The organism is Halotalea alkalilenta (assembly GCF_001648175.1).
GTDB lineage: Bacteria > Pseudomonadota > Gammaproteobacteria > Pseudomonadales > Halomonadaceae > Halotalea > Halotalea alkalilenta_A.
Window position 1 is genome coordinate 575,559 of sequence record NZ_CP015243.1, and the last position, 110,595, is coordinate 686,153.

Here is a 110,595-nt window from a genome sequence, read left to right on the forward strand (position 1 = left end):
TCTCCTACGATCCCGATCGCGCCCGCGAACTGATGGAGGAGGCCGGCTTCGGCCCCAACAACCCGGTTCGGGTCAAGGTCCAGACCTCAGCCTCCGGCTCCGGCCAGATGCAGCCTTTGCCGATGAACGAGTTCATCCAGGAGAGCCTGCGCGCCTGCTACATCGATACCGAGCTCGATGTCACCGAGTGGAACACGCTGTTCACCAACTGGCGGCTCGGCGCTCGTGATCCGGCCGCCCAGGGCGCCAATGGGATCAACGTCAGCGCGGCGACCATGGACCCCTACTTCGCGATGATCCGCTTCGCGACCGAGGCGGCCTTCCCGCCGGCGTCGACCAACTGGGGCTACTTCTCGACTCCTGAAGTGGAGGAGCTCGCCCGCGAGGCGCGCAATGCCTTCGAGCCCGCCGCGCTCGATGAGGCCGCGGCCAAGCTCCACGCCGCGATCGTCGACGAGACGCCGTTCTTGTTCGTCGCCCACGACGTTGGTCCGCGCGCGATCTCGCCGAAGGTCCAGGGTGTGGTTCAGCCGCAGAGCTGGTTCATCGACCTCGCCACCATGTCGATGGAAGACTGACCGGTCCCGGGAGAAAGCGATGGGAGGCTACGTGGTGCGTCGGCTGCTGCTGACGATCCCGATCATGCTCGGCGTGGCGCTGGTCTGCTTCATGCTGGTGCATCTATCGCCGGGAGACCCGCTGGTGTCGGTGCTGCCACCGGATGCGTCGCAGGCGCTGCGCGAGCAGATGATCTCGCTCTACGGCTTCGACCAGCCCTACGTGGTGCAGTTCTTCAAGTGGCTCTTCAACGCGCTGCAGGGCAACCTCGGCACCTCGATCGCCACCGGCCGGCCGGTGATCGACGAGGTGCTGGTGGCGGCGGTCAATTCGCTGCGCCTGGCGGTGCTGGCGACCCTGCTCGGCTTCTGCTTCGGCAGCCTGTTCGGCTTCGTCGCCGGCTACTTCCAGAACAGCTGGATCGACAAGCTGGCGTCGATGCTGTCGATCTTCGGTGTCAGCGTGCCGCACTACTGGCTCGGTATGGTGCTGGTGATCATCTTCGCCTCGCAGCTCTACTGGCTGCCGGCCACTGGCGGTGGGCCGACGGGTTCTGATGGCTGGCAGTGGAACTGGGACCACCTGCAGTACATGATCCTGCCGGCGATCACGCTGTCGGTGATTCCCACCGGGATCATCTCCCGCACCGTGCGCGCCGTGGTCGCCGAGACCCTGGCACAGGAGTTCATCGTCGGCCTGCGCGCGCGCGGCCTCGGTGAGGCGGCGGTGTTCCGCCATGTGGTCAAGAACGCAGCCCCCACGGCGCTGGCGGTGATGGGGCTGCAGCTCGGCTACCTGATGGGCGGCTCGATCCTGGTCGAGACGGTGTTCTCCTGGCCGGGCACCGGGCTTTTGCTCAATACCGCGATCTTCCAGCGCGACATGCCGCTGCTCCAGGGTTCGATCTGGGTGCTGGCGCTGTTCTTCGTCAGCCTCAATCTCTGCGTCGACATCTTCCAGGCCCTGCTCGACCCGCGCATCGAGCGCAGCTAGGGCGAGAACACCTAGGAGAATCAACATGACGACTTCCCCGGTGGTCGACCCCGCTCAGGTCGCCCCCTTGGTGCATCGCTCCAGCGGCTACTGGCGCACGGTCGGCGGCCGGCTGGTACGCGATCGCCTCGCTCTGGTGGTGGGTTTGATCATCGTGGCACTGCTGTCGATGGCGCTGTTCGGGCCGTGGCTTACCCCGCACGATCCCTACGCCACCTCGATGATCAGAAGGCTGCGCCCGATCGGCACCGAAGGGCACCCGCTCGGCACCGACGAGCTCGGGCGCGACCTGCTCTCGCGGTTGATCCTCGGCGCCAGGCTCTCGCTGTTCATGGGCATCACCCCGGTGGTGCTGGCGTTCTTCATCGGCAGCGCCCTAGGCATCGTCGCCGGCTACGCCGGCGGTTGGTTGAACGCGGTGATCATGCGCACCATCGACGTCTTCTACGCCTTTCCCTCGGTGCTGCTGGCGATTGCGATCTCCGGTGCGCTGGGCGCCGGGATCGGCAACGCGCTGCTGTCGCTGACCCTGGTGTTCATTCCCGAGGTGGCGCGGGTCGCCGAGAGCGTCACCACCCAGGTGCGCGGGCGCGACTACATCGAGGCGGCGCGCGCCTCGGGCGCCAGTGCGCTGTTGATCATCCGTACCCAGGTGTTCGGCAATGTGATCGGGCCGATCTTCGTCTACTCCACCGGACTGATCTCGGTGTCGATGATCCTTGCCTCCGGGCTCTCCTTCCTCGGCCTCGGCGTGCGTCCGCCGGAGCCGGAGTGGGGGCTGATGCTCAACACCCTGCGCACGGCGATCTACTCCCAGCCGCTGATCGCCGCGCTGCCTGGCGTGATGATCTTCATCACCTCGATCTCGTTCAATGTCTTCGCCGATCGCCTGCGCGCGGCGATGGCGGTGAGGAGCTGACGATGCAATCCAGCAGTGATTCCCGCGCTGCCGATCCGCGCGATCTCGGCGGGCCGATCCAGCCCCTGCTCAAGGTGCGCGGCCTGGTGAAGCATTTCTCGGTCAGGGGCGGGGCCGGCAAGCGGCGAGTGGTGCGCGCGGTCGACGGCATCGACTTCGAGGTGCGCAAGGGCGAGACCCTCGGCGTGGTCGGTGAGTCCGGCTGCGGCAAGTCGACCACCGCGCGGCTTTTGATGCAGCTGATCAAGCATGATGCCGGCGAGCTGATCTTCGACGCCGCCACGGTCGGCGGGCAGCAGCTGCCGCTGCGCGAGTTCCGCCGCCAGGTGCAGATGGTGTTCCAGGACAGCTACTCGTCGCTCAACCCGAGGATGACCATCGAGCAGTCGGTGGCCTTCGGGCCGCGGGTCCACGGCGTCGGCAAGCGCGAGTCGATGGCGCGTGCGCGCTCGCTGCTCGATCGCGTCGGGCTCGACCCCCAGCGCTTCGGCGGGCGCTATCCCCATGAGCTTTCCGGCGGCCAGCGCCAGCGGGTCAATATCGCCCGCGCCCTGGCGTTGGAGCCGCGGCTGGTGATCCTCGACGAGGCGGTGTCGGCGCTCGACAAGTCGGTCGAGGCCCAGGTGCTCAACCTGCTCGACGATCTGAAGCGCAGCATGGCGCTGACCTACGTGTTCATCAGCCACGATCTTCACGTGGTGCGCTACGTCTCGGACCGCATCCTGGTGATGTACCTGGGCGAAGTGATCGAGATCGGCCCGGCGGAGGCGCTGTTCGAGCGCTCGGCGCACCCCTACACGGTCGCGCTGCTCGGCTCGATGCCCTCGCTCGACCCTGACCAGCGCACCGAAGCGCCGCCGCTGGTCGGCGACCCGCCGAGCCCGATCGATCCGCCCAGCGGCTGCCGTTTTCACACTCGCTGCCCTTACGCCGAGCCGCTTTGCGCGGAACAAAAGCCGCCGTTCGCGGAGCTCGATGAGGGCCATCGGGCGGCGTGCTGGATGGTGGTGCCGGGGTCTCAGCACTCGCAGGCCGCCAAGGCGCAGTGCGTCGATGCCTGACCGCGGCAGGCGCTGGGAACGTTCTACGGGCGCGCCGCGCGCCGCCCATCAATCCGCTAGCGAGGAGGCAGCATGAGCGACCGGCAACCGGCGGCGATGGTCGAGACGCGCGGTCTCAAGGTGCGCTTCGAGCAGGCCGGCAAGCGCATCGAGGCGGTCAACGGCGTCGATCTCAGCGTCTCGCGGGGCGAGGCGCTGGCGCTGATCGGCGAATCCGGCTCGGGCAAGAGCGTCACCCTGCGCGCGCTGATGCGTCTGCACCCCGAGCGCAGTACCCGGATCGAGGGCCAGATCGAGATCGAAGGGCGCGAACTGATGGCGATGTCGCGCGGCGAGCTTTCGCGGCTGCGCGGTGGCGAGGTGGCGATGATCTTCCAGGAGCCGCTTCTGGCGCTCGACCCGGTCTATACCGTCGGCCAGCAGATCGTCGAGGGGCTGCGCCGGCATCGCGGGCTGTCGCGTGGTGAGGCGCGCGCGCGGGCGCTCGAGGCGCTCAAGAGCGTGCGCATCCCGAGCCCCGAGTCGCGCCTCGACGCCTACCCCCACGAGATGTCGGGAGGGATGCGCCAGCGCGCGATGATCGCGCTGGCGCTCTCTTGCCATCCCAAGCTGCTGCTCGCCGACGAGCCGACCACTGCGCTCGACGCCACGGTGCAGATCCAGATCCTGATCCTGCTGCGTGAGCTCAGGCGCGAGCTCGGCCTGGCGCTGATCTTCGTCACCCACGATATCGCCGCCGCCGCGGAGGTCGCTGATCGGGTCGCGGTGATGTACGGCGGGCGGATCGTCGAGATGGCGCCGGTCAGGGAGCTTCTGCGCACGCCGCGCCATCCCTATACCATCGCCTTGCTCGCCAGTCGTCCGGATGGCGGGCTGGCCAAGGGCCAGCGGCTGGAGACGATTCCCGGCTCCCCGCCGGACCTCGCCGCGCTGCCCCCCGGTTGCGCCTTCGCCCCGCGCTGCCGCCACGCGATGGCGATCTGCTCGAGCCAGCTGCCGCCCAGCGAAAGGATTGGCAGCGAGCATCGCGTTGCCTGCCACTGGGCGATGGGACGCAGCGACGCCGATCCCCAACCCCGCCAACAGGAGCGAATGGATCGATGAATACCGAGGATGTACAGGGCGATGAGCCGTTCGCGCTGATGCCCTATCCGCCGGCCAGCGTCGCGCATGCCGAGCAGGGGCCACTGGCGGGGCTGAGCTTCGCGGTCAAGGACTTGTTCGATGTCGCCGGCTACCCGACCTCCGGCGGCAACCCGACGCTCTTGGCGATGTCGGGGATCAAGCGCACCACCGCGCCCACCGTGCAGCGGCTGCTCGACGCTGGCGCGAGGATGATCGGCAAGGCGCAGACCAATGAGATGGCCTTCTCGATGAGCGGCAAGAACGCGCATTTCGGCACCCCGCGTAACGGCGCCGCACCGCAGCGGATTCCCGGCGGCTCCTCCTCGGGCTCGGCCTCGGCGGTCTCGAACGGCCTGTGCGACTTTGCGCTGGGCACCGATACCGGCGGCTCGGTGCGTACGCCTGCGAGCTACTGCGGTCTGTACGGGCTGCGCCCGAGCCATGGGCGGATCTCGCTGGAGGGCTGCCAGCCGCTGTGCGCGAGCATGGACACCTGCGGCTTCTTCGCGCGCGAGCCTGAAGTGTTCCAGCGGGTCGCCGAGTGTCTGCTCGGCGAGGACAGCGCGCCGCTGACCGAGTCGCCGGCGTTGTCCAGCGCCGTGTTGATGGAGATGCTGCCAGCGGCCTCTCGCGCCGCGCTGGTGCCGGCGTTGGCGCATATCGAGCGCGCCTGCAGTGGTATCGAGGCGTTCAGCGACGCGTGGCCGTCGCTTGAGGAGGCCTATTGGGCGTTTCGCTACATCCAGGGCCGCGAGGCTTGGCAGGCGCAGGGCGAGACGATCCTGCGCCACGGCCTAGTGCTTGGCCCGGATGTGGGCGCTCGCTTCATCTGGGGGCGGCAGGTAAGCGATGAACAGCTGGCCGAGGCCACCGCCTTTCGGGCGCGCTTTCGCGATGCGGTGGATGCAATGCTCGGCGACCGCGTGCTGGTAATGCCTACCGTCGCCGACATCGCGCCGCGCCTCGACGCCGAGGACGAGGAGATCGAGACGGCTCGCACCATTGCCCACCACCTGCTCGGAATCGCGGTGCTCTGCGGCCTGCCCCAGGTCAATCTGCCGCTCGCCGAGAAGGACGGCGCGCCGCTGGGTATCTCACTGCTCGCCGGGCGCGGTCGCGACCTGGCGCTGGTGCGGCTGGCTGCGCGTATCGGCGCATCGGTGGAGGGCTGAGTGTGACACGCATCGCGCACGAGAAGCTCACTGCGCTGATCGTCCGCAAGCTCGTGCTGGCAGGGCTGAGCGCCGAGCACGCCGGCATGGTCGCCGCCTCGCTGGTTCATGCCGACGCCCGTGGGGTCCACTCCCACGGCGCGCTGCGGGTCGAGTACTACGCCGAGCGGATCAGCAAGGGAGGCACCAACCCCGCGCCGCGCTTCGTGGTCGAGCGCCGGGCACCCGCCGCGGCGGTGTTCGACGGCGACAACGGCGCCGGCCACGTCGCCGCTTTCGAGGCGATGGAGGTGGCGATCGAGATCGCCCGCGAGCAAGGCGTGGCCGCGGTCGGCGTACGCCGGATCGGCCACAGCGGGGCGCTTTCGTTCTTCGTCGAACAGGCCGCCCGACAAGGGCTGGTCGCACTGTCGATGTGCCAGTCCGACCCCATGGCGGTGCCCTACGGCGGCGCCGAGCCCTACTACGGTACCAATCCGATCGCTTTCGCCGCGCCGGGCGAGGGGGACGATCGGATGATGCTCGACATGGCGACTACGGTGCAGGCGTGGGGCAAGGTGCTCAATGCGCGGATACGCGGCGAGGCGATCCCACCCGATTGGGCGGTCGACGCCAGTGGCGCGCCGACCACCGACGCCGATGCCGTGCGTGCGCTGCTGCCGATCGCCGGGCCCAAAGGCTATGGCCTGATGATGATGGTCGACGTGCTCGCCGGCATGCTGCTCGGCCTGCCGTTCGGCAAGCATGTCTCCTCGATGTACCACGACCTCTCGGCCGGGCGCGAACTGGGGCAACTGCACCTGGTGATCGATCCCGCCGCCTTCACCGATGCCCGCGCGTTTCGCTGCCGCGTCTCCCAAGCGATGCGCGAGCTCAGCGCCTCCATCCCCGCCGCCGGCGTCGAGCGCGTGCTCTACCCTGGCGAGGACTGCGTACTGCGCGAGCGCGAATCCAAGCGTCTCGGGGTGGAAGTCGACGATGCCGTGCTCGCCTATTTAGAAAGCGAAGTGATCCACCGCAACGCCTACGCCGGCAAGGACCCCTTCGCACGCTGAAGCGGTGGTCGAGGCCGTGGTTCGAGACGCTCGTTCCTCGCTCCTCACCACGAACGGACAGATAAGCCCGTCCTCTCTCCTCATTACGAACGGGCTGGGTTCAGGCTCGGCGCCAACCCTCAGCCCGTTCGTCCCGAGCGGCGCCCATGTGCGCCAAGGTCGAGTTCCGGCTCGGCAATGAGGGGCGCCAGTCGAGGGATCGGGCGGTGGCGACGAGGCCGTGGTTCGACTCGGCCCGTTCCTTGTCGGCTACCCGAGCATCCCGAGGAAGCGTGATTCGACAAGCTTGCGCGCATCCCGAGCCCTCGAGGGGCTTGCACGACGTATCGAGTGACATGAATGGTGGAGGAGCTCGGCTTTGGCCCTGAGAATCCTGAAACGCGAAAGGCCCGCCTCGATTCGAGGCGGGCCTTTCGCTTGCTGCAGTGGGCGGGCGTTTACTTGCCTTCCACGTTCTGCTCTTTCTGCTTCTGGCGCTCGAGCTTCTTCTGGTGCTCGGCGGCCTGTTCGGCTTTCTTCTGCGCTTCGCGCTTCTCGTCGGCCTTCTCGATCTGCTTGGTGATCATGTACTGCTGGGCGATCGAGAGCACGTTGTTGGTGATCCAGTACAGCACCAGGCCGGCCGGGAACCAGAGGAAGAAGAAGGTGAAGATGATCGGCAGCATCTTCATGATCTTCGCCTGGGTCGGGTCCGGCGGGGTCGGGTTGAGCTGCTGCTGCACGAACATCGACAGGCCCATCAGGATCGGCAGGATGAAGTACGGGTCCATCGCCGAGAGATCCTGGATCCACAGCATGAACGGCGCGTGGCGCAGTTCGACCGACTCCATCAGCATCCAGTAGAGCGCGATGAAGACCGGCATCTGCACCAGCATCGGCAGGCAGCCGCCCAGAGGATTGATCTTCTCCTTCTGGTAGAACTTCATCATCTCCTGGGACATCTTCTGCCGATCGTCCCCGTGCAGCTCCTTGATCCGCTGCATCTCGGGGCCCATCTTGCGCATCCTCGCCATCGACTTGTAGGCCTTGGCGGAGAGCGGCAGCAGTACCGCTTTGACCACGCAGGTCAAAAGCACGATCGACCAGCCCCAGTTGCCGACCAGCCCGTGGATCTTCGACAGCAGCCAGAACAGGGGCGCGGCGAGGAACCAAAGCCAGCCGTAGTCGACGGTCAGCTCGAGGTTGGGCGCGGTGGCGGCGAGCTGGCTCTGGATCTTCGGTCCGATGTAGAGGGTCGCGCCGAAGTCGCCTTGGCTGCCGGCCGCGACTTGCATGCTCGGGCCGGCGAAGGCGGCCACGGTGCGGCTGGCGGCATCGACGTCGCCATAGAACAGGTTGCTCTGGTTCGGGTTCGGCACCCAGGCGGAGACGAAGTAGTGCTGGATCACCGCGACCCAGCCGCCCTGGACGTCGCGATTGGCGAAGCGGCCGTTGCGGATGTCGTCGAAGCTGACTTTCTCGTAGCGGCTGTCCGGTGAGGAGAAGGCGGCGCCGAGGTACGACTTCATCCCCATCCCGCCGGTGGTGGTCGGGTCGGCGGACTGGTCGCGCGCGAGCTGGCCGATGAAGCGGGCGGTCGCGGGCTCGGCGCTCTGGTTGTCGACCAGGTAGTCGATTCTCACCGCGTAGGAGCCGCGCTCGAAGGTGTAGCGCTTGGTCACCGCGATGCCGTCGACGTTGGCGTTCAGTTCGACCACCAGCTGGCGCTCACCGTCGGCGAGCCGATAGTCGGTCTGCTCGGGCGAGAAGATGATCCGGCCGGGGTGGTTTTCGAGCTGCAGGCCTGAGCGGGCGATGTAGCTGCGCGAGGTGCTGTCGGAGAGCAGTACGAACGGCGTCTCGGAGTTGAGCGCCTGCTGCTGTTCCGGAAGAGCGGCATAGATGATGTCGCCACCGCGCGGATCGATGCGCAGGTCGAGCACGTCGGTGTCGACGCTGACCAGCGAGTTGGAGGCGTTCTCCTGCGCTGGATTGGCGCTTTGCCCGTTCTCCAATGGAGAGGTCGCGCGCTCGCTGGTCGATTCGGGCGCGTCGAGCACATCGCTGGGCTGCGTCGCGTCGCTCGAGTTGGCGGCGAGCGTCGGTGCCTGCGGCTCCGGGGTCGGCTGGTGATAGTCCTGATTCCACTGTACGACCAGCAGATAGGCGAGGATCGCCAGCGGAATCAGGATGATGATGCGTTTCAGATCCATGAGGGATGAGCCCGGTGAAAGGGTGTCGTGGCGTATCTTTGATGAATGCTGAAGACGGCTCGGCGCGTCGTCTCGAGCGGGAGGCCTTTCACCGGCGGCGTGCGCGGGGAGATATCTCCCTTGGCACTCCATCCCTCGCGCCGGGAACGGGCAGGGACGGGATCAGGCGGGTTCGCGATCAGGCGCGGGGGCTCGTCGCTTCACGTCCTGCTCCAGGCGGCGCCACATGCCGGCAAGCTGCCGGCGGAGGGTCTCCCGGTCGAGTTCGAGAACTCCTCGGCGCGACAGTACCACGATGTCGACGGCTGGCAGCCGGTGCTGGCGCAGGCGTATCGACTCGCGGGTCAGGCGCTTGAGCAGGTTGCGATCGACGGCGCGGCGCACGTTCTTACGGCTGAACACCAGGCCCACTCGAACGTGCCCATGCTGGTTCGGGCAGGCGAGCGCCAATAGCCCCTTGCCGTGAACCTTGAAGCACGCATGCTCGAAGACGTGGCCGTACTCCCCGCTGGTCAGGATTCGCAGACTGCGGGGAAAGCCGTGGATCGCGTCCTGACCGGCCATGGTGGCCTCTCTTGAAATCAGGCGCTCAGGCGTTTACGGCCTTTGGCGCGACGACGAGCCAGGACCTGACGGCCGCGTTTGGTGGCCATGCGAGCACGGAAACCATGGTTGCGCTTGCGCTTCAGGACGCTGGGCTGAAAAGTGCGTTTCATGACTGCTTTCCTCGAGACGGAGGGAGTGGTGGAGAGATGGAAAAACGCCGGTGCAAACACCTGCGGTCCCGTCAAGAGCGGGAATTCTAGTGAATACGCGCAGGCGGCGCAATTTTTCTCTTACCAAGTATGATTTTTTTTGCTAAGGGAGGGTTTGGCTGTGTGTAAAAAGCTGTGGATAGTCAGGGGGAAAGCTATGGGCAAGCTGGGGAGTGGCTGTGTCATAGGCCTTGGAAGCAGTTTCAGAGCGCTTTTTTCCTGAGTTATGCACAACCTCTTCAATTGCATAGATGGTGTGGATAACTCCTGCGCCCCCCGATACACTAGCGGGTCCGTAATATAGCCATTGAGTCCGAATCGCCTTCCGCCCTTCCGGTGCCGGAAGTCCGCGTGCATGGCCCTCCACTTCGCAAGGATGACGAGTTCGCGTGTCGATAGCACTCTGGCAGAAATGTCTCGAATACCTTCAGGACGAACTGAACTCCCAGCAGTTCAATACTTGGATACGTCCGCTGCAGGCGGAGGAGGGCGAGGCCAATGGCCTTGCACTGCTCGCGCCGAACCGTTTCGTGCGCGACTGGGTCAGCGACAAGTACCTGAAACGGATCAACGAGCTGCTTCGCGAACTCGCGCCCGGCAAGCCGCCCAAGGTGTCGCTCGGGATCGGCAGCCGGCGCAGCGTCTCCAATCCCCGGCCGACCGAGCCGGTGCGCCCGGCCGCGCCGATGATGCCTCGCAGCGCACCGTCGCGGGCGTCGTTCTCCGGCGAGGCGGAGAACGCTGTCGAAGCGGTGGGCGAGACGGCGGTCGAAGAAGAGGCCAGCGCGCGGCGCCCCAATCGGCAGGTGCAGGTCGAGGGCAGTCTCAAGCACCAAAGCGGGCTCAATCCGAATTTCACCTTCGAGACCTTCGTCGAGGGCAAGTCGAACCAGCTCGCTCGCGCCGCCTCTCGCCAGGTCGCCGAGAATCCGGGCGGAGCCTACAATCCGCTGTTTCTCTATGGCGGTGTCGGCCTCGGCAAGACCCACTTGATGCATGCGGTGGGCAATCATCTGGCCGGGCTGCGCGAGAATGCGAAGGTGGTCTATCTGCATTCCGAGCGTTTCGTCGCCGACATGGTCAAGGCGTTGCAGCTCAACGCGATCAACGATTTCAAGCGCTTCTATCGCAGCGTCGATGCGCTGCTGATCGATGACATCCAGTTCTTCGCCGGCAAGGAGCGCTCCCAGGAGGAGTTCTTCCACACCTTCAATGCGCTGCTCGAAGGTGGCCAGCAGATGATCCTCACCTCGGATCGCTATCCCAAGGAGATCTCCGGCGTCGAGGAGCGTCTCAAGTCCCGCTTCGGCTGGGGGCTGACCGTGGCGATCGAGCCGCCGGAGCTTGAAACGCGCGTCGCGATCCTGATGAAGAAGGCAGAGCAGGCCAAGGTCGACCTGCCGCACGACGCCGCCTTCTTCATCGCCCAGAAGATCCGCTCCAACGTCCGTGAGCTGGAGGGGGCGCTGAAGAAAGTGATCGCCGACTCGCACTTCATGGGCCGGCCGATCAACCAGGATTTCATTCGCGAGTCGCTCAAGGACCTGCTGGCGCTGCAGGACAAGCAGGTCGGGGTCGACAACATCCAGCGCACCGTCGCCGAGTACTACAAGATCAAGGTCTCCGACCTGCACTCGAAGCGCCGCTCGCGCTCGGTGGCGCGTCCGCGCCAGGTGGCGATGGCGCTGGCCAAGGAGCTGACCAGTCACAGCCTGCCGGAGATCGGCGACGCCTTTGGCGGGCGCGACCATACGACGGTGCTGCACGCCTGTCGCAAGGTTGCGTCGTTGAAGGAGGAGAGCGCCGATATCCGCGAGGACTACAAGAATTTGCTGCGCCTGCTGACCAGTTGAACGCACGGCCGCCTTCGGCGGCGCCCGAGCCGATTAGAGACCCAAGACGATCCAAGAAGAGAGTGGACCCCTCATGAAATTCTCCATCTCGCGTGAAGCCCTGCTACGTCCCCTGTCGCTCGTTGCAGGCGTGGTCGAGCGGCGCCAGACCCTGCCGGTGCTTTCCAACGTGCTGCTGATCGCCGGCGGCGATGGCCTGGCGCTGACCGGTACCGACCTCGAGGTCGAGCTGATCGGCCATGCCGAGCTCGATTCGCTCGAGGCCGCTGGCTCCACCACCGTGCCGGCGCGCAAGCTGATGGACATCTGTCGCTCGCTGCCCGAGGGCGCGATGATCAGCCTGGCGCTCGAGGACGGCCGCGCGGTGCTGCGTTCCGGGCGCTCGCGCTTCACCCTCTCGACCCTGCCGGCGGCCGAGTTCCCCAACATCGAGCAGAGCAAGCACGATGCCGAGCTGACCCTGCCGCGGGGAGTGTTGAAGCGCCTGATCGATGCCACCGGCTTCGCCATGGCCCAGCAGGACGTGCGCTACTACCTCAATGGCATGCTGTTCGAGCTGGTTTCCGGCGTGGTGCGTGTGGTCGCCACCGACGGCCACCGTCTGGCGGTCAGCGAGAGCTCCGCCGGCGTCGAGTTCGATGGCAGCCAGAAGCTGATCCTGCCGCGCAAAGGGGTGCTCGAACTCGGTCGTCTGCTCGACGACAGCGACGCGCCGATCACCCTGGTGCTCGGCCCCAACCATTTGCGCGCGCGCACCGGTGGCTACGTCTTCACCTCCAAGCTGATCGACGGCAAGTTCCCCGACTACGAGCGGGTGGTGCCCAAGGGCGGTGACAAGAAGATCATCGCCGAGCGTAGCGAGCTGCGCCAGATGCTCTCGCGCACCGCGATTCTCTCCAACGAGAAGTACCGCGGCGTGCGGCTGTATCTCGAAGAGGGCAACCTGCGCGTCCAGGCCAACAACCCGGAGCAGGAGGAGGCCGAGGAGAACGTCACCGTCGACTACCAGGGGGCGAGCCTCGAGATTGGCTTCAACGTCGGCTACCTGGTCGACGTGCTCAACGTCATCGGTACCGACCGGGTGTTGATCACGCTGTCCGACGCCAATTCGAGCGCGCTGCTCGAGGCGGTGTTCGAAGGTGACCAGGAAACCCCGGCGACGCTGGGCTCCAAGTACGTGGTCATGCCGATGCGCCTGTGAGCGTATCCGCCGCCGGGCGTCGTCCGGCGGCGGGCACGTGCGCATCGTCGCCGACACCATGCCGCTAGATCGACTCCACTTCACCGGCCTGCGCAACCTCATGCGCGCCGAACTGCGTCCTTCGCCCGGTATCAACCTGATCTCCGGCGCCAACGGCAGCGGCAAGACCAGCCTGCTCGAAGGCCTGCACCTGCTCGGCCTGGCGCGCTCGTTCCGCGCTCGCCAGCTCAAGACCCTGATCCACTTCGACTGCGATGCGCTGACCGTGTTCGGCAGGCTGCAGGGCGATCCTCCGATTCCCCTCGGGCTCGAGCGCCGGCGCGATGCCGATACGCCGGTAATGAAGCTTGCCGGCGAACGGATCGAGCGGGTCAGCCAGCTCGCTGAGCGGCTGCCGCTGCAGCTGATCGACAGTCGAACCTTCGAGCTCGTCGAGGGTTCGCCGAAGGCGCGCCGCGAGTATCTGGACTGGGGCGTGTTTCACGTGGAACAGGCCTTCCTCGACTGCTGGAAACGGATGCGGCGGGCGCTGAAACACCGCAATGCACTGCTCAGACATGGTAGAATCGACCGATTGTCGATCGATGCCTGGAACCAGGAGCTGGCCCGTGAAGCGCAGCGACTGGATGGCATGCGCGAGGCCTACGTCGCCCGGCTGGAACCGCTGTTCATGGCGACCCTGGCGCGGCTTGCCGAACTGCCGGAGCTATCGCTCGGTTACTACCGCGGCTGGGATCGTAGCCGGCCGCTCGGCGAGATCCTCGAGGCGAGTGTCGAGACCGACCGCCAGATGGGTTTCACCCAGCAGGGTCCGCAGCGCGCCGACCTGCGGCTCAAGGTGGGCCGGCGGCCGGCGGCGGAAGTGCTCTCGCGCGGGCAGCAGAAAGTGGTGGTGAGTGCGTTGAAGCTGGCCCAAGGGCAGCTGCTCGAAGCGCTCACCGAGCACCACTGTCTCTATCTGATCGACGATCTCGCTGCCGAACTCGACCTCGAGCACCGGCGGCGCTTCTGCGAGCTGCTCGAAGAGCAGCGCGGCCAGAGCTTCATCACCGTGATCGAGCGCGACACGCTCGGCTACCGCTTCACCACCGAGGTCAAGGCGTTCGAAGTGCGGGCGGGCCAGGTGAGCGAGGCATGAACGGCGTGCGCTGGCGTATCGGGCGACGCCTGACTGGGTTCGACAGGATTGCATTCGAACCCGGCATGATCAAGACGCGGCGGACCCGATCCGCCGACCATCAGCACCCCTAGGAGCGGACATGAGCGAAAAGGCTTACGACTCGTCGAGTATCAAGGTCCTCAAGGGATTGGATGCCGTTCGCAAGCGGCCAGGTATGTACATCGGCGATACCGATGACGGCAGCGGCCTGCACCATATGGTGTTCGAGATCGTTGACAACTCGATCGACGAGGCGCTGGCCGGGCACTGCAGCGAGATCCTGGTCACCATCCACGCCGATGAATCGGTCAGCGTGTCCGACAACGGCCGCGGCATCCCCACCGACCTGCACTCCGAAGGCGTTTCAGCGGCCGAAGTCATCATGACCGTGCTGCATGCCGGCGGTAAGTTCGACGACAACTCCTACAAGGTCTCCGGCGGTCTGCACGGGGTCGGCGTCTCGGTGGTCAATGCGCTCTCCTCCAAGCTCAAGCTGACCATCTGGCGCGCGGGCAAGGTCCACGAGCAGACCTACGTCCACGGCGTGCCCCAGGCACCGCTGGCGGTGGTCGGCGATACCGAGCGCTCGGGCACCCAGATCCACTTCGTGCCTTCGCCGCAGACCTTCGCCAACATCGAGTTCCACTACGAAATCCTCGCCAAGCGCCTGCGCGAGCTCTCGTTTCTCAATTCGGGCGTGGCGATCCGGCTGGCCGACGAGCGTGACGGCCGCGAGGAGCTGTTCCACTACGAAGGCGGCCTGCGTGCCTTCGTCGATCACCTGAACAAGAACCGCGCCACGGTCTGTCCGGTGTTCCACTTCAATGTCGAGCGCGAAGACGGCATCGGGGTCGAAGTGGCGATGCAGTGGAACGATAGCTACAACGAGAACCTGCTCTGCTACACCAACAACATTCCCCAGCGTGACGGCGGTACCCACCTCGCCGGTTTCCGCGCGGCGCTCACGCGCACGCTGAACAGCTACATCGAGGCCGAGGAGCTGCAGAAGAAGGCCAAGGTCGCGACGACCGGCGACGATGCTCGCGAGGGGCTGACCGCGATCATCTCGGTCAAGGTGCCGGATCCCAAGTTTTCCTCGCAGACCAAGGACAAGCTGGTCTCTTCCGAGGTCAAGACGGCGGTCGAGCAGGAGATGGGGCGCAACTTCGCCGATTACCTGCTCGAGCATCCGCAGGAAGCCAAGACCATCGTCAACAAGATGATCGATGCCGCCCGTGCGCGCGACGCCGCGCGCAAGGCGCGCGAGATGACCCGGCGCAAGGGCGCGCTCGACATCGCAGGGCTGCCCGGCAAGCTCGCCGACTGCCAGGAGAAGGACCCGGCCAAGTCGGAGCTCTACCTGGTGGAGGGTGACTCGGCCGGCGGCTCGGCCAAGCAGGGGCGCGATCGCCGCACCCAGGCGATCCTGCCGCTCAAGGGCAAGATCCTCAACGTCGAGAAGGCGCGCTTCGACAAGATGCTCTCCTCGGCCGAGGTCGGCACCCTGATCACTGCGCTCGGCTGCGGTATCGGACGTGAGGAGTTCAACGCCGACAAGCTGCGCTATCACTCGATCATCATCATGACCGACGCCGACGTCGATGGTTCGCACATCCGTACCCTGCTGCTGACCTTCTTCTTCCGCCAGATGCCGGAGCTGATCGAGCGCGGCCACATCTTCATCGCCCAGCCGCCGCTTTATAAGATCAAGCGCGGCAAGCAGGAGATGTACCTGAAAGACGAGGCCGCGCTGGAGCAGTACCTGACCAGCACCGCGCTCGACGGTGCGAGTCTGCACGTCAACGAGACCGCTCCGGGGATCACCGGTGCCGGGCTCGAGAAGCTGATCGATCAGTATCGCGACGTGATGAAGCGCCTCGATCGCCTCGCTCGGGTGTATCCGATCCAGGTGCTCAAGCAGATGATCCACGTCGGCGGCCTGAGCGAGGCCGACCTCGCCGATCGCGACAAGGTCGAGCAGTGGATGGCGACGCTCTCGGCACGGATGGCGGCGCTGCTTGCCTACGAGGGTGCGGCGACCTATGTGTTCAGTGCCAACTTCGACGCCGAGCGCCAGCTCTACTTCCCGAGCGTCGCGCTCAAGGCCCACGGTGTGACCACCGACTACGCGCTCGGCCTGAGCTTCTTCCGCTCGCCCGACTACGCGGCGATGATCGCACTTGGCGAAACCCTCGAAGGGTTGCTCGAAGAAGGCGCCTACGTCGCCCGCGGCGAGCGGCGCAGGAACGTGGCCGACTTCGAGGAGCTGCTCGCCTGGCTGATGGGCGAGGCCCAGCGCGGATTCAGCATCCAGCGCTACAAAGGGCTCGGCGAGATGAACCCGGAGCAGCTGTGGGAAACCACCATGGATCCCGAAGTGCGCCGCATGCTGCGTGTTTCGATCGAGGACGCGGTAGCGGCGGATCAGATGTTCAACACCCTGATGGGTGATGAGGTCGAACCGCGGCGCGATTTCATCGAGCAGAACGCGCTGGTCGCCAACCTCGACGTCTGAGGTCGACCCATGGCGAGGCGCATGATGCGCCAGACCATCGAGGGCCGGGTCCTGTATGCACAGGGTCCGGCCCTTTTCATTCACGCATGATCCGTTCCTGGTGGTGGTGGCAGGGAGCGCTCGCGGCGCTCACCCGGCCAGTCAGCCGCCCAGCCAGCCGCTGATCCAACCCACCAGGGTGCCACCGATCAGCCACAGGGTGCCCACGGTGATCACCACGGCGAATACCGCGAGCAGGCCATCGCGGGCCAGCATCGCCAAGGCGAACAAGATCAGCGCGCTGCCGGCGAGATTGGCACTGAAGGGAATGAACTCCATCGGGAACAGCAGCAGGGCCACGCAGAGGCAGAGGATGACCACTGCCCACTCTCCCGGCCCGGTGATCAGCACCTTGAAGCGCGGTCGCAGTAGCCTGCCGGCGAACTCGAGCGGCCGACGGCAGGCGGCGGTGGCCCGTTCGAGCCGAGCTCTCCCGATCCCGCGTCGCAGCAGCCAGCCCGGCAGCCAGTAGTGCTTGCGTCCGGCGAGGCGCTGAACACCGCAGACCAGCACCAGGATAGCCATCACCGAGGGCACGCCGGGAATGTCGCCGATCAATGGCAGTACCGTGATCAGGCCGGCGAGCAGCACCACCGGCCAGAAGGCCCGCTCGCCGAGTGAGTCGATGATCTCGCCGAGGCTCACCCGCTCACCACCCTGTCCTGCGTTGGCTACCCGGTCGAGCAGCCAGCCAAAAGTGCTCTCGTCATCGCGCCTTTGCATCCCATCCTCGTGGTCGTGTGCTCGAACCATCCTAATCACGATGGGGGCGCGGAGTCTTAGGATTTCTTTCGAAATCCGTTCGTCCCGAGCGGCGGCGGTGAGGCCGTGGTTCGACTGTCCTCGTTCCTCGGGCGCTCACCACGAACGGATTTATCAACCCGTTCTTCCCGAGCGGTGCCCATACGCATCAAGGTTGAATACCAGCACGGCAATGGAGGGCGCCAGTCGAGGGATCGAGCGGCGGCGGTAAGGCGATGGTTCGACTGCCCTCGTTCCTCGGGCGCTTTCCATGAACCCCCTCCGAGTTCTCCTCGACAGGGGGATGATCAGGGGGGAGATTGGGCGGTCGTCATATCGTTCTTCCTCAACTTTCAGGCAGAAGCATTTTGAGCTTCAGTCTGGATAGGCGTCACGGAGAACCCGAGCTGCTTGGCGAGTCGACGCATGGAACGTTGTTTGGTTTCCAGCGCCTGTGCCTCGTAGTACTGGAGTCCGTGTTCGACATAGTCCAATCCTTTGACCATGACGCGCCAGAACAGCGCCGCGAGTTTGCGCGCCAGGGCGATATTGGCGATCAATCCACCTCGGCGACCCGCCATCCGACGGTAAAAACCGCCCAGCGCAATGTGTTTGCTGCGAGCGAGGCTGCGGGCCATGACGCAAAACAGGCGCCCAGCACGATTACGCCTGCGCTTGGCCGAGCGTTGGCGCTTACCGCTCTGATGACTCCCGGGGGCCAGCCCGGCCCAAGCGGTGAAGTGTTTCTCGGTCGGCCACTGGGTCAGGTCGGTTCCCACTTCACCTATGAGTTGCAGGACGCTGTAGTCCGTATGGGCGGGAAGCACGGTGAGATCATTGCCTCCACACAGAGCCACCAGCATCGGATGCAGGTCATCGATCTGGGGTGCATTGGCACCGCCTCGCTTGTGCGCCTTGGACGGCGGCGACGTCGGAGGATCGACGTCGATCGAACGGAGCACCGCTTCGATCTGTTGGTCGCAAGCCCTGATCAAACGCTGGTAGTGCTCCCAGCTTTCCAGCGCCTGGCGCAACGCGAACAGATGCTCCTCGGCCCAGGTCCCTTGCAGAGAGGCTTTGATCCGTTCGGCCTTCTGCTGGCGGATCTGCACGTCGCACAAAGCCAGCAGTCGCTCAGGATCGCGTTCACCCTCGAGCATCGACCGGATCACCGCCATGCCGCTGCGGCCCACCAGGTTGCTGATGACATCGTGCAATTTGATGTTCATCCGCTCCAAGGCCTTCTGCAGATGCTGCACATGCCCTGCGGCCAGCGTGATGTGGTCCTGACGCAATCGCAGGTAATCCTGCAAGCGCCGGATCTCGGCTGGGGGCACGAAGCCTGCCCGCAAGAGTCCGTGCGCGTGCAACGTCGCTCCCCACTGGCAATCCTTCATATCCGTCTTGCGACCCGGCAGATTGCGGGTGTGCTTACCGTTGACCATCAGCACCTGTAGCTTCGCGGCTTCCAGCACGCTGTACAGAGGCAGCCAGTAGATCCCCGTGGCCTCCATGGCCACCGACTTCACCTTCTGCGACAACAGCCAGTCACGTAGCTCATGCAGCTGTGCCGTGAACGTGCCGAAGACCTTCGGCTCCCCCCCGGCAATCGACACATACATCTGCTCGCTGCCGACATCCACGAAGGCTGCCAATGGATCCAATACCGGTAAGTGGGCCATCTCATAGCTCCTGGGAACGGGTCGATGGAGAAAGGGTTACCGCAAGCCCGGTCGTGTTCTGGGAAGACAAATCTTTCCAACGGGAAGCCAGGCTCACCATAATGCGCAGCAGCCCACGACCAGAGCCATTCTCACCACCGGGCACCCGGCACCAAAAGACATGCGGCCACGCTGCTTGCGGCAACACAGCCATGCTACTCGGGTTCAAGGTCCATGCGCAGTGCCATCGCGATGGCACAGGAGGCTCACCACGAACGGATTTATCAACCCGTTCGTCCCGATCGGTGCCCATACGCATCAAGGTTGAATACCAGCACGGCAATGGAGGGCGCCAGTCGAGGGATCGAGCGGCGGCGGTGAGGCCATGGCTCGACTGCCCTCGTTCCTCGGGCGCTTTCCATGAACCCCCTCCGAGTTCTCCTCGACAGGGGGATGATCAGGGGGGAGATTGGGCGGTCGTCATATCGTTCTTCCTCAACTTTCAGGCAGAAGCATTTTGAGCTTCAGTCTGGATAGGCGTCACGGAGAACCCGAGCTGCTTGGCGAGTCGACGCATGGAACGTTGTTTGGTTTCCAGCGCCTGTGCCTCGTAGTACTGGAGTCCGTGTTCGACATAGTCCAATCCTTTGACCATGACGCGCCAGAACAGCGCCGCGAGTTTGCGCGCCAGGGCGATATTGGCGATCAATCCACCTCGGCGACCCGCCATCCGACGGTAAAAACCGCCCAGCGCAATGTGTTTGCTGCGAGCGAGGCTGCGGGCCATGACGCAAAACAGGCGCCCAGCACGATTACGCCTGCGCTTGGCCGAGCGTTGGCGCTTACCGCTCTGATGACTCCCGGGGGCCAGCCCGGCCCAAGCGGTGAAGTGTTTCTCGGTCGGCCACTGGGTCAGGTCGGTTCCCACTTCACCTATGAGTTGCAGGACGCTGTAGTCCGTATGGGCGGGAAGCACGGTGAGATCATTGCCTCCACACAGAGCCACCAGCATCGGATGCAGGTCATCGATCTGGGGTGCATTGGCACCGCCTCGCTTGTGCGCCTTGGACGGCGGCGACGTCGGAGGATCGACGTCGATCGAACGGAGCACCGCTTCGATCTGTTGGTCGCAAGCCCTGATCAAACGCTGGTAGTGCTCCCAGCTTTCCAGCGCCTGGCGCAACGCGAACAGATGCTCCTCGGCCCAGGTCCCTTGCAGAGAGGCTTTGATCCGTTCGGCCTTCTGCTGGCGGATCTGCACGTCGCACAAAGCCAGCAGTCGCTCAGGATCGCGTTCACCCTCGAGCATCGACCGGATCACCGCCATGCCGCTGCGGCCCACCAGGTTGCTGATGACATCGTGCAATTTGATGTTCATCCGCTCCAAGGCCTTCTGCAGATGCTGCACATGCCCTGCGGCCAGCGTGATGTGGTCCTGACGCAATCGCAGGTAATCCTGCAAGCGCCGGATCTCGGCTGGGGGCACGAAGCCTGCCCGCAAGAGTCCGTGCGCGTGCAACGTCGCTCCCCACTGGCAATCCTTCATATCCGTCTTGCGACCCGGCAGATTGCGGGTGTGCTTACCGTTGACCATCAGCACCTGTAGCTTCGCGGCTTCCAGCACGCTGTACAGAGGCAGCCAGTAGATCCCCGTGGCCTCCATGGCCACCGACTTCACCTTCTGCGACAACAGCCAGTCACGTAGCTCATGCAGCTGTGCCGTGAACGTGCCGAAGACCTTCGGCTCCCCCCCGGCAATCGACACATACATCTGCTCGCTGCCGACATCCACGAAGGCTGCCAATGGATCCAATACCGGTAAGTGGGCCATCTCATAGCTCCTGGGAACGGGTCGATGGAGAAAGGGTTACCGCAAGCCCGGTCGTGTTCTGGGAAGACAAATCTTTCCAACGGGAAGCCAGGCTCACCATAATGCGCAGCAGCCCACGACCAGAGCCATTCTCACCACCGGGCACCCGGCACCAAAAGACATGCGGCCACGCTGCTTGCGGCAACACAGCCATGCTACTCGGGTTCAAGGTCCATGCGCAGTGCCATCGCGATGGCACAGGAGGCTCACCACGAACGGATTTATCAACCCGTTCGTCCCGAGCGGCGCCTATATGCGCCGAGGTCGAGTACCAACTCGGCAATCAAGGGCGCCAGTCGAGGGATCGTGCGGCGGCGGTAAGGCCGTGGTTCGACTGCCCTCGCTCACCGGATGTTCGCTATGAACGGGTTTTGAACGTGGTTCATCGTGCGAGGCGTCATGACTTAAGCAGGCTGGGAGGCAGCCGGTAGTAGCGTACCGCGTTGCCGATGAAGGCGGCCGTTTGTTCCGCAGCCGACCAGTCGCGGGTGATCTCGACGAAGCCGCCGTAGATCTCCTGGTAGCTGCCGGTCAGCTCATCGACCGGAAAGTTGCTTGCGAACATGATCCGCTCAGGGCCGAAGATGTCGGCGGTACGCAGGACGATTTCGCGATTGTTTTCAACCGTCCATGGCACGCCGGCCAGCCCGATTCCGGAGATCTTGATCGCGACGTTTTCATGCTTTGCCACCAGCGCGAGCGCCTTCGCCCATCCTTCTATGCCTTCTCGCGACCGGTCCGAGGGCAATCCAGTGTGATTGATCGTGATCTGGGTGTCTGGATAGCGGGCAGCCAGCGCGGCTGCCTCGCTCAAGTGCCACCATGCCACCTGGAGCTCGAAATCGAGACCATAGCGGCTGAGCAAGGCAAACCCCTTCTGCCATTGGGCATCGGTGAGCAGGCTCGGGTGGGCGCTGGCTTTGGCTGGTGAGGCGGCTTGACCTGGTTTGTTCCTCACCGCCCTTACCAAGGGGCGCTCGGCCAGCTGTGCGATCACCGATTCGACGTCGGGATCTCTGAGTATCGCGTGGGCGACGGCGGCAGTCGGTAGTCCATATTCATCGGCGATGGATTGGGTGTACGCCATCTCCCCGATCGGATCGTCGAGATCCCATTCGGTCTCCATGGTCACCGTTCCCACGATGTCGAATCCCTGGGCGGCGGCAAGCAGGTCGGGCGGAAGGAACGAACGTTTGATGCTGTCGTAGTTTCCGTAGCGAAACGCAATCCGCGCCTCTCTAAGCAGCCACGGCTGGCGCCCGAGCTCGGGCTCCCAGAAGTGGTGGTGGGCGTCGACGATCGGACCGGTATATGCACTCATGATTGGGCTCCGTTGATGCCCTCGTCGCGCGCTATCGCTAGAGGGCGATTGAAGTTGATCGCAAGAGAACCGGCCAGATAGAGGCCGCCGGCGGCGGCGAGGAAGATGAACGCGCCGGCGTAACCGCCGGTCGCGGCGATCGTGTAGCCCATGACCACGGGGGCGAAGCCGCCGCCCAGGCTCGAGGCGACGTTCATCACACCGCCCACCGTGCCGACCTGCTGCTTGGGTGCAAGCCACGCCGGGAAGGCCCAATAGATGCCGCCGAACTGGTTGAAGAAGACCGCAATGCCAAGCGCTGCGAGGGCGACATAGCCGTTTTCGATCATCGGCAGGGTGAGGATCGCGGCCACGGTGCCTATACCTGAGATGGCCAGGATGGTTTTCATCACGACGTTGTAGTTGGTCGCGTTGGCGCGGAAGCGGTCCGTGGCCCATCCGGCCACCAGCTGCCCCAGCACGCCCATGGCGTAAACGGCGAAGGTTCCCCATCCGAGGCTCGCGAGGTTGAAGTTCATCGCCGTGGAGAGATACGAAGGCGTCCAAGAGATGATGCCCCACCATACGGTCGCCCAGCCGAGCCGGCCGAGCCATAGCGCCCAGAACGAACCCGAGCGCAGGTAGTCATTGGCTCGGGGCAGCGCACGGTCGTCGCTGGTATCGGCAACGTCGGCGTCGTGCTGGATGTACGCGCGCTCAGCGTCGTTCACCTGAGGGTGTTCCTCTGGCGTATCGCGCAGGTACAGGTAGTACAGCACGGCGACGACGATCGTCAGGCCGCCGGTGATGACGAAGGCCCAGCGCCACCCGCCGGTGATCCCGATCAGCCCGGTGACGATGATCCCGCCGACCGCGGAGCCGAATGGCCCTGCCGCATCGATGAAGGTGGCGCCACGCGCCCGCTCCTTCGATGGGAGCCAGCGGGAGTTGAGCTTGGCGGCCGCCGGAAAGACCGGGGCTTCGGTCGCGCCGAGCCCGAGACGGGTGAAGGTCAAAAAGGCGCCGCTCATCGCGAAGCCACCGAGGAGCTGAAAGCCGCCCCAGAGCGCACCGGCGCCGCCGACGATCTTTCGCGCGCCGAATTTGTCGAGCAGCCAGCCACCGGGAATCTGGAACAGCAGGTAGGTCCAGAAGAACGAACCCAGCAGCCATCCTTGCGCTTCGGGGCTGAGTTGGAACTCCTCGCTGATGAAGGGCATGGAGATCGACAGCGCCGCCCTGTCGATGAAGTTGAGTAAAACGAGGAGCCAGAGGACCGCGAATATCTTCAGTCGTACGTTGCTCTTCTTGCACGGAATTGCCGCCGACGTCATGGGGATGACTCCTTTGCCAACGGATTTGATGGTTGCGCTCGAAGCATCGGCCCTGGCGTGGAATGGATCCTAGCGTCGGCGGTCTCAGGTTGCCCATGCCTGGGTAGATACTGGGCGTTCAATGCGCGTACAGGAGCTCGGCGCAGCGAATCACTGTGCTCGTTTTTCTCTTGGGGTAACGAATGAAACTACCGGGTAAAAAGACATCATCGATAAATTAATCGCATCATTTTATCGATGGGTTATTACCGATACCGGTAAAATATGGATGCCCCGATAGAGGCAATACTGCACATTAAAATTTAATGTATACATTATACGATGGTAGCCGGGGAGACTTTGGTCGCAGGGTTGTAGTTGCTGGAGTCAGGATGCTGGAGTCGGGATGCTGGGGACGAAGTTGAACTCGCGACAGCGCAATCGCTTCGTGGGGAGTAGTGCCTTCAGTCGGCTCGAGTGGCGAAGATTGGCGTGGCGTGGATCGGTGTCAGTGAGATCGAGCGAAGTGATCGCAACCACTCGCTGTGCCGAGGGGAAGGCGTTTCGCTTAGGAGTTTCAGCTAGAGGCGTCTTTCATCCTTTGCTTTGCGCGTTCGCTCGCAGTGCCCCTGACGGAATAACGGATCAAAGGGGCCAGCGTTCGCACGCTGGTGCGTACCGTCTGGCGCTGGACGAAGCCGAGGCGAAGCCCGAGTCGCGTGGTGGCCCAATCGGGCAGCAGGTCCAGGCCTGCGCGCTTGAACAGGCGGCCGAAGTGTTTGGTGAGGAAATCGTCCGGTCCGGCGGCGAGCAGCAGCCGGGCGACTTCACGGGTGCGATCGTCGCAGACCAGCTCGGCGCGCATCTGGCGCAGGTACTCCTCCACTTCGATGCGGGATGCCGGCACCTGCCGGGCGCCGAGCGCGAGGGCGATGCGCGCGCTCTCGGCGTAGTAGCGATCCTGTACTTGGGTGGGCAAGGCCGGGTCGCGGTAGCGCAGGTGGGCGGCGAGAAAGCAGCTGGTCTCGGCGACGTGTACCCAGGTCAAGAGCTCGGGGTCGGAGGCCGAATAGTGGCGCCCGTCCGGTGCGATGCCCTCGACCCCGAGGTGGATGCGCTTGACCCGTTCGATCGCGGCCAGGGCATCGGTGCTGCTGCCGTAGGTGGTCACCGCGATGAACTGGCTGGTGCGGCGCAGCCGCCCGAGCATGTCGGCGCGAAAGTTGGAGTGGTCCCACACCCCGGCGAGCGCCAGCGGATGCAGCATCTGCAAAAGCAGCGCGCCAATGCCGCCGCAGAGCATCGCGGTGAAATCACCATGCACGCGCCATACCGCGCTACCCGGGCCGAACAGGCCTGGGTCGTTGGCGGGGCGTGCGTAGTCGATGACGCTTTGCCGGCGGCCGGTGAGATCCGCCACGCGTGCATCGATCGCTGTGCGGATCCTTTTCATCCTACCCCCTCCCCATCGCGGCCGCCGTCAGTGGGAGCCCGATCTTTCCACTCTACCGGAGGCTTGGCGCGCTCGCAGGTCAGTTGGCGATTTCGATTCGGTTTCGCCCGTTCGTCTTCGCGCGATAGAGCGCGGTGTCCGCGGCATCGATGGTGCGCTGGTAGTCCGGATGGCCGTCGTACAGGGCGATGCCGAAGCTTGCAGTCAGCGAAATCGCCTTATCGGCACTGAAGACGATGGTCTCTTGCTCAACCCGGGCGCGCAGCCGCTCGATGACGCTCAGCGCCAGGCGGGCATCGGTTTCCACCAGCACCAGGAGAAACTCCTCCCCGCCATAGCGAAAGATGAAGTCGATCGGGCGCAGGCTTTCCATCAGCACTGAAGCGACCTTGCGCAGCACGTCGTCCCCGGCGCCATGGCCATAGGAATCATTGATCGATTTGAAGTGGTCGATATCCATCATCACGATGACGAAAGGGTTCTTCCGCTGTCTCGCCAGTGTGACTTCATGGCTCAGTATGGTGCCGACGAAGCGTCGATTGAGCAGCTGGGTCAGGCTGTCGCGACCGGCCTCCAGTTCGCAGAGCTGTTCGAACAGGTTGGCGAGGAGGAACTTGATTTGCGCGATGTCGTCACGGACCAAGGGCAGGATTTCGGACAGGTATGCGTTGTTGGTCTGCTGCCCGCCTGCGCTGAGCAACTGGTCGACATGGTTGATGAGCGCGGTGGTGGTGTTGACGTCTTCGCAGCCGCCGAAGCTCGGTCTTCCCCTGTGATTGAACCAGCGACCGAACTCCGAACCGGTCAGGCTCTGTATCCCCGCCAGGCCCGTGCCGGTGGCGATGCGATAGACGAACTCGTTTTCCCAGTCGAGCAGCGCGGCCCGCTGGCGCTCCCGTTCGGTGCCGATGTCGTGAATCAGCGAGTGGAGCCGGTAGGCTTCATCGCTCTTGGCCGAGAGTTCGCGGGATTGGGCATAGGAGGCGGACATCACCTCCAGGGCCAGATCCAGTACATGCGAGGCATAGACGATGCCTTGGGTCCGGGTGTCGGCATCCAGCGGGGCGGCGCAGAGCATTTCGAAGATACGCGACTTGAGCCGCCTCGCACCGCTGGCCACCAGGTTGATCGGGATGTTGATTCGCGCATGTACGTCGCCGATCCGCTTCTGCATCCCGATGTACTCGCCCATCTCACCTGGCCCGGGAGGCGTCAGGACCTTCTTCAGCCATGCCTGCAAGGCGCTGAACAGCTTGCTGTGCACCTGCTCATTGGTGAGGAACTGGGATGCCTGGGCGTCATCGAGCATATGGGCATAGAAATCGGCTGCCAGCTCGTTGGACCGGGCTGCGATGTCGTCGAGCGCTCGCTGCACGGGGAGAGATGCCGCCGCGGCCAACGTGAGCCATTCAGAGGCGATCCTCGAGGTCTGTGACGCATCGTCGTGTGACATGTTGCGAGCTTGTCCTGTGGTGTTCAGATACGTATCGATGGCACGGCCGATGGCGAGGGTGCCCGGCGTACGCTCGAAGGTTGGGGAGGGGAGCGATCGATCCTTGCGTTACGACCACGCCGACTGGCCCGACGGCGCGGGCCGCTGGAGCGACGACATAGCAGAGAGCAGGACAGAGGCAAGTGCAAGCACGCCGAACCCGGGCTGCGGTAGATCGAACGTGGAGTAACTTGAATCGACAATATGCTAGCAGGTGGATACATCGAACAGCGTGTGTGAATCGCAGCGACAACCAAAGGGAGGGCAAATGCTACCGAGACGGCGGGCGCGGTCGGTGATAATCGAGAGGCTATCGTCGTTCGAGGTGTTCGATGCCGCTCTTCGTCTTCTCTCTACTGCTCATGTCATTGCTCTCATCGCCGCTGGCGTATGCGGTGGCGAGTCCGGCCGATGTGCCATCGTCACAGCCGGCGTTCGAGCCGGTGGATGCCTTTCCCGAACGTCTCGATGGGCTGCAGCTCACCGAACTCGAGCGCCAGCCCGGCCGTGCGCTCGAGCGGGCGGTCTATCGCGGCGCTGACATCGCAGGCACCGCCTGGGTCGAGGCGGGCAGCGATCCTCGCGCTACCGAGCACTATCTCGACATGGCCTACGCTTTCCATAGTGATCGCGGTCGCTATCGCGCCGAACGTATCCGCTTGGGCTATGGCGAACATGGCCGCTCGTTGCCCTGCGTGCTGGCCGACGATCGCCAACACCAGAACCTCTACCTGGTCTGCGCGACGCGTTTCGACGGCCGCAACCTGATCCTGCAGCCCGGGGTGACCTACGGTGAGGAGACCAGTTTCAATCGCAGCGCAGCGCAGCGGGCATTGATCGACTTCGCCGTGGCGGTGTCCTCCGCAGTGGAGGCATCGGCCGGTGCCCGCTACCGCCGCGAGACGCTGGCATCGCAGGACGTGGACTAGCCGCGTGATCGATCGGTAGCGTTGGTGGTGAGCGCCCGAGGCACGAGGGCAGTCGAACCATGACTCGTCGCCAACCTCCCATCCCTCGGCCCCCTGGCGAACGGGCCCGGCCCAGCGGATGACCAGACTCGCTAGAAGGTACCCGGATAGGCGCCGCCATCGAGCAGCACGTTCTGGCCGGTGAGGTAGCCGGCATGGGCGCTACAGAGGAAGGCGCAGAAGGCGCCGAACTCATCTGGATCGCCGAATCGTCCGGCGGGGATCTTCGCTTGCCGGTCTTCGGCGGTCTGCTCGACGGATTTGCCGCTGCCCTTGGCCTCACTGGCGAGATTGCCGCGCAGCCGCCCCGTATCGAAGCTGCCGGGCAGCAGGTTGTTGATCGTCACATTGTTGCCGGCAAGCCGTGCCTGGCGGGCGATGCCGGCGACGAAGCCGGTGAGCCCCGCGCGGGCGCCGTTGGAGAGGCCGAGGGCCTCGATCGGTGCCTTGACCGACGACGAGGTGATGTTGACCACCCGGCCGAAGCCGCGCGCTGCCATGTCGTCGACGCACGCCTTGATCAGTTCGATCGGAGTGATCATGTTGGCATTCACCGCCCGCTGCCAGTCCTGCGCCGTCCAGTCGCGAAAGTCCCCTGGCGGCGGCCCGCCTGCGTTGTTGATCAGGATGTCGAGCTGCGGCGCGGCGGCGAGCGCGGTCTCGCGTACGCTCGCCGTGGTGATGTCGCCCGGCACCGCGATCACCTCGATCGAGGTGTCGAGGGTGCGCAGCCAAGCGGCGGTGTCGACCAGCGTGTCGGGGTCGCGCGCATTGACCACCAGGTTCACCCCCTCGCGAGCCAGCGCGGCGGCGCTCGCGCGTCCCAGTCCCTTGCTCGCCGCGCACACCAGTGCCCAGCGTCCGGCGATCCCTAAGTCCATGCGTGCCCTCCTCGACGGCGCTTCGATCGGTTCGATCTTCCACGCTAGCGCGGTGCTCGCCGCTGGGCAACGTCGCCCATGGGCTAGGCCAGCTTGTCGAGCAGCCGGTAGTAGTTCACCGCGGTGCCGAAGTAGAGCCGCTGCAGCCCATGCAGGGGAATCGGCCTGATCGGGGTGATGGGCAGCGGGAAGGGTGCCGACTCACCGGCCAGCCGTGCGGCGAGATGGCGAGCGAGGGTGTTCGACATCGCCACGCCGCGTCCGTTGTAGCCGAGCAGTATCGATATTCCGGGCGCCGGCTCGTGATAGTGGGGCAGATGGTCACGGGTCAGCGCCAGGCGTCCGCACCAGCGGTGCTCGATCCGGATATGCCCGGCCAGCGCCGGGAACAGCTCGGTCAGGTTGCGCTCGATATGGGCCCAGTCGGCTGCGCCGCGGGCCTCGCGAAACGGTCCACGTCCGCCGAGCAGCAGGCGGTTGGCGGCGTCGAGGCGATAATAGAGCAGCAGGTGGCGGCCATCCGAGCAGACCGCGCCGCCGGGGAGGATCCCGACGGCGTGGTGCTGCGCCAGCGGTGCGGTGGCGACGATGAAGCTCTGCGCGGCGATCAAAGTGCGGCTGAGCCCCGGCCACAGCCCATCGCTGTAGCCGTTGGTCGCCAGCACCACCCGCTCGGCGCGCAGCCGCGCGCCCTGGGCGGTGGTCAGTACCCAGTGCTTGCCTTCGCGATGCAGGCGTTGGGCCCGGGTACCGCCATGGATCGCCGCCCCCTGCTGCTGCGCCGCGCGAGCGATACCGCGCGCCAGGCTCAGCGGCTGCACCGCACCGGCACGAGGATCGACCCAGCCGCCCAGGTAGCCGCTTGCGCCGGTGCGCGCGGTGACCCCCTGCGCGTCGAGCCACTCCACTGCCACGCCGCGGCGACGCCATTGCTCGGCGCGCGATTCGATGGTGCGCAGGGCCGTATTAGAGAGCGCGGGCTGGATCCAGCCGCCGCGGACCGCCTGACAGTCGATGCCGTGGCGCTCGATCAGGGCGAAGACCTCGTCGGCGGCGCGGCCTATCACCTCGATCAGCGCCTCTCCGCGCTCGCCGAATTTCTCCACCAGCGCATCGGGATCGTCCTTGAGCCCGGGAATCACCTGGCCGCCGTTGCGTCCCGAGGCGCCCCAGCCGGGCTGGCCTGCGTCGATCACCGCGGTGGAGACACCGCGCTCGGCGAGATGCAGGGCCGTGGTGAGCCCAGTGAACCCGGCGCCGACGATCGCCACGTCGACCTCCCGATCGGTGTCGAGCGGTGCGCACTCGGGGGCGGCGATGGCGGTGGCGGCCCACAGCGAGTCGGGCATCGGCAGAGCGCTCATGGTGCATCTCCTGAATCGAGAATTCGGCGCAGGAACTCCCGCGTACGCGGATGCTCGGGCGCGCCGAGCACCTGTTCGGGAGGGCCGGATTCGACCAGCCGGCCATCGTGGAGGAAGCAGACTTTATCGGCGACCTCGCGGGCGAAGCCCATCTCATGGGTTACCACCACCATGGTCATGCCCTCCGCGGCGAGGTTGCGCATCACCTTGAGCACTTCGCCGACCAGCTCGGGATCGAGCGCCGAGGTCGGCTCATCGAACAGGATCGCCTTCGGCTTCATCGCCAAGGCGCGGGCGATCGCCACCCGCTGCTGCTGGCCGCCGGAGAGCTGCTGGGGATAGGCATCGCCACGATGGCCGAGGCCGACCTTGTCGAGCAGGGCCTGTGCCTCCTCGCGCACCTGTGCGAGGGGGCGCTTTTGCACATGAAGCGGCCCTTCCATCACATTCTCGAGCACGCTGCGATGGGGAAAGAGGTTGAAGCGCTGGAACACCATCGAAACCTGGGTGCGGATCTCGTGGATGCTCTTCTTGTCCCGGTCGACCGGGGTACCGAGCACTTCGACGATACCGTCGTCATAGTGCTCGAGGCCGTTGATGCAGCGCAGCAGGGTCGATTTTCCCGAGCCGGACGGGCCGATCAGGCAGATCACCTCGCCGCGCTCGACGCGCAGATCGACCCCCTTGAGCACCGGCGTCTCGCCGAACTTCTTGTGCAGTGCCTCGATGGTGATCATCGCTTGCCTCCGATCGCGAAGCGTTTCTCGACCCGCCGCAGCATGAAGGTCAGCGGCAGGCTCAGGGCCAGGTAGAGCAGTGCCACCAGGGTGTAGACGGTGAGATTGTCGAAGGTCGAGGCGGCGATCAGCTGGCCCTGGCGGGTCATCTCGGCGACGGTGATGGTCGACACCAGCGAGGAGTCCTTGAGCATCATCACCAGGGTGTTGCCATAGGGCGGCAGCGCGATTCGCAGTGCCTGGGGCAGCACCACCCGGCGCATCACCTTGGCGCTCTTCATGCCCAGCGATTCGGCGGCCTCGATTTGTCCGGGATCGATCGCCTCGATGCCGGCACGGAAGTTCTCCGCCTGATAGGCGCTGTAGGCGATGCCGAGACCGATCACTCCGGCCTGGAAGGCGGTGAGATCGATGCCGAACTCGGGCAGTACGAAGTAGATGTAGAACAGCTGGACGATGATCGGCAGGCCGCGGATCACGTTGACGATCGAGCGGCCGGCGAGCGCCACCGGCGCCACCTTGGAGACCGTCATCAAAGCCAGCAACAGGCCGAGCAGGGTGCTGATCACGAACGAGAGCACGGTGACCTGTACCGTGACCAGCGCCCCTTGGAGCAGCAGCGGCATGTAGCTTGCGATGGTATCGAAGGACATGATTCACCCCGGGAAGTGGAACGGGCTCAGCCGTCGTTCAGCCATCGCTCGGCTGGGTGTCGAGATTGCTCTCGTCGAGGCCCCACTGGGCAATGATCTCGGCCAGCCGGCCATTGGCCTTGAGCGTCGCTATCCCTTGGTTGAGCCGCTCGCGCAGTGCCTCATCGTCCTTGCGCACGACCAGGCAGACGTCGCCGCTGACCACCGGTTCATAGCTCTGCACCCGCTTGAGCCGGTCACCTGCGCCATGGGCGAGCTGGTAGTCGATGATCGGGGCGTCGGCGAATACCGCCTTGATCCGGCCGAGGGCGACATCGCGGAACATGTCATTGATCGAGTCGTAGCTGCGCACCTCCTTGAAGACTCCCGAGCGCACCAGCGCATCGTAGAAGGTGGTGCCGACCTGGGCGCCGACCACTTCTCCGGCGAGATCCTGCATCGAGGCGTAGGGCGTATCGTCATCGGCGCTGACCACCAGACCTTCGCCATAGGCGTAGACCGGATCGGTGAACGACACCGTGCGCTCACGCTCCTCGGTCTTGAGCATCGCCGCTGAGATGATGTCGATGCGCCCGGTGGTGAGCGAAGGGATCAGCGAGGCGAAAGGGGTCTGCTGGACCTCGATGGAAAAGCCCTGCTCCTCGCCGAGGGCGGCGGCGATATCGACCATCAGTCCCTGGATCTGCTGGGTCGAGATATCGAGGAAGGTGAATGGGATCCCCGTGGGGGTCGCGCCGACCTTGAAGGTCTCCTCGGCTTGCGCCGCGAGCGGCGCGGCGAGCGCCAGTGGAACGGCAAGCAAGGTGACCAGGCGCCTGGCCTGGCGAATCAGCCGGAATGGCATCGCGTTTCTCCTGAAGAGAGTCGTTATGGTTGTTGAGGCAGGAAGAATCGGTAAGCGCAGCGGTAAAAACATAATTCATTGCACTTGAATCGTAAATAGATATTATCGTATCGATATTCGATACGAAGAGGTGGTACATGCCGCAGGATCCGCTGTTCAACCAATCGCTGGAAAAGGGCCTCGCGGTGCTCAAGGCGTTCGGCGTCGGGCGATCGACACTGAGTCTTGCCGAGATCGCCGAGCGCGCGGAGATCACCAAAAGCTCCGCGCAGCGCATGGTTCATACGCTGGAGCTGCTCGGTTACCTCGCCAAGGAGCCTGGCACTCGACGGATGCGCCTGACACCCAAGGTGATGGAGCTCGGCTACAACTATCTCGCCGGTGACGCGCTGCTCGATGTCGCCAACCCCTATCTCGCCGAGCTCTCGCGGCTCAGTGAGGAGACCGTCAATCTGACCGAGCCCGACGGTGACTCGATGGTCTACGTCGCGCGCTTCGTCGCCCATCGTTTCATTCCGATCCACATGCCGATCGGCAGCCGCATCCCGATGTACTGCTCAGGGGCGGGGCGCGCCTATCTCAGCGCGCTCGACCAGGACACCGCCCGAGCACTGGTCGAGCAGAGCCCGCGTCCGCGCCATACCGAGCACACCCTGGTCGAGAGCCGAGAGATCCTCGAGCGTATCGAACTTGCCCGCAGGCGAGGTTTCTCGAGCCAAGCGGAGGAGCTCTTCCTCGGCGACATGAGCCTCGCCGCACCGGTAGTCGGCAGTCTCGGCCAGCCGCTGGCCGCCGTGCACATCGTCGCGCCCACCAGCCGCTGGCGGCTCGAAGAGGCCGAAGCGCGGCTGGCACCGCTGCTGATCGACTGCGCGCGCAACATCAGCGGATCGTTTCGGGGGCGCTGATGAGCGCAACCGTCGCATCCGTTCGTGATGGGAGCGAGGGTGGGTTTATCGGCCCGTTCGTGGTGAGGAGCGAGGCCCCTTCGACTCGCGGTACTCGCTCAGGATGCTCGGAAGCGTCTCGAGCCACGGCCCCGGCGTCGAGGATGATCCCTCGACTGGCGCCCCCGTTGCCGAGCCGGTATTCAACCTTGGCGCGTATGGCGCCGCTCGGGACGAACGGTTTATCGCTCCCGGCGCACACGATGAGCCGAAGAACTCGCCGCCAGACGAGCCTTGGCGCGTGGAAAACCGCTTGAAGTGGGAGGTGATCGGAGATGTACTTTTAGCCGAATTCCTTCACTCAGGTCGCACCTTGTGGTGGGCAAGCTGCCGACTAGATATTTGAAGGTGATGCCGTGCCTTCCAACCGATTTGAATTTTTCGCTGGGCGCAATAGAGGGTAAAAGGCTGCGTTGGGCGCTGGCGTTTCTCGCGTCCACTCGATCGGAAAGGTCGAAGGAGCGACAGAGAACGTCACCAGACTGAGCCCGACTGTCGGCGTTTTTCATCTCTCATCTTGAATGTTGGTTCCATTAATTTTTAGTAATCAATCATTGAAAATTAAACTAATCAATAGAAATAAAAAATAGGGTTTTATTCGCACATATAAAGATGATTGGTGTGGGTGAAATGACAAAGGTTTCGCTACGAATCTGGTGAAGCTCACCACGATCGCCGGGTCGCCGCCCTCAGCGAGCGGATGCAATCGCAGCACCCCGATACCCAACCGGTCGCCGGGGCCGTGCCTGTAGAGGCGCTGCCGACTCGCCACGCTTATCTCCACGCGGGACGCATGGGTACACCGGCCAAGGCATGCGTTCGATTGGGTTGGATGCGTTCTTTTCCTCCCTGTCGAGGCTTAATCTGCCCGGTCGCGATCTGCTCGACAGCTGGATTTTAGAGAAAATTCTGACAGATTCGCGCCAACAGGCCGATAGATAATCCGCTGTCTTATGCGTCGCGAAGGGTTATTCGATACCCGAGCCGCGCTTACGGCGAACATGCAATCGGTTATAGGGTGGAGAGCGAAGATATGAATATAGAGGAGATCGGTATCTCGGAGCTGCGGCTGCCGGAGGAGTCGAACGAAGGCCCTCTGGCCTTGATTGCGCTGCACGACCGCTCGGGAAACCGCGGTGTGGGCTGTATCGCGGCGACTCCACTGCGGGTCAAGGAGATGCTACGTGGGTTGTCGGCGGTGATCGAGACGCTCGATGTGTCTCGCCTCGGCAGCTGGCTCAGTCCACTCAGCGCAGCGGTGGGGCGCCGCTCGGAGCTTGCAGTGATGCTGCCGGGGCTCGATCTTGCGCTCTGCGATCTTCACGCGCGCCAGCGCGGGACTGCGTTGGGGGTACTGCTCGGCGGCAGTGCCGATGCCAGTTGGCCGGCTTTCGCGCGTTTGCCCTTGAGCCAGGTGGCGCTGCGCGAGAGCCGGCTGGAGCGGCTATGGTCGCATGGCTTTCGCGCTTTCCTGCTCGAATGCGATACACGGCTCGATATCGATGAAATCGCGCGGCTGCGTGCCCGCCTCGGTGCCGAGACGCGGCTGGCGATCGATGCGCGCGGTTGCGCGGAGGATGACCTGGCGTCCACCTGCGCGGCACTCGCCGAGCTGGGAGTGGATTGGCTCGAGCCTCCTCTGGTGGCGAATGACCTTGCCAGGCACGTTGAATTCTCCCGCCGCTCGTCCGTGGCGATCGCCGCTCCCTCGGGTATGGCGGGTTGGGTCAACTACCTCGCCTTGAGCGAGCGATCGGTGCCGGGGCTCTATCGGCCCAACCTGCTCGGTGGCTGTGGACCGAGTGCGCTGCTCGGCATCGGGTGCAGAGCAATGGCGGGCGGGAATCGGCTGGTCCCCGTCGCTTTGCCGAGCTGGCTGGGTCTGGCCGCCCAGCTTCACTTCTCCGCGGCGCTCGGGGCGGTGAAGGCGATCGAGTGCGCAGCAGCGGTAGGGGTGGAGCGACGAGGCCTTGATTGGCGCGCAACGCTTCCGGGGTTGGATGCCAGTGGGCGAGTCAGCCTGCCCACTGGTCCCGGGCTGGGCCGCGATCCAGGCGGCAATGGAGAGACGAGCCGTGTATGGCACCGGCTCGCGCTTGCGGTCTGAGTCTTGGCGTTTCAGGGCGCGTTGACATGCCCTAGCGCATTCAGACCCAGCGACCGGTCCAGACGATCTTGCCGAGCACCGTCAGTGCATCGAGCGAATCCTCAGGCACGGCTACGTTCTCGAGACTCGGATCTTCGCACACCAGGGTAAGTCCATTCATCGTGCGCTGGAGGCGTCGGGCGAGCAGCTCGCCTTTGAACTTCACCATATGGATGCCAGCGCTGCTGGGCGTGGTGCGGGTAAGGTCGACGAGCACCATGTCGCCACGCTCCAGCAGCGGTTGCATGGCATCTTCCTCGATCACGAACGCGGCCAATCGCTTGAGCTCGAGATGGCGCAGCGTCAGCTCCTCGCTGGTGACCGGCAGGTGCGCGGGGGACTGGTGGTCGGGGCTGGCGGGGTGCAGCGGTACCAGTACGTAGTCAGCGCTGGGCTCACGTGTTTCCTGGGGTGGTCGCAGGTAACGCGCGCCTTCTCCGCTGATCAGCCAATCCATCGAGATGCCCGTGCGCTTGAGCAGCGGCACCAGATTGCGCAGCTTGGGATTGGGCGTCGCCGCGCGCTCGGTCCATCGACCGATGGTGTTGGCATCGACACCGGCGATCTTCGCTGCCGCCGATTTGGTTTTGAAGTGATCGATCACTATCGCAATGCGTTCGGGGAATCCTGCTGCGATCTCGTCATCAGGCTGACGTTGCTCGGGCTGTTCTGATTCTGACATCAGGGCATCTTCCCTCTGCCTTGGTGTAGTCGTTGGGTCTGAGTTATGCATACAGGTGGAATGTTTGCGTAACCATGTTGAAATCCCTTGGCGACATTGGTAGTGTCAACGCTTAAGTTGGTTTATTCTGCATTTGTGGTGGTATATTGCTTCGTCATCCGCCTTTTATGGTGCTTTGGTGAGCGAGATGTCGTCGGTGATGTCGTCTTCGCCACATCAATGTTCATCTTTCCCAAGGCGCATGGTGCGAACCTGCGAGCGATGAAGGGATGAACGCTCTTGACTCGGCATATTACCGGGTCAGGCCGTTTGCGCCCATAGCTCACTGCCGACTGATCAAAGGCTGACTCGTCAATGGAGGCTGCATTGAAGATCACCGACATCAATGTCATCGGCCTGCGCCCCCCTGGTGGAAACGGTGGCACCCGCACTCTGCTCGAGGTCGTCACCGACGAGGGTTTGATCGGCCATGGCTGCGTGGGGTATAGCCCAACGTTGACCAGCGCGGTGCTCGAGGAGCTGCAGCCGTTCTATCGCGATGCCAGCGCGCTGGAGGTGCACCTCAGCTGCGAGCGGATGCGCGCTCACTGGGGCGATTGCCTGACCTTCGCCCGGGTGATCGCGGTGATCGAGCTTGCGCTGTGGGACATCTTCGGCCACGTCGTCGAGCTATCGGTGGGCACGCTGCTCGGCGGTCATCATCGTCAGCGAGTGACCGGCTGCGCCATTCTCGAGTTTTCCGAGAACGGCCGGCTCGAAGCCCAGATCGAGGCGCTCAAGGCGGCCAACTGCAAGGCCTTTCGCCTCCACGGTGGCGACTTCGGCCGGCTCGAACCCCGCCATGACGAACGTCTCGTCGGCCGCGCGATGCGCGCCATCGGCGAGGAGCTAACCCTACTGGTCGCCGATGGCACAGGTCGCCCTACCGATCTCAAGTGGGCCAAGCGTACCGCGGACATGCTCGACGATCATGGCGTCCAGGCCTTCGAGGTCCACTTCCCCAGCTGCGACACCGGTTCCTACCGCCAATTGCGCGATTACGCGCGGCTGCCGATCGCTGCGGCCATCGGCCCTCGCGAGCGGGCCGAGGGGCAGGCGCTGATCGGTGCCCAGGCGGTCGACCTGCTCACCCTCGACAGCAGTCGCTGTGGCGGACTGGGTGCTGCGTTGCGGCTAGGTCGCTGCGCCGAATCGTTCGGTATCAATCCCAGCCTGCGCGGTGGCCACGACCCCTTCAGCCTCGCCGCCGACCTGCATCTTGCCAGCGCCTTCACCGATAGCGATCTCATCGACCTTCCGCTCGCCAGTACCGGCCTCGAATCGATGGTCGTCCCGCACTGGCGCCTCGATGCCAATGGCCAGTTGGAGGTCCCCCAGGGTCCGGGGCTAGGTGTGCGGCTCGACCAGGATGCGCTGCACGACGGCGTGCTGAACATGATGCACTGAGCCTTGCGCATTGAGTCTGGTGCATTGAGCTTGGCGACAAGGCCGAATCCCACTTTGTGAGACGATGACGGCCAGGTTCACGAGGCTGCTTGAGTGCGGCGAACGGCGGGTGCTAGAACCCGGGAGACCAATCGTTCACCTCCCATGGGACGCCCATGTACCCTCGAATCGCTCAGGTCGCCAGTGACTCAGCCCTGCCCAAGCGCGCCGACGCGGTGGTGATCGGCGGCGGCATCGTGGGTGTCAGCACCGCGTATTTCCTCGCTGAGCGTGGCCTTGCGGTGGTGCTGCTCGACAAGAGCGGCATCGCTCACGAGCAGTCGAGCCGCAACTGGGGGTGGTGTCGGACCATGGGGCGGGACGTTGCCGAGATCCCGCTCGCGATCGAGAGCCTCAAGCTGTGGGAAGGCTGGCGCGACACCCTCGAGCACGACACCGGCTTCGTCCGCAGCGGGATTCTCTACGCTTGCGAGAGCGATGCCGAAACCGAGACGCAAAAAGCGTGGCTCGCCCAGTCCAGCTCGCTCGGCAGTGAAGCGAGACTGCTCGATCGCGATGCCCTGGCGGCGCTGCTCCCCGGGGGTGTGCCGGCCGGCTGGCGCGCCGGGCTCTGGACCGAGAGTGACGGTCGTGCCGAGCCCGACGTCGCCTCCGCGGCGATCGCCCAGGGCGCGCGCAAGCTGGGGGTGAAGATCCTCGTTCCCTGCGCGGCCCGTGGGCTCGCGCTCGAAAGCGGCCGGGTACAGGGTGTGTTCACCGAGCTTGGCCGGATCGACTGCGACACTGTGGTGCTCGCCGGCGGCGCCTGGTCGAGCCTGTTCTGCCGCACGCTCGGCATACGTTTGCCGCAGCTTCGGGTGCTCGGCTCGGTACTGCGCACCGAGCCTCTCGAAGACGCCCCCGAGTTCGCTATTGCGACCAGCCGCTACGCTTTTCGCAAACGCGCCGATGGCGGCTATACCATCGCCTTGCGCAATGCCAACGTAGCCCCGCTCTGTCCGGATAGCTTTCGCTACTTCAACGATTTCATACCGCTGGTGCGTGCGCACCGTCATGAGTACCGGCTGCGGGTCAACGCCCACAGCCTGGCCGCACTGCGTACGCCCAATCGCTGGGCGGTGGATGCGCCGAGTCCTTTCGAGCGCGAGCGGCTGCTCGATCCGAGGCCGATCGATGCCTACCCTGAACGTGCGCTGGAGATGATCCGCGCGCAGTTCCCGGCCTTCGCCAAGGCGCGCATCGCCCAGTACTGGGGTGGCATGATCGACGTTACCCCGGATGCGGTACCGGTGATCGACCGGGTCGCGGCGATACCAGGTTTTCACCTCGCGACCGGCTTTTCCGGCCATGGTTTCGGCATTGGGCCCGGCGCGGGACGGTTGATGGCGGACATGGTCTGCGAGGCGCCGCCGCTGGTCGATCCGACGCCCTATCGGCTGGCTCGGTTCAACGGATGAAGCGCTGTGGGTCGAGCGCGCGCTGGACGATCAGCGTGGCCTCCGCGTGCATCGCCTTGGCCAGCGTCATCCGGTAGCGGTCGGTCATTCGCACGTTGGGCAGCGCACAGCTCAGCGCCCCGAGCGGATGGCCTTGCGGATCCAGCAGCGCGACGGCGACGCCGGTGTAGGCGCTGAGACATTGATCGAGGACCCCGGCGGTGTAGCCGTCGCGCCGTACCGCCTTGATCGCGTCGTTCAGCGGACCGAGCTCGATGCAGTATTCGCGCGCAAGCCGCGGCGCATTTTGATTGAGGATGCGCTCACGCTGCCCGGCGGGCAGGTGGGCGAGCAGCGCCACCGAGGCCTGGCCGACGCCGAACAGCACGCGCCCGCCGACCCCTCGGGTGAAACTGGAGGTGCGATGACAGCCCTCCTGGAGCTCGAGGCAGAGCGCATGGTAGCCGTCCTCGACGAACAAAAAAAAGCGCTCGCCGAAACGCTCGGCCAGGCGCATCAGCGCTGGCCTGCTGAGTTCGCGAATGCCGCCATCGTTGCCCGCTTGCGCACCGAGCGAAAGCAGCGCATAGCCGAGCCGATAGCCACCTCGCTGCGGTGCGCGCACGAAGCCGTGGCACTTGAGCGACTTCAGTAGCCGATAGAGCGTCGCCCGGCTTAGCCCTGTGACCTGGATCAGGGTCTCGATGTCCGCGCCCCGCTCGCCATGCTCGGCGATCGCATTGAGGATCAGGACGCTGCGATCGAGGGTTTGGGTGCCCTGGACCTGTGGCGTGCGGGATTCATCAAGGGGCAAGGTGACGGTTCTCCCGATGGATGTCGCGGTTCGACGCAAGGAGGAGAGCGCAGGGCATGGCCAGATCGAGCCTGGCGATGGTGATGCTCGGCGCGGTGGCCGATCTTCCAGCGCATTTTGCAAGATGCATCGGGTCACGCATCGGATGCAAGCCGGCCCGCACGGTCGGGTCGGATTTCCAACTGATTTCCAACGACAACGACAACGGAAACAGCGACGCAGACAATGACGACGACGATCGAATCCACTCTTGGTTGCTGTGCCCATTCGCTGCGGCGCGTCACCCGTTGCCGCCCGCGAGCGGGGGCGAGTGCCGCATGGAACGGCCGTACCGCGGCGGGGGAGGAATAGATGCCAGGTCCCAGGGTGACGACGTTTCATGGTGACGAGACCCTCCCTTCGCATGTCGAGGTGGTGGTGATCGGTGGCGGCATCATCGGGGCGAGTGCGGCGCTCGAGCTTGCCGAGCGGGGCCATTCGGTGGCGCTGTGCGAAAAAGGCGGTATCGGGCAGGAGCAGTCGAGCCGCAACTGGGGCTGGGTGCGGATTTCGCGGCGCGATCCTCGCGAACTGGCGCTGATGGCCTCCTCGATCGATATCTGGCGCGGGCTCGATGCGCGGCTCGGACGCGCCACCGGCTATACCCGGGCCGGTATCCTGTTCGCTTGCGAGAACGCCGAACGCTACGCCGAGCACCAGCGCGCCTGCGCTCAGCTGGCGCCGTTCGATGTCGGCGCGAAGATGGTCTCGGGCGGTGAGCTCGATCGGCTGCTGCCAAGCGGCCACCGCATGGCGCTCGAAGGCGCGCTCTATACCCCAGGCGATGGCCGCGCCGAGCCGCAGTGGGCGGCACCGGCGATCGCCGAGGGTGCGCGCGAGCGCGGTGCGGCGGTGCTCACGGAGTGCGCGGTACGCGGCATCGAGCGAACCGCCGGACGAATCGGCGCGGTGGTCACCGAGCGCGGGCGAATCGGCTGCGACGCAGTGGTGCTCGCTGGAGGCGCTTGGTCCGGCTTGTTCTGCGCATCGCTCGGGCTGCGCTTGCCCCAGCTCAAGGTGATCAATTCGGTGCTGCGAACCGCGCCGCTCGAAGGTGGGCCAGAGGCTGCGCTTTGGAGCGAGGATTTCGCCCTGCGCCGGCGCGCCGATGGCGGCTATAGCGTTGCTTCTGGCCATGCCAACATCGCCGACATCGTGCCCGATTCATTGCGCTATGCCCGCGATTTCAGCGCCGCGCTGCGCCAGGAATGGCGCTCGCTCAGCCTGCGCCTGGGCTGGCGGTTTCTCGACGAGCTACGCCTGCCCCGGCGCTGGGCGCTCGACGAGGCCAGTCCGTTCGAATACTGCCGCACGCTCGACCCACACCCCTCCAAGCGCCAGCTCGATCGCGCCTTCTCGCGGCTGGTAGAGGCTTTCCCGCTGTTCGCCCGTGCCCAGGTGGCGCAGCGCTGGGCTGGCTGTATCGACGTCACCCCTGATGCCGTGCCGGTGATCTCGCCGGTGGACGACGTCCCCGGGCTGCACATCGCCACCGGCTTCTCCGGCCATGGCTTCGGCATCGGGCCCGGTGCCGGGCGCTTGGTCGCCGACCTGGTCGTCGGTGTGACGCCTTTGGTCGACCCGAGTCCGTTTCGCTTCTCCCGCTTCAGTGACGGCTCCCGCCCGGAGCCCATCGGCGGCTTTTGATCCACCCCCACGATCCCGCCGGGTCAAGGCCCGGCCCAGGAGTAGAGAATGACCGACCATAACAAGCACAACCAGAATCGCGGTTCGTTCGATCTTTTCACCCATCCGACCCGGCGCCAGGCGCTCGGTCTTGCGCTCGCCGGCGCTGCCGGAATGATGCTGCCCTGGAGCCGTGGCGGCCAGGTGATGGCGCAAAGCAACCAGCAGCGGGTGATCATCGCCTTTTCCCAGGAGCCGACGGTGATGAACCCGCTGATGCCCCATATCGAGGTGGACGAGGGTATCCACTGGAACGTGTTCGATCCGCTGTTCAGGATCGCGCCGGATGGCAATTTCGTCCCGGCGCTTGCAGCCGAGGTGCCGAGCGTCGCCAATGGCGGCATCTCGAGCGATGGCCTGCACTGGCGGATCAAGCTGCGCGAGGGCGTGACCTGGCATGACGGTACCCCGTTCACCGCGGACGACGTCAAGTTCACCATTGATCTGATCAACAACCCCAGCTTCCGCGCCTCCCGCCGCCAGGGCCACGAGCTGGTGCGCGACATCGAGGTGATCTCGCCTACCGAGATCAGTTGGAGGATGGAGCGTGGCTATGCCCCCTATGCGGCGCTGTTGAGCTCGACTTTCATCGTGCCGAAGCATCTGCTCGGCGAGGTGGAGGATCCCAACAGTGCCCCGTTCAACAATGCACCGGTGGGCACCGGCGCCTACCAGTGGGATGCGCGCGTGGCCGGCGACCATATCAGCCTCAGGCGCAACCCGGACTACTTCGATACGCCCGCGGTGATCGAGCAGGCGGTGTTCAAGTACGTGCCCGACCTCAACGTGCTCTACACCCAGTACAAGACCGGCGACATCGATTTCACCGGGCTCCAGGGCATCACCCCGGATCATTACGAGGAAGCCAGGAACATCAGCGGGCGTACGCTGCTCGAGCTGCCCGCCGCGTCCGTCGAGTCGGTGGCGCTGAACCTTGGCCGGCCGCAGTTCCAGGACCCCAAAGTGCGCCAGGCGCTGTACCTGGCGATCGACAAGGCCTCGATCATCGATGCGCTCTATTACGGGCTGCCGACCGCCACCGAGAGCTACATGCCGCAGCAGTCGCGCTACTACAACGCCGAGCTGCCCGAGCAGCGCTTCGACATCGACGCCGCCAACCAGCTGCTCGACGAGGCCGGTTGGGAGCGCGGCGGCGATGGCATTCGCGCCAAGGACGGGGTGCGCCTCTCTTTCACCAACTCGACCACCGCCGGCAACCAGGTGCGCGAGCAGGTGCAGCAGTTCATCCAGCAGACCTGGCGTGAGATCGGCGTCGAGATGAGCATCTCCAACCTGCCGCCGGCGGTGATGTGGGGCGAGTACTGGACGATGTCGCAGTTCGACAGCGTGGTGGTCGGGATCAACTTCCTCACCGGTGCCGACCCTGATGTCAGCGACTATTTCGGCTCCAGGGCGATATCCGCCCAGGGCGGGGCGGGGCAGAACTGCTTCCAGTTCGCCAACGAAGAAGCCGACCAGCTGCTTGCCGAGGGCGGCGCCAACCAGGACCCCGAGCAGCGCCTGCCGATCTACCTGCGCCTCCAGGAGCTGATCCGCGACGAGCTGCCGATGCTGCCGCTGTTCCAGTACACCAACCTGCGCGGTCATCGCGAAGGGCTCGAGGGATTCGAAAACAACGTCAACCTGCGCATCGAGTCGTGGAACGTCAAAGCATGGCGCTGGAGCTGAGCCTGAACCAGGCCCTCCTCACATTCGCACGGAGCAACCGCCATGACGCGATTTTTGATCCAACGATTTGTGCAGAGCCTGATCATCCTGGTGCTGGTATCGGTGATCGGCTTCTTCGTCCTCAATCTCGCCCCGGGCGGGCCGCTTTCGCAGTTCTCGCTGAGTCCGGGGATGAGCCAGGCGGAGCTCGATCGCATCGCCGCCCAGATGGGGCTCGACCGGCCGCTGCCGGTGCAGTACCTGGACTGGTTCGGTCGTCTGCTCGGCGGCGATTGGGGCAACTCGTTCCGCGATGGCCGGCCAGTGCTCGAGGTGATCGGCGGGCATCTGCCGGCGACGCTTTTGCTGATGGGCAGCTCGACTCTGGTGTCGGTGGTGATCGGCGGCTGGGTCGGGGTGCTCGGGGCGATCAGGCGCTACTCGGTGTTCGACTACCTGGCCACGATCGGTGCAATGATCGCGCTGTCGATTCCGACCTTCTGGTTCGGCCTGGTGGCGATCTACGTGTTCTCCCTCGAGCTCGGCTGGCTGCCCGCCGGCAACATGTACACCATCGGCGATCAATCGCTCGGCGACTACGCCAGTCATCTGGTGCTGCCGACCCTGGTGCTGGCACTGGTCAACGTCGCGATCTGGAGCCGCTACATGCGCTCATCGACCTTGGATGTGATCGGCGAGGATTTCGTTCGCACCGCGCAGGCCAAAGGGCTCTCCGACTGGCGGGTGCTGCGCGATCATGTGATTCGCAACGCACTGCTGCCGATGATCACCCTCGCCGGCCTGCAGTTGCCCACCCTGCTGGGCGGCGCACTGGTCACCGAGACCGTGTTCACCTGGCCCGGCATGGGCAGGCTGTTCCTCGATAGCCTCGGCTACAACGACTATCCGGTGATCATGGGCATCCTGATGTTCAGCGCCGTGCTGGTGCTGCTCGGCAACCTGCTCGCCGACCTGCTGGTAGCGGTGGTCGACCCCCGGATTCGGATCAGTTGAAGGAGAGCGACCCATGACTACGTCCCACTCGGTGGTACTCGTCGCCGATCCCTCGCCGCCGCGCAATCGTGTCGTGCGCCGTTTCCTGCGCCATCGCCTCGCGCTGTTCGGTGTCGTGACCCTGCTGCTACTGGTGTTTGCCTGCGTGGTAGGGCCTTGGCTTTTGCCATACGATCAGCTCTCGATCGACATTCGTAACCGCTTCGCTCCGCCCTTCACCGGGCTGCACTTCTTCGGCACCGACCCGCTCGGGCGCGATCTCGCCGCCAGGCTGCTGATGGCCGGGCGGGTATCGCTGATGGTCGGCTTCTCGGCGATGCTGGTCAGTGTCGCGCTCGGTGCCACGGTAGGGCTGATCGCCGGATACCTACGTGGCTGGGTGGGCGCCACGCTGATGCGTATCGTCGATGCCTTCCTGGCCTTTCCCAGCGTGTTCCTGGTCCTGGTGCTGGCCGCTTTCATCGAACCCAGCCCGCTGGCGATCACGCTGATCATCGCCGCCACCAGTTGGATGGAGATCGCACGGATCGTCGAGGCCGAGACCCGCTCGCTGCGTGAGCGCGACTTCGTGCTCGCCGCCCGGCTGCTCGGCAGCTCTCACTTGCGCATCATCGGCCGCGAACTGCTGCCCAATGCGATCGGCCCGATCATCGTCGCCGCCACCCTCACCGTCGCCCAGGCGATCCTGCTCGAGGCCTACATCAGCTTCCTCGGCTACGGCATCCAGCCGCCGCTGCCGAGCTGGGGCAACATGCTCAACAGCGCCCAGCAGTACCTTGGTTCGGCACCCTGGCTTGCGATCGTACCCGGTATCGCGATCGCCCTAGCGGTAACCAGCTTCAACTTCGTCGGCGATGGCCTGCGCGACGCGCTCGACGCCCGCAGCGAAGAGCGCTGAAGCAGGCAGTGCCTCGAGCGCCGCGGCGTCGGTGTGAGCCGCGGATCGCCTTCGGGCACGCGCCTCCTTCATGCCACCACTGGGATGCTCGACAAGTCCGCCGGCAAGCTCTCCAGCGTGGGCCTTGTGAGCAGGGGCGCGGGAGCTCCCGGAGGTGCCGTCAAACCGATGCGGTTGTGCCATATGGTGGGTAGCCCGACCTTCTCGGTGCCGAATAGGTCATAGGCGGAACCGGCTACGAATACTGCATTGGCCGGTGCGACGCCGAGCATTTCCAGCGCCATGCGATAAGGCGCAGGATCCGGTTTGTAGAAGCCCGCTTTTTCCGAGGTGACGACCACATCGAATGGCACACCCAATAGGTCCGCGGCGATATGGCCCAGCCTTTCCGAGCAGTTGGTCACGACACCCAGCTTGTAGTGCGGCTTGAGTGCAGCCAGCACCGCTTTGGCTTCGGCCCAGGGCTGTAATTCGCTCCAGCGTGCTTCAAGCTCGGCAGCGGCTTGGCGACCGAGCCCGACTTCGATCGCTGCCTCTGCGACCAATTCTTCATAAGGCCGATAGCTGCCGCAGCCATAGGTCGCCTTCAGGTACGCCATGCGCCATGTACGCCCCATGTGCTCTGAACCGGCCACTGAATTCCACAGTGTCCATGAGTCCAGCAAGGCAGTCAGCAGATCGAACAGGACCAGCTCGATCGGAGCGCGGGGTTGGGTCGGCCGCAGGTTTGTCGTGGAGTTCGAGGTCATCTCAAGGATTCCTGTCCAGGATTGACGAGTTCAGCAACGGCGGTGATTTCCACCAACGCTCCGTAATGAAGCTCGCCACATGGAATGATCGCGCGCGCCGGTCGGTGAGCGCCCAAAAGCCTCGCGTAATGGGTATTCACGGTTGGCCAGTGCGCCACATCGGAGATGAATATCTGCACGTTTACCAGATTCGCCAGGGTTGCATCACCAGCACGCAGCACCGCCTCGACATTGGCCATGGCTTGTACGAACTGGGCCTCGATGCCGTCGGGAAAAGTGCCCGACCGCGGATTGAACGGCAGCTGTCCGGACACGAACAGCAAGTTACCTGTTATTACTCCCTGCGAGTAATGACCACCCGGCGTGGGCAGATGTGGTGATGTGACGGTTTGCATTGACGTTCTCCGTTCAAGAGTTGGATAAGTAGTCACCGCGGGCGCTTGATGACCCACTTACGGTTACCGCTGGTTGGGTGGCCTCAGCCTCAGCCTCACCTTCCCATTTAGAAACCGAGGCGGTGGCAATACTGTTTCCCAGCACGTTGATCGCCGTACGCCCCATATCGAAAAACGGATCTATACCCAGCAGCAGTAGCATTCCCGACACCGGAAGCCCCAGCGAAGGTAATGAAGCGGCGACCACTACCAAAGATGCGCGCGGTACACCTGCCATTCCCTTGCTGGTCAATAACATCACCAGCAGCACCCCGACCTGTTGGGCAAGCGTCATTTCTATATGAAAAGCCTGGGCGATGAAGATGACCGCGAAGGCTTGATAGAGCATGGCGCCGTCGAGGTTGAACGAGTAACCCAGCGGCAACACGAACCCGGATACCCGGCGCGGCACGCCGAATCGCTGCAATTGCTCGATAGTCCTGGGGAAGGTCGCTTCACTGCTCGAGGTCGAGAAACCGATCAGCAGCGGGTCGCGAATCAGCCTTAGCAAATGTAGGATCCGCGGCCCGAGAATCAGCCAACCCACCGCGATCAACAGCAGTGCGAGCACGGCCAGTGCCAGGTAATAGCCGCCCAGCAGCTTGCCATAGATGCCCAGGACGCCCAGGCCTTGGGTCGTGATGACCGAGCACAATGCCGCCCCTACGCCCAGCGGTGCCAACCACATGACGTAGCTGGTCAGCTTCAACATGATGTCGAAGATCGCATCGGTCAGTTCCAGTATCCGCCTCTTCACCGTTCCGCCTGCCGCTGCGGTGGCAACGCCGAACAGGAGTGCAAACAGCACTATCTGCAAGATTTCGTTGCTGGCCATGGCATCGACCACACTTTGCGGAACGATATTGGTAATGAAGGTCTTCAGATTGAACGGCGCGACGTCGATGCCTGAACTTTCAGTGGCCGCAGGCAGGTGCGCCGCCATCTGCCCGCCCAGATTCAGGAGGTTGCATGCCAGGATGCCAATCAGTAGCGACACCACCGAGGCACAGAAAAACCAGGCTAAAGAGCGCATTCCCATGCGGCCGATGGCCTGGGGGTCTTGCATGTTGGCGACGCCCGATACCAGGCCGCAAAAAACCAGCGGCGCAATGATCATCTTGATCGCTCGCAGGAACAGATCCGTCAGTATCGATAAATATTGCGACACCACTATATGCGCGGTGGTCTCATTCAAGTTGGCATTCAAGACCGCACCGATAGCGGCCCCCAGGATCATCCCGATCAGGATCCAGACTGAGAGGTTCTTCATCATGAAAGATACGCCTTTGGTGTTGTGGATTTAGTAGGCGGTAGTGGAAATGAACCGATATTTACCAACCCGCGATGCGTGGCCAGTAACCGAGGCGACGTCCCTCGGTCAGGACGTGATAGCCGGCGTGCTGCGCGGTGGTAGCGCAGGCATGATTGGGCAAGATGCGTAGCTGAGTGCCAACGGGCAGCTCTGGGATGAATTCGGGATTTCCCGAGCGCGAAGAAATGATTCCATGCTCCTGGTTGGCTGCGGTAACGATCAGGTCGCCTATGGGCTGGCCCGATAGGTCGCAGACGATGCCGTATCCTTGATCCACGCGCTGTTTGGCCGTACCGCGGTCGCGAGACAGCGCCATCCAGCCGGCATCGACGATGGTCCAGCCTTTCTCGGGCTGGTGACCAATGACCGTAGTCAGTACCGAGACAGCGATGTCCTGCACATCGCACACCCCAAGCCCAGCCATGACCAGGTCGAAGAACGCGAACACGCCGGCTCGAACCTCCGTGATGCCGGAGAGGTCCTGAGTGAACAGTGCGGTGGGAGTGGAACCTATGCTGACGATCGAGGGCTCGAACCCTGCCTCATTGAGCAGCCGTGCGGCCTCGACCACTGCTGCACGCTCCTGACGTGCATAAGCCTCGATTTCATCGATCGATCGGCTGTCATAGGAGTTTCCGGCGTGGGTCATGACACCACTGACCCGGACTCCTGCGTTACTAAGCAAGTGGGCGATCTCGACCAGTAGCGTCGACTGCGGGGCGATGCCTGAGCGGTGGCCGTCGCAGTCGATCTCGAGAAGTACTTCGAAGAGCTGCCCGATGTTGCAGGCAAACTCAGCCAATAGGCGAGCGCTTTCGAGATTGTCCAGCACCAGCTTCAACTTCGCCCCTTGCTCTATCAAGCGGGTGGCATGAGCGAACTTATTCGGGGAGATACCAACACCGTACAAGATGTCGGTGAAGCCCTCAGCCAAGAAAAAGTCCGCCTCACGCAGTGTAGAAACTGTGATGGGGCCTCGTTCGCCAGCAAACAGGCGCTCGGTGACGTCTAGACATTTGTTGGTTTTGACGTGTGGGCGCAGCGTCACGTCGAACGGCATCAGCTTGTTTCGCATGCGCAGGATATTGCCGTCCAAGCGGTCGCGATCCAATAAAAGCACGGGGGTTTCGATTAGGTCTGCCATTTGTTCTCTCCGGTAATGGCGCTATTCTAAGCCGTCAAAACCGCCGTGCGTGTTAACCTCCCATAACTCTATGATTCAGTAATTCTTAATGACAGACATATTCGACATTCGCTTCTTACTGGTCATCCGGGAAAGCAAAAGTTTGCTGGAGGCGTCACGCAAATTGGGACTGACGCCTTCTGCAGTCACTCAGCGGCTTCAGCAGATGGAGAAGAAACTCGATCTCCGCCTGCTGGACCGGTCCGCGCGACAGCTACGCTTTACCGACGAAGGTGAGGTTTTGTGCGTTCGCGGTGCAGAGTTGCTCCAGCAGTTCGATGCGTTGCTGGAGGACCTGCACGAAAGGCGCAGAGGTTTTGTCGGCAAGTTGAAAATCAACGCGCCCTTTGGCTTTGGCAGGCGATACGTAGCACCTGCGGTTGCGGCGTTCAAAAGCCTGCACCCAGAAGTCGAGATTTCTTTGACCCTGTCCGACCAGCCAATGGTGGAAGCGAGCGACCGCTTCGACGTGGTGATCCATATTGGCCAGCTTGGCGTGTCCAATCTGGTGTGTCGCACCCTTGCGCCGAATCGCCGGTTCATCTGCGCCTCGCCTGCGTTCATTGCGCGACATGGTCTAATCGACAGCCCCGAGCAGCTCGCCCATCAGCCCTGCATCGCGCTGCACGAGAACAATGAAGACGTGACCCTATGGCATCTCAGCCGAGGCCGGAAAACCCAAAGCATACGCATTCGCCCGTCACTCATTAGCAATGACGGCAACGTGATCAAGCAGTGGGGATGCGATGGGCAAGGGATCATCCTGCGCTCAGAGTGGGATGTCGCCGACGCCTTAGCGGACGGTAGCCTTGTGCGACTGCTGCCGGCCTGGAAACTGCCGGATGCCAATGTCGTGGCGCTTACCCATCAGCGCGAGGGATTACCGGAGCGGACCCGCAATTTCATGCGTTTCCTGCAAGACTCTTTCCTACCCGTGCCGCCCTGGCGCGCCTGAACTGCCCTCTTTGCGACCGGCCGTTATCGGCCTGGAGTGGGTCGAAAAACAGAGCTGGATCCTTGCTATCCAGGAGCATGGGCTTTCGATTCGCCGAGAGTCGAGCCCATCGCCTCGACCCGGCGTTTCACGTGAAACCCCTGCGTATCGTGGGACGCTCTGTTAGCCTTCGAGCTCCGGTCATGCAGGGGCGTGCCTTATGGATCATCGCCAGCTCAAGTTTCTCGTCGCGCTCGCCCGTGAGCGCCATTTCGGCCGTGCGGCGCGGGCGTGCCACGTCACTCAGCCGACCCTCTCGGCTCGATTGAAGCAGCTCGAGGAGGAGCTCGGTGCGCCGCTGATCGAGCGTGGGCGGCGCTTCGAGCGTTTCACCGCGGAGGGTGAGCGAGTGCTCGCCCATGCGCGGCGCATCCTCGCTGAGTTCGAGGCGCTGCGCGGGGAGCTGGTCGGCGAGCGTGCGACGAGCAAGCCTTTGATGCTCGGTGCGGTGCCCTCGGCGCTTGCCGAGGTGGGGCGCTGGCTGGGGTTGCTCGACCTGCGTCTCCCTATATTGCCGCTGAGGCTGCGTGAGTATGCGATGCCGGCGCTGCTCCAGGCGCTGGCCGATCATGAAGTCGAGCTGGCGCTCGGCTATCTCGACCCCGCTGCGGCGATGTCCGATGTATTCGCGGTGCGCCCGCTCTATCGCGAGCGACTGGCGCTGTTCGCCGCGCGGGGGCGCTTCGAGCTGCCCGAGACGCTCGACTGGTCCGCGCTCGGTGCTTATCCCCACTGTGCGCTGACGCCTGAGATGCAGCATCGTCGCCGGCTGGCGCGCTCGTTCGAGCGCGTGGGACTCACGGTCGAGACCCGCTTCGAGGCCGATTCGATGGCGGCGCTGGCGCTGATGGTGGGTCAAGGCTACGGCGTCGCGGTGCTGCCGCTCGGCTTTTCCTCGCTGCTCGAGCCGCTTGGGCTTGAGGTCCGGGTGCTGCCCGAGAGCGATCTCGAGGTACCCAGGATCGGGGCGATCTGGCGCCTGGATGAGCCGCTCCCCGCGCGTCTTGGCCAGCTGTTGGAGGCGATCTCAGCGCTTTCGACGCAGGCGGTGGACAGTTGAACCTTCGATAGACGGCGTCGATCATTAGATCGTTCCCATCGATTGGCGGTATTCCCCAGCGCGGCGCTAGGATAGTCGGATCAATTTTCCACTATCTGGCACCTGGTGCGCCGTCGAGGAGGTCGTATGTCCAAACCCCGTATCGAGTCCTATAAAGGGCCTGCCGCGGGCTGGGGCGCGCTCAAGGCGGTCGGCACGCACCTCTCCCACAGCGGTGCGCCGCTCGCCAACGTACGCGCGTTGCTCAAGCTCAACCAGCCCGATGGTTTCGATTGCCCCGGCTGTGCCTGGGGCGATCCGGAGCATGGCTCGTCGTTCGAGTTCTGCGAGAATGGGGTCAAGGCGGTGAGCTGGGAGACCACCTCGAAGCGGGTCGATGACGCCTTCTTCGAGCGCTACACGGTCAGTGAAATGAAGCGCTGGGACGACTACCGGCTCGAGGACCAGGGCCGGCTGACCCGGCCGATGCGCTTCGACCGAGCGAGCGATCGCTACGTGCCGATCGAGTGGAGTGATGCGCTGGATCTGATCGCCGATCACCTGCGCGCGCTCGATGATCCCGACCAGGCGCTGTTCTACACCTCGGGCAAGGCGTGCAACGAGTCCGCCTACACGTTCCAGCTGCTGGCCCGGCTCTATGGCACCAACAACCTGCCGGACTGCTCGAACATGTGCCATGAAGCGAGCGGGGTCGGCCTCGGGGAGGCGCTCGGGGTCGGCAAGGGCAGCGTGCTGCTGGATGATTTCGAGCGCGCCGAGGCGATCTTCAGCTTCGGTCAGAACCCCGGCACCAACCATCCGCGCATGCTCGGCACCCTGCGCGAGGCGCACGAGCGCGGCTGCGAGGTGGTCGCGATCAATACGCTCAAGGAGCGCGGTCTCGAGCGTTTCGCCGACCCGCAGCGCAAGTTCGAGATGCTGCGCGGCGGCAGCGAGGCGGTCAGCTCGATGTATCTTTGCCCCAAGCTCGGCGGCGACATGGCGATCGTGCGCGGGATGGCCAAGGTGGTGTTCGAGCGCGACGCGCTGGATCACGACTTCATCGCGCGCTACACCCAGGGCGTCGATGCCTATCGGGCGGTGGTCGAGGCCACCGCTTGGGAGACGATCGAAGCGCAGTCGGGGCTCTCCAGGGCGGAGATCACCCGCGCCGCCGAGATCTACATTCGCTCCAACGCGACGATCATCTGCTGGGCGATGGGCATCACCCAGCACGAGCACTCGGTGGCCAGCGTACGCGAGATCGTCAACCTGCTGCTGCTGCGTGGCAACATCGGCAAGCCGGGGGCGGGCACCTGCCCGGTGCGCGGTCATTCCAACGTCCAGGGCGATCGCACCATGGGCGTCAACGAGAAGGCGCCGGAGTGGTTCTTCCAAGCCTTGGAGCGCTACTACGGAGTGAGCCTCAAGCGCGGCCATGGCCATGACACCGTCTCGGCGATCCGTGCGATGCGCGAGGGTGCATGCCGAGTGTTCATCGGTCTCGCCGGCAACTTCGCCCGCGCTACCTCGGATTCGAACGTCTGCGAAGCGGCGCTCTCGAGCTGCAACCTCACCGTGCACATGAGCACCAAGCTCAACCGCAGCCACCTGGTCACCGGACGCGACGCGCTGATCCTGCCGGTGATCGGCCGGGTCGAGACCGACGCCAAGGCTGACGGCACGCCGCAGCTGATCACCGTCGAGGATTCGATGAGCATGGTTCATGGCTCGGCGGGGATCCAGCGCCCGGCATCCCCGATGCTGCGCTCCGAGGTCGCGGTGATCTGCGGGATCGGCGAGCGGCTGCTCGGCAGCCAGGTGGTCGACTGGATGGCGCTCGCCGAGGATTACGACCGGATACGCGATCAGATCGCCGAGGTGATCCCCGGCTTCAGCGATTTCAACCGGCGGGTGCGCGAGCCGCGGGGCTTCTGGCTCGGCAACCCTGGCGCACGGCGCGAGTTCTCCACGGCCAGTGGGTTCGCCGAGTTCTCGAGCGATCCGCTGCCGGAAGCGGTGCTGCACCAGCGGCTCGCCCGCGAGACTGGCTGGTTGACGCTCCAGACCCTGCGCAGCCACGATCAGTACAACACCACGGTCTATGGCTACGACGACCGCTATCGCGGTGTGAAGGGGATGCGCCGGGTGATCTTCCTCAACCCGAACGACATCGAGCGGCTCGGGCTCAAGGATGGACAGTGGGTCGATCTGGTCGGACGCGAGGAGGACGGCGTGCCGCGCCGCGCCGAGGCGTTCCGGATAGTCTCCTACGACACGCCCGAGGGCTGTGCGGCGGCGTACTATCCTGAAACCAACCCGCTGATTCCGCTCGACTCGGTCGGGATCAAGAGCAATACCCCCAACTCCAAGTCGGTGGCGGTACGGCTGGCGCCGAGCGCGCGATTGGCCTGAGAACAGTGGTCGAGAGCGGTGGTTACGCTTCGACACGCGAACGCGCTCCACTGCAATGCGGTCCAAGGGGATACTACCAAGGTCGAAGGATTCGCCGGCGGCGAATCCTGATTCCGACGGGAGGTATTGATGATGCTTGGACATTTACTCAGGATGCTCGCCCGCTACTTCGTTTTCGGGCTCAGCGTGCTTTCCTCCACCAGCCTGCTGCTCTCCTGTGGCGACGCCCGGCGGGTACTGGATGCGCCCGATGCCAACCAGCATCCCCGCGCGCGGCGCCCACGCTGATCGGGCGCTCTCATGCACTGACCCTTATGCATCGATGAAACACACCGACCAAACCCAACGCCCCCGGCCGCGATGAAACGCGCCGGGGGCGTTGGCTTGAATGGGTCGGATGAACGGCTCGTGTGGAGCGAAGCCATCGAGTGGTGCTAGTTTGGCCCGAGGCCCTCTACCGGAAGATCGCGCTCATGGCGACTGCGTCGACCAAGCCTGTCATCGGCGTCACCCTGGATGCCGAGCCCGCCGGCGGCTACGCCGGCTCGCCCTGGTACGCGCTGCGCCAGAACTACATTTCGAGCGTCAATGCCTGCGGCGGCGTGGCGATCGCCTTGCCCCACCATCCAGAGCTCGTCCCCGAGCTGATCGCGCTGTGTGACGCCTTGGTGATCACCGGCGGCGCCTTCGACATCGATCCCGCCCTGTTCGGCGAACGGATCACCACGCCGACCATCCGCTTGAAGCCCGAGCGCACCCGCTTCGAACGCTCACTGCTCGAGGCGGCGATGGCGCACGACTTGCCGATCCTCGGCATTTGCGGTGGGCAGCAGCTGATCGCAGCGGTCACCGGAGGCAGCCTGATCCAGCACATCCCCGACGAGATCGGCCATCAATTGGTGCACAACCGCAAGGCCGCCGGCGAACTGATCCATCATCCGGTGACGATAGCGCCGGGCAGCCTGCTGCACGCGGTGGCCGGGGTCAGCGAACTGAGCGTCAATACCTCTCACCACCAGGCGGTGCGATCGGTCGGCCCCGGCTGCCTGATCACCGCGCGGGCACCCGACGGCGTGATCGAGGGCATCGAGTGTCCGGGGCTCACTTTCTGCCTGGGCGTGCAGTGGCATCCCGAATATCTCGAAACCGCCGCGGACCGGGGCATCTTCCTGGCCCTGGTGGAGGCTGCGCGCCGATACGGCGAAAGGCGGCGGCAGTCCTCGGTATCCTGACCTCTCTCTTGCGCCGCATGGGCACCGTCATGGCGAGGAACATCATCGAGCGCCAGCTTCGACGTGATGCACGCCATGGGGCAGCGGAATCCGTCCGATCCGTTGGAGGGCGGGACGCTGGTCATCGTCGATGCGGAAGACCTCGAGGCCGGCGTTCGGCGGCTCATCGGCATGGCCCTGGAACACTGTGGCGAAGAAATGACGCCCGTCCGGGGAGAAGCTGCCGCCCTCCGGCAGTACGCCCTCGAAGGGATAGTCGGCCAGTTTCTCGAGTTCACCGCTGGTGGGATCGAAGCGTAGCAAGGTAACGCTGGCGTCGCGCTGAAAGCGGGGCGAGTCGGGGGCGAACACGGTGCCTTGCATGTTCACGGTGGCGACCAACCGGCCGTCCGGGCTGATCGCCAGGCCCTCGGCATTGGGAGCGGTGGCGACGCTGGCGATGCGTTGGTGGCGGTCACCGGCTTCGGCGAGGCGGATCACGCTGATCGATGAAGCCTGGTCGGGAATGCGCCCCTCCAGGCTGGTGGCGGTTAAGTCGCGGCCCCAGTCGGAAGTGAGATAGAAACGGCCATCGGGGCTGAAGCGACCGACGAAGGGATCGCGGCCGACCGCCACTGGTTCGCCCCAGGTGTGCAGCTCGATGCCATGCTCGCCTTCAGTGACGGTGAAGAACGCCACCCGGTCTTGCGTGTTGACGTTCACCGCAAGCGCTCGGCCAGAGGGATGCCAGTGTATGTTGCTTAACGTTACGCCGCCGCGAGGTTGATCAGCGTCGCCGTGGATACCCAGTTCGGCGACGTCGAAGCGTGCCGGCTCAGTGAAGTGGCCGTCGGCATAGGACACGACCTGGATCGTACTGGCCGTCGGGGTGTTGGAGACCACCGCGATGCGATCGCCTGCGGGATGTAGCGCCAGGGCCTCCGGGGACGCTTCCAGTGCGATGCTGTCGGCTTGGCGGGGCTGGGAGGGATCGCTCAGGTCGATCGCCGTCAGCATGCGCCCAGGCGGCAGCTCCGCGACCCGGGTCATCCCTGGGCCACGCTGGCCCAGCCGTTCGACGACGAAGGCGGTGCTGCCATCCCGGCTCAGCGCGAGCACCTCCGGAGACGCGGTCACCGAGTTCGATACCGGCAGCCGGCTGATCGAGTACCCGTCATCGCTGAACCTGATCACACTGAGCAGATCCTCATGGCCGGCTTCGCGCGGCGCCAGCAGGCCGCTGTAGTAGCTGGAGGCGTCGAAGTCTCCATCGCTGATCGTCACCAGCGTACCGATGGCGGGATTGATGGCCAGACCCTCCGCTGAGGCAGGCGTGTGAAGGCAAACGATCAGAGCCAAGCCAAACCAGTGTCGGGTCATCCGCATAGGCCTCGGGGAACTTGTGTTCTCCCATCCTGGCGATGATCTTGATCGGTATCCAATCACAATCAATGCCGCTGTGATCGGTAGTCCTTATCAGGAGGCCTCGATGGATATCCGCTCCCTCGCCTGCTTCATCGCGGTGGCCGAGGATCTGCATTTTCGCCGCGCCGCAGAGCGGCTGAATCTTACTCAGCCGGCGTTGAGCCAGCGTATCCGCGCCCTGGAGGAGCAGGTTGGCACGGCGCTGTTCGAGCGTGATCGCCGTCGCGTCTCGCTGACGCCAGCGGGGCAGGCCTTCCTCGCCCCGGCTCGCGCTGCAGTGGCCAGCGTGGGAGAGGCCAAAAGTGCCGCGCTGCGTGCCGCACGCGGCGAGTTCGGCCGGCTGCGCCTCGGTTTCACCGTGATCGCTTTCTATGGCTCCCTGCCTGACACGGTGTGGCGCTTTCGCCAGCGTTATCCTCAGGTCGAGGTGGAGCTTCAGGAGATGAACTCGCCACGGCTCGAGCGCGCGCTGGACAATGGCGAGCTCGACCTGGGGGTACTGCATCCGCCGCTGAGCACCCCGAGCCTGGTCGTCCATCCACTCGCCGAGTTGCCGATGCGCTTGGCGCTACCGGCCAATCATCCTCTGGCCGGCAATGAGATCGTGCCGCTCGAGGCGCTGCGCGATGAACCGCTGCTGTGCGCGCCGCGAAGCGTGGGGCCGAGCATCTTCGATCGCCTGATCGGGCTGTTGTGCGCCCAGGGGTTCAGCCCGCGGATCGCACTCGAGGTCACCCCGATGACGACCTTGGTTGGCTTGGTCGCCGCCGGTGCGGGGCTCGGCTTCGTCACCGCCGGGATCGCCGCAATACCGCGCCCAGGCGTGGTATTTCGCGAGACCACCCCGCCTCCGCCAACACTGCCGCTGGCCGCTGCCTGGCGCGAACCCTCGCTGATCCCCAGCGCCAAGCGCTTCCTGGCGCTGGTGGACGAATCCGGCAGGTGATTCGGGGCGGCCCTGGAGGGCTTACTTGGCGAACAGCTGGCTCATATCCTTGAACGCTTTGAACTCGAGCGCGTTGCCGCAGGGATCGAACAGGAACATGGTGGCCTGTTCGCCGACCTGGCCTTTGAAGCGCACGTAGGGTTCGATCACGAATTCGGTGCCGCGCGCCTTGAGCCGCTCAGCCAGCGCTTCCCACTCCTCCCAGCCGAGCACCACGCCGAAATGCGGCACCGGCACGTCGTGGCCGTCGACCGCGTTGGTATGGGCGGCTTCCTGCGAGGTGGTCTTGGGGTGCTCGTGGATCACCAACTGGTGGCCGAAGAAGTCGAAGTCGACCCAATGGTCGCTGGAGCGGCCTTCTTCGAGACCGAACAGCTCGCCGTAGAAGCTGCGGGCGGTGGGGAGGTCGTAGACGGGAATGGCAAGGTGGAAGGGGGACAGGGCCATGGGCGTTGCTCCTCGGGGATTTGTTGTGCCGGCCATTCTCCCTCGGCGGATATGTCGATTGAAAGAGCGTAGTTTAGCTATCTGATATCGGAAAAACGGATCGATAAGGACATGATCAGAGAGCTCAAGACCTTCCTCGCCGTCGTTGAGTACGGCACCTTCGCCGCTGCGGGCCTGCAGGTCGGGCTCAGCCAGTCGTCGGTCAGCGCTCAGATCAAGCAGCTCGAGACCCGCTTTGGCGAGCGGTTGTTCGACCGCACCGGGCGTATCGCGGTACTCAACGCCGCAGGCAAGCGGATCCTGCCGCTGGCCGAGGAGATGGTAGGACTCGAGCGCAGGATGCTGGCGCTGAACGAGGCTGAGGAGCTTCGCGGCGAGCTCAGAGTCGGCGCGATCGCCAGCCTGCAGAGCGGAAGGCTCCCCCAGGCGCTGCTGCGCCTGCGCGAGCGGGCGCCGAAGCTGCGGGTGCGTCTGGTGCCGGGGGTGTCGCTCGGGCTGCTCGATCAGGTCGATGCCGGCAGTGTGGATTTGGCACTGCTGCTGCGCGCGCCCTTCGCGCTGCCCAAGGAGCTCCACGCCGAAGGTATTGGCGAAGAGCCGTACGTGGTGATCGCTCCGCGCGGGGCGAACGCCAGCCAGGCCTCGAGCGATCCGCTGCATCTGCTCGCCACCGAGCCGTTCATTCGCTATGACCGAAGCTCCTTTGGCGGCCGGCTGGTCGAGCGCTTTCTCAAGCGCCAGCGGATTACGCCGCGCCAAGTGATCGAAGCCGACGAGCTCGAGGCGATCGCGCGGATGGTCGAATGCGGTCTTGGTGTTTCGCTGATCCCCGCCGCAGGGCCGTGGCTCGAGCGCAGCGAGCGGCTGCGCGTGCTGTCGCTCGGCGAGGCCACCTTTCATCGTGAGTTGGTGCTGGTCTCCCGGGCCAGCCAGCGCCGGGTCGCGGCCCTGACCCTGTTCGCCGACTGCCTGCGCAGCGCTATCGCTGAGGATTGAGAGAGCGAGTCCGGCGCTCATGTATCTAGGTGCCTGGCTGTGAGCGTCGAAGTGGTTAAGGCTTATTTAAGTATTTGCCGCGACTCAACCTGGATCAGGAGATCACCCGATGTATTCCCATCGCTACCCGCTAGGCTTCGGCCTGCTCAAGCTGGAGCTTATCGCGGCCCTGCTGGCCGCGTCGGTCTGGCTGGTGATGCTTGCGTTGCTGGGCGCCCGCTTTCTGGGCCGTCGGCGCAGGTCGAGCTCGCGCTAGCAAGCGCCACACAGCGCCTTGCAGGCGTCACGCGCGTCCGCCTGGTTGGCTGCCTGTCGCGGAGCGCGCAGGGATTTGGCGTCGAAGGCGGTTGGGCGGATGCAGCCGGCGGGAAGGTGGGCACCGTGCCTTTCGCTCTCTCGTTCTTCTTTGGCGACGACCTTGGTATCGGCGCGGCCGGCGAACAGGCGGCGAATGGCGATCGCGAGCATGGCGAAGGCCAAGACGGTGACGAGAATCCTCCTGCGTTTCATATCGATGTCCTCTTCAGCGTGCCGGATGGCCGGGACGCATTCATTCATTAGCATTGAAGCTAATTATGCGCCTATATCCAGGCTGCCACGAATCGATTGCAGCTATGTGACTTATTGCTGGAGATGATCGAAAGGGGAGCGGGCTTGGGTGCGATCGCACCGCCGGTCGGGTGACCGGCGGTTGGAGAAGGGCAAGGTAGTAGGAAGTAGCGGTTTCAAACCCCTACGGCTGGTCTGAAAAGTGCCTGCGCTCGTCGGCCTTTCAGTCGAGATTCAGTCCGCTGCCCTCGTCGCAGCCGAGATGGACGTTCATGCTCTGGATGGCGGCACCCGCGGCGCCCTTGCCGAGGTTGTCGAGGCGGGCGACGAGCAGCAGCCGTTCGGCGTTGCCGCAGATCATCAGGTCGACGCGGTTGGTATCGTTGCAGCCCTGGACATCGAGGAAACCGGCGTCGAGATTGCTTTCGTCATCCAGCGGCAGCACGCGGATGAAACGCTCGCCCGCGTAGTGGCGCGTGTAGGCGGCATGCACCGCGGCTGCGTCGACGCCGGCCAGCGTGGCGAGCTGCAGCGGAATCTGCACCGAGAGACCTTTGAGGAAGGGGCCGACCACCGGGGTGAACACCGGAGCGAGTTCAAGCCCCGTCTGGGCGCGCATTTCCGGCAGATGCTTGTGCATCAGACCCAAGGCATAGGGGCGCGGGCTCGCGAGGCGTGGATCGCTCGTGCCTTCGTACTCGGCGATCATGCGCTTGCCGCCGCCGCTGTAGCCGGTCAGCGAGAAGGCGCTGAGTGGGTGGCTCGGCGGCAGAAGACCCGCGTCGATCAATGGTCGCACCAGCAGCACGAAGGCGCTGGCGTGGCAGCCGGGGTTGCTGATCCGTTTCGAGGCGCGGATCTTCTCACGCTGACCGGCGGCGAGTTCGGGCAGCCCATAGGTCCAGTTCGGATCGGTACGAAAGGCGGTGCTGGCGTCGATCACGCAGGTATCGGGGTTCTCGACCAGGCTGACCGCTTCGCGCGAAGCGTCGTCGGGCAGGCAGAGGAAGGCGACGTCGGCGGCGTTGAGGAAGCGGGAGCGCTCTTTGCGATCCTTGCGCTTGGCGTCATCGATGCGCAGCAGCTCGATGTCGTCGCGCAGGGTCAGATAATCGAGCAAGCGAAGGCCAGTGGTACCCTCCTGCCCATCGACGAAAACCTTGAATGCCATGGCGTCCTCTTCGCTTCTCGCGTCGACCGATCGGATCGTTTGATTCAGGCCATGCCGGGCATTAGGGGCTCGATATGGTCTAGGGTCGAACAGGATGCCATGCGCGGCGTCGAGGCGAAAGCGGCCCCGCGACGTAGGTCGCGGGGCCGCGGGAGGATCATCCCAGGGATGATGGCACGATGCGTTGGGGCTTGGGGGCTCAGAGCCGCCAGATACGCCCGATCACGAAGCCGATGGCCGCCGCGGTCGCCAGCGCCCCGAAGGGATTGCTGACGGTGAATTCGCGTACGTTGTCGATCGCTTCGCCGTAGCTCGCCTGGGCCTGGCCCGCCTTCTGGCGTAGCTTGCCCTTGAGCCGCTGCTCGTCATCGTCGATGAAGTCGCCGTAGCTTTCCTGCGCTTGACCCAGCACATCGCGTGCCTGGCCTTCGATACGTTCCTTGGACATGTTCGCTCCTGTGCGTGCACTTCGTGGACGACCGCGTCGTCAGTCTCGGCTCGCCTAAGCGAGGCTTCTGCGAGACCGAGTATTCAAACTCTAGCAGGCGGTGCCAAAAGATCACGGAAGATCGCGCTATAAAGGTGGACGCTTCCCTGCGTCCGGGGGCCATCCTGGCTGCTGTGAGTGGTACCGGTAGACATCGCGCTTGCGGTCGGTGCAGGTCCTTCTGCACCGGGACCATCCTTGGTGCCACTACCGGTACGTGGCAGGGATTCTGCGCGTGGCGTCGAGGTTCGCATAGAGACATTCGCACTAGCAGAGCTAGTGCATTTGCGTGGGTCAGTAGCCGAGACCGAAGAAACCGCGCTCGCGTGCCCAAACGATGGCTTCCGCGCGGCTGTGGAGGCCGAGCTTGGCGTAGATGGTCGAGACGTGGTTGCGCACGGTGTTGGGCGCGAGGCTGAGCTTGCGGGCGATCTCTTTGTCGGCGAGGCCCTGGCAGAGCAGCGAGAAGACCTCCCGCTCGCGCGCCGAAAGATCATCGAGCCTTGGCCCTTCCGATTTTCCAGCGACGTTGGCGCGGCGCACGTTGGCGAGCTTTTCGAGCAGGGTGCGGCTGAACCAGGAAGCATCCTGCATCACCGCCTCGATCGCGCCCACCAGCTCCGCCTCGCTGCGCCGCCGCTCGGTGATGTCGAGCAGGGTCACCAGGGTGCAGATCTCTTCGCCCTGCAGCAGTACTCGCTCGGCCGAGACCTGGCAGTCGAGCACCTCGCCTTGGCGGGTATGGACTTGCAGCTCGAGTCCTCGCACGCTCCCCTCCTTGGCCAGAGACTCGTCGAACCGGCGGCGGCTCTCCTCCTCCCACAGGCCGAGCGACTCCGCACTGCGTCCGACCAGCGTCTCGCCGTCGTAGCCCAGGGTGGAGACGAACGCATCGTTGACCTCGAACAGCACGAAGCCCTCACCGACCAGCGTGCTCGGCACCGGCGACATTCTGAACGCTTTTTCGAAGCGCTCCTCGCTGAGCCGTAGCGCGAGTTCCATGCGCCGGCGCGGCTCGAGGTCGGTGAAGGTGAACAGCATGCAGGGCTCGTCATTGAAGTCGATCGGCTGCCCGGCCACCATCACCCATTTGCTGGTGCCATCGGGCAGTGCCAGCGCGGCTTCCATCTGCGCGATGGTCTGGCCCGCCTCGAGTCGCTCGATCGCCTGTGCGCGACGCTCGGCATGAGAGAACACATCGAGCTGGTAGACCGAGCGTTGGATCACCGTCTCGCGGGTAAGGCCAGTCATCTCGAGAAAGCCTTGATTGACCTTGACGTAGCGCTGGTCGCTGAGCCGGCAGATCAGCGCTGGTGCCGGGTTGGCATTGAAGGTGCGCTCGAAACGCTGCTCGGCGAGTGCCCAGTCGGTTGCGTCCTGGAGCACCAGCACCAGGCCGTCCGCTTCGTCGTTCTCATCGGTCAGCACCAGGCCCCGCGCGCGGTGGATGCGAAGCGGCGGGGCTTCCTCTGCGACTGGAGCGACCTCGGTCACCACATCCTCGAAGCTTTCGCCGGCGAGCAAGCGTTCGAGCGGATACTGACCCGGCTGGAGCGGATGGTTGTTGCGATAGCGCAGCATGAAGCGCTCGCGATAGGCGCCGACGTCGCCGCCTAGCGCCTCGAGCTCATCGACACCGTGCATCTCGAGTGCCGCCTGGTTGGCCCAGGCCAGCTCGCCGCTCGGATCGAGCAGGATCACCCCATCGCTGAGTCCTGCGATGATTTGCTGCAGCTGTCGGCGAGTAGTCTGGCGTCGCAGGGCTTGGTGATCGATGGTGATCTCGGACATGGTATTTCCTCGACGCGTCACGGGCGCGGTGTCGACTTGGATTATCCCGGCAAACGGGCGCCGCGCAAAACGCTGCCCGCGCAGTTGGACCCGCCTCGGGGCCGGCCAGGTCGATGCACCGGGTGGGTGGGTCTGGAGGGGCGAGTCGAGGGCGGGCTTTTCAGGATGGATGCCCATACGCCCTGGTATGGTCCAAACTCTGGCCTGACCCTCTGATGGAGCATCCGCGCATGTACAAAGTGATCCCGCTGCTCGCCGCTGCGTTGTTATTCACTGGCTGTGCCAGCCAAGGTCCCAGCGAAGGAGATGTGCGCCAGGCGCTGGTCGGCAATCTTGGTGAAATCTCAGGCTATACCGGCGGCCTGGTGTCGAGCAGTGACATCGACGTCTCGTTGCCGGACGACTGCACGCGAGAGGGCAGCGACAGCCGGTATCGCTGCGAGGTATGGCTGTCGGTATCGCGGGGCGTCGCGAGCCTGATGCCCGCCCAGCCGCTGTCGCTGAACTTCATTCAGGACCGGGACGGGCGCTGGCGCCTGGCGCAGTGATCGGCCGGGCGAATTTCGAGGGGCGGTGTCGAGGGGCAGTGTCGAGGAATGATTCGTGCAGACGATGGGAGAGCACGCTGACCGCGTGCCCTGTCGTCGAGACGGCAGCGCGGGAGGGGGAAGAAGAGGGGACGGCATTGACGCCGGTGCGAAACCCGGCGCAGCTTAAGACCTCGAGTCGACTTGAGGTCAATCGCTATGACGAAAGAGCTCGGCGTCGGTGAAGTCTCCCGCCGCAGCGGTGTCGCGGTCAGCGCTCTGCACTTCTACGAATCGCGCGGTCTGATCCAAAGCCGCCGTACCGCCGGCAACCAGCGCCGCTATCGCCGTGACGTGCTGCGCAGGCTGGCGGTGATCCGCGCCGCCCAGCGGCTCGGCATCCCGCTCGATGAGATCTTCTCGGCGCTTGCGACCCTGCCCGAAGGCAGGACCCCCACCCGCACCGATTGGATCGCGTTCTCCGCCGCCTGGCGATCGCGTCTCGATCAGCGCATCGAAGCGCTAATCCAGCTGCGCGACCAGCTCGGTGGCTGCATCGGCTGCGGCTGTCTCTCGCTCAAGCGCTGCCGCCTCGCCAATCCCGACGACCTGCTCGCCGTCCACGGCAGCGGCCCCCGCCGGCTGTTGAAAGAGCCTTGAATCAGTGCCGCTCGACTTGGGCCTTGGTCAACCACTCGCGGCCTTTGAGCATCGCGTTCCAGTAAAGCCACGGCAGCAGGCGGGTCTTGAGCTGCCAGGCGGAGGCCCGGGCGACCTTGGGGTCGAGCGGGAAGGTCGGCAGCAGCTTGCCACCGTAGCCGAACTCGGCGAGCACCACCTTGCCGCGCTCGACCGTCAGCGGACAGGCGCCATAGCCGTCGTAGCGAGCGGGGAGCGGGCGGCCTTCGCGGGCGGCGAGCAGATTCTCGGCGACGATCACGATCTGCTTGCGCGCGGCGGCGGCGGTCTTGGCATTGGTCGTGCCGATCACGTCGCCCAGCGAGAATATCTCGGCGTGGCGGCGGTGCTGCAGGGTCTCGGGGTCGACCGCGCACCAGCCGGCATCGTCGGCGAGGCCGCTGTGCTCGATCAGCTTTGGCGGCACCTGTGGCGGCACCACGTGGAGCATGTCGAACGATTTCTCGATCCGGGTCTTCTCGCCATCAGGCCCCTTGACCTCGAACCAGGCGCGCTTGTTCGGCCCGTCGACCGCGACCAGGTTGGATTCGAAAGCGAGCTTGGCGCCGTAGAGGTCGACGTAGCGCTGGAGCGAAGGGATGAAGTCGGCGACCCCGAACAGGGCGGCGCCCGCGAGGTCGAATTCGACCTCGATACGCCCGAGCACCCCTTCCCGACGCCAGTGGTCGCAGGCCAGGTACATCGCCTTTTGCGGGGCGCCCGCGCACTTGATCGGCATCCCCGGCTGGGTGAACAGCGCGCGACCGCGATCGAGCCCCTGAACCAGCTTCCAGGTGTAGGGCGCGAGGTCGAGGCGGTAGTTGGAGGTCACCCCGTTTTCGCCCAGCGTCGCTTCCAGTCCGTCGATCTTTTCCCACGCCAGCCGCAGGCCCGGGCAGACGATCAACTGGCGATAGCCGGCCGCGCGACCGTCGTCCAGCAGCACCTGGCGCGCGTCGGTATCGATCCGCTCCGCGGCGTGCTGGAGCCAGGTGGCGCCCGGGGGAATCAGCCCGGCGGTCGGGCGAACGGTCTTGGCGACATCGAACACACCGCCGCCGACCAGGGTCCAGGCCGGTTGGTAGCAGTGCCTGCTGCTCGGCTCGATGATCGCGATCCTGAGCCCCGGCTGGCGGCGCAGCAGGCTTGCGCAGACACCGATTCCCGCGGAGCCTCCGCCGACCACCACGACATCGAAGCTGCCGGCGCTCGGAGGCGTCTCGGGGGCGGAAGTGGGTTCGGTGGCGTGCGGTGCGGTCATCGGTAGTCCTCGTTGGTGGTCGATGCGAACAGGCAGGGCGAAGGTTTTTACCTCAAAGCGACGGGCCGAATACAGCTTTCGCCCGGGTCTGGATTAGGCAAGTTGGTTCTAAGCTCAAGCGTTGGGCCCGGATCGCCGCCTTTTGCGCCGCCTTTTTGCACCATCCGGCCCTGGGGCTCACTCGCCGTCTCTGCGTTCCAGCTGCTCCTTGAGCTTCTTCGGCAACCCGCGAATGATCAACCGCTCGCCGCCTGCGTCGTACTCCACCTGCGAGCCGAGCAGGGTGGTGTCGAAGCTGATCGATAGTCCGCCGGCGCGGCCGGTATAGCGGCGAAAAGAGCCCAGCGTGCGGCGGTCGGTGGGTACGTCATGCTCGATCGCGTGGTCGCCGCGGGAGAGATAGTCGACGAATGCCTCGGGACGGGCGTCGTCGAGCGCCGCGGCGAGGGTCTCGAGCGGCGCGCGTTCTCCGCGGCTCGCGTGTTCGCCAAGCTGGTCGGTGAGCTGCTCGCGCTTGTCGCGCCGCTGCTCCGCGCTCCAGCCTTCGTCCACTGCGTAGCCCTCGAAGGCTTCGAGCAGCGCGCGAGTGGTCTCTGCGCCATCGACCGGTTCGACCAGGCCGAGCCAGCGGCTGAAGTCGTCTGCCTCTCGCTTGAGCCCGCGCCGCTTGACCACCGAGAGGTAGCGCCGCGTCTCGCCTGCGCGCCACTCGTGCAGCTCGACGCGGGCGGCGAGGTCGAAAGCATTGAAGTTGAGCGTGCGCCGCGCGACCAGCTCGCCCTGCTCGTCGACGCCCAGTGTCTCGCCCTCCGGCAGCAGCGCGATCCACAGCTGCTCGACCTCCCCACGCTTGGTGTGGAGCATCACCAGCTGGCCGTCGCGCGGCTGCTCGGATGCGCGCATCAGCGAGGCAAGCCGCTCGGCGGCCTGGCGGCTGAAGGCGACGAAGTCCAGCTCGCCGCCGAGATAGGCGCCGAGCTGCACTGCGAAGGCATGCTCCTCGCCTTCGGCCGCGAAACCACCCCATAGCCTCGGCTTGCCGTTGAAGCGCGCGCTCAGGGTATCGAGCAGCCCGGCGCTCGCCTCATTCTCTGACAGTGAGCGCTCACTCAAGTTGAGGCGCTGGGTGACGCCGTCCGGCTCGCGAGCGAAGCGGTGGAGAATGCAGTGGATAATCGACATGCGGTACCTCGGGAGACGAACGGGGGAGCGCTGGATATCACCTTTGCAGGGCGTGGGTCAAAGAGCAGGGCGGACTGGGCGGGCTTGGTCCATTCTTCCGGTGAGCGAGAAATCTTCGCCGAGCGATGCGGGGCCGTGCTCTAATGAAGTCTTGATCAAAACTTAACGCCATTGCTTGGTTCTGTCGAATGGATGCCTCGAACGCCACTGGCGGGGGTATCGGGTAGGTCGGGCAACCGTTTTATCGGTGCCGCCGTGGATGGAGCCAGGGAGATGTCCAATCAGGAGAGTTCGATGAAAAGTACCAAGCTTGCGGTTGCGGCCGGCTTCCTGTTCGCAGCGCTGGGCGGCTACGCCGGGGCGCAGGAGCCGCATGGGCAGGAGCTGGTCCAGCAGTGTGTGGATCTTGCCAAGACGCGTGAAGGCGCCTCCCTCGGTACCCACCTGGTGGATGCGAACAATGCCGAGCGCTACGTCGAGGGCCAGCCGTTCGAGCTCAAGGTGGCCCTGCAAGGGCACGGCAACACTTTCTACAATCTTCATTGCACGGTCGCGGCCGACGGCGAGGTGAGCTTCAACGGCTACGCTGAGGCGGGCGTACCTGCCGATTGAGTGGTCCTGCGGCGGTGCGTTGTGGTCATCCCCGGAGTGCTCGAGCCCTCCCGACGACGCCGGCCGCTGGCCGGAGACGAGTGAAAGCGATGAAGATCGAACTGATCGAGGGTGACATCACTCAGCTGGCGGTCGATGCCATCGTCAATGCGGCCAACGCCAGCCTGCTCGGCGGCGGTGGCGTCGATGGTGCGATCCATCGCGCCGCGGGGCCTGCGCTGCTCGACTACTGCCGCGGGCTCGGCGGCTGCGCCACTGGTGACGCCAAGCTGTCTCCTGGCTTCGATCTGCCCGCGCGCTATGTGATCCACGCCGTCGGTCCCGTGTGGCACGGTGGCGGGCGGGATGAGGCCGGCCTGCTCGCTAGCTGCTACCGGCGCGCGCTCGAGCTCGCCGAGCGGGAGGGGCTCGAGAGCATCGCCTTTCCGATGATCAGCTGCGGGATCTATGGCTATCCCCATGAGGCGGCGGCGAAGATCGCGATAGGCGCGCTGTGCGAGCCGCGCCCGAATGGGTCGCTCAAGCGCGTGGTGCTGGTCGCGTTCTCCGCGCAGATGCATGCGCTGCTCGAGCGGGTGCTGGTCGATGCCAGCGGGAAGCGACGAGAGTCGTAGTGACGAGCGAATCGAGCGGGAGTATTGTCGACAATTTCGTCGATGGAACTACGTCGCCATGCCGATTTCCCCTCCAAGCCCATTCGGATTCACCGTGCAATGACGGGGTGGCCGCTGCTATTGATGCTGATCGTGGCGGTGTTCTTCACCTCGCTGCTTTCCGGTGTATTCGGCATGGTCGGCGGTTTGCTGCTGCTCGGCGCGCTGCTGGTGATCCTGCCGCCGGCCACCGCGATCGCGGTGCAGGGCGTGCTGCAGATCTGTGCCAATGCCTCGCGCGCCTGGTTCTCGCGCGATTTCATCGACTGGAGAATCCTGGCAATCTCCTGCCTGGGGCTTGGGCTGGCGGCGGGTGCGCTCGCGCTGGTCGACTACACCCCGAGTCTCGTCACCATCACCTTGGTGATCGGTCTGATGCCGATCATGGTGTGGCTCCCCAGGCGGTGGCTGGCGCTCGACGCCAGCCGGCCCTCCCATGCGCTGATCAGCGGGGCGCTCAGCGGCGGACTGAATCTCGCGGTCGGGGTCAGCGGCCCCACCACCGATATCTTCTTCATCCGTACCCGGATGGATCGTCGCACGGTGATTGCCACCAAGGCGGCGATCCAGGTCGCCTCCCACGCGGTCAAGGTGCTGTTCTACTGGCGTTCGACGCTGCATCTCGGTGGCGCTGAATGGGCGATGGTGCTGGTTTCGGCGCCCTTCGCGCTGTTCGGCACCCGTGCCGGCAACTTCATCCTGGTACGCTTGACCGATGCCAACTTCCGCCGCTGGACGCGCTGGCTGGTGACCGCGGTGGGGGGCTTCTACCTGGCCAAGGGCATCTGGCTGCTGGTTCAGTAACGACTTTGTTGTCGACAATCCTTCGGGTCGATCAGCATCGAGGCGATCGGGACGCCGTCCGCGCCTTCATAGCTGTGCCGCATGCGCAGGCCGCTTTCCACTGCGCTCGCCAGTCCGCCAGGGTTTTGCTGGCAGAGCGAGCGGCGAAGCTGCTCGAGGGTCAGCGTGGTGAAGGTATCCCGGTCGAACTCGCGTGCCGTGTGCTGGAGCATGGTGTAGCGATAGCGCACTTCTCGACTCGACCAGTCGAGGGTGACCGCATCGATCCGGGTTTCTGCGTCGATCCGCGCCGGCAGCTCGGCATTCAGCGCGGCGACCGAATGGGCGAAGCCCTCCCGGGCCGGATCAGGGGAGAAGTGCACGCGCCAGGCCAGCACCAGAAAGAAGGCGATCAGAGCGCAGGCGAGGAAGATCGGCAGCTTTTGGCGCATTGGCTCTGGCCTTGGCGAGGGTAGAGCGACAGTATGCCTGAGCACGATTGGCGAGGTGAAACGGAGTACGCTGCCCGCGGCTGCGGGCGGCCGGATCGATCAGCTGCCCGCGCGGGAGTTGACGCCGAGACGGAAGCCCGCCTGCTTGAGCACTTTGATCGCCTCCTCGGAATAGCGCGACACCAGGCCGCCGTTATCCCCGGTCGAGCTCCAGAAGTAGAGCGTGACCGCGATGTTGCCGGCGTTGGGCACGTAGCTCACCGCAGGTGCCGGGGTGGCATGGATCTTCTCGTCGCCCTCGATCATCGCCAGCAGCAGGCGGCGAGCCTCCTCGGGATCGTCCTCGTAGTCGATCAGCAAGGAGACGCTGCCGCGCCGGGTGCTTTCCTGCGAGGTGTTGGTCACCACGTTGTTGGAAAGGTTCGAGTTGGGCACATAGATGACCTTGTTGTCCCCGGTGCGCAGGATGGTGCGGAACATCTCGATCGAGGTCACCGTGCCTTCGATGCCGCCGGAGACGATGTAGTCGCCGACCTTGAACGGACGGAACAGCAGGATCAGCACCCCGCCGGCGAAGTTCGAGAGGCTGCCTTGCAGCGCCAGGCCGACCGCAAGGCCGGCGGCACCGATGATCGCGACGAACGAGGTGGTGGCGATCCCCACCATTGAAGCCACACTGATCAGCAGCAACGCCTTGAGCAGCAGACCAAGCACGCTGAGCACGAAGCTTTGCAGCGTCGGCTCGATATGGCGGGCCTTCATCAAGCGCGTCAGCGAAGCGGTGAACAGGCTGATGATCCACCAACCGATCGCCAGAGTGATCAATGCGAGCACCAGGTTGCCCGCATAGCTGAGCATCAGCGGCATCCAGGCGCCCATTTGGCTCCATAGCTGATTGACTCCTTCTTCCATGTTCATCTCTTCCATTGGCTGGGGTTATTCGATTCGCGGTACGGCCAAGCGCGCCGCCGTCGACATGATACATGGGCGAGAAGTGTTTAATGGAGGCTTAACGTGAGTGTTCGCAGCAGTCACACTCGTCGCCCCGTCCCTGACGGCGGGGTTGTTTCATGTGAAACACGCAGGCAGCCAGCCTCTCGCTGACCCAGCCTTACCCGGCAAGTTCATCAGGAGCCGTCGTTCATGTCCGTCGTGTCCACTTCTTCCCGTGCTTTGCCCACTTGGCTGCTGCTGTTGATGGCGGTCGCCACGGGGGTGGCGGTGGCGAGCAACTACTACGCCCAGCCGCTGTTGCACACCATCGCCGAGCGGCTCGATCTCTCCTACTCCCGAGCGGGCATCGTGGTCACCGTCGCCCAGCTTGGTTACGCCCTCGGCCTGCTCGCCCTGGTGCCGCTGGGCGACATGCTCGAGCGGCGCCGGCTGGTGGTGACGATGATGTCGCTGTCGACCCTGGGGCTTCTGGTCAGCGCCACGGCCAACGGTTTGCCGATGCTGCTGCTGGGTACCGCGGTCACTGCGCTGTTTTCGGTGGTGGCCCAAGTACTGGTGCCGTTCGCCGCCACGCTCGCCGAGCCCGACCGCAGAGGACGGGCGGTGGGTACGGTGATGAGCGGGCTGATGTTGGGCATCCTGCTCGCGCGCAGCTTCGCAGGCGCCCTGTCCGAGTTCGGCGATTGGCGCTTGGTCTACTGGGTGGCGAGTGGACTGATGGCGCTGACCACGCTGGCGCTGTGGCGCGCGCTGCCTGCGCTGCATACCCCGGCGGGGCTGAGCTACGCTGCGTTGATACGCTCGGTCGGCACGTTGATGGCGGTTCACGCCCGGCTGCGGCTGCGTGCGCTGCTCGGGCTGCTCACCTTCGCGTCCTTCGCCGCTTTCTGGACCCCGATCGCCTTCCTGCTCGCGGCACCCCCCTATCGGTTGAGCGATGGAGTGATCGGGCTGTTCGGCCTGGTCGGCGCGGCCGGGGCGTTGATGGCGCCGATCACCGGGCGCCAGGTCGACCGGGGCCGCGCGCGGTTGACCACCACGCTTGGCTTGGCGCTGCTGGTGCTCGGCTGGGTGCCGCTGCTGTTCGCCGGCCAGTCGCTGCTCGCGCTGCTGCTCGGCATCCTGATCCTCGATCTCGCCGTGCAACTGGTGCACATCACCAACCTGAACATGGTCTATCGGATCGATCCGGGCGCGCGCAACCGGCTCAATGCCGCCTACATGGTCTGTTATTTCCTTGGTGGTGCGCTCGGTTCGCTGTTCTCCGCGATGCTCTACGTTCACTGGGGCTGGCTCGGGGTCTGCGCGCTGGGTATCGGCTTCTCCGCGCTGGGGCTTGCGGTGTGGCTTGCTTGCCGCGCCCGGGTCGAAGCTGATACACCGAAAGGTCAGCATGGCTGAACGTGATCGCGCACCGTCCACTGTCCGAGGAGATGAGATGTCCCGCCCCAACCTGCTGATCGTGATCGCCGATCAGGTCAATGGTCGTCTGTTCGAGGATGGTCCCGCCCCCTTTCTGCATCTTCCCCACCTGCGCGGGCTGTACGAGCGCGGCGTGAACTTCGCCCACTGCTACACCGCAAGCCCGCTGTGCTCGCCGGCGCGCGCTTCGTTGATGACCGGGCGGCTGCCATCGGGGACGGGGGTATACGACAATGCCGCCGAGTTCGCCTCCAACCTGCCGACCTTCGCTCATCACCTGCGTCGCGCCGGCTACCAGACCTGCCTCTCGGGCAAGATGCACTTCGTCGGACCCGATCAGCTCCACGGTTTCGAGCATCGGCTCACCACCGATGTCTACCCCGCCGACTTCGGCTGGACCCCCGACTATCGCCGGCCCGGTGAGCGGATCGACTGGTGGTACCACAACCTCGGCTCGGTGACCGGTGCTGGGATCGCCGAGACCTCGAACCAGCTCGAGTACGATGACGAGGTGGCGTTCCTCGCCGAGCAGAAGCTCTACGACCTCGCCCGTGGTCACGACCCGCGGCCCTGGTGCCTGACGGTGAGCTTCACCCATCCTCATGACCCCTACGTTGCGCGCCAACGGTTCTGGGATCTCTATGCCGATTGCGATGCGCTCGCCCCCAGGGTCGCGCCGATTCCCTACATCGACCAGGATGCGCACTCGCGGCGGCTGCTCGAGGCCAGCGACTTCGAATCCTTCGAGATCCGCGAGGCGGACGTCGCCCGCGCGCGGCGCGGCTACTTCGCCAACCTCTCCTACGTCGACGACAAGGTCGGAGGACTGCTCGATGTGCTCGAGCGCACCCGGATGCGCGAGGACACGGTGATACTGTTTTTGTCCGACCATGGCGACATGCTTGGCGAGCGCGGGCTGTGGTTCAAGATGAGTCCGTTCGATGGCTCCTCGAGGGTACCGCTGGCGATCGATATTCCCGGTGTCGAGCCGCGCCGGGTCGATACGCCGGTCTCGACCCTGGATCTCAGCGCCACGCTCGCCGATCTCGCCGGGGTCGACCTCAGCGAGGTCGCGCCATGGAGCGACGGCGAGTCGCTGCTGCCGCTGCTTCACGGCGGCGGCCAGCATGGCCCGGTGCTGATGGAGTACGCCGCCGAGGGAAGCCAGGCGCCGCTGGTGACGATCCGCGACGCTCGCTACAAGTTCACCCATTGCGAACTCGACCCGCCTCAGCTCTTCGATCTTGAGGCCGATCCCGACGAGCTCGACAACCTTGCCTCGGCCGCCGAGTACGCGACGCTGGTCGATGAGTTCATGACGCGGGTGCGCGAACGCTGGGACATGCAGCGCTTCGATCTCGAGGTACGCGACAGCCAGGCGCGTCGCCTGGTGGTCTACGATGCCCTGCGCCACGGCCACTACTATCCTTGGGACCACCAGCCGCTGGCGCGGGCCAGCGAGCGCTACATGCGCAACCACATGGACCTCAACCGGCTCGAGGAGAGTCAGCGCTTCCCACGGGCGCAATGAAACCGGCGCCAGCTCGCCACCGGCGGCCCGGCGGGCTTTCGCGCATCCTGGGCCTTTCGAGCGACACGAGCGTCGATCGCGACCGGACATGGCGCTGCGGCTGGGGCAAACTGGGCACCGCACGATGTTTGCCGCCAAGGACATCAATATGAACTACGACACGCTGGTGCTCGGCGCCGGTATCGTCGGTATCTGTACCGCTTTGCATCTGCAGCGCCTCGGCCAGTCGGTCGCGCTGATCGACCGCGACGGGCCGGGTGAGGGCACGAGCTTCGGCAATGCCGGACTGATCGAACGCTCGAGCGTGATCCCCCATGCCTTTCCGCACGGCCTGGGGAGGCTTTTGCGCTATGCCGCCAACCGTCGCTCCGACGTACGCTACGCGTCAGGCGCGCTGCCACGACTGGCGCCATGGCTTGCACGCTATTGGTATCACTCATCGCCCTCCAGGCTGGCGGCGGCGGCGCAGATGATGCTGCCGCTGCTCGAGCGCTGCCTCGATGAACACGCCGAGCTCACGCGCGAGGCTGGCTGCGCCGCATTGGTGCGTCAGGGCGGCTGGGTCGAGGTCTATCGAGACGCCGGGGAGCTGGATCTCGCCCAGGCCCAGGCCACCACGGTGGGCGCGCTGTTCTCGCTCGACTTCGAGCTGCTCGAGGACGAGGCGCTGCGCGCGCTGGTACCGTCGATCGAACCCGCGGTGGTCGGTGCGGTGCACTGGCGGGATCCGCACTCGGTGAGCGACCCGGGTGCACTGGTCAAGGCCTATGCGGCGCTGTTCGTCGCGCGCGGTGGCGCGCTGCTGCGCGCGGATGCGATGGCGCTGCGCCAGGCAAGGGATGGCTGGGCCTTGGCGAGCGAACAGCACGGCGAGCTGCGCGCGGCCAATGCGGTGATCGCGCTCGGCCCGCACAGCGCGGCGCTCACCGGTCGGCTGGGGCTTTCGATCCCGCTCGCGGTCAAGCGCGGCTACCACATGCACTACGCGATCGACGAGCGGTCGGTGCCGCGGCTCCCGCTGCTCGACAAGCCCGGGGGCTACATCCTCTCGCCGATGACCCGGGGCGTGCGCTTGACCACCGGGGTCGAGTTCGCCGCGTTCGATGCCCCGGCCAACACCATCCAACTCGATCGCGCCGAAGCGCTCGCCCGCCGGGTGCTGCCGCTCGGCGCCCGGCTCGATGCCGCGCCCTGGCTGGGCAGGCGCCCTGCGCTGCCGGACATGCGCCCGGTGATCGGTGCGGTGCCCCGGTATCCTGGGCTGTGGCTCAACTTCGGCCATGCGCACCATGGCCTGACCCTGGGCCCGATCAGCGGTCGGTTGCTCGCCGAGCTGATCACCGGCCATGCGCCGGTGGTCGACCCCTCACCCTATGCCCCCGTGCGGTTCAAGCGTGGCTGACGACCGGTGTTGCGCGGCATCAGCGCTTGGCGCCGATCACTGCGACGCTCAACCGCGCCACGCAGGTGGTGCGGCCTCTGTCGTCGTGCAGCTGGATGTCCCAGACGTGGATGCTGTGCCCGATCCTCAGCGGCCGGGCCACCGCCGTGACCCGGCCGCGGCTTACCGCGCGCAGGTGGCTTGCGTTGATCTCGAGTCCGACGCAGCTTTCGTGGTCGTGATCGATGCAGTAGTAGCTGGCGCATGAACCAAGGGTTTCGGCCAGCGTTACCGAGGCGCCGCCATGGAGCAGCCCGAATGGCTGGTGGGTGCGGGAGTCGACCACCATGCTGGCGGTGATCGAATCGTCGTCGACCGCTTCGAAGCGAATGTCGAGGTGCTCGCCGAGATTACCGCGCTGCATTTCGTTGAGTCTGTCGAGATCGGGGCGAGTACGCCAGAAACCCATGTGCTTCTCCTTAAGCGTGTCGATCGGCCAGGGGGTTGGCCTCGTTCGGCGCGCGCAGTAGAGTCTGTGTGTACTCATCATATAGGATGGATCGATGGAGATTGGCTCGGCTTGGCATCCGTTTCTCGGTTGGGTGCTGCTATCCGGTTTTCTCGCCTTCGCACTCTCGCTCGCTACCCTCACCGCCGCCTGGGTCATCGGCCGGCTGTCGTTGAATACCTTCATTCCCAATGCGCGTGGCTGGTTCGTCGCCCTTGGCCAGCTCTCGGCCATTGGCTGCCTCTATCTCTATTCATTGACCGCTTTCGCCGCCGTCGCGCTGTCGCTGCCCTTCGCGCTGCTCGCCCCGGTGCTGGTCCATTTCTCCTTTGCGCTATGCGCCGGACGTGTCCTGCAGCATCGCCATCGACTCGGCTTCCGCGCTCCCGCTCCCGGTTACGCGGGCTGAGCGTTCGCCGCCGAGTTCGTATCCGAGGTGAGCGCTCGCTCACCTCTCGATCCCTGCCATACCTGCGCTCGGGTAGCGCTCGCCGATTACGCTTCCCGGGGCGAACAGCGCATCCAGCGCACTGATCGTCGCGGGCGCGATTGAAAGAAAAAAACACCCGGCGGTGAACCATCGCCATCCCGCCCGGTCGGATATGGCAGGAGGATTCTTTCTCCTTGCTCAGAGTGCAAGACATCCCCCGCTTGGCGCCTGCTTTCGCAGGCGTTTTTTTTCGCCCGCGTTTCCCTCTCCCGTCGCTGCCTCGTGGCGCTCGCCCCGTATCGTCACGCTATCGTCAACTCGCGCGCCTAGGCTGGGCTTTTGTTCAAGCCCTTGTTCGTTCATGCCCTTTAGGCCCGCGAGAAGATCGACGATGCACAAACCGCTGCTGAACGCGTTGCTCGGCATATCGCTGAGCTTCGCCACGCTTTGCGCCGCGCAGGCGGATACGCCGCTGCGCCTTTACACCAGCCAGCCCAACGCTGACGCCCAGGCGACCGTGGACGCCTTCCAGCGGGCTCATCCTGAAATCCGGGTCGAATGGGTGCGAGACGGTACCAGCCAACTGCTGACCAGGCTTCGCGCCGAGCGCGAGGCGGGCGTGCCCGCCCCCGACGTGCTGCTGATCAGTGACGCCCTGAGCATGCAGGGGCTGGCCGCCGAGGGGTGGCTTGAAAGCTACGATGCGCCCGGCAAGGAGCGGTTCGATCCAGCCTTCTACGATCCTGAGGGCCGCTTTTACGGCACCAAGTTGATCACCACCGGCATCGCCTATCACCAGCGCGCCGAACGGCGTCCGCAGCGCTGGCGGGATCTGGCCGAGCCGGAGCTTGCCGGCCTCTTGAGCATGCCGAGCCCGCTCTACTCGGGCGCGGCGATGATCCATCTGGAAAGCCTGCTCGCCGCGCCTGGGCTCGGCTGGGACTACTACACCCAACTGCGTGAGCATGGCGCCCAGGCCCAGGGAGGCAACGGCGGGGTGCTCACTGCGGTCGCCTCCGGGGCCAAGCCCTACGGCATGCTGGTCGACTTCATGGCGCTGCGCGAGCGCGCCAAGGGAGCGCCGATCGAGTTCGTCTTTCCCGCCGAGGGCGTCAGCTACGTTACCGAACCGGTGGCGATCACCCGCGATGCGAAAGCCTCCGAGGCGGCGCGGCGGTTCGTCGACTTCCTGCTTTCCGAACCCGGCCAGGAGCTGGTCCGCGCGCAAGGCTACGTACCGGCGATGAGCGCTATGCCGACGCCGGAAGGCTTCCCGCCGCGCGAGTCGATCCGCTATCTGGAGTTCGATCCGGTCGAGGCGCTCGGGCGCCTCGATGCCGATAAGGCACGCTTCGCCGACCTCTTCGCGGGCTATTGAGATGACTCTGCGCGCTCGTACCCATGCCCTTGGCCAGGTGCTTGGAATCGCCCCGCTCTGGCTACCGCTGGCGCTGGCCGTGCTGCTCGGCAGCGTGCCGGTGCTGCGCCTCGGCTGGGAGGCTCTGAGCGGCGTCGGCTTCTCCGCCGATGCGCCGCTGGTCGCCCTGGCGCGCGCCTCAATCACTTGGCGTGCGCTCGGCAATAGCCTCTACGTCAGCCTTCTCGGCACTATGCTGGCGATGGCGCTGGGGGCGCTGTTCGCCGTGGCGCTGACCATCACCGATCTGTCGCGCAAGGGGCTTTGGGCATTCGCCTTCATGCTGCCGATGATGATTCCGCCCCAGGTCACCGCGCTCGCCTGGCTGCAGCTGTCGGGTCCGGCCAGCCCGCTGCTGGTGACGCTGGGTATCGCACCCGCGCTGGGTTCCCCGCAGCCGCTCCACGGTGCCCACGGCATCGCGCTGCTGCTCGGCGTACAGCACGCCCCGCTGGTGTTTCTCGCCCTGCGCGCGAGCCTGGTAACGCTGCCGGGTGAACTTGTCGAGGCCGCTCGTCTGGCCGGCGCGGCGCCTCGCCGGGTGCTGATCGACCTGGTGCTGCCGCTGGCTGCGCCGGGGCTGATCGCGGGTGGCGCGATCGCCTTCGTCTCGGCGCTGGGCAACTTCGGCATCCCCGCGATGCTCGGTATCCCGGTGGGCTACTACGTGCTGCCGACGCTGATCTACCAGAAACTCAGCGCCCTCGGCCCGATGATGCTGCCCGAGGTCGCCCAGCTGTCGATGCTGGTCGCTGTGGTGGCCCTGGCGAGCCTCGCGCTGCAGCGTCGCCTGCACCGGCGCTTTGCGCATTTTAGCTGTGCGGGCGGCGGCGCTCGTCTGCCGCTCGGTCGCTGGCGTTGGCCTTTGTCGCTGCTGCTGGCGGCGGTGATCGCCTCGGTTCTGGTGGTGCCCGGGCTGGCACTGGTGATGGCCTCGCTGCTCCCCGCCCAGGGCATGGCGTTCGGTGCCGATACGGTAACGCTCTCGGCCTATGCGGAGATGCTCGGCCGCCAGGGGGTGACGTGGCGGGCGATGAGCAACAGCCTGCTGCTCGCATCGATCGCGGCGGCGATATTGATGGCGTTGAGCCTGCCGCTGGCGTGGCTGCTGGTGCGCCGGCCGAGCCGGCCGCTGGCGCTGTTCGAGGCCGCGATCGAGATTCCCTACGCGCTGCCCGGTGTGGTCCTGGCGGTCGGCTGCATCCTCGCCTTCGCCCGTCCGCTGCCGCTGCTTGGCTTCGGGCTCTACGGCTCGCTGTGGATCATCCTGATCGCCTACCTCGCGCGTTTCATGGTCGTCGCGCTCAAACCGGTGCAGGCGAGTCTGGCCGCCAGCGATCCCGCCCTGGAAGAGGCCGCGCAGCTTGCGGGTGCCGGGCCGCTGCGCCGCTTGGTCGAGCTGTGGCTGCCGCTGCTCGCGCCGGCGGCCTTCGCGGGCGCCTTGCTGGTGTTTCTCACTGCGGTCAATGAGCTCACCGTCTCGGCGCTGCTCTGGGGGCCAGGCTCCGAAACCCTCGGTGTGCTGATCTTCAACCTCGACCAGAGCGGTGATAACGCCCTGGCCTGTGCGCTATCGGTGATCGTGATGGCGCTGGTCGCCGGGCTGATGCTGGTGTTCGGTGGGCTTGGCCGGCGCTTGCCGCAAGGAGTGATTCCATGGCGGGACTGAGTCTCGAAGCGCTGACCAAGCGCTTCGCCGGGCGTTGCGTGGTCGATGCCCTCGATCTCGACATCGACGATGGCGCCTTCGTCGCCCTGCTGGGGCCCAGCGGCTGCGGCAAGACCACGACCCTACGCATGCTGGCGGGTTTCGAGGCTCCCGACGAGGGCCGGCTGCTGCTCGGCGAGCGGCTGCTCGCCGCGGCCGAGAACGGGCGGACCAGCGTGCTGGTGCCGCCTGAGCGGCGCAGCGTCGGCATGGTGTTCCAGTCCTACGCACTGTGGCCGCACCTCGACGTCGCCGACAACGTCGGCTATGCGCTCAAGCTTCGCGGTGTGCGTGGCGCCGAGCTGCGCCGACGGGTCGAGGAAGCGCTGGGGACGGTGCGCTTGGCCGAGTACGGGCGCGCGCGGGTCCAGTCGCTCTCCGGCGGCCAGCGCCAGCGGGTCGCGCTGGCCCGCTGCCTGGCCGCCGAACCGCAGGTGGTACTGCTCGACGAGCCGCTGGCGAATCTGGATCGCAGCCTGCGTGCCGAGATGGAAACGCATTTTCGCGAGTTCCATCGGCGCACCGGCGCCACGTTCGTCTACGTCACCCACGACCAGTCCGAAGCGATGGCGCTGGCCGACCGGATCGCGGTGCTCGAGGGTGGCCGGCTGGTCCAGTGGGCAAGTCCCGAGACGCTTTATCGCGAGCCGCGTACCGACTGGCTGGCGGGCTTCATCGGCCAGGGCGAGGTACTGTCGCTTGCGCTGGACGCTGGTGAGCGCAAAGTCGAAGGCTCGCGGCTGATGCGTGCCTTGGGCCGCCGGGGTGATCATCCGGTGCTGGTTCGGCCCGAGCATGTGCGCCCGAGCGAGGCGGGCGTGGAGGTCGAGGTGCGCGAGTGCGTGTTCAAGGGCGAGCGCTATGCGTTGAGCCTGGCGCTGCCCGATGGGCAGGCATTGAAGGGCTATCATGCCACTGCGCTGCGGCCCGGAGAGCGGATCACCGTCACCCTCGAGCAGGGCTGGCGGCTGGAGCGCCAGCGATGAGCGCGCGGGTCGAGATATTGAGCGGCGTGGGCGGCAAGCACCCGGCGGCGATCCTGGTCGAGACCGCGGGCGTCCGGCTGCTGCTCGACGCCGGCGCTTCTCTCTGCGCCGAGCGACCTGAATCCTGGTGGTGCGGGCTCGAGGTCGATGCGGTGGTGATCAGTCACGACCATGTCGATCATATCGGCGCGGTGGCCCGGTTGGACCCGCAAATTCCACTCTACGCCACCGCCCAGACCGCGCGGTCGCTGCCGCCGGGTCGCGATTGGCGGGCGCTGCCGCTGCGTGGTGCAGTGGACATCTTGGGTGTGGAGGTGCGCTGCGGGCAGGCGGGGCACGCGCTGGGCGGCGTCTGGCTGCATCTCGGCATCGGCGGTGGAATCCTCTACAGCGGGGATTTCAGCCTCGAGTCCGCGCTGCTGCCGTTCGATGTCCCGCCGCCCGCGACGGTGGCGCTGCTCGATGCCTCCTATGGTGCCTATCATTGCGCCCTCGACCAAGCCCAGGCGCGGATCGCCGCCGCGATGACCGGGCCGACGCTGTTTCCGGTGCCGCCCTCCGGCCGGGCGCTGGAGATGGCGCTGTGGTTGCAGCGGCGCTGGCCGGGGGAGTGGTCGATGGACGACACCTGCCAGGCCGCGCTCGAGGCTGCGCTGGCGGATCCCCAGGCCGGGGAGCTGATTCGACCGTCCGCGCTTGCGGCGCTGGGCCGGCTGCTCGAACGGCACCAGGGTTTCGACCCCGGCGCCCGGCTGCTGCTGGCAGCCGACCCCGACGGCCTAGGCGGCACCGTGGCGCGGCTGTTGGCCGACCCTCGGCGGCGGCATCGGGCGATCTTCACCGGCCATCTCGATCCACAAGGCCCGCCGGGAATGCGAACGCAGGACTTGCGTCTGCGCTGGAACGTCCACCCCCGGCTCGAGGACCTGCGCTGGCTGCTCGAACGCATCGAAGCGGCGCGCTGCGTGCCGCTGTTCACTGCGATCGAGGACGAGTATGCCTGGCGCGCGGCGCTCGGCGTCAGCCTGGTGCTGCCCGCGCAGGTCCCGGGTGAAAGGGCAGCGACCCAGGCACCGGCGCGGCTCAGCCTCGCGGTTTGATGCGATAGGCGCAGCGTGCGCCGCCGCGCTGCAGGTGCTCTTCGCGCTGGATCTCCACCCCTTCGCCGAGCACCGCTTGGAACAGGCGCAGCTCGCTGGCGCAGAAGGCCTGGCAGCGCCCGGCCGCAGCGCCGATCGGGCAGTGATCCTCGATTAACCGCCAGCCTTCGCCGTCGCCAAGCGGCTCGCAGCGCGCCATGTAGCCTTCTGCGTCGCGCAGTTCGACCAGCAGTTCGAGCCGTTCGGCGGTGGTCGAGGCCCCGGCGCAGTGGCGAAGGTAGCGGCTGCGCATCTCGTTCTCGCGCTGGCCGAGCAGGTGCTCGACGCCGCTCTCGCCGTGCAGCGACAGCGCCGCGTCGAGCAGCTGTACGCTGAGCTGGGCGTGGGCGTCGGGAAAGCGATCATGCCCGCGTGAAGTCAGCCGCCACTGGCGTCTCGGGCGTCCTACCGCGCCTCGGGTCTCGCTGCTCTCGATCAGCCCGTTCTCGTCGAGCTTGTTGAGCCGCTGTCGCGCGGCCTCGTGGCTGACCCCGAGGGTGCCCGCGATCTCGGCGATCGTCGAAGCGCCCCGGCGCTTGAGCAGCTCGAGGATGCGGGTCTCGGCGGATGCACCGACGCCAGCGGGGGGATCATGGCGGGTCATCGACTCGGGCTCGGAATGCAACACATGGTTGCATACTAGGGCGTGTTGAGAATAAGGCAACGATCGCGTTGCCGAGCGCATTCGCGTTTGCGTGACGCCCGCAGGGCTCCTAATATCCAAGCGCGCGCTTGTTTTATTCGACGCGCCACCCGAGCCGATACGGCCGGGCAGAACATAAAGAGATTCCAGAGGAGTCACAGTAATGGCCTACGAACTTCCGCAACTCCCCTACGCCTACGATGCGCTAGAGCCGCACTTCGACAAGGCGACGATGGAAATCCACCACACCAAGCACCATCAGACTTACGTCACCAATGCCAATGCCGCGCTCGAGAAGCTGCCCGAGTTCGCCAGCCTCTCGGCCGAGGAGCTGGTGGCCAAGCTCGACGAAGTACCTGAAGCCAGCTGCACCGCGATCCGCAACAACGCAGGCGGTCACGCCAACCACTCGCTGTTCTGGACCATCCTCACGCCGAACTCCGAAGGCGCCCCGGTGGGTGAGCTGAAAGCTGCGATCGACAGCACCTTCGGCAGCTTCGAGCAGTTCCAGGAGCAGTTCGAGACCGCCGCCAAGGGGCGCTTCGGCTCCGGCTGGGCATGGCTTACGGTCAAGGATGGCAAGCTCGCGGTCGGCTCCACCGCCAACCAGGACAGCCCGCTGTCGCCGAAGTCCCTGGGCGGGCTCGAAGCCACCCCTGTGCTTGGCCTGGACGTGTGGGAACATGCCTACTACCTGAATTACCAGAACCGCCGCCCCGACTACATCAAGGCGTTCTGGAACCTGGTCAACTGGGCCGAAGTCGAAAAGCGCTACCAAGCCGCCAAGTAATCCCCGCCCCCGGGCTATCCGCCCGGTGACCGCGTTGCGCCCGCGTCCTTTTGGTCGCGGGCGTTGCGTATCCGCTCGTTACCTTCGATCGCTCCCGCGCCTGCATCTTTTGGTGGATGCCGGTTTCGCTCATGGTGCCTTTCCTTATTTGCTGATTTGAGATTGAATCCATAGTCGCCCAGTCGGGTACTGGGACGAGCTCGCGGCCCGCGGGCGCAGCAAAATCATTTGGAGCAGGGAATGAAGATCGATTCTAACGTCCACCGCGCGGCGCTTTTGGCAGCCGCGGTGGTAGCGTTGCTGTCGGGTTGTAACCAAGGCGCGTCCTCTACCACCACCGCCAAACGCCTCGAGCTCGGCGGGTCGCTGCAGGGCGAGATGACCACCCAGAGCCCGAAGAACTTGAACGATGGCAGCCGCTACGCCGTCGCTGATCTCAAGCTCGATGCCGACACTACGGTGCAGGTGGCACTTTCGGGAGCGTTGAAGGGCAAGCTTGCGCTGTTCGACCCGGACGGCGCTCTGCTGGCGACGAGCGATACCGGCTGCGACTGCGGCGGTGATGAGGCTGGGGTGTCGTTGGCCTATCGCAGCACTCGCGCTGGCGACTATCAGCTGGCGGTGAGCGGCGTCGATCAGAACGACTATGGCCCGTTCCGGTTGAGCTCGAAGACGGTCGACACGCGCAACGACGGCGCGCTGACGCTCGATCAGCCGGTCGATGGCTGGCTCGGGAAAGGTCAGGACGTGAACGAGGGCGGGGCGGAGAATCGCTACAGCTTCGCGATCGAACAGCGGGGCATCTATGAGTTCACCCTCAGTTCGACCGATTTCGACGCTTTCCTCGCGCTCGAGGGCAACGGTGTCTCGCTCGAGGACGACGACGGCGCCGGCGGGCGCGATGCCCGGATCGTCTCTCTGCTCGAGCCCGGCGAGTACGCGCTGGTGGCGAGTGCGATCGATGGCGATCAGGGCTTGTACGCCTTGGTTGCTCAGCAGAAGCAGCTGCCTGAAGGCAGCGAGATCAATAGCGGCGGGCCGATCACCCTGGGTGGCACGCTGACCTCCTACTACGCAGGCCGACCCGTGGAGTACGAGTTCACGCTCGAGCAGCGCCAGCGGGTGACCATCGATATGCGCTCGAGCGACATCGACAGCTTCCTCGAATTGAGCGGCAACGGCGTACAGCTCAGCGACGATGACAGTGGGGATGCCGGTAACGGGCAAGGTGACGCGCGGATCGAAGCCTCGCTGGATCCCGGTCACTATCGGCTCCGGGCGCGCGCCTACAGCACGGGCGCCGGGCTCTTCACCATCACCAGCACGGTTGACGAGGCGCTGCCGCCGGGCGGTGGAGATATCGCCGTCGGAGAGGCGGTCGAGGTCGAGCTCGCTCCTGGCGCGACCGATGAGTATCGCCTCAGCATCACCCGCGCGGGCAGCTACACTCTGATGATGAGTTCCAGCAGTATCGACTCGGTGCTGGCGCTTTCGGGCAACGGCGTCGATGCCTCCGACGACGACAGCGGCGGCAACAGCGACGCGCGGCTGGAGGTCGAGCTCTCTCCGGGCGACTACCTGATCGAGGCACGCGCGTACAGCGGCGAGGGCGGGGCCTACCGTCTGTCGATTCAGTAATCGCGCACCTGGCGCTTTCGATCTTCGTAAGCCCGGGGTGACGCCGCACTAATGGAGGAGAGCGCAGATGATTGAGCTTCGCCACGCATCCCAGCGCGGCCACGCCGACCACGGCTGGCTGAACTCGTATCACACCTTCTCTTTCGCCGATTACTTCGATCCCGAGCAGGTCGGCTTCTCCGACCTGCGGGTCATCAATGACGATCGGGTCGCCCCGGGCCGAGGCTTCGGCCGCCATCCGCACCGCGACATGGAGATATTTTCCTACGTGCTCGAGGGTCGACTCGCGCATAAGGACAGCTTGGACAACGGTTCGGCGATCGCTCCGGGCGATGTGCAGTTGATGAGCGCGGGGCAAGGCGTACTGCACAGCGAGTTCAACCCGTCGGAAGACGCGCCGGTTCATTTCCTGCAGATATGGATCGTGCCGGACCGCGCCGGCTATGCGCCCCGCTACCTGCAGAGCCACTTCAGCGCCGAGCAGAAGCGCGGCAGGCTCAGGCTGCTGCTTGCGCCCGAAGGCGAGGGGGAAGAGGCGACGCTGCCGATCCGCCAGGACGTGCGGGTCTATGCTGGACGCTTCGATGGTGATGAGCGAGAGACGCTCACCCTGGGCGAGCAGCGTTTCGCCTATGTCCACCTCGCCCGTGGGCAGCTGGTGGTCAATGGTGAGCGGCTCGGGGAGGGCGATGGCGCCAGGCTTCGCGGCGTCGGCGAGATCACCTTCGAGCGGGGTGAGCAGGCCGAGGTGCTGGTCTTCGACCTGCGGCCCAACGAGCTGCCGACCATGCCAGGTTGATCGCGACGATTCGGTTCGATACATGGCGCGCTGGAAGGCACGCCTTCGAATACATGAAGACTGCCCGGAGTAATGGATGATGCTCGAATCTACCCGACCCACCGGCGCCGATGCTGCGCTGCTCCTCGCTCGGCTGCTGGCAGGGCTACTGTTTTTGATCTTCGGCGTCATGAAGGTGAGCGGTTTTTCCGCCACCGTCGCGGGAATGTCGGCTGGCGGGGTGCCGTTGCCGATGCTCGCCGCGATCATCGCGGTGGTGATCGAGCTGCCGCTGGCGATCCTTCTGATGCTCGGCTTTGCGACTCGCCCGCTGGCGCTGGTCTTCGCGGTCTATACGGTGGCAACCGCAGTGCTTGGCCATCCCTATTGGGCGGTGCCGGCGGACCAATGGCTCAATATGCTGACCCACTTCTACAAGAACCTGGCGATCGCTGGCGGCTTCCTCGCGCTTTACGTCGCGGGCCCAGGGCGCTTCTCGCTCGACGCCCGCCGCGGATAGCCAACCCTCGGGCGCTCTTCACCCCGGGCATGCAGTTCGCCCAGCCGCGGGAATGCGGGCCGACCCGCCCGTGCCCCGTGGCGGCTCTCGGTCGAGCAACGTCGGGCGAAGCAGCTCGATTGACCCCTTTTCAGCTACATCCTCGATCAGCGTCATCAACGGAGAGAACGAATGGCGAAGCGTATCCAGTTCCGCACCCCTGGTGGGCCTGAAGTGCTCGAATACGTGGATTTCGAACCAGCGGCGCCAGGCCCGCAGCAGGTGCGGGTTCGCAATCACGCGATTGGGGTCAATTTCGTCGAAATCTACTACCGCAACGGCCTCTATGCGCCTTCCTCCCTGCCTTCGGGCCTGGGGAGCGAAGGCGCCGGCGTGGTCGAGGCGGTCGGGCGCGAGGTCGAGGGCCTGCGCGTGGGCGACCGGGTGGCGTACGGCACCGGTCCACTGGGCAGCTACAGCGAAGTCCATGTGCTGCCGGCTGCGAACCTGGTGAAGCTGCCGGATGCGATCAGCTTCGAACAGGCCGCCGCGGTGATGCTCAAGGGCCTGACTGTGCAGTACCTGCTGCGCCAGACCTATGTGGTGCAAAGCGGTGAGACGATCCTGTTCCACGCCGCAGCCGGTGGGGTCGGCTCGATTGCTTGCCAGTGGGCCAGGGCGCTGGGGGCGAAACTGATCGGTACGGCCGGCTCGGCCGAGAAGGCAGCGCGTGCCAAGGCGCTCGGCGCTTGGCAAACCATCGATTACACCCAGGAGGACGTGGCCGCGCGCGTGCTGGAGCTGACCGACGGCAGGAAGTGCCCGGTGGTCTACGACAGCGTCGGTCAGGACACCTGGCAAACTTCGCTGGACTGCGTGGCGCCGCGCGGGCTGATCGTGAGCTTCGGCAACGCATCCGGGCCGGTGGCGGGGGTCAACCTGGGTGTGCTGGCGCAGAAGGGGTCGCTCTACGTCACCCGCCCGACCCTGGCCTCCTACGCCGATAGCGCCGAGCGCCTGCGGAGCATGGCCGACGAGCTGTTCGGGATGATCGTCAGCGGCAAGATCAAGGTCGATGACATTCGAAAATATCCGCTCGAGGATGCGGCGCTTGCGCAAACCGAGCTGTTCGCGCGGCGCACCGTTGGCTCGACGATCCTGGTGCCTTGATCGGGCCGGAGCCCTCGGCGCCTGATCGATGGCGTCAGCCGACCAGGAAATCGCGCAGGCTTCGTGTCAGCTCTTCGCGTGGCAGGTCTTTGGTGATGAACACGAGCCGCGAGCCGCGCTCATCGTCGGGCCAGGCATCGAGCTCCACCGGCGGATGAATCAGGTGCTGTACGCCGTGGATCACCGTGGGCCGCGTGCGGCCCTCGAGATCGAGCAGCCCCTTGAAGCGCAGCATCCGTTCGCCCATCAGCGTCTGCGAAAGCTCGAGCCATTCCTCCAGCCGGGCGGGAGGAATGGGCCGGTCGAAGGTGATCGAGAAGCTCTCCACCCCGGGGTCGTGCTTCGCGGCCGGCGCGGCGCTGTGGAGCGGGGCGAGGGCGTCGTTCGCCGCGGCGTTGATCCAGACGAAGGCTTCGGCGAGGCTTGCGCCCTCTCGCGGCGCGCCAATGCCGAGCAGGCGCTCCGCATCCAGCTCGCCGTGCTCGATCGTCAGACGCGGGGCCGCGGGGTTGAGTGAATCCAGCCGGGCTTCGAGCCGTGAGCGCGAGGCGGGGTCGGACATTTCACGCTTGGTGACCAGCAGCAGGTCCGCCAGCGTCACCTGGCGGCGCGCCTCATCGAAGCGTTCCAGGGTCGACGCGCCGTTGACCGCATCGACCGTGGTCACCACGCCGTCGAGGCGGTAGCGGCGCATCAGGCGCGGGTGCCTGGCCAGGGTATGCAGCACCGGTGCCGGGTCGGCCAGCCCGCTGCTCTCGATCACCACCCGGTCGAACTGGCGCTGGCCTTGGCGGGCGAACCGCCAGGGCGCATCGCTCAAGGTCTTGACCAGGTCCCCACGTACCGCGCAGCACAGGCAGCCGTTGCTCAGCTCGACCTGGACGTTCTCCTGGCTGGCGGTGAACAGCCGATGATCGAGGCCGATCTCGCCGAACTCGTTGATGATCACCAGGGCGCGCGCCATCGCCGGCTGGCGCACCAGCCGGTTGAGCAGGGTGGTCTTGCCGCTGCCGAGGAAGCCACTCAATAGGGTGATCGGGATCGGTGAGGACGATTCGGGTTCGCCGGCCATGCGGGCTCCTCGGCCAGGGGATGCACAGGGGTGGAAGCGGATGAAAGCTGGGCTACCGCTAAAACGTTACAATATATCGTATTTTTCACCAGTGCGCAGCCCGGCGCGTACGTCTGAATGTTTCACATGAAACGCACCGTCACGCTGCCTCAATCGATGCCGTGCGAGCTCAACCATGCCTCGAGCTGCGGGGCGGGCAGTGCGCCGCTTTGGCGCGCGATCTCCCGGCCGTCGCGAAACAGCAGCAGGGTGGGAATCGAGCGGATGCCCCAGCGACCAGCGAGATTGGGCTGTGCTTCGCTGTCGAGCTTGGCGAAACGGCAGCGACCCGCATGGCGAAGGGCGGCCTGCTCGAAGATCGGCGCGAAGGCGCGACAGGGACCGCACCAGTCGGCCCAGACGTCGATCAGCAGCGGCACGTCGCCTGCGCACTGGGCGCTGGCGTTGGCTTCGGTGAGTACGAACGGCTCGCGTGGGAACAGCGCCGAGTGACAGCGCCCGCAGCGGGCCTCGGTGCCGCGGTCGGGATGAATGCGATTGCGCGCGTCGCAGGAGGGACAGACGGAAATCAGAGTGGGCATGGGGGTTGGCTCCGTATTCAGAGCATCCAGGGTTCGAACAGTGCGCGGCGATCGACGCTCTCGCCCGAGAGCATGAATTCGCCTTCGCCGCGGTAGTGGAAGGTGCGTGGCGGCGGACCGGGGATCGCTTGGGCCGCCACCACTTCGAAGATGAAGAAATCGTAGCGCTCGACCAGCGCGTCATCGAACAATTGGCACTCGAAGCAGGCGTGGCAGTCGAGCAGCCGCGGTGCGGCGACCTTGCTGCCTGCACGGGCATTGAGGCCGAACTCGGCGAACTTGTCGCGCTCCGAGCCCGAGCAGTTGCCGATCCGTACCGCGGTGTCGAGCAGCGCCTCCCCAGGCAGGTTGAGTACGCACTGCGAACTCGAGCGGACCAAGTGATGGCTGTGATTGGCCCGTGAGATCACGCAGCCGACCAATGATGGAGAGAACTCCATCACTGTGTGCCAGCCGAGCGTCATCACATCGCGCTCGCCATCGTGTGCGCTGGTGAGCAGCAGGATCGGCCCCGGCTCGAGGTAGCGGCGTACGTTCTCGACGGGAAAAGCGCGTTTGCGCGGGCGGCCCATCGCGATCTCCAGTGGAAAGCCTCACTTGAGATTAGGCCGCGCCGGCCCGGCTTGCTAGTCGAAGTGTTCGAGCAAAGCGATACCGGGGCTCGCTTCAGCGGCGGTCTAGCCAGACGGTCTGTGGATTGCAGAACTCGCGGATACCGAAGTGGGAGAGCTCACGACCGTAGCCGCTCATTTTCACTCCGCCGATCGGCACTCGCGGATCGGAAGTGGTCGAGCCGTTGATGAACACGCCGCCGCTTTCGAATCGTGCCGCGAGCCTTTTGGCGCGCTCCACGTCAGCGCTCCACAGCGCGCCTGAGAGCCCGAAGCGGCTGTCATTGGCGAGTTCGATCGCGTGCTCGGCGTCGCGGGCCTCGATCAGCGCGGCGAGCGGGCCGAAGGTCTCCTCCTCGAAGGCCACCATCGTCGGGGTCACGCCATCGAGCACGGTGACCGGGTAGTGATTCCCAGGGCCAGGCAGCGGCTCGCCGCCGAGCAGCAGGCGTGCGCCCTGGGCGATGCTCTTCTCCACTTGGCCGTGCAGCTCGTCGCGCAGGTCGCGGCGCGCCATCGGGCCGATGTCGGTCGCCGGATCACGCGGGTCACCGACCTTGAGTGCGCCAGCGCGAGCGAGGAAGCGCTCGCGGAAGGCCGGCATCAGTGCGGCCTCGACGATGATCCGCTTGGCCGCGACGCAGACCTGCCCCGCGTTGGCGAAGCGCGCCTGAACGGCGGCTTCGACCGCGGCGTCGAGATCGGCATCGGCGAGTACCACGAAGGGGTCCGATCCGCCGAGCTCGAGCACGCTCTTCTTCAAAGCCGCGCCTGCGCGGGCGGCGATCTGCGATCCCGCGCGTACGCTGGCGGTGACCGCCACGGCGCGCACCCGTGGGTCGTCGATCAGCATGCCGACCTGGCCGGGCTCGACGTTGACCAGCTCGAACAGTCCTTCTGCCAATCCCGCCGCGCGCCAGGCTTCGGCCAGTTCAGTGGCCGAGCCGACCACGCTCGGCGCCGGCTTGAGCAGGTAGGCGTTGCCCGAGAGCAGGATCGGCACGGCGTTGCGCATCGCCTGCCACAGCGGGAAATTCCACGGCATTACCGCGAGCACCGTGCCCAGCGGGCGATACGCGATCCATGCTTTGCCCTCGAGTCCCGGCGCCGGCTCATCAGCAAGCATCGCAGGTCCATGCTCGGCGTACCATTCGCAGAGCCTGGCGCATTTTTCGACCTCGGCGTGCGCCTCGCGCAGGGTCTTGCCCATCTCGGCGACCATGGTGTCGGCTAGCCGGTCGGCCCGCTGGCGCAGCTGGGCGGCCATGCTGGTCAGCGCCGCCACCCGCCGCTCGAGCGGCGTATCGCGCCATGCGACGAAGGCGCGGTCGGCGGCGGCGAGGCGCGCCAGCGCGGCGTGGTCGTCGAGATAGGGATGATCGGCGATCGGCTGGCCGGTATGGGGATCGATCGAGACGGCGGCGGTCATTTTAGGCTCCGGGTAGGCTTGCGATCAGATCGAGGCGTCGATCGAGGCTTCGAGCAGGTCGAGAGCCTCGCTGAATACCTCGTCCTGAATGGTCAGCGGATAAAGGAAGCGGATCACATTGGCGTGGACACCGCAGGTCAGCAGCAGCAGGCCGCGAGACAGCGCGGTCTGCTGGATTCGCGTCGCCAGCGCCGCATCCGGCTTGCCCTCGAGATCGAAGAACTCGGCCGCGACCATGCTGCCGAGGCCGCGTACGTCCTTGAGCTGCGGATGGCGGCGCTGGATGGTGGCGAGCCGCTCGCGCAACCCGCTACCGAGCGCGTCCGCACGCGCCAGCAGTTGCTCCTCCTCGATCACCTCGATCACCGCCTGGGCCGATGCGATAGCCAATGGGTTGCCGGCATAGGTGCCGCCGAGCGCACCGGGAATCGGCGCATCCATCAGCTCAGCGCGGCCGACGATGCCGGAAAGCGGCATGCCGCCGGCCAGGCTCTTGGCGAAGGTGGTGATGTCGGCGGCCTGCGCGAAGTGCTGCATGGCGAAGAACTTGCCGGTGCGGGCGAAGCCACTTTGCACTTCATCAGCGATCATCACGATGCCATGCTGGTCGCAGATCGCACGAATGCGCGCGACGAACTCCTGGGGGGCGGCATAGAAGCCGCCTTCGCCCTGGACCGGCTCGAAGATGATCGCCGCGACCCGGCTCGGCTCGACGTCGCACTTGAACAGCTGCTCGAGCGCGCTGATCGAGTCGTCGACCGAGACGCCGTGGAGCGCGTTGGGGAACGGTGCGCGATAGATGTCGCCCGGCAGGGCGCCTGTGCCGATCTTGTAGGGCGCGGTCTTGCCGGTCAGCGCCAGGGTCAGCGCGGTGCGGCCGTGAAAGGCGCCACGGAAGGCGATCACCGCTGAGCGCTTGGTCGCGATGCGTGCGACCTTGATCGCGTTCTCGACCGCTTCGGCGCCTGTGGTGAAAAACGCCGCCTTCTTGGCGAAATCGCCGTGGGCACGCGCGGTGATCTTGCTCGCGAGCTCGGCGTAGCCGGCGTAGGGCACGATCTGGTAGGCGGTGTGGGTGAAGCGCTCGAGCTGTGCGCGGATCGCCTCGAGCAGCTTCGGATGGCGGTGGCCGGTATTGAGTACCGCGATGCCGGCGGCGAAGTCGATGTAGCGGTTGCCGTCGATGTCCCAAAGCTCAGCGTTCTCGGCACGCGCGGCATGGAAGTCGCACATCACACCGACACCGCGGGAGACGTGGTCGTGGCGCAGTTGAACGAGCTGTTCGTTGTTCATTGTTCGATCCTCGGAGGGGGCTGGCGGGAATAGGCGATAGTGGGGAAGATTGTTAGGTCTATTGGCCCTTGGGTAAAGATCCAATCATGGTAAACCGAAGGGGCCATTTCGAGGATGAAACATGCGCGACCTGTGGCTTGAACATCTCCAGCTGCGCTTGCCGCAGCGCGCTGATGCGCTGCTCGGCGAGCGGCTCTATGGCTGCATCCGTCAAGCGATCCTCGATGGGGTGTTCGCGACTGGCAGCCGGCTGCCGGCCTCGCGCGAGCTGGCTCAAGGGCTCGGCATTTCGCGCAATACGGTGACCAAGGTGTTCGATCAGCTGCTGGTCGAAGGTTTCCTCACCGCGCGGGTCGGTAGCGGTACCTTCGTTGCCGATCTCGACAGCGCCTACCCGCTGCGCCAGCCCGGCGGCGCCCTGCCCGACGCCGGCAGCGACGCGCCGACCGGCCTGTCGCGACGCGGAGCCGCGCTGATCGAGCATGCCAGCGCCTCGGTACGTCAATGGGGAGCGTTCATGCCGGGCGTGCCCGACGTGCGGCTTTTTCCCCACGTGCGATTGCAGCGTCGGCTGGCGGCGCTCTCCGCCAGTGCCGCACCGGGGATGCTGAGCTATCCGGAGCAGGGCGGCGATCCGCAGCTGCGCCGTGCGCTCGCCAACCACCTGACCTTGGTGCGTGGGGTGCACTGCGCGCCGGAGCGAATCCTGATCACCGAGGGCCTGCACCAGGGCATCGACCTGATCAGCCGCCTGCTGGCCGACCCCGGAGACCTCGCCTGGCTCGAGGAGCCCGGCTACTGGGGCATTCGACGGCTGCTCGAGATCAACGGGCTCGATACCCAGCCAGTGGCGGTCGACGACGAGGGGATGCGCCCCGAGGAGCCGTTCGGACGCCCTCCCCGGCTGATCTTCACCACGCCGTCGCACCATTATCCGCTCGGCGCGGTGATGAGTATCCAGCGTCGCCGCCAGCTGCTCGATCTGGCCCGGCGCTTCGATGCGCTGATCGTCGAGGACGACTACGACAGCGAATTCCGCTACTCGGGCAGTCCGATTCCCTCGCTGCAAGGACTCGAGCCCGGAGCGCCGGTGATCTACGCCGGCACCTTCAGCAAGACCATCTATCCGGGGCTGAGAATAGCCTACCTGGTCCTGCCCGAGGCGCTCGCCGAAGGCTTCTCCAGCGCTTACCTGGATCTCCATCGCGGCGGCCATGGATTGACCCAGCGGGCGCTGGCGGAGTTCATCGACAGCGGCGAGTACGCTCGTCATGTCAGGCGTATGCGCAGCGTATACGGCCGCCGCCGCGAGCAGTTGAGCAGCCTGATCGACGCACGCTTCGGCACCAGCCTGCTGCCCGCGGACGCCCGCGACCGGGCCGGCCTCCACCTGGTGCTGCAACTGCCCGACGCGGTCGATGACGTCGCGCTGGCCAGAGAATCCGCGGCCCAGGGGGTACTGGTCCGGCCGCTGTCGTGCTACTACGCAGGCGAGACCGTGCGACGCGGGCTGATGCTCGGCTATGCCAGCGTCGACGAAAGCGAGATGTGTGTGCCCTTCGAACGCCTCGCCGCCTGCATCGAACGCGCCATGGCTGAATGAACCAGGGGCGCGAAGGCTTTTCGCCCGTGCTATCGGTATTTCGCTTAGTGTCCGGATGCATCGCGTGACGCGCGGCAGACATCCAGATCGGTGGCGCTTATCCTGGCGCATATTCCAACCGGTGCGAGGAGATACGATGGAAGTCGATAAGCCCGAGGTGCTGCGTGAAGTGAACGCGGCCTGCGATCGCTATGAGGAAGCGTTGATGAGCAACGACCTGGATACCCTCGATGCGCTGTTCCTCGATGCTCCTCAAACGCTGCGCTACGGCGTCGGTGAGAATCTCTACGGGATCGACGAGATTCGTGCTTTTCGTCTTGCGCGCCCCGGCGGCTCGCCGAGCCGCCGGGTGCTGAAGCGGGTGGTGTCGAGCTTCGGCGATGATTTCGCCACCTCCAACCTGGAGTTCCAGCGTGAAGGCAGCGACAAGATCGGTCGCCAGAGTCAGACCTGGCTGCGTACCGACGAAGGCTGGCGAATCGTCGCCGCCCATGTCTCGCTGATGGGCAGCTCGCATTGAGAGTGTGGCGGTTCCTTGGAGCGCCGCTTGTTCCGAAAGCGGTTCGACGCGCTCACCACATGCTTGGAACGGGGCCTCGGCGCCGACCTCCCCACCTTTCGTCCCGAGCGGCGTCCATGCGCACCGGCTGCAAGCGCCAGCAAAGGCCGGAGGACGCCAGTCGAGAGACCAGGCCTCGGTGCCAGAGCCGTGGTTCGACTCGGGCCCTCACGGTCTTTGGTGAGGCGGCTTGGGTCGGTGAGGGCCCGGCTCACCACGAACGGGGCTGAGGGACCAAGCCTTGGCGCCAGAGCCGTGGTTCGACTCGGGCCCCACGGCCTTTGGTGAGGCGGCTTGGATCGGTGAGGGCCCGGCTCACCACGAATGGGGCTGAGAGATCGGGCCTTGGCGCCGACCTCCCCTCCGTTCGTCCCGAGCGGCGTCCATGCGCAGTAGATGCAAGTATCAGCAAAGGCTGGAGGACGCCAGTCGAGGGACCAGGCCTCGGCGCCAGAGCCGTGGTTCGACTCGGGCCCATGGCTTTTGGTGAGGCGGCTTGGATCGGTGAGGGCCCGGCTCACCACGAACGGGGCTGAGAGACCAGGCCTCGGCGCTAGAGCTGTGGTTCGACTCGGCTCGTTCCTCGCTGGCTATCCGAGCATCTCAAGCGAGAAGCGCATCGAGAGACGCGAACGGGGGAGCCATGGCGTTCCCGCCGGGTTCCTCATCGACTCCGGCTTGGATGAACTTCTTTTTCAAGGGCTGGGATCGATGGATCAACTGGACAACGCACTACTCAATATCCTGATCAAGGACTCGCGTGTGTCGTATGCCGATATGGCGCGGCAGCTGAACATTTCGCGCGCCTACGCCCGAGTGCGGGTCAAGGCGCTGGTCGACAGCGGGGTGATCGAGAGCTTCACCACCGTGATCAATCCGGAAAAGCTGGGCAAGAGCATTTCGAACTTCGTCGATCTGACCGTTGCGCCGCATGCGATCGAGCAAGTGGCCGAGCGGCTGGCATCTACGCTCGAAGTCGTCAGTCTCTACATCATGAGCGATCTGAAGAGCTTGCATGTGCACACCCTGACCGATGGCCCTGAAAGATTCGAAGCCTTTGTGCGCGAGCATATCTTCAATCATCCCGAGATCCTCTCGGTCAATTGCACGGCTCTGATGACGCGGGTCAAGCACCGGCGCGGCGGCGCTCGGTTGTAGCCTGGGCCGTGCGTTAAATTCGTGCAGCCTAGCGACGCTGGTGCGTAGGTGACATCCGGCAACGGTCGACGCGCCAGAGAAATGGAATGGGGTGGAAAACGACAGGCTGGATGACAAATGGATGCACATGACGATTCCGGTTTCCATTTCGCTACGAAATAGTGAAGCGCACTGATGCTTTTTAGTGCGCACACTGATGATTTATTAAGTTATAGTTAATTTATAAGGATAAAATCAATAAGTTACGAGGACATTCATGGCATGCGGATTGCTATCTGAGCTGAGCTTCGAATTTACATTCGTCACTCAATGCATCCTCCATCACCATGAGTAAGCCTTCGATGAGCCTGAATCGACGCAATTTCCTGGCCAAGAGCGCCATCGCTGCCGGTACTGGCGCTGGTTTGATCCTCGGTGCCCCTGCGGTGGTCAGGGCGGACAGCAATAGAACGTTCAATTGGAGAATGACCAACGCCTACGCTCCTGGGTCGCCGTTCTACGTGCAAGGGCCGGGTAGCCCGACCGATTTCTGCCAGCGGGTCGCGTCGATGTCGGGAGGGCGGCTGAGGATCCAGCATTTTGCCGCGGGAGAGCTGATTCCCGCCCTGGAAGGATTCGACGCGGTGTCCAGCGGTCTGGTGGAGATGAACGCCGCCAACGCATTCTTCTGGTCGGGCAGGGTGCCCGCCGCCCAGTACTTCACCGCCGTGCCGTTCGGCATGAATACCCAGGGAATGAATGCCTGGATCTACAACGGTGGCGGATTGGCGCTATGGGAGGAGCTGTACGAGCCCTTCGGCCTGGTGCCGATGCCAATAGGCAACACCGGCACCCAGATGACCGGCTGGTTCCGTCAGCCGCTGGAAAGCGTCGATGATCTCAATGGGCTGCAAATGCGCATCCCCGGGCTTGCGGGCAGGGTCTACAGCGAGCTGGGCGTTTCGGTCAGGCTGCTGCCGGGGGGCGAGATATTCCCTGCGCTGGAGCGTGGGGTGATCGATGCCGCTGAGTTCGTCGGGCCTTATCAGGACCGGCGCATGGGGCTGCACAACGCGGCGAAGAACTACTACACCACCGGCTGGCACGAGCCGACCAACGTCACCGAGCTGATCATCAACAAGGGCGCCTGGGACAGCCTGCCGGAGGATCTCCAGGCCATCGTCAGGAACGCAGCCCAGGCGTGCAACAACGAAAGCCTTGCCTGGTCCGACGCCGTCAACGCCGACGCATTGGAGGACTTGGTCACCAACGAGGGGGTCATCGCCCGCCCGCTGCCGCCTGAGATCATCGCCCGTCTGTATGAAGTGACCAACGATACCTTGGCGAGCATGGCCGCGGCCGATCCGGCGACCCAGCGGATACATGAGCACTTCATGGCGTTTCGCTCCAAGTACGCTTCATGGGCGGCGGTCGGCGAGCGCGGGTTCATGAACCTGGGGGACGGCCGCGCATGATGTCCGTGGTCCATGGCATAGAGAGGATCGTCGAGGCAGTGGGGTGGGTGGCGCGGTGGTGCGTTCTGTTGCTGGTGCTGCTGGTGGCCTTCAACGTGCTGGGGCGCAATTTCCTCGGCTTCAGTTCGGTGGCTTTCCAAGAGTTCGAATGGCACCTGCTCTCGCCGATCGCGCTGATCGGGATGGCCTATACCCTCAAGCACCGTGCCGACGTCCGGGTCGACTTCCTCTATGAGAAGTTTCGCCCGCGAGTCCGCGCCGGCATCGATCTGTTCAGCGCTATCGCCACCTGCGCGGTGGGCGGCTTCATCGCATGGGTCGCGTTTCCCTATGTGATGCAGTCCTATCGGATCGGCGAGGGCTCGCCGGACCCCGGCGGGCTGTCGTACAGGTACCTGCTGAAGTCATTGCTGGTGATCGGCTTCGGCCTGTTCGCGCTGCAAGGCGTCGCTGATACGCTGCGTGCGCTTTGCACCCTAGCGACCAAGGAAGGCGGGGAGCAGACGCCATGAGTCCGAACGAGTTGTTACCGATCGTCATGGTCGCGGGCTTCTTCACGATGATGATGATCGGCGTCCCGGTGGCGATTTCGCTGGCGGTTTCAGGCTTCGTCGCCGGCTTCATCGGCTTCGGACCGATGCTGTTCAGCCTCCTGCCCTCGCGCATGTATGGAGTAGTGAGCAACTACACCCTGCTTGCGATCCCGCTTTTCACTTTCATGGGTGTGATGCTCGAGAAGTCGCGGATCGCCGTGGATATGCTCGATACGATCGGCAAGGCGATGCGAGGGCTGAACGGCGGAATGGGGCTGGCCATCGTGCTGGTCGGCGTGCTGCTCGGGGCCTCGACCGGCATCGTCGGCGCCACGGTGGTCACCATCGGGCTGCTCACGCTGCCGGTGCTGCTGCGCCGCGGCTACAAGACCAGCATCGCCTGCGGCACGATATGCGCCTCCGGCACCCTTGGGCAGATCATCCCACCCAGCCTGGTGCTGATCCTGCTGGCCGATATTCTTGGTGAATCGGTCGGATCGATCTTCGCTGCCGCCTTCATTCCCAGCATGGCGCTGGCATCGATCTATGCCATCTTCATCCTGCTGCTGGGGTGGCTGCGGCCCGACTGGATGCCGGCCATTCCGCTCGAGGAGCGCAGCCAGACCTCTCGCTTGCAGCTGTGCAAGGATATCCTGGGCTCGGTGCTGCCTCCGCTGCTGCTGGTGGTCGCGGTGCTCGGTTCGATCATCGCAGGGATCGCGGCGCCCACCGAAGCGGCCTCGATGGGCGCGCTGGGCAGTCTGGTGATCGCGATCGTCTCGCGGCGCTTGAGTTGGCAGGTACTCAAGCAGACGCTGCATGGCACGCTGAGCATCAGCGCGATGATCTTCCTCATCCTGCTGTGCTCCCAGCCCTTCTCGCTTGCTTTCCGCGGGCTCGGTGGCGAGGCGCTGGTGCACGATCTGTTCATGATGCTTCCGGGCGGAGAGCTTGGCGCGATCCTCTTCTTGATGGCGGTGCTGTTCGTACTCGGCTTCTTCCTCGAGTGGATCGAGATCTCCTACATCGCACTGCCGATGTTCTTGCCGGTGTTTCTCGGCTATGGCACCGACATGGTGTGGCTGGCGATCCTGGTGGCGCTCAATCTGCAGATGTCGTTTCTCACTCCGCCGTTCGGCTGGTCGTTGTTCTTCCTCAAAGGCGTTGCGCCGCCGGAGGTCAAGACCAGCGACATCTACCTCGGCGCCCTTCCGTTCGTCGTGCTGCAGATGCTCGCGGTCGCGCTGGTGTTCTTCTTCCCGGCGCTCGCGACCTGGTTGCCTCAGGCGATCGGCTGGTAGCCGCCAGTGGGAGGGGACGAGCCGCCGGGATGCGATAGACTCGAACGCTCAGGCCCCCTCCCACTGCACGGTGACCGCTCCTTATGACCTCCGCTTACGCTTCCCTTTGCGATCTTTTCCAACGGTTATCCCGGCTCGAGCACCTGAGTGCGATCTCTGGTTGGGACATGTATGTGATGATGTCGTCGAAGGGGAGTACGGCGCGCGCCGAAGCGATGGCCGAGCTCGAGCTCGAGATCCAGGCGCGGCTCGCAGCGCCCCGGGTCGCCGAGCTGCTGTCGGCGGCCGAGCAGGAGTCGCTGGACGACGACCAGCGTGCCGATCTCGTCGAGATGAAGCGGCGTCACGCCTGGACGACCGCGCTGCCGCCAGCGCTGGTCGAGGCCAAGTCGCTGGCCGGCGCACGCTGCGAGCACGCCTGGCGGCGCCAGCGTCCGGCCAATGACTGGACGGGTTTCGCAGCCAACCTGCGCGAGGTGGTGCGTCTTGCCCGCGAAGAAGCATCGATTCGTGCCGAGCTCACCGGGCTCGGCCGCTACGATGCGCTGCTCGATCACTACGAGCCGGGCATGCGTGCCGAGCGGCTGGATCCGCTGTTCGCCGATCTCAGCAGCTGGCTGCCCGAGCTGATCGAGCGAGCGCTGGAGCGCCAGGCGCGAGTAGCTGAAACCTCGCTCGAGGGTTCTTTCGATCCCGAGGCCCAGCGACGCCTCGGGCTCGAGGTGATGGCGCTGCTCGGCTTCGACTTCGAGGCCGGACGGCTCGATGTGAGCGCTCACCCTTTCTGTGGAGGCGTTCCTAGCGATGTGCGCATTACCACGCGCTTCGATGAGGGCGACTTTCTTCCCGCACTGATGAGCGTGATCCATGAGACTGGGCATGCGCGCTATGAGCAGAACCTGCCTTCGCGCTTTCATGGGCGCCCGATCGGGCTGGCCCGCTCGATGGGTATGCATGAATCGCAAAGCCTCTCATTCGAGATGCAGCTGGCGCGTTCGGATGCTTTTCTGTCGCTGCTCCAGCCGATGGTGAGTAATCACTTCGGGCGCCGACCCGGACTCGATCTGGAAGCGCTGGCTCGGCGAGTGCGGCGGGTCGCGCCGGGCAAGATCAGGGTCGATGCGGACGAGCTGTGCTATCCCGCTCACGTCATGCTGCGCTACCAGATCGAGCGTGCGCTGATCGAGGGCGAGCTCGAGGTCGATGATATTCCGGCGGCCTGGGACGAGCGGATGCTGCGCTATCTCGGTGTCGATACCCGGGGCGACTACCGCAACGGCTGCATGCAGGACATCCACTGGACCGACGGCGGTTTCGGCTACTTTCCGACCTACACCCTCGGGGCGATCTACGCAGCCCAGCTATTCGCCGCCGCGCGTCAGGCACTGCCCGGGCTCGACGAGCGGATCGCCGATGGCGAGCTCGGCGTGCTGTTCGGCTGGTTGGATGCCAACGTATGGAGCCACGGCAGCCGCTACTCGACCGACGAGCTGCTGCGTCGAGCCACCGGTGCGCCAGTCAGTACCCAGGCCTATCGCGCGCACCTCGAGCGCCGCTACGCATAGATGGAGGTCGCGCTCAGTGGGAGCCCGGAGAGGTATCCAGACCGCGATCGTCGCTGCCGAGGATCGAGGAGACCTCGCCTTCGCCACTGGCATGATGGCCTGTCGGAACATCCCCGCTTGAGTGCACCGCGGCGCTGGCATTGAGGCTGGTGGCGCCGAGCGCAATGGTCACTGCGGCGATGAAGAGGTGGATGCGCTTCATGGCAGGGCTCCTTTGGTCGTCTCGGACGCTTGGGATTCGAGAAACCGGGGCGTCCGGTGTATCGGGGCAGCACTCGAGTAACTCTAGTCACCGCAGTGATCGTGGGAGGCAACGTTAGCTGAAGGTCTGGATTCGAATTTGGCGGCGAGGATTTTCCCCATCGCCTCGAGCACAAAAAAGCGGGGTGGCTCCTTGGAGCGACCCCGCTTCGATTCGGGTGCTGGGTCGGACAATCGATCAGCGAGAGCCCGGTTTGGTGTCGAGGCCGCGTTCATCACTGCCCAGGGCAGAGGAGGGGGCAGCGTAGTCGACGTTCACGTAGTTGCCACCGGGACGGCTATCGATGCTCGGGGTCTGGGCGTGGTTGCCACCCGGACGGCTGTCGATGCTCTGGGTGATCTGGGCATGGTTGCCACCCGGTTGGGTGTCGATGCTCGGGTAGGTCGAAGCACTGGCCTGGAGGCTGGTGGCGCCGAGAGCGATGGCCGAAGCGGCAACGATGAGTTTGAGTGCTTTCATGATTTCTTGCTCCATTTGCGTATGGGCGCAGTGGCGTTGAGCCTTCTTGGCTGCTGCCTTGTGCGATGGAGTGATTATATTGAGAGCGCTAATTATTAGTAGGTTTCTTATGGAAGCTCTATGTTTCCGAAATGGAAACCATGCATCGATTTGGAGAGGGGATAGGTGCGCTGCTGTGGGGTAAACGCGGGCAGGATTCAGCCGCTTTGGTGCGGGCATCGAGGCTTAACGCCGGGAAAATGAACGGGGCGCATCGATCGATGCGCCCCGCTGGTCTCATCCGTTCGCGCCGGTCGCGCGTCGGGATCAGTCCTCGTCGATCTTCGGCAGGCCGCCGTTGTCCGGCTTGGCCAGCAGGCCACTGTTCACGTAGGTGGCGAGCTTCTCGCGAGTGTCACTGATGTCGTGGTTGCGCATGGTCAGCTGACCGATGCGGTCTCGTGGGGTGAAGCTCGACTCGCCCTTCTCCATGGTCAGGCGCTCGGCCTTGTAGGTCAGGTTGGGAGAGACGGTATCGAGCAGCGAGTAGTCGTTGCCGCGGCGCAGCTCGATCACCACTTCGCCGGTGACCGCGCGGGCGACCCAGCGCTGGGCGGTTTCACGCAGCATCAGCGCCTGCGGGTCGAACCAGCGGCCCTGGTAGAGCAGCCGGCCAAGCCGCAGGCCGTTGATCCGGTACTGCTCGATGGTGTCTTCGTTGTGAATGCCGGTGACCAGGCGCTCGTAAGCGATGAACAGCAGCGCCATGCCGGGGGCTTCGTAGATCCCGCGGCTCTTCGCCTCGATGATCCGGTTCTCGATCTGATCCGACATGCCGAGCCCGTGGCGGCCGCCGATGCGGTTGGCTTCGAGGATCAGCTCGACGGGATCGGCGTACTCGATGCCGTTCAGTGCCACCGGGCGGCCTTCCTCGAAGCGCACGCTGACGGTCTCGGGCTTGATCTGCACCTCTTCTTTCCAGAACGCGGTGCCCATGATCGGCTGGACGATCTTGATCCCGCTGTCGAGGAACTCGAGATCCTTCGCCTCGTGGGTGGCGCCGAGGATGTTGGAGTCGGTGGAGTAGGCCTTTTCGGTCGACATCTTGTAGTCGAAGCCGTTGGCGTTCATGAACTCGGACATCTCCTTGCGACCGCCAAGCTCATCGATGAAGTCCTGGTCGAGCCACGGCTTGTAGATCCGTAGCGCCGGATTGGTCATCAGGCCATAGCGATAGAACCGCTCGATGTCATTGCCCTTGTAGGTGCTGCCGTCGCCCCAGATGTGGACGTCGTCTTCCTTCATCGCCGCGACCAGCATGGTGCCGGTCACCGCGCGGCCGATCGGGGTGGTGTTGAAGTAGGTGACCCCGGCGGTAGTGACGTGGAAGGCACCACTTTGCAATGCCGCGATCCCCTCGTTGACCAGCTGCATGCGGCAGTCGATCAGTCGGGCGTTCTCCGCGCCGTAGCTCATCGCCTTGCGCGGAATCTCGTCGTAGTCGCTCTCGTCCGGCTGGCCGAGATGCGCGGTATAGGCATAGGGCACCGCGCCTTTCTGGCGCATCCACAAAAGCGCCGCGCTGGTGTCGAGGCCGCCGGAGAAGGCGATGCCGACTTTCTCGCCGTGGGGAAGATGTTCGAGGATGGTGCTCATTGGGGCCTGGTGTCGTCGCTGAAGGTTGTATTTACGCGTCGCGGCAGTATCCAGAGCCGCTACGGGCGGGGTCAAGCACGGCGCGTTCGAGCGGATGGCGAACCGACCTCGACCTGGCTGGGTGAGGCTGACGGGAGGCGCGATTCGCTGGTCCTTGAGTCGCAGCATTATAACCGCGAACGACGCTGCCCACGAACCGGCGTCAGCGATGCCCTTCGAGCATGCTGGCCAAGTACTCGCCGAAGGCGCGCAGGCGCGGCGGCACGAAGCGCTTGGGCGGGTAGAGCAGCCAGGCGGTGCCGTGGTAGGTGCTGGTATAGCGCCACTCCGGCAGTACCCGGCGCAGCCGCTCCTCGGCCAGCGCCCGGGCCGCGGTGAAGCGCGGTAGCGTGGCGATGCCTAGACCGGCGAGCGCTGCCTCCAGGCGCGCCTCGCTGTGGTTGCAGGCGTAGCGTCCGCGCACCGCGACCCTTCGCTGCTCGCTGCCGCGGGCGAGACGCCAAAGGCTGTCGGCTGGAGTTTCACCGAGGAAGATGCAGGCATGCTCGGCCAGCGCCTCGGGGGTGGCGGGTTCGCCGTGGCGCTCGAGGTAGGCCGGCGAGGCGCAGAGCAGGTGCTCGACCTCGGTCAGCGGCCGGCCGGCCATGCCGGGCGGCGGTGTCTCGGTGATCCTCACCATGGCGTCGAAGCCCTCCTTGATCGGATCGACCAGCCGGTCGTCGAGGATCAGCCGCAGCTCGAGCTCGGGGTAACGCTCGAGCAGCCCCGGTATCAACGGCAGCATCAGGTACTTGCCGAAGGCCTTCGGCATCGCCACCCGCAGCACGCCGCGCGGTGCGGCCTCGAGGCGCTCGGCGAGGCCAAGCGTGGCCTCGAAGGCGTCGACCATCTCGCGGGCCTGGGAGTAGGCCGCCTGGCCCGATTCGGTGAGCCGCAGCCGTCGGGTCGAGCGCTCGAACAGCCGCAGAGAGAGCCCCGTTTCGAGCTTGCCGATCTGACGGCTCACTGCCGAAGGGCTGAGGCCGAGCTGGGTTGAGGCGGCGGTGAAGCTGCCGCTCTCGACCACCCGCACGAAGGTGACCAGCCAGGGCAGCATGGTGTCGTGTCTATTCATGATCCTGGGGAACGAGTGTTGTGTCATTGCGCTGGATTATCAGCGCCACGCGCATGAATGGACAATGGCGGCTCTTGCCATGGAGATCGCTTTCGATGCATACGCCAATCGTTGCCCATTCGCTCATCGTGCCGCGCTACGTCGACCTGATGCTGCTATTGGTCGCCGTGGCCTGGGGGAGCAGCTACGCCATCGCCAAGGAGGCGCTCGCTCTCTATCCGGTGCTCGGCTTCATTGCCTTGCGCTTCGGGCTCGCCGCCTTGCTGCTCGCCCCGCGCCTGATGCGTCGCGGCGCCTGGCCCGGACTCGGTGCGCTCCCGCTCGGTGCGCTGCTGCTGGCGATCTTCCTTTGCGAGACGTATGGCGTGGTACAGACCTCGGCCGCCAATGCTGCGTTCCTGATCAGCCTCTGCGTGGTCTTCACTCCGCTGGTCGAATGGGCGCTGCTCGGGGTGCGGCCGCGCGCCCAGGTGCTCGGCGGCTGTGGGCTCGCGCTTGGTGGCGCCGCCCTGCTGGCGGGCGAGCTCGAGCTTCGCGTGGGGCTCGGCGATGGACTGATCCTGCTCGCCGCGCTTCTGCGTGCGCTGATGGTCTGCGTGACCCGACGCCAGCGGCTGAGCCGGGAGAGCGATGCCCTGGGGTTGACCGCGGTGCAGTCGCTGGTGGTCGCCGGTGGAGCGGTCGCCCTTGCCCTGTCGCTGCCGGGAGAGGGGCTGCCAGCGCTGCCGCGCGCCTGGCCATTCTGGCTTGCGCTCGGCTACCTGGTGATGTGCTGCACCCTGTTCGCCCTCTTCGTCCAGAACCATGCGCTGCGCCATGCGAGTCCCACTCGGGTCTCGTTGCTGATGGGCAGCGAGCCGCTGTTCGGCGCACTGTTCGCCGCCTTTTGGCTCGACGAGCGGTTGAGCGTCGGCGCCTGGGCCGGCGGCTGCGCCATCGTCTTCGCCTCGCTATGGGCGATCCGGGCAAGCGCCCCGGGCGGGATGAGCGAGCCCGATGCACCTGCCGCTCGACCTGCCGAGGCCGTGGGTGCCACACTCGCTGAACCTGAAATAACAATCATTGAAGCGAGGAAGGGATGAACGAAGGATCGGGGACAAGGCGTGCAGCGGTGATCGAGTGGCTGTCGCAGCAGCAGGAAGAGATGCGCGCGCTGCTGGCGCTGCTGGTCGACATCGACTCGCACAGCCACGACAAGGCCGGGGTCGATGCGGTGGGCGAGGCGATCTCCGAGTGGTGCAAGGCAATGGGCATCGAGGTACGGCGCACGCCGCGGCCGCGCTTCGGCGACCTGTTCGAGGCGTGCTTGGGCGAGGGTGAGGGCACGGTGGTCCTGCTCGGCCATCGCGATACCGTGTTCCCCACCGGCACGGTGGCCGAGCGCAGCTACGAGGAGCACGACGGCATGGCTTTCGGCCCCGGCGTCGCTGACATGAAAGGCGGGCTGGTGATGAACCTTTTCGTGCTCGCCGCGCTGGCGCGCACCGGCGGGCTGGCCTTCCCGCTCAAGGCGGTATTCACCGCCGACGAGGAGATCGGCTCGCCGGATGGCAAGGCGCTGATCGAGGACGCGGTGCGCCACGCTCGCGCAGTGTTCAACGCCGAGCCTGGCCGGGTCAGTGGCAATCTGGTCACCGGGCGCAAGGGCGGGGCGAACTTGGTGCTCGAGGTGTCGGGTCGCGCGGCGCACTCCGGGGTCAGCCACGCCGATGGCGTCAGCGCGATCGAAGCGCTGGCGCGCAAGATTCAACGCATCCACGCGCTGACCGACTACGACACCGGCGTCACCACCAACGTCGGCGTGATCGAAGGGGGCACCTCGAGCAATACCGTGGCGCCATGGGCCCGGGCGCGGATCGACACCCGCTTCGTCACCTTCGAGCAGCGCGAAGCGCTGTTCGCGGCACTCGAAGAGATTGCCGCGCGGGAAGAGCTGCCCGGTACCCAGGCGACGTTGACCCAGGTCTCTGGGTTCCTGCCGCTGGAGCGGGCGATGAGCGAGGCGCTGCTGGCCCGCTATCAGCGCTCGGCGGCCGAGCTGGGTTTCGAGGTCGAGGGCGAGTTCACCGGCGGCTGCTCGGATGCCGGCACCACCGCGAGCCTCGGCATCCCCACCCTCTGCGGCACCGGCCCGGTCGGCGCCTTGATGCATACCGAGCGTGAGTATCTGCTGCTGTCGAGCCTCGTTCCCCGGGCCCAGGCGCTGGCCTTGACCCTGCTCGATCTCGACGAGGGCTGACACGCGAACGGCACCCGCATGGGGTTCCGTTGGTCGGTTTGCTCAGGGATGTCCGCCGGCGGCAGGGCCGCCGCCGTGGCCGCCGCTCGGCCCTCCGCCCGGGCCGCCACCGCCGCCGCCCGGAGGCGGAAAGAGGAAGCAGCCGCTGAGGGTCAGGCTGAGCAGCACCGGGGCCAGCCATAGCATACGTTTGATCATTTCAATCACCTCGGTTCACACGGGACTCCGCTGCGGGAGCCGTGGGCGCAATCTATGCGCCAACTGCGCAAGCAGTATGCAATTCACCGATGGTGACCGAATTTCCTTGCTCGCTGCGTGGTTTCAGCGCGTGCCCGCCACTGCCCGATAGCACTCGATCACATGGTAGCCGGTGGTCGATTTGATCGGCCCGCGCTGGCCGAGGTACTCCTCGGGCAGGTCGGCGGGGAAGTAGGCATCGAGGATCTCCTCGAGCAGCGGCTCGGCCAGGGGCGAGCCGCTCAGCGCCAGGCAGCGCAGGCGTTCGAGGTTGACCCAGATGCGTGCGTCGAAGGCCATCGGGCGGCGCTCGGCGTCGAGCCGGTTGGAGATCATCCGCGGTGCGAAGGACTCGAGAGTGACGCGCTCGGATGCGCTGCACAGCGTCTTCGGGTCGAGGGCGGCGAAGTCCAGCCCGAGATCGGCATTCAGCAGTAGCAGCGACGCCCATTCGTAGTTGTGACCGAGATCGTACTCGAGCAGCCGGCCGTCCTCGGCGATCCGTTCGGCGAGCAGGCCGTGTTCGGTATCGAGAAAGCGTTCGCTGGCTACCTGGGCGATGCGTTCGATGTGCGTGGCGATGCGTGGTTGTGGCCGGTAGCGCTGGGTGATGGCCAGGGCCTCGAACAGGTGCATCAGGGCGTTGAGCTCGAGGAAGTCGCCGCCCGCCCGCGGCTGCAGCCAGGTTTCGAACGGCGCCGAGAGGATGTCGTCGAGGGTCGCGTTGAGATCATCGTCGAGCCCTTCGACCGGCTCGAGCTCGGCCAGCTGTACCTGAGCGTTGAGCAGGAAGGCGAGTTCGTAGCGCGCGCCGCCGTCGTGCTGGGCGGGCGGCGTGTAGCGGCCGTCGTGGTGGCGCAGATAGCGCGGGCGCATCTCTTCGTAGAGTTTGGCTGCCCGTTTGGCCGCCGGCGGATGGGCGCAGGCAAGGTGGAAGTGCACCAGGTAGATGATGCCCCGGGTCTGGCACAAGAGCCGCGGAGGGCGGTCGCTGCGGGTGGCGGTAGCGAGGAATTCGGGCACCAGGCCGTCGCTTTCGAGCGCGGTGACGAGCGCATCGTGGTAGCGGCTGAGGATGGCTTGGAAGCGTTCGAGAGTGGTCATCGCGGGGCCTGCTGCGGGCTTGGTTGGGCGGCGTGAAGCTATCATGAATCGCTTCGCTTTGCGCGCGATCGGGCCAAGTGAAGGTGACCTCGAGGCGTCGGTGTGGTAAGCCTAATAGGGTTCAACAATAAAACCCGACAGGTCGCAAGCTGACTTTGGTCGCGTGCGCCATCCGGCGCTGTGAGTCGAAAGCGGGCCGAATCATCGCCCGTCGCTGTATCCAACGCTGCGGCTTGCGTCCCAGGAGACGAGCCATGAGCGTGATTGAAACCCATACGACGCCGCCGTCCTATGCGATCTCTTCCGTGCGCCGGCTCGACCGGACATGCCTGAGCGGACTTCCGGCTGGAATACGCCGCCCTCGCTTCGATCCGGCGAAACTGCGCAGCGGCATACTCCATCTCGGCTGCGGCGCTTTCCACCGTGCCCACCAGGCGCTGGTGACCCAGCGTGCGATCGAGGCCGAGGGCGATGCCGGGCTGCGCTGGGGAATCAGCTCGGCGAGCCTCGTGCGCCGCACCACTCCCGATGCGCTGGCCCCTCAACAGGGGCTCTACACCCTGATCGAACGCAGCGCCGAGGGTTGCCGTGCCGAGGTGATCGGCGCGATCTCCGAGGTGGTCCATGCCCCGAGCGACGCTCGCGGTCTCGCCGCCCGGCTGGCCGACCCCGAGACCCGGATCGTCACCCTGACGGTCACCGATCGTGGCTATTTTCTCGATCCCGCAAGCCACCGGCTGGACGCCGGGGACCCGGCGATTCGCGCCGATCTTGGCGCCGCGCGCCCGGCGACGCCGATCGGCGCGCTGGTGAGAGGGCTGGCGCTGACCCGGGATGCAGGGCACGTGCCTCCCGTGATCCTCTGCTGTGACAATCTCACCGCCAACGGTGCGACGCTCAAGCAAGCGGTGAGCGATTTCGCCGCGCTCGAGGATGACGGCCTTGCGGCCTGGATCGAGCGCAACGTGCAGTTCCCCAACACCATGGTCGACCGCATCGCGCCCTCGACCGGCGACTCGGATCGCGCCGAGGCGCTCGGGCTGCTCGGTGTCGAGGACGCGGCACCCGTGGTGGCCGAGCCCTTCCTCGATTGGGTGATCGAGGAGTTCGATGGCCCCAGGCCGCGCTGGGAGGAAGGAGGTGCGACCTTCGTTAGCGACGTCGAGCCGTTCGAGATCGCCAAGCTCAGGCTGCTCAACGGCACCCATATGCTGCTCGCCTACATCGGCGCGCTGGCCGGCTATCGCACCATCGCCGAGGCGATCCAGGATCCGCTGATCGCCCGGCTCGCCGAGCGTTTCATGCGCTCCGAGCAGGGGCCGACGGTGCCGGTATCGCGCGAGCGGCGCGATCACTACATCGATGGCCTGATCAGCCGGCTGGCCAACCCGGCGATTCGCCACGAGGTGGGCCGGGTCGGGCGCAACGGCTCGATGAAGCTCGCCACCAGGCTGCTCGAACCGATGCGCTACAACCTCGCCGAGCGTCGCGACATCCCTTGCACCATCCTCGCCATCGCTGCATGGATTCGCTGGTTCGCATTGGTCGATACCGCCGGCACCGCGGTCAGCATCCAGGACCCGAACAAAGACGAGATCAGGCGGCTGTGCAGGGCGACGCGTGAGAACCCGATGCTGCGCGCCGAGACCTTCCTCGACTACGACGAAGTGTTCGGCGACGCGCTGCCGCGCCAGGAGCAGGTCGCGAGCCAGCTCGCCCAGGCGATCAGCGATTTGCACCGCTACGACATTCACGAGGTGATCGCCGCGCAGCTCGGCGAGACGATTCTCGGCAAGCGCTATCCCGATTGAGCATCCGCGCCGCGCGAGGAGCCCGGGGGGCGCTCAGGCGCTTCGGACGGTGAGCCTCGGCGTCAGCCACTCGACCACGTCATGGAGCGTGTCGACCACCTTCAGCGCGGTATCGCGCATCTCGTCGGTCGGCGGCAGCAGATCCGGGATCATGATCACCGGGATGTTCGCTGCGCGCGCGGCGCGAATGCCGTTGTAGGAGTCCTCGAGGGCCAGGCAGCTGGCCGGCGCTACACCGAGTTTATCGGCGGCGGCGAGATAGGGGTCTGCATGGGGTTTGCCGCGCGAAACGTCGTCGCGGGTGATGATCGCCTGAAAGCGGCCGTCGATGCCGGCCAGCGCCAAATGGTGATCGGTACGGTAGCGGCTCGACGAGGTGGCGATCGCGCGGGGCAGGCGATGGTTGTCGAGCAGGTCGAGCAGCTCGCCGACCCCCGCCTTGGTGCTCAGCCGGCCATTGTCGACCATCGCGCGCAGGTGTACCTCCTGGGCGGCGAAGTAGCGCTCGAGTGGGAAATCCGCGCCGTAGGTTTCGACCACCATCGCGCGGCAGCGATCGGCCGGCACGCCGATCATCGCCTGGCAGAACGATTCGGGCATCTCATAGCCGAGCTCGTCTCCCGCCGCCACCAGCGCTTCCATCGCCAGCCGCTCGGAGTCCAGCAGCAGCCCGTCCATATCGAAAATCACTGCCTCGATCGGGTGAGCGTCATGCATCGCGAATCCTCTCATTGTCGTTCTTCGAAGGGCCGCAGGGCGTCGTACGCTTGGGCCGGACCGGCTTTCATGGTGGCCAATCGGGGCGGCAATGACAAATCGAGCCGCGACTTTGGTCCTGGGTCCCAGCCAAGGCCGTCGGATTGTCGGGGTGGCGAAAAAGCGCTGGGCGCATCGTTCGCCGATGGTTAACGGGAGTTCGAGCTCGATGTGCTGGTGCCGGATACGCCGAACATCGCCGAGCTGGACCGGATCATCTTCGACGAGCTGTGCCATGGCGAGCTGCATGAGCGGTCGCGTCGCTGCTACGTCGAAGCGATCGAGGCGTTGGCTGCTCGCGGTGCCCAAGGGGTGATCCTCGGCTGTACCGAGATCGGACTGCTGGTCACCCCGCCGGACACCGGTGTGGCGCTCTACGATACCACCCGGCTGCACGTCGAGGCGGCGGTGGAGTACGCGCTGGCCGAATGATGACGTTTCACGTGAAACCTGGCTCAGGCGCCGGCCTTGCGGTTGGTCGCCTCGAACAGCATCAGGGCGCTTGCGACCGAGAGGTTGAGCGAATCGGTGCGACCGCGCATCGGAATCCGCACGATACGGTCGCAGGCGAGACCGAGCTCCTCGCTCAGGCCGTCGCGCTCGGTGCCCATCAGCAGCACCGTGGGGCCGGCGTAGGCCGGCGAGCGATAGTCTTCGCTGCGCGCAAGCCCGGTGCCGATCAGCTCGAGCGGCTCGCGCGCCGCCCAGGCGATGAATTCGTCACGGCGGCTACGGACCAGGCGTACACCGAACAGCGCACCGGTGCTGGCGCGCATCGCCTCCGGTGAGTAGGGGTCGCAGGCGTCGTCGATGAGAATCACGCCGGCACCGCCTGCCGCCTCGCAGCTGCGGATGATGGTGCCTAAGTTGCCAGGATCGCGCGGTGACTCCAGCGCGATCCACACCTCGCTGGCTCGCGGCGAGAGCGTATCGAGCGCGGTCCAGCGCTGCTCGAACACCGCGACCGCGTGATGGGGGTTGGCACGGGCCGAGAAGCCGCCGAGCACCTCGCGGGTGGTCGGCAGCAGATCGGTACCAAGGCCGGCCGCACGGGCGAGCAGCGCCGCCAGGGCGGGCTCGGTCGCGCGCGCATCGGCGTCGAACAGCAGGCAGGCCAGTCGCGCTTCGGCATCGAGGCCGTCGGCGATCGCCCTCACCCCCTCGACCAGGTGCTGGCCAAGCTGTTCTCGATACTTGCGCTCCTTGAGCTTGCGCAGCGCTTTGACTCTCGGATTGGCGACGCTGGTGATGGTCACTGCGTCGAAAGAAGGATATGGAACTGGCATGGGCGACCCTGGTCTGCGTCTTTTCGCGGCATCAGCCGGCGGCGAGGTCCTTGTAGCGCGGCTCGCCACGCTTCCAGAATCCGGTGACATGGGTGCGTTCGAAGCCGAAGCCACGCATCCGGGTCAGCTGCAGCCGGATCTCGCGAGCATCGCTGGCTTCGGTGCCGACCCAGGCATAGCCGTGCTGGTGGTCGCTGGCGCAGGCCTGGATCGCGGCGGCCAGGGAGCGCGATTCGCCGCGCACCAGCCACTCTGCATCTAGATGCGGATGATTCGGCAGCGGCTGGATCTCATGGCGATCCTCGACCTCGATCAGCGCCGTGATGCGCCGCTCTTGCGGCTGGGCGGCGATGATCGAAACGATCGCCGGCAGCGCGCTTTCATCGCCGGCCAGCAGCAGCCAAGGCTCCTCCTCGTGCAGCGCGAAGCCGCCGCGGGGACCTGCGATGAGCGCCCGATCGCCGGGCTTGGCGTTGCGTACCCAATTCGAGGTCTCGCCTTCCTGGTTGAGCACCAGGTCGAGGGTCAACCGCCTGGCCGCGGCATCGAACTCGCGCACGACGTAGATCCGCCCGCGGTTGCGCTGCTCGCCTTCGCCCAAGAACAGCAGCACCCACTGCGCCGGCAGGCTGGGGTCGAAGTCATCGAACGCCTCGCCGGTCAGGTGCAGGCGGCGTACGCGCGGGGTCACTTCCTCGATCGATTCGACCTCCACCGCGCGCAGCCGCCGCTCGGACTGCGGGCGTACCCGCAGGTTGGCGCTGTCGTCGAGCGGATTGAGCGCTACCTTGAGCGGCGCCCGCGGGCGCAGCGCCACATTGGCGCGCTCGAGCGCTTCCGCACAGGCCCTGATCAGCTCCGCGCCGCGAAACTCTTCGTTGCCGATGATCCGCGCACGGGTGCGGGCAGCCTCCTCGACCTCGAGCGGCTGGCCCAGCGCGGCGAGCAGGTTGAGCTCATCGCGCGAGACGAACGGCGAGCTTGGTCCGAGCAGCTCGAAGTCCTCGAGCTCGTCCTCGATCGCACGCATCAAGCGCGCCAGGGAATAGATGCCGCTACTGTCCACGCCCAGCTCTTCGAGCAGGTGCCCCGCATGGGAGGGCCAGGCGTTACGCCCGTTCATGGCACGCAAGGCACGCAGCAGTCGCTGCTCCTTGCTGGAACACTGGCGGGAGATGGGCAGTACGTTGCTTCTCATGGGGCGGGCCTTCGGAGACGGGGAAACGGACTGGATGGGAGCAGCGCGGAGCGCCCAGCGGTCCACTCCAAGGACCGAGTCTAGCACTCGGGCCGGGTGCGTAGAAGCTTGCCCGGAGAGCCCGTGAGTGCTGGTGCTAGCCGTCCGGCTGGTCGAAGCGGAACAGCGTCATCTGCTGCTCATCCGGGCGCGAGCCGCGACGCGGTACCCGCAGCGTCTCCAGCTGGTCCCGGGCTTTGGTTTCGGCGTCGGCGAGGCGCTGGTCGAGCTGCTCCATCGCTTCGCGCTGTTCGGCCAGTTTCGATCTCAGCGCGACGATACCCTCCATGCGCGCACCCAGGCCGGCTGCATCGTCGCCGGCCGGCTGCGTGCACAGCGCTAGCAGCGCCTGGCA

Annotated in this window: 105 protein-coding genes (2 of these 105 running past the window's edge); 57 read left to right on the plus strand and 48 right to left on the minus strand. The window is 65.3% G+C overall.

Features of this window, described 5'->3' with window-relative positions; translation table 11 throughout:
• The 7 genes from A5892_RS02560 to allD all read left to right on the plus strand — a co-directional run.
• Window positions 1–578: the 3' end of an ABC transporter substrate-binding protein gene (locus A5892_RS02560; protein WP_064121466.1), read on the plus strand. Its footprint begins 1,093 nt before the window's first position; only the last 578 of its 1,671 coding nucleotides appear in the window; the start codon falls outside the window, past its left edge; the stop codon is at window positions 576–578.
• Between the two features lie 19 nt (window positions 579–597).
• Window positions 598–1,551: an ABC transporter permease gene (locus tag A5892_RS02565; protein ID WP_064121467.1), complete on the plus strand. Its 954-nt coding sequence runs from the start codon at window positions 598–600 to the stop codon at window positions 1,549–1,551.
• A gap of 25 nt (window positions 1,552–1,576) precedes the next feature.
• On the plus strand, window positions 1,577–2,470 hold the full coding sequence (locus A5892_RS02570; RefSeq protein WP_064121468.1) for an ABC transporter permease: 894 nt from the start codon (window positions 1,577–1,579) through the stop codon (window positions 2,468–2,470).
• A 2-nt stretch (window positions 2,471–2,472) separates the two neighbouring features.
• On the plus strand, window positions 2,473–3,531 hold the full coding sequence (locus A5892_RS02575; protein WP_064121469.1) for an ABC transporter ATP-binding protein: 1,059 nt from the start codon (window positions 2,473–2,475) through the stop codon (window positions 3,529–3,531).
• A gap of 72 nt (window positions 3,532–3,603) precedes the next feature.
• Window positions 3,604–4,635, plus strand: a complete 1,032-nt coding sequence (locus tag A5892_RS02580; RefSeq protein WP_064121470.1) for an ABC transporter ATP-binding protein — start codon at window positions 3,604–3,606, stop codon at window positions 4,633–4,635.
• On the plus strand, window positions 4,632–5,828 hold the full coding sequence (locus tag A5892_RS02585; RefSeq protein WP_064121471.1) for an amidase: 1,197 nt from the start codon (window positions 4,632–4,634) through the stop codon (window positions 5,826–5,828). The genes A5892_RS02580 and A5892_RS02585 overlap by 4 nt, the downstream gene beginning before the upstream one ends.
• A 2-nt stretch (window positions 5,829–5,830) precedes the next feature.
• Complete coding sequence (allD, locus tag A5892_RS02590) at window positions 5,831–6,883, plus strand: ureidoglycolate dehydrogenase (protein ID WP_064121472.1); 1,053 nt, start codon at window positions 5,831–5,833, stop codon at window positions 6,881–6,883.
• Window positions 6,884–7,320: 437 nt separating this feature from the next.
• On the opposite strand, the gene yidC is transcribed toward allD, so the two are convergent.
• The 3 genes from yidC to rpmH all read right to left on the minus strand — a co-directional run bounded on the left by yidC (window position 7,321) and on the right by rpmH (window position 9,791).
• A complete protein-coding gene (yidC, locus tag A5892_RS02595) occupies window positions 7,321–9,075 on the minus strand; it encodes a membrane protein insertase YidC (protein WP_064121473.1) in 1,755 nt (584 codons plus the stop codon).
• Between the two features lie 162 nt (window positions 9,076–9,237).
• Complete coding sequence (gene rnpA, locus A5892_RS02600; protein ID WP_082890227.1) at window positions 9,238–9,639, minus strand: ribonuclease P protein component; 402 nt, start codon at window positions 9,637–9,639, stop codon at window positions 9,238–9,240.
• A gap of 17 nt (window positions 9,640–9,656) precedes the next feature.
• On the minus strand, window positions 9,657–9,791 hold the full coding sequence (rpmH, locus tag A5892_RS02605; protein WP_027350304.1) for a 50S ribosomal protein L34: 135 nt from the start codon (window positions 9,789–9,791) through the stop codon (window positions 9,657–9,659).
• 428 nt (window positions 9,792–10,219) lie between these two features.
• Here rpmH and dnaA point away from each other — a divergent pair, with 428 nt between their 5' ends.
• The 4 genes from dnaA (at window position 10,220) to gyrB (ending at window position 16,558) form a co-directional block, all read left to right on the plus strand.
• Entirely contained in the window at window positions 10,220–11,683 is a 1,464-nt protein-coding gene (dnaA, locus tag A5892_RS02610) for a chromosomal replication initiator protein DnaA (protein WP_064121474.1), read from the plus strand.
• A gap of 73 nt (window positions 11,684–11,756) precedes the next feature.
• The gene (dnaN, locus tag A5892_RS02615) at window positions 11,757–12,884 is read left to right on the plus strand and encodes a DNA polymerase III subunit beta (RefSeq protein ID WP_064121475.1); all 1,128 of its coding nucleotides are present in this window, start codon (window positions 11,757–11,759) and stop codon (window positions 12,882–12,884) included.
• A 58-nt stretch (window positions 12,885–12,942) separates the two neighbouring features.
• Window positions 12,943–14,022, plus strand: coding sequence for a DNA replication/repair protein RecF (gene recF, locus A5892_RS02620; protein ID WP_064124257.1), 1,080 nt, complete (start codon window positions 12,943–12,945; stop codon window positions 14,020–14,022).
• Window positions 14,023–14,143: 121 nt separating this feature from the next.
• Window positions 14,144–16,558: a DNA topoisomerase (ATP-hydrolyzing) subunit B gene (gene gyrB, locus A5892_RS02625; RefSeq protein WP_064121476.1), complete on the plus strand. Its 2,415-nt coding sequence runs from the start codon at window positions 14,144–14,146 to the stop codon at window positions 16,556–16,558.
• Between the two features lie 141 nt (window positions 16,559–16,699).
• On the opposite strand, the gene A5892_RS02630 is transcribed toward gyrB, so the two are convergent.
• The 7 genes from A5892_RS02630 to A5892_RS02660 form a co-directional block, all read right to left on the minus strand.
• On the minus strand, window positions 16,700–17,320 hold the full coding sequence (locus tag A5892_RS02630) for an exopolysaccharide biosynthesis protein (protein ID WP_064121477.1): 621 nt from the start codon (window positions 17,318–17,320) through the stop codon (window positions 16,700–16,702).
• Between the two features lie 371 nt (window positions 17,321–17,691).
• Window positions 17,692–19,020 carry an IS110 family transposase gene (locus A5892_RS02635; protein WP_064121411.1) on the minus strand — a complete coding sequence of 443 codons (1,329 nt, stop codon included), beginning with the start codon at window positions 19,018–19,020 and terminating at the stop codon, window positions 17,692–17,694.
• A 481-nt stretch (window positions 19,021–19,501) separates the two neighbouring features.
• Window positions 19,502–20,830 carry an IS110 family transposase gene (locus tag A5892_RS02640; protein ID WP_064121411.1) on the minus strand — a complete coding sequence of 443 codons (1,329 nt, stop codon included), beginning with the start codon at window positions 20,828–20,830 and terminating at the stop codon, window positions 19,502–19,504.
• Between the two features lie 436 nt (window positions 20,831–21,266).
• Window positions 21,267–22,190, minus strand: a complete 924-nt coding sequence (locus A5892_RS02645; protein WP_064121478.1) for an amidohydrolase family protein — start codon at window positions 22,188–22,190, stop codon at window positions 21,267–21,269.
• Window positions 22,187–23,503, minus strand: a complete 1,317-nt coding sequence (locus A5892_RS02650; protein WP_064121479.1) for an MFS transporter — start codon at window positions 23,501–23,503, stop codon at window positions 22,187–22,189. The genes A5892_RS02645 and A5892_RS02650 overlap by 4 nt, the downstream gene beginning before the upstream one ends.
• 556 nt (window positions 23,504–24,059) lie before the next feature.
• Entirely contained in the window at window positions 24,060–24,935 is an 876-nt protein-coding gene (locus A5892_RS02655) for an oxygenase MpaB family protein (protein WP_064121480.1), read from the minus strand.
• Between the two features lie 79 nt (window positions 24,936–25,014).
• The gene (locus A5892_RS02660; RefSeq protein WP_064121481.1) at window positions 25,015–26,388 is read right to left on the minus strand and encodes a GGDEF domain-containing protein; all 1,374 of its coding nucleotides are present in this window, start codon (window positions 26,386–26,388) and stop codon (window positions 25,015–25,017) included.
• Between the two features lie 371 nt (window positions 26,389–26,759).
• On the opposite strand from A5892_RS02660, the gene A5892_RS02665 reads away from it, so the two are divergent.
• Window positions 26,760–27,356 carry a hypothetical protein gene (locus tag A5892_RS02665; protein WP_064121482.1) on the plus strand — a complete coding sequence of 199 codons (597 nt, stop codon included), beginning with the start codon at window positions 26,760–26,762 and terminating at the stop codon, window positions 27,354–27,356.
• Between the two features lie 131 nt (window positions 27,357–27,487).
• Here A5892_RS02665 and A5892_RS02670 read toward each other — a convergent pair whose 3' ends face one another.
• From A5892_RS02670 to A5892_RS02690, 5 genes are all read right to left on the minus strand, one after another.
• Window positions 27,488–28,276 carry an SDR family oxidoreductase gene (locus A5892_RS02670; protein ID WP_064121483.1) on the minus strand — a complete coding sequence of 263 codons (789 nt, stop codon included), beginning with the start codon at window positions 28,274–28,276 and terminating at the stop codon, window positions 27,488–27,490.
• An 83-nt stretch (window positions 28,277–28,359) separates the two neighbouring features.
• Window positions 28,360–29,640, minus strand: a complete 1,281-nt coding sequence (locus tag A5892_RS02675) for an NAD(P)/FAD-dependent oxidoreductase (RefSeq protein WP_064121484.1) — start codon at window positions 29,638–29,640, stop codon at window positions 28,360–28,362.
• Window positions 29,637–30,377: an amino acid ABC transporter ATP-binding protein gene (locus tag A5892_RS02680; protein WP_064121485.1), complete on the minus strand. Its 741-nt coding sequence runs from the start codon at window positions 30,375–30,377 to the stop codon at window positions 29,637–29,639. Before A5892_RS02680 ends, A5892_RS02675 begins: the two co-directional genes overlap by 4 nt.
• A complete protein-coding gene (locus tag A5892_RS02685; RefSeq protein WP_064121486.1) occupies window positions 30,374–31,030 on the minus strand; it encodes an amino acid ABC transporter permease in 657 nt (218 codons plus the stop codon). Before A5892_RS02685 ends, A5892_RS02680 begins: the two co-directional genes overlap by 4 nt.
• A gap of 37 nt (window positions 31,031–31,067) precedes the next feature.
• Window positions 31,068–31,874 (minus strand): ABC transporter substrate-binding protein, encoded by an 807-nt coding sequence (locus A5892_RS02690; RefSeq protein WP_064121487.1) that lies wholly within the window; start codon window positions 31,872–31,874, stop codon window positions 31,068–31,070.
• A 137-nt stretch (window positions 31,875–32,011) separates the two neighbouring features.
• Between A5892_RS02690 and A5892_RS02695 the strand changes: the two genes are divergently transcribed.
• The gene (locus tag A5892_RS02695) at window positions 32,012–32,782 is read left to right on the plus strand and encodes an IclR family transcriptional regulator (protein ID WP_064121488.1); all 771 of its coding nucleotides are present in this window, start codon (window positions 32,012–32,014) and stop codon (window positions 32,780–32,782) included.
• A 1,072-nt stretch (window positions 32,783–33,854) separates the two neighbouring features.
• Window positions 33,855–34,928: an enolase C-terminal domain-like protein gene (locus A5892_RS02700; RefSeq protein WP_064121489.1), complete on the plus strand. Its 1,074-nt coding sequence runs from the start codon at window positions 33,855–33,857 to the stop codon at window positions 34,926–34,928.
• Window positions 34,929–34,968: 40 nt separating this feature from the next.
• Here the strand turns inward: A5892_RS02700 and A5892_RS02705 are convergent, their stop codons facing one another.
• The gene (locus tag A5892_RS02705) at window positions 34,969–35,649 is read right to left on the minus strand and encodes a LexA family transcriptional regulator (RefSeq protein WP_064121490.1); all 681 of its coding nucleotides are present in this window, start codon (window positions 35,647–35,649) and stop codon (window positions 34,969–34,971) included.
• A 366-nt stretch (window positions 35,650–36,015) separates the two neighbouring features.
• Between A5892_RS02705 and A5892_RS02710 the strand changes: the two genes are divergently transcribed.
• Window positions 36,016–37,095 (plus strand): mandelate racemase/muconate lactonizing enzyme family protein, encoded by a 1,080-nt coding sequence (locus A5892_RS02710; RefSeq protein ID WP_064121491.1) that lies wholly within the window; start codon window positions 36,016–36,018, stop codon window positions 37,093–37,095.
• Between the two features lie 155 nt (window positions 37,096–37,250).
• Window positions 37,251–38,552 (plus strand): NAD(P)/FAD-dependent oxidoreductase, encoded by a 1,302-nt coding sequence (locus A5892_RS02715; RefSeq protein ID WP_064121492.1) that lies wholly within the window; start codon window positions 37,251–37,253, stop codon window positions 38,550–38,552.
• Here the strand turns inward: A5892_RS02715 and A5892_RS20115 are convergent.
• Window positions 38,542–39,345 (minus strand): IclR family transcriptional regulator, encoded by an 804-nt coding sequence (locus tag A5892_RS20115; RefSeq protein ID WP_190295644.1) that lies wholly within the window; start codon window positions 39,343–39,345, stop codon window positions 38,542–38,544. The two genes, A5892_RS02715 and A5892_RS20115, sit on opposite strands and share 11 nt — an antisense overlap.
• Before the next feature lie 351 nt (window positions 39,346–39,696).
• On the opposite strand from A5892_RS20115, the gene A5892_RS02725 reads away from it, so the two are divergent.
• Genes A5892_RS02725 through A5892_RS02740 form a run of 4 tightly spaced genes read left to right on the plus strand, consistent with a single transcriptional unit; the run spans window position 39,697 to window position 44,650 of the window.
• Window positions 39,697–41,031 carry an NAD(P)/FAD-dependent oxidoreductase gene (locus A5892_RS02725; protein ID WP_064121493.1) on the plus strand — a complete coding sequence of 445 codons (1,335 nt, stop codon included), beginning with the start codon at window positions 39,697–39,699 and terminating at the stop codon, window positions 41,029–41,031.
• Between the two features lie 48 nt (window positions 41,032–41,079).
• Window positions 41,080–42,759 carry a peptide ABC transporter substrate-binding protein gene (locus tag A5892_RS02730; protein ID WP_064121494.1) on the plus strand — a complete coding sequence of 560 codons (1,680 nt, stop codon included), beginning with the start codon at window positions 41,080–41,082 and terminating at the stop codon, window positions 42,757–42,759.
• Window positions 42,760–42,801: 42 nt separating this feature from the next.
• A complete protein-coding gene (locus A5892_RS02735) occupies window positions 42,802–43,752 on the plus strand; it encodes an ABC transporter permease (protein WP_064121495.1) in 951 nt (316 codons plus the stop codon).
• A 13-nt stretch (window positions 43,753–43,765) separates the two neighbouring features.
• Entirely contained in the window at window positions 43,766–44,650 is an 885-nt protein-coding gene (locus A5892_RS02740; protein WP_064121496.1) for an ABC transporter permease, read from the plus strand.
• Between the two features lie 68 nt (window positions 44,651–44,718).
• On the opposite strand, the gene A5892_RS02745 is transcribed toward A5892_RS02740, so the two are convergent.
• Genes A5892_RS02745 through A5892_RS02760 form a run of 4 tightly spaced genes read right to left on the minus strand, consistent with a single transcriptional unit; the run spans window position 44,719 to window position 48,289 of the window.
• Window positions 44,719–45,399, minus strand: a complete 681-nt coding sequence (locus A5892_RS02745) for an HAD family hydrolase (RefSeq protein ID WP_064121497.1) — start codon at window positions 45,397–45,399, stop codon at window positions 44,719–44,721.
• Window positions 45,396–45,794 (minus strand): RidA family protein, encoded by a 399-nt coding sequence (locus tag A5892_RS02750; protein WP_064121498.1) that lies wholly within the window; start codon window positions 45,792–45,794, stop codon window positions 45,396–45,398. The genes A5892_RS02745 and A5892_RS02750 overlap by 4 nt, the downstream gene beginning before the upstream one ends.
• A gap of 13 nt (window positions 45,795–45,807) precedes the next feature.
• A complete protein-coding gene (locus A5892_RS02755; RefSeq protein ID WP_064121499.1) occupies window positions 45,808–47,106 on the minus strand; it encodes a dicarboxylate/amino acid:cation symporter in 1,299 nt (432 codons plus the stop codon).
• Between the two features lie 58 nt (window positions 47,107–47,164).
• Window positions 47,165–48,289 (minus strand): alanine racemase, encoded by a 1,125-nt coding sequence (locus tag A5892_RS02760; RefSeq protein WP_064121500.1) that lies wholly within the window; start codon window positions 48,287–48,289, stop codon window positions 47,165–47,167.
• A gap of 88 nt (window positions 48,290–48,377) precedes the next feature.
• On the opposite strand from A5892_RS02760, the gene A5892_RS02765 reads away from it, so the two are divergent.
• The 5 genes from A5892_RS02765 to A5892_RS02780 all read left to right on the plus strand — a co-directional run bounded on the left by A5892_RS02765 (window position 48,378) and on the right by A5892_RS02780 (window position 54,008).
• Entirely contained in the window at window positions 48,378–49,283 is a 906-nt protein-coding gene (locus tag A5892_RS02765; RefSeq protein WP_064121501.1) for a LysR family transcriptional regulator, read from the plus strand.
• 199 nt (window positions 49,284–49,482) lie between these two features.
• Window positions 49,483–50,382, plus strand: coding sequence for a LysR family transcriptional regulator (locus tag A5892_RS02770; protein ID WP_064121502.1), 900 nt, complete (start codon window positions 49,483–49,485; stop codon window positions 50,380–50,382).
• A 126-nt stretch (window positions 50,383–50,508) separates the two neighbouring features.
• Entirely contained in the window at window positions 50,509–52,776 is a 2,268-nt protein-coding gene (locus A5892_RS02775) for an FdhF/YdeP family oxidoreductase (RefSeq protein ID WP_064121503.1), read from the plus strand.
• A gap of 129 nt (window positions 52,777–52,905) precedes the next feature.
• The gene (locus A5892_RS20395) at window positions 52,906–53,064 is read left to right on the plus strand and encodes a hypothetical protein (protein WP_190295645.1); all 159 of its coding nucleotides are present in this window, start codon (window positions 52,906–52,908) and stop codon (window positions 53,062–53,064) included.
• 185 nt (window positions 53,065–53,249) lie between these two features.
• Window positions 53,250–54,008: a gamma-glutamyl-gamma-aminobutyrate hydrolase family protein gene (locus tag A5892_RS02780; protein WP_064124259.1), complete on the plus strand. Its 759-nt coding sequence runs from the start codon at window positions 53,250–53,252 to the stop codon at window positions 54,006–54,008.
• A gap of 42 nt (window positions 54,009–54,050) precedes the next feature.
• Here A5892_RS02780 and A5892_RS02785 read toward each other — a convergent pair whose 3' ends face one another.
• Window positions 54,051–55,367, minus strand: a complete 1,317-nt coding sequence (locus A5892_RS02785) for a lactonase family protein (protein ID WP_150123461.1) — start codon at window positions 55,365–55,367, stop codon at window positions 54,051–54,053.
• A 109-nt stretch (window positions 55,368–55,476) separates the two neighbouring features.
• On the opposite strand from A5892_RS02785, the gene A5892_RS02790 reads away from it, so the two are divergent.
• Window positions 55,477–56,358 (plus strand): LysR family transcriptional regulator, encoded by an 882-nt coding sequence (locus tag A5892_RS02790; protein WP_064121505.1) that lies wholly within the window; start codon window positions 55,477–55,479, stop codon window positions 56,356–56,358.
• 21 nt (window positions 56,359–56,379) lie between these two features.
• Here A5892_RS02790 and A5892_RS02795 read toward each other — a convergent pair whose 3' ends face one another.
• Window positions 56,380–56,805 carry a VOC family protein gene (locus tag A5892_RS02795; RefSeq protein WP_064121506.1) on the minus strand — a complete coding sequence of 142 codons (426 nt, stop codon included), beginning with the start codon at window positions 56,803–56,805 and terminating at the stop codon, window positions 56,380–56,382.
• A 111-nt stretch (window positions 56,806–56,916) separates the two neighbouring features.
• On the opposite strand from A5892_RS02795, the gene A5892_RS02800 reads away from it, so the two are divergent.
• Together A5892_RS02800 and A5892_RS20400 are read left to right on the plus strand one after the other, a co-directional pair.
• Entirely contained in the window at window positions 56,917–57,801 is an 885-nt protein-coding gene (locus tag A5892_RS02800) for a LysR family transcriptional regulator (RefSeq protein WP_064121507.1), read from the plus strand.
• A gap of 109 nt (window positions 57,802–57,910) precedes the next feature.
• Window positions 57,911–58,057: a hypothetical protein gene (locus A5892_RS20400; protein ID WP_190295646.1), complete on the plus strand. Its 147-nt coding sequence runs from the start codon at window positions 57,911–57,913 to the stop codon at window positions 58,055–58,057.
• Here A5892_RS20400 and A5892_RS02805 read toward each other — a convergent pair.
• The 4 genes from A5892_RS02805 to A5892_RS02820 all read right to left on the minus strand — a co-directional run bounded on the left by A5892_RS02805 (window position 58,054) and on the right by A5892_RS02820 (window position 61,799).
• A complete protein-coding gene (locus A5892_RS02805) occupies window positions 58,054–58,311 on the minus strand; it encodes a hypothetical protein (RefSeq protein WP_064121508.1) in 258 nt (85 codons plus the stop codon). The genes A5892_RS20400 and A5892_RS02805 overlap by 4 nt on opposite strands.
• Before the next feature lie 262 nt (window positions 58,312–58,573).
• Window positions 58,574–59,521, minus strand: coding sequence for an N-acetyl-gamma-glutamyl-phosphate reductase (gene argC / locus A5892_RS02810; protein ID WP_064121509.1), 948 nt, complete (start codon window positions 59,519–59,521; stop codon window positions 58,574–58,576).
• Between the two features lie 199 nt (window positions 59,522–59,720).
• Complete coding sequence (locus A5892_RS02815) at window positions 59,721–59,969, minus strand: CsbD family protein (RefSeq protein WP_027350252.1); 249 nt, start codon at window positions 59,967–59,969, stop codon at window positions 59,721–59,723.
• Between the two features lie 333 nt (window positions 59,970–60,302).
• Complete coding sequence (locus tag A5892_RS02820; protein WP_082890230.1) at window positions 60,303–61,799, minus strand: PAS domain S-box protein; 1,497 nt, start codon at window positions 61,797–61,799, stop codon at window positions 60,303–60,305.
• Window positions 61,800–62,029: 230 nt separating this feature from the next.
• Between A5892_RS02820 and A5892_RS02825 the strand changes: the two genes are divergently transcribed.
• Entirely contained in the window at window positions 62,030–62,347 is a 318-nt protein-coding gene (locus A5892_RS02825) for a hypothetical protein (protein ID WP_064121510.1), read from the plus strand.
• Between the two features lie 198 nt (window positions 62,348–62,545).
• Window positions 62,546–62,986, plus strand: a complete 441-nt coding sequence (soxR, locus tag A5892_RS02830; RefSeq protein WP_064121511.1) for a redox-sensitive transcriptional activator SoxR — start codon at window positions 62,546–62,548, stop codon at window positions 62,984–62,986.
• Between the two features lies 1 nt (window position 62,987).
• Here the strand turns inward: soxR and A5892_RS02835 are convergent, their stop codons facing one another.
• Window positions 62,988–64,265, minus strand: coding sequence for an NAD(P)/FAD-dependent oxidoreductase (locus tag A5892_RS02835; RefSeq protein WP_064121512.1), 1,278 nt, complete (start codon window positions 64,263–64,265; stop codon window positions 62,988–62,990).
• Window positions 64,266–64,442: 177 nt separating this feature from the next.
• The gene (locus tag A5892_RS02840; RefSeq protein WP_064121513.1) at window positions 64,443–65,447 is read right to left on the minus strand and encodes a nucleoid-associated protein; all 1,005 of its coding nucleotides are present in this window, start codon (window positions 65,445–65,447) and stop codon (window positions 64,443–64,445) included.
• Between the two features lie 294 nt (window positions 65,448–65,741).
• Here A5892_RS02840 and A5892_RS02845 point away from each other — a divergent pair, with 294 nt between their 5' ends.
• The 3 genes from A5892_RS02845 to A5892_RS02855 all read left to right on the plus strand — a co-directional run bounded on the left by A5892_RS02845 (window position 65,742) and on the right by A5892_RS02855 (window position 67,516).
• Window positions 65,742–66,059 carry a hypothetical protein gene (locus A5892_RS02845; RefSeq protein WP_150123462.1) on the plus strand — a complete coding sequence of 106 codons (318 nt, stop codon included), beginning with the start codon at window positions 65,742–65,744 and terminating at the stop codon, window positions 66,057–66,059.
• A gap of 89 nt (window positions 66,060–66,148) precedes the next feature.
• Complete coding sequence (locus A5892_RS02850) at window positions 66,149–66,673, plus strand: O-acetyl-ADP-ribose deacetylase (protein ID WP_064121515.1); 525 nt, start codon at window positions 66,149–66,151, stop codon at window positions 66,671–66,673.
• Between the two features lie 99 nt (window positions 66,674–66,772).
• Window positions 66,773–67,516, plus strand: coding sequence for a TSUP family transporter (locus A5892_RS02855; RefSeq protein ID WP_064121516.1), 744 nt, complete (start codon window positions 66,773–66,775; stop codon window positions 67,514–67,516).
• Here A5892_RS02855 and A5892_RS02860 read toward each other — a convergent pair.
• Together A5892_RS02860 and A5892_RS02865 are read right to left on the minus strand one after the other, a co-directional pair.
• The gene (locus A5892_RS02860) at window positions 67,510–67,947 is read right to left on the minus strand and encodes a hypothetical protein (protein ID WP_064121517.1); all 438 of its coding nucleotides are present in this window, start codon (window positions 67,945–67,947) and stop codon (window positions 67,510–67,512) included. The two genes, A5892_RS02855 and A5892_RS02860, sit on opposite strands and share 7 nt — an antisense overlap.
• A gap of 99 nt (window positions 67,948–68,046) precedes the next feature.
• Window positions 68,047–68,859, minus strand: a complete 813-nt coding sequence (locus tag A5892_RS02865) for a mechanosensitive ion channel family protein (protein ID WP_064124261.1) — start codon at window positions 68,857–68,859, stop codon at window positions 68,047–68,049.
• A gap of 231 nt (window positions 68,860–69,090) precedes the next feature.
• Between A5892_RS02865 and A5892_RS02870 the strand changes: the two genes are divergently transcribed.
• The 3 genes from A5892_RS02870 (at window position 69,091) to A5892_RS02880 (ending at window position 73,256) form a co-directional block, all read left to right on the plus strand.
• Window positions 69,091–70,302: an MFS transporter gene (locus A5892_RS02870; RefSeq protein ID WP_150123463.1), complete on the plus strand. Its 1,212-nt coding sequence runs from the start codon at window positions 69,091–69,093 to the stop codon at window positions 70,300–70,302.
• Window positions 70,303–70,339: 37 nt separating this feature from the next.
• Window positions 70,340–71,854 (plus strand): choline-sulfatase, encoded by a 1,515-nt coding sequence (betC, locus tag A5892_RS02875; protein WP_064121518.1) that lies wholly within the window; start codon window positions 70,340–70,342, stop codon window positions 71,852–71,854.
• Window positions 71,855–72,002: 148 nt separating this feature from the next.
• Window positions 72,003–73,256, plus strand: a complete 1,254-nt coding sequence (locus A5892_RS02880) for an NAD(P)/FAD-dependent oxidoreductase (RefSeq protein WP_064124263.1) — start codon at window positions 72,003–72,005, stop codon at window positions 73,254–73,256.
• Between the two features lie 19 nt (window positions 73,257–73,275).
• Here A5892_RS02880 and A5892_RS02885 read toward each other — a convergent pair whose 3' ends face one another.
• The gene (locus tag A5892_RS02885) at window positions 73,276–73,704 is read right to left on the minus strand and encodes a hotdog fold thioesterase (protein ID WP_064121519.1); all 429 of its coding nucleotides are present in this window, start codon (window positions 73,702–73,704) and stop codon (window positions 73,276–73,278) included.
• A 94-nt stretch (window positions 73,705–73,798) separates the two neighbouring features.
• Here A5892_RS02885 and A5892_RS02890 point away from each other — a divergent pair, with 94 nt between their 5' ends.
• The 5 genes from A5892_RS02890 to A5892_RS02910 all read left to right on the plus strand — a co-directional run bounded on the left by A5892_RS02890 (window position 73,799) and on the right by A5892_RS02910 (window position 79,384).
• Window positions 73,799–74,152 carry a hypothetical protein gene (locus A5892_RS02890; RefSeq protein WP_064121520.1) on the plus strand — a complete coding sequence of 118 codons (354 nt, stop codon included), beginning with the start codon at window positions 73,799–73,801 and terminating at the stop codon, window positions 74,150–74,152.
• A 412-nt stretch (window positions 74,153–74,564) separates the two neighbouring features.
• Window positions 74,565–75,551 carry an ABC transporter substrate-binding protein gene (locus A5892_RS02895; RefSeq protein WP_064121521.1) on the plus strand — a complete coding sequence of 329 codons (987 nt, stop codon included), beginning with the start codon at window positions 74,565–74,567 and terminating at the stop codon, window positions 75,549–75,551.
• Window position 75,552: 1 nt separating this feature from the next.
• Window positions 75,553–77,259 (plus strand): ABC transporter permease, encoded by a 1,707-nt coding sequence (locus A5892_RS02900; protein WP_064121522.1) that lies wholly within the window; start codon window positions 75,553–75,555, stop codon window positions 77,257–77,259.
• The gene (locus A5892_RS02905) at window positions 77,247–78,284 is read left to right on the plus strand and encodes an ABC transporter ATP-binding protein (protein ID WP_064121523.1); all 1,038 of its coding nucleotides are present in this window, start codon (window positions 77,247–77,249) and stop codon (window positions 78,282–78,284) included. The genes A5892_RS02900 and A5892_RS02905 overlap by 13 nt, the downstream gene beginning before the upstream one ends.
• The gene (locus A5892_RS02910; RefSeq protein ID WP_064121524.1) at window positions 78,281–79,384 is read left to right on the plus strand and encodes an MBL fold metallo-hydrolase; all 1,104 of its coding nucleotides are present in this window, start codon (window positions 78,281–78,283) and stop codon (window positions 79,382–79,384) included. Before A5892_RS02905 ends, A5892_RS02910 begins: the two co-directional genes overlap by 4 nt.
• Here the strand turns inward: A5892_RS02910 and A5892_RS02915 are convergent.
• Window positions 79,368–80,027 carry a helix-turn-helix transcriptional regulator gene (locus A5892_RS02915; protein WP_064121525.1) on the minus strand — a complete coding sequence of 220 codons (660 nt, stop codon included), beginning with the start codon at window positions 80,025–80,027 and terminating at the stop codon, window positions 79,368–79,370. The genes A5892_RS02910 and A5892_RS02915 overlap by 17 nt on opposite strands.
• 202 nt (window positions 80,028–80,229) lie before the next feature.
• Between A5892_RS02915 and A5892_RS02920 the strand changes: the two genes are divergently transcribed.
• The 5 genes from A5892_RS02920 (at window position 80,230) to A5892_RS02940 (ending at window position 84,941) form a co-directional block, all read left to right on the plus strand.
• Window positions 80,230–80,856, plus strand: coding sequence for a superoxide dismutase (locus A5892_RS02920; protein WP_064121526.1), 627 nt, complete (start codon window positions 80,230–80,232; stop codon window positions 80,854–80,856).
• A 240-nt stretch (window positions 80,857–81,096) separates the two neighbouring features.
• A complete protein-coding gene (locus tag A5892_RS02925) occupies window positions 81,097–82,494 on the plus strand; it encodes a hypothetical protein (RefSeq protein WP_064121527.1) in 1,398 nt (465 codons plus the stop codon).
• Between the two features lie 67 nt (window positions 82,495–82,561).
• The gene (locus tag A5892_RS02930) at window positions 82,562–83,293 is read left to right on the plus strand and encodes a pirin family protein (RefSeq protein WP_064121528.1); all 732 of its coding nucleotides are present in this window, start codon (window positions 82,562–82,564) and stop codon (window positions 83,291–83,293) included.
• Between the two features lie 76 nt (window positions 83,294–83,369).
• Complete coding sequence (locus tag A5892_RS02935) at window positions 83,370–83,792, plus strand: DoxX family protein (protein ID WP_223302777.1); 423 nt, start codon at window positions 83,370–83,372, stop codon at window positions 83,790–83,792.
• Window positions 83,793–83,963: 171 nt separating this feature from the next.
• Window positions 83,964–84,941 (plus strand): NADPH:quinone reductase, encoded by a 978-nt coding sequence (locus A5892_RS02940; protein ID WP_064121529.1) that lies wholly within the window; start codon window positions 83,964–83,966, stop codon window positions 84,939–84,941.
• 34 nt (window positions 84,942–84,975) lie between these two features.
• Here the strand turns inward: A5892_RS02940 and A5892_RS02945 are convergent, their stop codons facing one another.
• From A5892_RS02945 to gabT, 5 genes are all read right to left on the minus strand, one after another.
• The gene (locus A5892_RS02945; RefSeq protein ID WP_064121530.1) at window positions 84,976–86,013 is read right to left on the minus strand and encodes a CobW family GTP-binding protein; all 1,038 of its coding nucleotides are present in this window, start codon (window positions 86,011–86,013) and stop codon (window positions 84,976–84,978) included.
• 149 nt (window positions 86,014–86,162) lie between these two features.
• Complete coding sequence (gene trxC, locus A5892_RS02950; protein WP_064121531.1) at window positions 86,163–86,594, minus strand: thioredoxin TrxC; 432 nt, start codon at window positions 86,592–86,594, stop codon at window positions 86,163–86,165.
• Window positions 86,595–86,611: 17 nt separating this feature from the next.
• Window positions 86,612–87,166 (minus strand): flavin reductase family protein, encoded by a 555-nt coding sequence (locus A5892_RS02955; RefSeq protein WP_064121532.1) that lies wholly within the window; start codon window positions 87,164–87,166, stop codon window positions 86,612–86,614.
• A 94-nt stretch (window positions 87,167–87,260) separates the two neighbouring features.
• On the minus strand, window positions 87,261–88,634 hold the full coding sequence (locus tag A5892_RS02960; RefSeq protein ID WP_064121533.1) for an NAD-dependent succinate-semialdehyde dehydrogenase: 1,374 nt from the start codon (window positions 88,632–88,634) through the stop codon (window positions 87,261–87,263).
• A gap of 24 nt (window positions 88,635–88,658) precedes the next feature.
• Entirely contained in the window at window positions 88,659–89,927 is a 1,269-nt protein-coding gene (gene gabT / locus A5892_RS02965; protein WP_064121534.1) for a 4-aminobutyrate--2-oxoglutarate transaminase, read from the minus strand.
• Between the two features lie 121 nt (window positions 89,928–90,048).
• Between gabT and pdxR the strand changes: the two genes are divergently transcribed.
• The 7 genes from pdxR to A5892_RS03000 all read left to right on the plus strand — a co-directional run bounded on the left by pdxR (window position 90,049) and on the right by A5892_RS03000 (window position 98,100).
• Window positions 90,049–91,530 (plus strand): MocR-like pyridoxine biosynthesis transcription factor PdxR, encoded by a 1,482-nt coding sequence (gene pdxR / locus A5892_RS02970; RefSeq protein WP_064121535.1) that lies wholly within the window; start codon window positions 90,049–90,051, stop codon window positions 91,528–91,530.
• Between the two features lie 136 nt (window positions 91,531–91,666).
• Window positions 91,667–92,050, plus strand: a complete 384-nt coding sequence (hpxZ, locus tag A5892_RS02975; RefSeq protein WP_064121536.1) for an oxalurate catabolism protein HpxZ — start codon at window positions 91,667–91,669, stop codon at window positions 92,048–92,050.
• A 750-nt stretch (window positions 92,051–92,800) separates the two neighbouring features.
• Window positions 92,801–93,247, plus strand: coding sequence for an Lrp/AsnC family transcriptional regulator (locus tag A5892_RS02980; protein ID WP_064124265.1), 447 nt, complete (start codon window positions 92,801–92,803; stop codon window positions 93,245–93,247).
• 341 nt (window positions 93,248–93,588) lie between these two features.
• Window positions 93,589–94,701: a TRAP transporter substrate-binding protein gene (locus A5892_RS02985; RefSeq protein WP_064121537.1), complete on the plus strand. Its 1,113-nt coding sequence runs from the start codon at window positions 93,589–93,591 to the stop codon at window positions 94,699–94,701.
• Window positions 94,698–95,213, plus strand: coding sequence for a TRAP transporter small permease subunit (locus tag A5892_RS02990; protein WP_064121538.1), 516 nt, complete (start codon window positions 94,698–94,700; stop codon window positions 95,211–95,213). The genes A5892_RS02985 and A5892_RS02990 overlap by 4 nt, the downstream gene beginning before the upstream one ends.
• A complete protein-coding gene (locus tag A5892_RS02995; RefSeq protein WP_064121539.1) occupies window positions 95,210–96,535 on the plus strand; it encodes a TRAP transporter large permease in 1,326 nt (441 codons plus the stop codon). Before A5892_RS02990 ends, A5892_RS02995 begins: the two co-directional genes overlap by 4 nt.
• Before the next feature lie 83 nt (window positions 96,536–96,618).
• On the plus strand, window positions 96,619–98,100 hold the full coding sequence (locus tag A5892_RS03000) for a carboxypeptidase M32 (protein WP_064121540.1): 1,482 nt from the start codon (window positions 96,619–96,621) through the stop codon (window positions 98,098–98,100).
• 13 nt (window positions 98,101–98,113) lie between these two features.
• Here A5892_RS03000 and A5892_RS03005 read toward each other — a convergent pair whose 3' ends face one another.
• The 4 genes from A5892_RS03005 to A5892_RS03020 all read right to left on the minus strand — a co-directional run bounded on the left by A5892_RS03005 (window position 98,114) and on the right by A5892_RS03020 (window position 101,570).
• Entirely contained in the window at window positions 98,114–98,302 is a 189-nt protein-coding gene (locus A5892_RS03005; protein ID WP_064121541.1) for a hypothetical protein, read from the minus strand.
• 237 nt (window positions 98,303–98,539) lie between these two features.
• Window positions 98,540–98,821: a hypothetical protein gene (locus A5892_RS03010; RefSeq protein ID WP_064121542.1), complete on the minus strand. Its 282-nt coding sequence runs from the start codon at window positions 98,819–98,821 to the stop codon at window positions 98,540–98,542.
• Between the two features lie 306 nt (window positions 98,822–99,127).
• Entirely contained in the window at window positions 99,128–100,456 is a 1,329-nt protein-coding gene (gene argG, locus A5892_RS03015; protein WP_064121543.1) for an argininosuccinate synthase, read from the minus strand.
• A 202-nt stretch (window positions 100,457–100,658) separates the two neighbouring features.
• Entirely contained in the window at window positions 100,659–101,570 is a 912-nt protein-coding gene (locus tag A5892_RS03020; protein WP_064121544.1) for a LysR family transcriptional regulator, read from the minus strand.
• Between the two features lie 95 nt (window positions 101,571–101,665).
• Here A5892_RS03020 and A5892_RS03025 point away from each other — a divergent pair, with 95 nt between their 5' ends.
• Window positions 101,666–102,652 (plus strand): DMT family transporter, encoded by a 987-nt coding sequence (locus tag A5892_RS03025; RefSeq protein WP_064121545.1) that lies wholly within the window; start codon window positions 101,666–101,668, stop codon window positions 102,650–102,652.
• Complete coding sequence (locus A5892_RS03030) at window positions 102,649–103,809, plus strand: M20 family metallopeptidase (protein ID WP_064121546.1); 1,161 nt, start codon at window positions 102,649–102,651, stop codon at window positions 103,807–103,809. Before A5892_RS03025 ends, A5892_RS03030 begins: the two co-directional genes overlap by 4 nt.
• A 42-nt stretch (window positions 103,810–103,851) precedes the next feature.
• On the opposite strand, the gene A5892_RS20405 is transcribed toward A5892_RS03030, so the two are convergent.
• Together A5892_RS20405 and A5892_RS03035 are read right to left on the minus strand one after the other, a co-directional pair.
• Window positions 103,852–104,007, minus strand: a complete 156-nt coding sequence (locus A5892_RS20405) for a hypothetical protein (protein WP_190295703.1) — start codon at window positions 104,005–104,007, stop codon at window positions 103,852–103,854.
• Between the two features lie 123 nt (window positions 104,008–104,130).
• Window positions 104,131–105,150: an AGE family epimerase/isomerase gene (locus A5892_RS03035; RefSeq protein WP_064121547.1), complete on the minus strand. Its 1,020-nt coding sequence runs from the start codon at window positions 105,148–105,150 to the stop codon at window positions 104,131–104,133.
• 254 nt (window positions 105,151–105,404) lie between these two features.
• Here A5892_RS03035 and A5892_RS03040 point away from each other — a divergent pair, with 254 nt between their 5' ends.
• Window positions 105,405–106,961, plus strand: a complete 1,557-nt coding sequence (locus A5892_RS03040) for a mannitol dehydrogenase family protein (RefSeq protein ID WP_064121548.1) — start codon at window positions 105,405–105,407, stop codon at window positions 106,959–106,961.
• Window positions 106,962–106,994: 33 nt separating this feature from the next.
• On the opposite strand, the gene A5892_RS03045 is transcribed toward A5892_RS03040, so the two are convergent.
• Window positions 106,995–107,678, minus strand: coding sequence for an HAD family hydrolase (locus A5892_RS03045; RefSeq protein ID WP_064121549.1), 684 nt, complete (start codon window positions 107,676–107,678; stop codon window positions 106,995–106,997).
• Between the two features lie 216 nt (window positions 107,679–107,894).
• Here A5892_RS03045 and A5892_RS03050 point away from each other — a divergent pair, with 216 nt between their 5' ends.
• Entirely contained in the window at window positions 107,895–108,149 is a 255-nt protein-coding gene (locus tag A5892_RS03050; RefSeq protein WP_223302778.1) for an aspartate/glutamate racemase family protein, read from the plus strand.
• A gap of 23 nt (window positions 108,150–108,172) precedes the next feature.
• Here the strand turns inward: A5892_RS03050 and A5892_RS03055 are convergent, their stop codons facing one another.
• The 3 genes from A5892_RS03055 to A5892_RS03065 all read right to left on the minus strand — a co-directional run.
• On the minus strand, window positions 108,173–109,003 hold the full coding sequence (locus tag A5892_RS03055; RefSeq protein WP_064121551.1) for a TrmH family RNA methyltransferase: 831 nt from the start codon (window positions 109,001–109,003) through the stop codon (window positions 108,173–108,175).
• Between the two features lie 31 nt (window positions 109,004–109,034).
• Entirely contained in the window at window positions 109,035–110,201 is a 1,167-nt protein-coding gene (locus A5892_RS03060; RefSeq protein WP_082890232.1) for a siderophore-interacting protein, read from the minus strand.
• Window positions 110,202–110,337: 136 nt separating this feature from the next.
• A protein-coding gene (locus A5892_RS03065; RefSeq protein WP_064121553.1) for a MerR family transcriptional regulator crosses the window boundary here: on the minus strand, window positions 110,338–110,595 show its 3' portion. It continues 192 nt past the right edge of the window; 258 of the gene's 450 nt are visible here — the last part of the coding sequence; its start codon lies off the right edge, out of view; it ends in the stop codon at window positions 110,338–110,340.

What these genes read in the sequence shown, in the direction of transcription:
- rnpA (WP_082890227.1), bottom strand. Translation starts at nt 9,639, where the DNA reads ATGGCCGGTCAGGACGCGATCCACGGCTTTCCCCGCAGTCTGCGAATC.
- A5892_RS02660 (WP_064121481.1), bottom strand. Translation starts at nt 26,388, where the DNA reads ATGTCACACGACGATGCGTCACAGACCTCGAGGATCGCCTCTGAATGG.
- A5892_RS02960 (WP_064121533.1), bottom strand. Translation starts at nt 88,634, where the DNA reads ATGACCGCCGCCGTCTCGATCGATCCCCATACCGGCCAGCCGATCGCC.
- A5892_RS02700 (WP_064121489.1), top strand. Translation starts at nt 33,855, where the DNA reads ATGAATATAGAGGAGATCGGTATCTCGGAGCTGCGGCTGCCGGAGGAG.
- A5892_RS02725 (WP_064121493.1), top strand. Translation starts at nt 39,697, where the DNA reads ATGCCAGGTCCCAGGGTGACGACGTTTCATGGTGACGAGACCCTCCCT.
- A5892_RS02990 (WP_064121538.1), top strand. Translation starts at nt 94,698, where the DNA reads ATGATGTCCGTGGTCCATGGCATAGAGAGGATCGTCGAGGCAGTGGGG.
- A5892_RS02935 (WP_223302777.1), top strand. Translation starts at nt 83,370, where the DNA reads ATGATGCTCGAATCTACCCGACCCACCGGCGCCGATGCTGCGCTGCTC.
- A5892_RS02930 (WP_064121528.1), top strand. Translation starts at nt 82,562, where the DNA reads ATGATTGAGCTTCGCCACGCATCCCAGCGCGGCCACGCCGACCACGGC.
- A5892_RS02775 (WP_064121503.1), top strand. Translation starts at nt 50,509, where the DNA reads ATGTCCAAACCCCGTATCGAGTCCTATAAAGGGCCTGCCGCGGGCTGG.
- A5892_RS03025 (WP_064121545.1), top strand. Translation starts at nt 101,666, where the DNA reads ATGCATACGCCAATCGTTGCCCATTCGCTCATCGTGCCGCGCTACGTC.
- A5892_RS02705 (WP_064121490.1), bottom strand. Translation starts at nt 35,649, where the DNA reads ATGTCAGAATCAGAACAGCCCGAGCAACGTCAGCCTGATGACGAGATC.
- A5892_RS02890 (WP_064121520.1), top strand. Translation starts at nt 73,799, where the DNA reads ATGGAGATTGGCTCGGCTTGGCATCCGTTTCTCGGTTGGGTGCTGCTA.
- dnaN (WP_064121475.1), top strand. Translation starts at nt 11,757, where the DNA reads ATGAAATTCTCCATCTCGCGTGAAGCCCTGCTACGTCCCCTGTCGCTC.
- A5892_RS02920 (WP_064121526.1), top strand. Translation starts at nt 80,230, where the DNA reads ATGGCCTACGAACTTCCGCAACTCCCCTACGCCTACGATGCGCTAGAG.
- A5892_RS02570 (WP_064121468.1), top strand. Translation starts at nt 1,577, where the DNA reads ATGACGACTTCCCCGGTGGTCGACCCCGCTCAGGTCGCCCCCTTGGTG.
- yidC (WP_064121473.1), bottom strand. Translation starts at nt 9,075, where the DNA reads ATGGATCTGAAACGCATCATCATCCTGATTCCGCTGGCGATCCTCGCC.
- A5892_RS20405 (WP_190295703.1), bottom strand. Translation starts at nt 104,007, where the DNA reads ATGATCAAACGTATGCTATGGCTGGCCCCGGTGCTGCTCAGCCTGACC.
- A5892_RS02715 (WP_064121492.1), top strand. Translation starts at nt 37,251, where the DNA reads ATGTACCCTCGAATCGCTCAGGTCGCCAGTGACTCAGCCCTGCCCAAG.
- A5892_RS02770 (WP_064121502.1), top strand. Translation starts at nt 49,483, where the DNA reads ATGGATCATCGCCAGCTCAAGTTTCTCGTCGCGCTCGCCCGTGAGCGC.
- A5892_RS02885 (WP_064121519.1), bottom strand. Translation starts at nt 73,704, where the DNA reads ATGGGTTTCTGGCGTACTCGCCCCGATCTCGACAGACTCAACGAAATG.
- A5892_RS02675 (WP_064121484.1), bottom strand. Translation starts at nt 29,640, where the DNA reads ATGAGCGCTCTGCCGATGCCCGACTCGCTGTGGGCCGCCACCGCCATC.
- A5892_RS02795 (WP_064121506.1), bottom strand. Translation starts at nt 56,805, where the DNA reads ATGGCCCTGTCCCCCTTCCACCTTGCCATTCCCGTCTACGACCTCCCC.
- soxR (WP_064121511.1), top strand. Translation starts at nt 62,546, where the DNA reads ATGACGAAAGAGCTCGGCGTCGGTGAAGTCTCCCGCCGCAGCGGTGTC.
- A5892_RS02650 (WP_064121479.1), bottom strand. Translation starts at nt 23,503, where the DNA reads ATGACGTCGGCGGCAATTCCGTGCAAGAAGAGCAACGTACGACTGAAG.
- A5892_RS03045 (WP_064121549.1), bottom strand. Translation starts at nt 107,678, where the DNA reads ATGCATGACGCTCACCCGATCGAGGCAGTGATTTTCGATATGGACGGG.
- A5892_RS02800 (WP_064121507.1), top strand. Translation starts at nt 56,917, where the DNA reads ATGATCAGAGAGCTCAAGACCTTCCTCGCCGTCGTTGAGTACGGCACC.
- A5892_RS03060 (WP_082890232.1), bottom strand. Translation starts at nt 110,201, where the DNA reads ATGAGAAGCAACGTACTGCCCATCTCCCGCCAGTGTTCCAGCAAGGAG.
- A5892_RS02955 (WP_064121532.1), bottom strand. Translation starts at nt 87,166, where the DNA reads ATGGGCCGCCCGCGCAAACGCGCTTTTCCCGTCGAGAACGTACGCCGC.
- A5892_RS02730 (WP_064121494.1), top strand. Translation starts at nt 41,080, where the DNA reads ATGACCGACCATAACAAGCACAACCAGAATCGCGGTTCGTTCGATCTT.
- A5892_RS02680 (WP_064121485.1), bottom strand. Translation starts at nt 30,377, where the DNA reads ATGATCACCATCGAGGCACTGCACAAGAAGTTCGGCGAGACGCCGGTG.
- A5892_RS02895 (WP_064121521.1), top strand. Translation starts at nt 74,565, where the DNA reads ATGCACAAACCGCTGCTGAACGCGTTGCTCGGCATATCGCTGAGCTTC.
- recF (WP_064124257.1), top strand. Translation starts at nt 12,943, where the DNA reads ATGCCGCTAGATCGACTCCACTTCACCGGCCTGCGCAACCTCATGCGC.
- A5892_RS02740 (WP_064121496.1), top strand. Translation starts at nt 43,766, where the DNA reads ATGACTACGTCCCACTCGGTGGTACTCGTCGCCGATCCCTCGCCGCCG.
- A5892_RS02785 (WP_150123461.1), bottom strand. Translation starts at nt 55,367, where the DNA reads ATGACCCGACACTGGTTTGGCTTGGCTCTGATCGTTTGCCTTCACACG.
- A5892_RS02825 (WP_064121510.1), top strand. Translation starts at nt 62,030, where the DNA reads ATGTACAAAGTGATCCCGCTGCTCGCCGCTGCGTTGTTATTCACTGGC.
- A5892_RS02760 (WP_064121500.1), bottom strand. Translation starts at nt 48,289, where the DNA reads ATGGCAGACCTAATCGAAACCCCCGTGCTTTTATTGGATCGCGACCGC.
- A5892_RS02755 (WP_064121499.1), bottom strand. Translation starts at nt 47,106, where the DNA reads ATGATGAAGAACCTCTCAGTCTGGATCCTGATCGGGATGATCCTGGGG.
- hpxZ (WP_064121536.1), top strand. Translation starts at nt 91,667, where the DNA reads ATGGAAGTCGATAAGCCCGAGGTGCTGCGTGAAGTGAACGCGGCCTGC.
- A5892_RS02665 (WP_064121482.1), top strand. Translation starts at nt 26,760, where the DNA reads ATGCCGCTCTTCGTCTTCTCTCTACTGCTCATGTCATTGCTCTCATCG.
- A5892_RS03030 (WP_064121546.1), top strand. Translation starts at nt 102,649, where the DNA reads ATGAACGAAGGATCGGGGACAAGGCGTGCAGCGGTGATCGAGTGGCTG.
- gyrB (WP_064121476.1), top strand. Translation starts at nt 14,144, where the DNA reads ATGAGCGAAAAGGCTTACGACTCGTCGAGTATCAAGGTCCTCAAGGGA.
- trxC (WP_064121531.1), bottom strand. Translation starts at nt 86,594, where the DNA reads ATGCCCACTCTGATTTCCGTCTGTCCCTCCTGCGACGCGCGCAATCGC.
- A5892_RS20400 (WP_190295646.1), top strand. Translation starts at nt 57,911, where the DNA reads ATGTATTCCCATCGCTACCCGCTAGGCTTCGGCCTGCTCAAGCTGGAG.
- A5892_RS02640 (WP_064121411.1), bottom strand. Translation starts at nt 20,830, where the DNA reads ATGGCCCACTTACCGGTATTGGATCCATTGGCAGCCTTCGTGGATGTC.
- A5892_RS02690 (WP_064121487.1), bottom strand. Translation starts at nt 31,874, where the DNA reads ATGCCATTCCGGCTGATTCGCCAGGCCAGGCGCCTGGTCACCTTGCTT.
- A5892_RS02655 (WP_064121480.1), bottom strand. Translation starts at nt 24,935, where the DNA reads ATGAAAAGGATCCGCACAGCGATCGATGCACGCGTGGCGGATCTCACC.
- A5892_RS02905 (WP_064121523.1), top strand. Translation starts at nt 77,247, where the DNA reads ATGGCGGGACTGAGTCTCGAAGCGCTGACCAAGCGCTTCGCCGGGCGT.
- A5892_RS02565 (WP_064121467.1), top strand. Translation starts at nt 598, where the DNA reads ATGGGAGGCTACGTGGTGCGTCGGCTGCTGCTGACGATCCCGATCATG.
- A5892_RS02925 (WP_064121527.1), top strand. Translation starts at nt 81,097, where the DNA reads ATGAAGATCGATTCTAACGTCCACCGCGCGGCGCTTTTGGCAGCCGCG.
- A5892_RS03040 (WP_064121548.1), top strand. Translation starts at nt 105,405, where the DNA reads ATGAGCGTGATTGAAACCCATACGACGCCGCCGTCCTATGCGATCTCT.
- A5892_RS02695 (WP_064121488.1), top strand. Translation starts at nt 32,012, where the DNA reads ATGCCGCAGGATCCGCTGTTCAACCAATCGCTGGAAAAGGGCCTCGCG.
- A5892_RS02745 (WP_064121497.1), bottom strand. Translation starts at nt 45,399, where the DNA reads ATGACCTCGAACTCCACGACAAACCTGCGGCCGACCCAACCCCGCGCT.
- A5892_RS02805 (WP_064121508.1), bottom strand. Translation starts at nt 58,311, where the DNA reads ATGAAACGCAGGAGGATTCTCGTCACCGTCTTGGCCTTCGCCATGCTC.
- A5892_RS02985 (WP_064121537.1), top strand. Translation starts at nt 93,589, where the DNA reads ATGAGCCTGAATCGACGCAATTTCCTGGCCAAGAGCGCCATCGCTGCC.
- A5892_RS02670 (WP_064121483.1), bottom strand. Translation starts at nt 28,276, where the DNA reads ATGGACTTAGGGATCGCCGGACGCTGGGCACTGGTGTGCGCGGCGAGC.
- A5892_RS02750 (WP_064121498.1), bottom strand. Translation starts at nt 45,794, where the DNA reads ATGCAAACCGTCACATCACCACATCTGCCCACGCCGGGTGGTCATTAC.
- A5892_RS02735 (WP_064121495.1), top strand. Translation starts at nt 42,802, where the DNA reads ATGACGCGATTTTTGATCCAACGATTTGTGCAGAGCCTGATCATCCTG.
- A5892_RS02910 (WP_064121524.1), top strand. Translation starts at nt 78,281, where the DNA reads ATGAGCGCGCGGGTCGAGATATTGAGCGGCGTGGGCGGCAAGCACCCG.
- A5892_RS03000 (WP_064121540.1), top strand. Translation starts at nt 96,619, where the DNA reads ATGACCTCCGCTTACGCTTCCCTTTGCGATCTTTTCCAACGGTTATCC.
- A5892_RS02945 (WP_064121530.1), bottom strand. Translation starts at nt 86,013, where the DNA reads ATGGCCGGCGAACCCGAATCGTCCTCACCGATCCCGATCACCCTATTG.
- A5892_RS02880 (WP_064124263.1), top strand. Translation starts at nt 72,003, where the DNA reads ATGAACTACGACACGCTGGTGCTCGGCGCCGGTATCGTCGGTATCTGT.
- A5892_RS02995 (WP_064121539.1), top strand. Translation starts at nt 95,210, where the DNA reads ATGAGTCCGAACGAGTTGTTACCGATCGTCATGGTCGCGGGCTTCTTC.
- A5892_RS03035 (WP_064121547.1), bottom strand. Translation starts at nt 105,150, where the DNA reads ATGACCACTCTCGAACGCTTCCAAGCCATCCTCAGCCGCTACCACGAT.
- A5892_RS02765 (WP_064121501.1), top strand. Translation starts at nt 48,378, where the DNA reads ATGACAGACATATTCGACATTCGCTTCTTACTGGTCATCCGGGAAAGC.
- A5892_RS02645 (WP_064121478.1), bottom strand. Translation starts at nt 22,190, where the DNA reads ATGAGTGCATATACCGGTCCGATCGTCGACGCCCACCACCACTTCTGG.
- A5892_RS03055 (WP_064121551.1), bottom strand. Translation starts at nt 109,003, where the DNA reads ATGCCAGTTCCATATCCTTCTTTCGACGCAGTGACCATCACCAGCGTC.
- A5892_RS02900 (WP_064121522.1), top strand. Translation starts at nt 75,553, where the DNA reads ATGACTCTGCGCGCTCGTACCCATGCCCTTGGCCAGGTGCTTGGAATC.
- A5892_RS02790 (WP_064121505.1), top strand. Translation starts at nt 55,477, where the DNA reads ATGGATATCCGCTCCCTCGCCTGCTTCATCGCGGTGGCCGAGGATCTG.
- A5892_RS02870 (WP_150123463.1), top strand. Translation starts at nt 69,091, where the DNA reads ATGTCCGTCGTGTCCACTTCTTCCCGTGCTTTGCCCACTTGGCTGCTG.
- rpmH (WP_027350304.1), bottom strand. Translation starts at nt 9,791, where the DNA reads ATGAAACGCACTTTTCAGCCCAGCGTCCTGAAGCGCAAGCGCAACCAT.
- argC (WP_064121509.1), bottom strand. Translation starts at nt 59,521, where the DNA reads ATGGCATTCAAGGTTTTCGTCGATGGGCAGGAGGGTACCACTGGCCTT.
- A5892_RS02980 (WP_064124265.1), top strand. Translation starts at nt 92,801, where the DNA reads ATGGATCAACTGGACAACGCACTACTCAATATCCTGATCAAGGACTCG.
- A5892_RS02635 (WP_064121411.1), bottom strand. Translation starts at nt 19,020, where the DNA reads ATGGCCCACTTACCGGTATTGGATCCATTGGCAGCCTTCGTGGATGTC.
- A5892_RS02580 (WP_064121470.1), top strand. Translation starts at nt 3,604, where the DNA reads ATGAGCGACCGGCAACCGGCGGCGATGGTCGAGACGCGCGGTCTCAAG.
- A5892_RS03020 (WP_064121544.1), bottom strand. Translation starts at nt 101,570, where the DNA reads ATGAATAGACACGACACCATGCTGCCCTGGCTGGTCACCTTCGTGCGG.
- gabT (WP_064121534.1), bottom strand. Translation starts at nt 89,927, where the DNA reads ATGAACAACGAACAGCTCGTTCAACTGCGCCACGACCACGTCTCCCGC.
- A5892_RS02940 (WP_064121529.1), top strand. Translation starts at nt 83,964, where the DNA reads ATGGCGAAGCGTATCCAGTTCCGCACCCCTGGTGGGCCTGAAGTGCTC.
- A5892_RS02575 (WP_064121469.1), top strand. Translation starts at nt 2,473, where the DNA reads ATGCAATCCAGCAGTGATTCCCGCGCTGCCGATCCGCGCGATCTCGGC.
- A5892_RS02855 (WP_064121516.1), top strand. Translation starts at nt 66,773, where the DNA reads ATGACGGGGTGGCCGCTGCTATTGATGCTGATCGTGGCGGTGTTCTTC.
- A5892_RS02845 (WP_150123462.1), top strand. Translation starts at nt 65,742, where the DNA reads ATGAAAAGTACCAAGCTTGCGGTTGCGGCCGGCTTCCTGTTCGCAGCG.
- A5892_RS02630 (WP_064121477.1), bottom strand. Translation starts at nt 17,320, where the DNA reads ATGCAAAGGCGCGATGACGAGAGCACTTTTGGCTGGCTGCTCGACCGG.
- A5892_RS02585 (WP_064121471.1), top strand. Translation starts at nt 4,632, where the DNA reads ATGAATACCGAGGATGTACAGGGCGATGAGCCGTTCGCGCTGATGCCC.
- A5892_RS20395 (WP_190295645.1), top strand. Translation starts at nt 52,906, where the DNA reads ATGATGCTTGGACATTTACTCAGGATGCTCGCCCGCTACTTCGTTTTC.
- A5892_RS02850 (WP_064121515.1), top strand. Translation starts at nt 66,149, where the DNA reads ATGAAGATCGAACTGATCGAGGGTGACATCACTCAGCTGGCGGTCGAT.
- A5892_RS02915 (WP_064121525.1), bottom strand. Translation starts at nt 80,027, where the DNA reads ATGACCCGCCATGATCCCCCCGCTGGCGTCGGTGCATCCGCCGAGACC.
- A5892_RS02815 (WP_027350252.1), bottom strand. Translation starts at nt 59,969, where the DNA reads ATGTCCAAGGAACGTATCGAAGGCCAGGCACGCGATGTGCTGGGTCAA.
- argG (WP_064121543.1), bottom strand. Translation starts at nt 100,456, where the DNA reads ATGAGCACCATCCTCGAACATCTTCCCCACGGCGAGAAAGTCGGCATC.
- A5892_RS03005 (WP_064121541.1), bottom strand. Translation starts at nt 98,302, where the DNA reads ATGAAGCGCATCCACCTCTTCATCGCCGCAGTGACCATTGCGCTCGGC.
- pdxR (WP_064121535.1), top strand. Translation starts at nt 90,049, where the DNA reads ATGCGCGACCTGTGGCTTGAACATCTCCAGCTGCGCTTGCCGCAGCGC.
- A5892_RS02780 (WP_064124259.1), top strand. Translation starts at nt 53,250, where the DNA reads ATGGCGACTGCGTCGACCAAGCCTGTCATCGGCGTCACCCTGGATGCC.
- A5892_RS02685 (WP_064121486.1), bottom strand. Translation starts at nt 31,030, where the DNA reads ATGTCCTTCGATACCATCGCAAGCTACATGCCGCTGCTGCTCCAAGGG.
- A5892_RS02865 (WP_064124261.1), bottom strand. Translation starts at nt 68,859, where the DNA reads ATGGAAGAAGGAGTCAATCAGCTATGGAGCCAAATGGGCGCCTGGATG.
- A5892_RS02860 (WP_064121517.1), bottom strand. Translation starts at nt 67,947, where the DNA reads ATGCGCCAAAAGCTGCCGATCTTCCTCGCCTGCGCTCTGATCGCCTTC.
- A5892_RS03010 (WP_064121542.1), bottom strand. Translation starts at nt 98,821, where the DNA reads ATGAAAGCACTCAAACTCATCGTTGCCGCTTCGGCCATCGCTCTCGGC.
- A5892_RS02820 (WP_082890230.1), bottom strand. Translation starts at nt 61,799, where the DNA reads ATGTCCGAGATCACCATCGATCACCAAGCCCTGCGACGCCAGACTACT.
- A5892_RS02840 (WP_064121513.1), bottom strand. Translation starts at nt 65,447, where the DNA reads ATGTCGATTATCCACTGCATTCTCCACCGCTTCGCTCGCGAGCCGGAC.
- A5892_RS02835 (WP_064121512.1), bottom strand. Translation starts at nt 64,265, where the DNA reads ATGACCGCACCGCACGCCACCGAACCCACTTCCGCCCCCGAGACGCCT.
- betC (WP_064121518.1), top strand. Translation starts at nt 70,340, where the DNA reads ATGTCCCGCCCCAACCTGCTGATCGTGATCGCCGATCAGGTCAATGGT.